Here is a 114,127-nt window from a genome sequence, read left to right on the forward strand (position 1 = left end):
GAGGTTTTTTGAAACGAAGAAGAGGCGCGCGGGTCAGAGACCCCAAAGGGCTTTCGCGCCCATCCAAAGGCCCATGCCCAGCATCATCACGTTCTCGGTGAGCGAGACGAAGCCCAGCGGCACGTTGGACGACCCGCCCACGCACGCGCATTTGAGTTCGCGTTTCTCGACATAGACCGCCTTGATGACCGAGACCGCGCCGATGGCACCGATGAAGATGGCGACGGGGGCGGAGATGAATGTAAGCGCGCCCGCGACCATCAGGATGCCCGCCAGCGCCTCGCCGAACGGGTAGAGATAGCCGTAGCGCACCCAGCGTTTGGCGAGCAGGTCGTAGTTCAGGAACATGGTCGAGAAGCTTTCCACGTCCTGCAATTTCTGCACGGCGAGGAAGCACATCGAAATCGCGATGAACCATTCGAAGGCGCGCAGGGTGAGGATCGTCTCGAACGTGAACCAGCTCAGGCCCAGCGCCATGAGCGCGGCGACCGAGAAAATCGCGATCACGGGCTGATAGCTGGTCTCGTCCTCGTCCTTCACGGGTTTGTCGAAATACTCGCGAAGCTCGTCGTAGCCGCCGATCCGCTCGCCCCCGATCCAGGTCTGCGGCGTGGTTTCGACACCGTGCTTCTCCATGAAAGCGTCGGTTTCTTCGCGGGTTTCAAGATAGTGGTCTTCGACCTCGTAGCCTTCGCGCTCCAGCAGGTCCTTAGATTTCAGGCCGAAGGGGCAGGTATGCTCCGGCATGACCATGCGATAGAGCGTGGCGGTTCTGGTCTTGGTGTCTTTGGGCATCGCGCCCTCCTTTCCGGCTTACCCGGCGCAGGCGAACCAGCCGCGGTAGCCGGCGTTCAGCCCTGCGTCGAGTGTCAGTTTCACCGTGGCTTCGGTCAGATCCTCGTCCGCGCGTGCCGGGGTGTCGCCGCCCGGCGCGGTAAGCGCGACGGTCGCGCCTTCGGTCGTGAACCTGCCATCGCCGTCTTCGCGCAGAACGACGAGGTCGTCGCTGATCTTCATGAGAGCCACGCGCCCGTCTTCGCCTTGGCCCAGGGCGAGCGCGGGCGCACTGTCGGTGGTGAACGCGAAGGAACAATCGGCGCCACCGGGCAGGCCCGCCGCAAGGTCGGCTTCGGTCAGCGGCTGCGCGTCCAGCGTGCGGATCATCGGCGAGGCGAGCGCGTCGGACAGCGATACGACGTCGGCTTCGGGCGCGCTTTCCGCGCCGGTCGTGTCACCATTGGCCGAAATATCGTCGATCAGATAGCGCATCTCGGCAATCTCCTTGTTCTGGGCGTAGGAGATGTCATCCGCCAGCGACTGCACTCGTGGGTCCGAGAAATTCGCGCGGTTCGAGGTCATGATCGCGATGGAATGGTGCGGGATCATGGCGCGCATGTAGGATAGATCGCCCACGGTGACCTGACTGCGCACGAGAAACAGCATGAGCGCGAAGACCACCACGGACCCCGCGAAAATCGCGGCGTTCGCGACCTTGCTTGGGTACATGCCCAACATGAACGCGAGCATGACGATGGCCATCGTGGCCCCCATCAGCACCGCCATGTAGGTGCGGGTTTCCGAGAAGAAAACGTGGCCGATCAGGTAGGTGTTCAGGTACATCAACCCGAACATCACCACCGTCGATGTCGCGATCATCGCGAAAAATCGCCAGTATGACATTGGTTTACCCCCTTTCCGACAGCCCGCGTCACCGGGGCCGTTTCAGGGGTTCAACGTCCTTCCAGCGCTGGAAGGTTCCGACCGGGCCTCAGCCCTTGGCGCGCACGTTTTGCAGCAGCGGCATGAGGTTCGACATATCGGGGCCGTGGGTCATGCCGGTGACCGCCTTGCGCAGCGGCATGAACAGGCCCTTGCCTTTGCGCCCGGTCGCCTCTTTCACCGCGTCGGTCCACGTCTTCCACGTCGTATCGTCGTAGGGCGGCGCGGGGAGGAGCGGCATGGCGGTCGCGATCATCTCACGGTCCTCGTCGTCGATCAGCGGCTCGGCCCCGTCGCGGCAGAGGGTCCACCAACCTTCGAGATCTTTCAGCGTCGTGATGTTCTCACGCGCCACCTCCCAGAACCGGGGGGCGAGGTCGTCGGGCACGCCGAGGGCGCGGATGTCTTCCGCCACCACATCGAACGGTTTGGCGGCGTTGATATGCGCGGTGAGCGGCATCAGGTCACGCTCGTCGAACTTGGTGGGCGCCGCGCCGAAGCTCGACAGGTCGAAGCCCTCGACCACCTCGTCGATGCTCGACCGCAATTCGACGGGCTGCGACGAGCCGAGACGCGCCATGAGCGAGATCAGCGCCATCGGCTCGACCCCGGCGGCGCGCAGATCGCGCAGGGACAGGGTCCCCAAGCGTTTCGACAGCGCCTCGCCCTGCGGGCCGGTCAGGAGCGAATGGTGGGCGAAGGAAGGGACGTTACCGCCCAGCGCCTGAATGATCTGGATCTGCGTCGCGGTGTTGGTCACGTGGTCCGAACCGCGCACGACATGGGTGATGCCGAAGTCGATGTCGTCGCAGACGCTTGCCATCGTGTAAAGAAACTGACCGTCCGCCCGGATCAGCACCGGGTCGGACACCGACGCCGCGTCGATCGAGATGTCGCCAAGGATCCCGTCGGTCCATTCGATCCGCTCGTGATCCAGCTTGAAGCGCCACACGCCATCGCCACGCTCGGCTCGCAGGGCGGCTTTCTCGTCGTCCGACAGCGCCAGCGCGGAACGGTCGTAGACCGGGGGCTTGCCCATGTTCAGCTGTTTCTTGCGCTTGAGGTCCAGTTCCGTCGGCGTCTCGAACGCCTCGTAGAAGCGGCCCTTTTCGCGCAACTCGTCAGCGGCGGAATTGTAGCGGTCGAGGCGGTCCGACTGACGCTCCACCCGGTCCCATGTCAGACCCAGCCATTCCAGATCCTCCATGATCGCATCCGCGTATTCCTGCTTGGACCGCTCAGGGTCGGTGTCGTCGAGCCGCAGGATGAACGTGCCGCCGGCCTTGCGCGCGATCAGGTAGTTGAACAGCGCGGTGCGAAGGTTTCCAACGTGGATATAGCCCGTGGGAGAGGGCGCGAAACGGGTCGTGGTCATGGGTGTCTCCTTGGCCCTGCCCTTTTTCACAAGCGGCGGGGTTTGTCCATGCACTCGCGCTGGACGCGGGCGGCGCCCTGCCCCATGTAGGTGCCATGACGGACGGATTGCCCCCCACGCTGGAAGAGATCGAAACCATCGCCCACGACACGGTCGAGGCGTTGCCGGAAGCGTTTCGCGGCCCTGCGCGCACCGTTGCGATCCGGGTCGAGGATTTTCCTTCGGACGACATGCTCGCCTCGCTCGACATCGACAGCCCGTTCGAGTTGACCGGGCTTTACGAAGGCATTCCGCTGACCGAGAAATCGGTCTTCGATCAGCCCGGCGGGCCGGATGTGATCTGGTTGTTCCGCCGCCCCATTCTGGATGAATGGGCGGACCGGGGCGATGTGGAGATCGGGGCGCTGGTGGCGCATGTCATGGTGCATGAGCTGGCGCATCATTTCGGATGGTCGGACGACGACATCGCCTCAATCGACCGCTGGTGGGAATGATCAGCTCGGCTCGACCGGGTATTTCTTCGCCAGATCGTCCAACCCGGTTCGGATGATCTCACGCAGCACACCTTCGTCCACATCGGCCAGTTTGTTCAGGTATAGGCAGGATTTGCCCAGCTTGTGCTTGCCGAGACGGTCGAGCAGAGCGCCGTAATCCTGATACCCCGGCATGATGTAGAGGACGAGGTTCGCCTTGCGCGGGCTGAAGCCGGTGGCGCACATATCGCCTTCGCGCCCGCTGTCGTATTTGTAGTGATACGATCCGTAACCGACGATGGATGGCCCCCACATCCGGGGCTCCCACCCCGTCACGTCGCGGAAGATGGTGTCGAGGACCAAGGCGTCTTCGCGCCTGCGCTGCGGTTCGGCTTGATAGAGGAAATCCATCACCGCTTCGGACGTCGGCTTCGTCTTGTTCTCGGTCATCGTCCCCTCACTTTGCCGTGAACGCCCGCGGATCGCGCGTTATCCTCCCATGGGTCACCCGACCCTCGTCTGACGGGAGACGACTATGCTACGAAAATCAACCCCCGCGCTGACACGGCGCGGGATGCTGCTGGGCGCGGCGGGCCTGTCGCTCGCTTCCGGAACGGCACTGGCGAAGGCCGATCTGATGATGCCGGGCATGACCGGCTTCAAGCGGTTCAAGATCGGCAATTTCGATGTCGTGACCCTGATGGCCGGGCACGAAAAGAACGATGCACCGCACGACACCTTCGGGCGCAATATCTCGGACGAGGCCTTCGCCGCCGCCTCGGATGCCGCGCGGATTCCGGCACACTGGGCGCAGACGTTCTTTACCCCGACGCTGGTGAACACGGGCGAGGCGCTGGTGCTGTTCGACACGGGGCCGAAACCTGCGGGCACCGTCCGCGCATTGGAGACGGCGGGATATTTCGTCGAGGATATCGACGTCGTCGTTCTGACCCACATGCATATCGACCATATCGGCGGGTTGCATGGCCCGAATTCGGTGACCTTCCCGAACGCGCGCTATGTCTGCGGGAGCATGGAGTTCGATGCCTGGGACGATACCGGGTCCGACGTGTTCGACCGCACGATCCTGCCCCTGAAGCCCGAGATCGAATTCGTCGCCGAGGGCGATACGGTCGTGCCCGGCATCACCGCGATCGAAGCATTCGGACACACCCTCGGCCACATGATGTTCATGGTCGAGAGCACGGGCGAGCACCTTTTGCTCGCCGCCGACTTCGCGTGCCACCATGTCTGGTCGCTGGCCTACCCGGACTGGGAGATGAGGTTGGACGAGGACAAGGAACAGGCGGCCAAGACCCGCAAGGCGGTGCTGGAAATGTTGGCATCGGACAAGATACCGTTCATCGGGTATCACATGCCCTGGCCTTCGGTCGGCTATGTCGACCGCCTCAAGGACGGCCGCTTCCACTACGTTCCCGAAAGCTATCAGCTTCTCGGGTGACGGTCAGGCGCGGTGGGCGCCGTCGGCCAGACCTTTGACGAAGTCGAGCACTTCGGCCACGGGCTTGCCCTTCCCGATCAGGTCCACGATCGCCGAGCCGACGACCGAGCCATCCGCCACCTTGGCGATGGCTTCCGAGCGTTCCGGCGTCTTGATCCCGAAGCCCACGATGATCGGCAGATCGGTCTGCGCCTTGATGCGCGCGACCTCTGGCCCGACGTCCGCCGCCTCGGCTTCGGCCGACCCGGTGATCCCGGTGATCGACACGTAGTAGACGAAACCCGAGGTGTTGGTCAGCACCTTGGGCAGGCGCTTGTCGTCGGTCGTAGGCGTGGCGAGGCGGATGAAGTTCAGCCCGGCCTTCTGCGCCGGAATGCAAAGCTCGTCATCCTCTTCCGGCGGCAGGTCCACGACGATCAGCCCGTCGACCCCGGCGGCCTTGGCGTCGTCCAGAAACCGTGCGACGCCGCGATTGTAGATCGGGTTGTAATACCCCATCAGCACGATGGGCGTGGTGTCGTCTCCCTTGCGGAACTCGGCGGCCATGTCGAGCGTCTTTTGCAGCGTCATCCCGCCTTCGAGCGCGCGCTGACCGGCAAGCTGGATCGTCGGACCATCGGCCATCGGGTCGGTGAACGGCACGCCCAGCTCGATGATGTCAACGCCCGCGTCCGGCAAGCCCTTCATCACCTCCATCGACGTCGCCGCGTCCGGGTCGCCCGCCATGAGGTAGGCGACGAAGGCTTTCTTGCCCTCGGCGCGAAGTGCGGCGAATTTGTCGTCGATGCGAGTCATGGTCGGTCCCTTTTTCCGTCCCGCCGTGATTGCTGCAACGGCGGCGGAAAATCAACCTCAACCGCGCCCGATATAGGGCATCTTGGTCGCCATGATGGTCATGAATTGCACGTTCGCCTCACCCGGAAGCGTAGCCATGTTCATCACGGCATCCGCGACAAGACCCACGTCCATCGACGGCGGCGGCGCTTCGTCTGCCGCTTTCGCCTTTTCGATGATCCCATCGAGCAACTCGGTCCGGGCGTTCCCGATGTCGATCTGCCCGCAGGCGATATCGAAAGCCCGCCCGTCGAGGCTGATGGTCTTGGTCAGCCCCGTGATCGCGTGCTTGGTCGTCGTGTAGGTGGCAGAGCCTTCGCGCGGGCTGTGGGCCGAGATCGACCCGTTGTTGATGATCCGCCCGCCTTGCGGCGACTGGCGGCGCATCTGCCCGAACGCCGCGCGCGCGCAATAGAACATCCCGTCGAGGTTCACAGACCGCGCCCGATGCCAATCGTCGAGCGAGATTTCGTCGATGGGGGCGGCAGGCGTGAAGATGCCCGCGTTGTTGAACAGCACGTCGAGACGCCCCGCTTTGTCGGCGAATTGCGCGAACGCCGTTACGACCGCCGCCGCGTCGCCCACGTCACCGGGGAGGACCACGGCATTCTCATGCCCCGCCGCGATCTCTTCGAGCTTGTCGGCCCGCCGCGCCATCAGCCCGACGGTCCAGCCCGCGCCCAGAAACCGCTCGGCACAGGCGCGCCCGATGCCGCCCGAGGCGCCCGTAATCAGAATGCTACCCATCGCTCTCAGCCTCCAATGTCAGCCGCGCCACGGGCTCCGGCAGGTCCGCGATGCCCAGCGCCTCGACCGGACGCGCCAGCGCATAGCGGTTGCACCAAAAGAGCCGCTCCTCCGCCCGCGTGATCGCCACATAGGCAAGGCGTTTCCACAACGGAATCCCCGCTTCGGTCCGCCCCATATAGGCCGCCGCCGACAGGTCCGGCCCGAACACCTGCACGTCGCGCCATTGCGAGCCTTGCGCCTTGTGGATCGTCACCGCCGCCCCGTGCAGGAACGCCGCCCCCATGCTGGCCGCGTAGGGTATGAACGGTTCCTCTTCTTCGAGCTGCTCGATTTTCACGATGGAGGCGACCGAGATATTCGGGTCTTCCGCCCCCACCACATGCACGCGGCTGAACCCCGGTTTCTTTCCCTCGCCCCGGAATACCACCTGAGCGCCTTTGATAAGCCCGCGTGCTTCGAGGTCGATGCGTTTCTTGCGGTGCTTCAGCGGCAGTTCGATCCCATCGCAGATCAGCGGCTCGCCGGGCATCAGCCGATCCCCCGGCGCACCGTGGGCGGCGCGGAAGGCATGGATCAGCCGGATGCGCGTCTTGTTGCGCCACACCAGCACCGGCGAACGCGCCATCATGTCGGCGTCCACGCGCGGCGCAATGATGACGCGCTCGTCCCTTTGGGCCGCGTCCTGCACCAACCGCTCGAACTGGTTGAAATCGACCTCCGGATCGCCCAGCGCATGGGCCAGATCGAGGATCGGGTTGTCCCCGTCCTGCCGGTGCACACGGCTAAGCGCCATGACGGCGGGCTTGGGCATCCGGTCGAACACCATCTCGCCCGACTGACCGACGGGGGCCAACTGTGCGGGATCACCGAACAGAACCAGCGTCGGGAAAATCTCTTTCAGATCCTCGAACTGCTTTTCGTCCAGCATCGAGGATTCGTCGATGAACCCGATGTCCAGCGGGTCTTCGCGCCGTTTCCACCCGGTGATGAAATCCGACCCGCGCAGCCCCGCCGCCGCCAGCGCGCCGGGGATGGATTTCTGGGTCTGGTAGAACGCAAACGCCCGGTCGAGTGCGGCATCCGTCAGCCCCTCGATCTCGGGCCGCTCGGCCTGCCCCGCCAGCCACTCCGCGATGCGTTCGTATTCGGGATCGTAAACCGGGGTGTAGAGGATGCGGTGAATCGTCGTCGCGGGCACGCCCCGGCGGCGCAAAACGCTCGCCGCCTTGTTGGTGGGCGCGAGGATCGCGAGCGTCCGCTTGTCCTTACGCTTGCGCCCTTCCCAGTCGCCCGAAACGACCTCGACCCCGGCCTCCTCCAGTGCCTCGTAAAGCTGGGCGAGCAACAGCGTCTTGCCCGATCCCGCCTTGCCGATCACCGCCATGACGCGGGATTTCCCCTCGGACAGCGGCGTCAGGTGCCCCTCATCGATATCGACGCCCGCAGACCGCAGAAGCTCTGCGACACGGTCGTGAGCTTCGGCCTGATCGTCGGACAGTTGGAGCGCGGGAAGAGCCATGCGCCGACCCTATCCCGCGTGTCCCCCCGGCGCCAGCCGGTTCAGACCGCCTGCGCGAGCGCGGGTGTCGTGCCGCCGAGCGACAGGGCATAGCGCAACCAGCCGACCGAAGTGGCGCGGTCCACCCCGACCCGGGCGAGGGTCGGTGCGAATGCGGTTTCGTCCATCGACCAAAGCCCCACACCGATGGCGTCGCGCCCTTCGCCGGAGCGTCCCAGAACCTCGGGCACGAGACCCATCAGGCGGTAAATCCGTTCCATCCGGGTGTCGAAGACACCTACGTAATGCTGAAGGTTCAGATGCGACATCAGCTCACCCGCGCCCAATGCCAAAGCGGGCGCGGCACGCCTGTCGGCATCGGGCGACAGGCAGAACCGCGTGCACTCCCAGATGAAAGGCGAGGTGATCGGGTGACCATCGTTCAGATGCGAGAAATGCTCGTTCACCATCGTCCGCCCCGTGGTGGGCAGGAAGCGCATCGACCCGCCGTGCAACCCGTCCGGCCGTTCCCAGATCACATATAGCGGGTTCAGTGCGTCGTATTGATCCCGCTCCTCGCCCGCCGCATCGACCGCGACCTCCCACCCGAGGCGTCGCGCGAATTGTTCGGCGCGGTCGGTGAACATCGACTGCGCGAGGCGCGGAAAGCGATGAAGGTCGGCGGCGTAAAGGTAGCGCAGCATCTGAAATCTCCCGAATGTCCGTCTCTGCTGCGGTCCAATCTGGTCAAGTTCGGTAAACGACCTCTCACCCAAGCGTGCGCCGGTGGTTGCCGATCCGTTACCCCAGCGCGCGCCGCTTCCCTTTCGGGCGTCGTTGCCTCACTCTGCGCCCAGCTCAGGAAAGGAACCGTCATGCCCTATCACGTCCCCTCGTCGCTCACCCTCGCGCAGGCCGATGCCATCGCGGACGGCGCCTTCGCCTATGCCGCGCAAAACGCGCTGGCCCCTCTGGCGCTCGTCGTCTTCGATGCCGGCGGAAACGTCGTGCTGTCCAAACGGCAGGACGGGGCTGGTGGCACGCGCCTCGCCGTGGCGCACGCCAAGGGCGCGGGCGCAGCGGGGATGGGCGTGCCTTCCGCCGACCTCTTCGCGATGTTCAAGGACAATCCGGGCTTCGCCGCCGCGATCTCGGTCGCCGCCAAGGGTGATTTCGCCGCACAACCCGGCGGGGCGCTCATCGTCCAGGGCGACAGGGTCGTCGGCGCGGTCGGCATTTCGGGCGACACGGGCGACAAGGACAACGCCGCCGCCATCGCAGGCATCGAAGCCGCCGGGCTCACCGCCGCCAAGTCCTGACCTCTTCTCTGTTTCGGAAATACTTCGGGAGGTCCGGAGGGCTGGCCCTCCGGACGCGCCACCGGCGCGTCACCACCGCGACGTCCTGGCGTCAGCCGGGGCGGCGCAAACGCTGCGCGGGCACCAGCCCGCACAATGTGCGAACTCAGACGATGATGATGCCGGTCGACAAAGCGCGTGCGACCGCGTGGGTCGTGTTGAGCGCGCCGAGTTTGTGGCGTGCGCTTTCGATGTAGACCCGGAGCGTGTGCTCAGAAATGCCCAGTTCCGCCGCGGCCTGCGCCCGGGACAATCCGCGCGCCAGACAGCGGATCGCGGCCAGTTCGCGGGGGCTGAGACTGGGCGAGGCGATCCCTTCCGCGCCTTCGAATTCCAGCGCGCGCCGGTTGAACTCATGCGCCAGCACGATCAGGTCGCGCCCGTTGATGTCGATGAACGCGGCCCAGTCGTCATCCTCGGCCTGATGGTTGAGCGTGAACAGCGCGAACTGCCCCTGCGGGCCGTGAAGCGGAATGGAATAGCCCTGATTGCCAAGCCCGTGTTTCAGCGCATCATCCAGCATCGCGCGCGCGGCCTTGGTCGTCCAGTCGAGGTCTTTCCAGTTGGCCGGGGTGAACCGCTGGAAACATCCGAAGATCACCGGGTCCATGCGCAGATAGTCCATCTCGAGATAGCGATCGACCCAGACCGACGAATACGTCCCGGCCCCGAACCGTTCGCCGTCCGAGTTCACCCAGTGATAGACGCAGTGAAGAACGCCGTAGATGTCGCAGACCTGTTCGGTCGCGGCTTGGAACGCCTCAAGCGAGTCGGCGTCCTTCAAAAAGGAAAGTAACGCTTCCAGTCTGGCCTTCATGCTCCCCCACAGCCGCTGCTGCATCGGCCCGCGCGAGGGAGTTCAGTTCGGCCAATACGATCAGGCTCGCATCGTCCAGCGCCTCGGCCGAGGCACCCATCCCCTTTGCATCGGCGAACGCTTTCAGGTCCGCCAATACATCAATGAGCCATTCGTGTTGCATGTAAAGGCTCCCGTTTGAGTTGAGTGCCATTCAACCTTAAAATGATGAACATTCCATTGAAATTCGCGTCTTTACCCTCCCCATTTCCGGCGAGGGACGGCCAAGTAAGTCATTGAAAATGGGTCGTTGATATATCTTTGGGTGACTGATTCGGCAGGTCGGGGCGTTCCGCCCATTGTCCGGCAGCCGGGGTCCGGCAGGCCGTCGGACCGCCGTTTCGCGCCACGGCGCATGAAAAAGCGCGCGACCCGGGGGCCGCGCGCGGAGTTTGCCATTGGGCAGGGATTATTTCGCGTCGAGCACGTCTTCGAGCGTGCGCAGGCCGGTCTTGGGCGACTGCACCAGAACCGCCATGTTGCCCGGCTTGTGCTCGTTGCGGCGCATCTTCATGTGGGCCGCCGGGATCTCGTCCCACGGAAAGACCTCGGACATGCAGGGGTCGATCCGACGCTCGACCATGAGCGCGTTGGCCGCGGCCGCCTGTTTGAGGTGGGCGAAGTGCGAGCCCTGGATGCGCTTCTGATGCATCCAGACATAGCGCGCGTCCATGGTCAGGTTGTAGCCGGTGGTGCCGGCGCAGATCACGACCATGCCGCCCTTCTTCACGACGAAGGTCGAGACCGGGAACGTGGCTTCGCCGGGGTGTTCGAACACCATGTCGACGTTCACACCCTTGCCAGTGATGTCCCAGATCGCCTTGCCGAACTTACGCACCTCACCGAACCATTCCTTGTATTCCGGCGTGTTCACCGTGGGAAGCTGGCCCCAGCAGTTGAAGTCCTTGCGGTTGATGACGCCCTTGGCGCCCAGACCCATGACGAAGTCGCGCTTGTCCTCTTCCGAGATGACGCCGATCGCATTGGCGCCCGCGGTGTTGATAAGCTGGATCGCGAACGACCCCAGACCGCCCGAGGCGCCCCAGACCAGCACGTTCTGGCCTGGCTTCAGTTCATGCGGGTGGTGGCCGAAGAGCATCCGGTAGGCGGTGGCGAGCGTCAGCGTGTAGCAGGCGCTTTCCTCCCACGTCAGGTGCTTGGGGCGCGGCATGAGCTGCTGGGCCTGCACGTTGGTGAACTGCGCGAAGGAGCCGTCCGGGGTCTCATAGCCCCAGATCCGCTGGCTGTCCGAGAACATCGGGTCGCCGCCGTTGCATTCCTCGTCGTCGCCGTCGTCCTGGTTGCAGTGGATCACGACCTCGTCGCCCACCTTCCAGCGCGTGACCTTGTCGCCCACCGCCCAGACGATCCCGGAGGCGTCGGAGCCCGCGATGTGGAAGTCCGCGCCATGCACATCGAAGGGCGAGATCGGCACGCCGAGACCGGCCCAGACGCCGTTGTAGTTCACGCCTGCGGCCATGACGAGGACGAGAACCTCGTGACTGTCCAGAACCGGGGTATCCACCACTTCGACCTGAAACGACTTGTCGGGCTCGCCGTGACGCTCGCGACGGATCGCCCAAGCGTACATTTTCTTGGGCACGTAGCCCATCGGCGGGATTTCCCCGATTTCGTAGAGGTCTTTTTCCGGCGCTTCATAAGCGGCGATGGCCGGGGCGTCGTCGAGTGCCATGGGGGCCTCCTTGCTCAAACAACAGATTGCCGCGACGCAGAATCGCGGTTGCTGATGCAGCATTACGGGCGGATAGGTAACAATGCAACCCTACTTAAGCACATTTTGTAATTTTATGTCGCGTCGAATTCGTCCGTCTGCGCAAGGCCGGGGCTGAGATGCGCGATGGAATGCGCGTAGTATTCGACGACGGCCCGCTCGTCCGGGTTGACCGTCAGCCTTCCGCCCTCTTCGACCAGCACCCGGCGGACCAGCAGCAATTCGACCCCCTGCTCCACCGGGTCGATGTCGAGCGCGCGGGGCATGTGGATCTGCGCCCCGCGTTCCCGCATGTCGCGCACCATGCGGTTGAACCGTTCCGCCACCTCGGCGCGGGTCAGCCCATCTTCCTGCGTAAAGACCGCCGCAACGACCGGGACCGGCAGCACCGGCACCACTGCACGGATGCGCGCCATGATCCGCCGCGCAAGCTGCATCGTCGTGCGCTCGCCCAGCATCGGGTGGTCGTGCAGGAATTCCGACAGCGACAGCGGCTCGCCCACACTGACGCTTGCGTAACCGAACCGGCGGAACCGGCCTGTGAAGCGCAGGAACAGGTGGGCGACCACGTGGCGGACAACGTCGAAGGCGCGCAGACGGAACTTGCGCACCCCGGTCTGCCCGGCGGCGAGCAGCACCCGATCCTCCATCACCCGGTCATAGTTGATCGCAACGGGGACGAAGACGACATCCCGGCTTTGCCCCGGCTCGAACCCTTCGAGGATGTAGGAGATCAAGCCAAGCTTCGGCTCCCCCACGGCGCCGGTCAGGCTCAGGCCGCCCTCGGGAAACATGCCCTGCGTCGTGCCGCTTTCCGTCGACATGCGGATATATTGGGCGAGCACCTTGCGATACAGCGCGTTGCGGCTTTTGCGCCGGATGAAATACGCCCCCATCGCCCGGATCAGCGGCCCCAGCGGCCAGACCCGCGCCCATTCCCCGACGGCATAGGACAGGTGACTGCGTTTGCCGGCCAGCCACGTGACGAGCACGTAATCCATGTTCGAGCGATGGTTCATCACGAAGACCGCCGTGGCATCCTGCGGGATGCTTTCGATCACCTCGGCGTCCAGCTGGTCGATCCGCACCCGGTAGAAAGCGCGCGAAATGAACCGAGACAGGCGGATCGCGAAGCCGAAATACAGGAAAGCCGAGAACCGCGGCACGATCTCGCGCGCATAACGGCGGGCGAGTTCGAAACCGACCTGCTCCGGCACGCCTTCGTCGCGGGCGTGCTGCTGGATCGCCTTGGACACTTCGGGGTCGTAGATCAGCCGCTGGATCATGTCGTAGCGTCGCGCGATCTTGAACGGTTCGATGGGCCGCGTGAGCCGCTGGTTCAGCCGTGCGACCGCGCGTTCCATCCGGCGACGAAAGAACCAGCGCACCGACGGAAACAGGAAATGGGACGCAAACGTCACGGCCGCGAAGGCGAGAATGAGGATCAGGGCCCAGAGGGGCAGTTCCACCGTGCGGTTCATGTTTCCGTTGTGCCGTCAGGACCGGCCCGGAACAACCAAAATCGCGCCATGCGGTGAGTGGGCCATCATCCAACCCCCTCCTTTAGGGGGTGACGCAAAGTCAAATCAGGGCTTATCCTGAGTTAGTCGGGACACACACATGGAAGGGGGCCATATCCATGAACGCGATCAGAACCATTCTCAAGGGCGCCGTCGCCGCCGCGACCGTCGCCGCCGCAACCCTGCCGGCGGCCGCGCTGGACCGCCGCGTGACCATCGTCAACAACACCGGCTACACGATGGTGCGCTTCTACGCGTCGCACCGCGATGCCCGGAGCTGGGAAGAAAACATCTTTGGCGGCAAGGTGCTGTATTCCGGCTACAACGTCGTCATCAACATCGACGACGGCTCGGGCTACTGCATCTTCGACTTCAAGGCGGTGTTCGACGACGGTGACGAGGTCGAGAGCTTCGGCAACAACGTCTGCGAGTTGTCGACCTTCACGTTCAACCCGTAAGGCCGCTGCAGACCGCGCACGAATGTGACCCGAAAATCGGGGCTTGCGAAATATTGTTGCTTAGCGATATTTGCTGCACTGCAACATGAAGGACGAGTCACCGATGCCGACCGATATGCCGACCCGCGACCGTATGTCTTCGAAGTCCGATCGCCAGATGGATCGCCCGTGGCTGTTCCGGACCTATGCAGGGCATTCGACCGCCAAGGCCTCCAACGCGCTTTATCGTTCCAACCTGTCGCGCGGGCAGACCGGGCTTTCGGTGGCTTTCGACCTTCCGACCCAGACCGGATACGACAGCGACCATGTGCTTGCCAAAGGCGAGGTCGGCAAAGTGGGCGTCCCGGTCGCGCATCTCGGCGACATGCGGATGCTGTTCGAGGATATTCCCCTCGAACAGATGAATACCTCGATGACGATCAATGCGACGGCACCTTGGCTGCTCGCCCTTTATATTGCCGTCGCCGAAGAACAAGGCGCGGATATATCCAAATTGCAGGGCACGGTTCAGAACGACATCATCAAGGAATACCTGTCGCGCGGCACGTATGTCTGCCCGCCGAAACCGTCCTTGCGGATGATTACCGATGTCGCCGCTTATACGCGCGAGCATCTGCCGAAATGGAATCCGATGAACGTGTGTTCCTATCATTTGCAGGAAGCGGGCGCGACACCGGAAGAAGAACTTGCCTTCGCGCTGGCCACCGCCATCGCGGTGCTCGACGACCTCAAGACCAAGGTGCCGGCCGAAGCGTTTCCGGCCATGGTCGGCCGCATCTCGTTCTTCGTGAACGCCGGGATCCGCTTCGTCACCGAAATGTGCAAGATGCGTGCATTCGTTGAACTTTGGGACGAAATCACCCGCGACCGCTACGGCGTCGAAGACCCCAAATTCCGCAGGTTCCGCTATGGGGTTCAGGTGAATTCCCTCGGCCTGACCGAGCAGCAGCCCGAGAATAACGTCTATCGTATTCTCATCGAAATGCTCGCCGTCACACTGTCGAAAAACGCCCGCGCCCGCGCCGTGCAATTGCCCGCGTGGAACGAGGCGCTTGGTCTGCCGCGCCCGTGGGATCAGCAATGGTCGCTGCGTATGCAACAGATCATGGCGTATGAGACCGACCTTCTTGAATATGACGACCTGTTCGATAATAATCCGGCGGTCGAGAAGAAGGTGGCCGCGCTGAAAGAAGGCGCGCGCGCTGAATTGGCCCAGATCGACGGTATGGGTGGCGCCGTCAAAGCGATCGAATATATGAAATCGCGTCTGGTTGAATCCAATGCCGAGCGTATTTCCAAAATCGAAGGCGGCGACACGACCGTGGTCGGCGTGAATAAATGGACCGAGGCCGCACCGTCGCCCCTGACCTCCGGCCCCGAAGCGATCATGGTCGCGGACCCCGAGGCCGAGGCCGACCAGATCGCGCGCCTGCAAGATTGGCGCAGGGCCCGCGACGAGGCCGCCGTGAACGCCGCGCTCGAGGACCTGCGCAAGGCCGCGCGTTCGGGTGAGAATATCATGGAAGCCTCGATCGCTGCGGCAAAGGCGGGCGCCACGACCGGCGAATGGGGCGACGCGGTGCGCGCCGAATTCGGTCAGTATCGCGGGCCGACGGGCGTGTCGAAAAACCCGTCCAACCGCACCGAAGGGCTCGACGATATTCGCGAACAGGTCGCTGCCGTTTCGGCGGCTCTGGGAGAGAAAATGAAATTCCTCGTCGGCAAACCCGGTCTCGACGGGCATTCCAACGGGGCCGAGCAGATCGCGGCGCGGGCGCGTGATTGCGGCATGGATATTACCTATGACGGCATTCGACTCACGCCCGAGGAAATCGTGGCCTCGGCCCTGGAATCGGGTGCCCATGTCGTCGGTTTGTCCATTCTTTCGGGTTCTCACGTCCCTTTGATCGAAGATTTGATGACTCGGATGCGAGAGGCCGGGCTGGGCCATATCCCCGTCATCGCGGGGGGTATTATCCCCGAGGCCGATGCCGAGCGTCTGAAGGCGATGGGGGTCGCAAAAGTCTATACACCAAAGGATTTCGAGCTGAATGTCATCATGTCAGACATCGTCACGCTCGTCGATCCGCGCTCGAAGGCAGCCGAGTAACGCCACACGATTGACAAAATGGTTAATAGCGCCAACCGCTTAGTCGCGGTGCCGGTGCGGGCTTGGCTATTGTCGGCACACCTATTCTTCCGTATTGGTATTCTCGCCGTAATTTGTAGCTTGGTAATAGTCTCCAAGACCCACTCAAAGGACCACTCACATGAAATTCAATCTCAAGGGCATGTCCCGCAAGGAACTCGAGAAACTGAAGGCCGACGTCGAAAAGGCGTTGGAAAAAGTCGGAGACGAAGAAAAACGCGCGGCCCTTCAGGCTGCCGAGAAAGCCGCGAAATCCTTTGGGTACTCGCTGGACGAATTGTCCGATGTGAAGCCGGTCAAACGTGCGCCCAAGGCCGCGAAATCGTCGGACGGTCGCGCCAAGGTCGCACCGAAATACCGCAACCCGGACGACGCGAACATGACATGGACCGGCCGTGGCCGGAAACCCAAGTGGGTCGAGGCGCATCTGGAGAAGGGCGGAACGCTCGAACAGATCGCGATCTGACACCCCGAACTAGCGTGACCGAAAACCGAAAGCGCGGCGCCGCCATGGTGCCGCGTTCCTCTTTTTTCCGGTTCGGGCCGGTCGCGGGTTTCCATCCCGACGCAGGCCGATATGATCCCGCCGACACCTGACGGGAGAACGCCATGAAAACGCGCAAACTGGGGCAGAACGGCCCCGACGTATCCGCCATCGCATTGGGCTGCATGAGTTTTGCGGGCTTTTACGGCGAAACGGACCGGGACGAGGCGTTCGCCACACTCGACGCCGCGCGCGACGCCGGGATCACGTTTCTCGACACCTCCGACATGTATGGCAAGGGCCTGTCCGAAACCCTGATCGGCGAATGGCAGAAGGACCGTGGACACCGGTTCCAGATCGCGACGAAGGGCGGCATCGTGATCGGGGCGCCGCGCGGCACAGCCGACAATTCGCGCGAATACCTGCGCGAACATCTGGAAGGCTCGCTCGAACGGCTCGGGGTCGACAGCGTCGAACTCTACTACGTCCATCGCCGCGAATTTCCCCGCCCGATCGAAGAGGTGACCGAAACACTCGAAAGCTTCCGGCAGGAGGGTCTGATCGGCGCGTTCGGCTATTCCGAGATTTCGCCGGCCGCCCTGCGCCGCGCATCCAGCGTGGCCCCGGTGGGTGCGGTCCAGAACGAGTACTCCTTGTGGACCCGACAGCCGGACCTCGGCCTCATTCAGGCCTGCAAGGACCTGGGAACGACCTTCGTGCCGTTCTCGCCGCTCGGACGCGGTATTTTCGGCGACAGCGACCTCGACCCGGCGCGTTTCCGCGACATCGACTTTCGCAAGAGCAACCCGCGGTTCATGGAGCCCAACTTCAGCGCCAACATGGAGCATGTCCGCGCTCTGCGCGCCTTTGCCCATGACCGTGGCTGGACGACCGCCGCGGTCGCAATCGCGTGGACGCTTCAGCAGGGCGATCACCTCGTGCCCATCCCCGGCACGCGCAATGCCGCGCACCTCATGGAATGGGCGGATGCCGACGAGATCATCTTTACCGAGTCCGACCGCGCGGCGCTGGACCAGATCATGCCGGTCGGCTGGGCCCATGGCGACCGCTACTCCGACGCGCAGATCGTCGGGATCGAACGCTACTGCTGATCCGGCCTATTTGCCCCTGAGGATCGAAGCCGGATCTTCCGAAGCGGCACGGATCGCGGGGACATAGGCCCCGATCAGGCCGATGCCGAGGCCGATGGCGACGGCACGTATCAGGAGCGTGCCGTCGATCACCGGTTCGACGAATCCTTCGACCTGCGGCGACCAGGCCACGATCCAGGCGACGGCGATCCCGACCAATATGCCCAGCGCGGACCCGGCGATGGTCAGCCACGCCCCTTCGAGCATCAGCAGACGGACGATCCGTCCGCGCGGCCATCCGACAGCCCCGAGGATGGCGATTTCGCCGCGCCGTTCGTTCACCGCCATCGCCATCGTGTTCAGAACCGCGAGCGCGGCGGAAGCCACGGCCACGGTCGACACGACCCAGGCGAGGATGGTCGCGATCCGCAGGTTGGAATATTCCTGAACCAGCGTTTCGGTCGGATCGACGGACAGGTCGGGAAAGCGTTCGGAGAGCCGCGCGATGGCCGCGTCCCGCTCGACCGGCGACAGGTCGTCGGACAATTGCACGACGATCGAGGTCGCCTGCCCGTCGCGGTAGGTCTGCGCCTGCATGTCCTCGATCAGGGTCAGCGCCCCGTTCATCGCCATCACGCCTTCCGACGTGTATAGCCCGGTGACCACGAAATCCGTCGCGAACACCTCGACCAGATCGCCGACCCCGACATCCAGCCGTTCCGCCAGCCGGGTGCCGAGCGTGATGCCGCCTGCGACCGTTTCGGTCCGGTCTTCGGGAAGGGGGAAGCGGCCCTCGACGATCTCCATCGCGCGCATGCCGAAGGCGTCGGCGGGCCAGCCGATGATGAAGCTCGTCGTGTTTTCGCCCACGGTGGTCATCCGCCCGAGTTCCGGGGCCGCCGCCGCCACGCCTTCGACCTGCGCGACCTCGTCCACGAGACCCACGGGCACGACCGAGGACAGCACGTCCGCCGCGCCCGCTTCGGTCAGCACCACGTCGGTGCCGCGCGACGAGAAGCTTTCGACCAGCGTGCCCTCGATGCCCTTCACCAGCCCCAGAAGCGCCACATAGGCCGCGATGGCCAGAACGACGCCCAGAAGCGTCAGGCCGGTCCGCCACGGGCGGTGGGTGAGGTTCAGCGCGGCAATCCCGGTGAGTGTCATTGACCCCCCTCCAGCTTGCCGTCCACGATCTGCACGGCGCGGGTGCATTGCGCGGCCACGCCCATGTCGTGCGTCACGATCACGACGGTGGTGCCGGAGGCATTCAATGCTTTGAGCAGCTCCACCACGTTGGCCGAATTCGCCACGTCCAATTCGCCGGTCGGTTCGTCCGCAAGCAGCACCTCGGGCGCGTTCGCGAGCGCGCGGGCGATGGCCACGCGCTGACGCTCGCCCCCGGAGAGGCCCGCGGGATGCCGGTCGGCGTGGGCGGCAAGCCCGACACGCTCCAGCGCCGCCCGCGCCCGTTCGGCGCGTTCACGTGCCGAGGCGACGACACCGATCATGGGGGTTTCGACGTTCTGCGTGGCCGTCAGGGTGGGCAAGAGCCAGTCGTCCTGAAACACCAGCCCGATCTTTTCGGCCCTGAGCCGCGCCCAATCGGCCCGGCTACGCGGCGTCACGCCCAGACAGGTCACGGTGCCCGCGTCCAAGCCGATGAGACCCGCCATGGCATAAAGCGCCGTCGATTTGCCCGACCCCGACGGCCCTGTGATCGCCAGCATCTCGCCCCGCGCGACATCGAGCGACAGGTCATCGAGCGCGGGATGCTCCATCGCCGGATAGGACTTGAGCAGTCCGCGCGCCGAAATCGCAGCCTCGGTCACGATCCGGTTCGCTCGAGCCAGTTGATGAGGCCGGGGATGTCGCCCGAGATCAGGATGGGCTGAAAATCGCGCTGCTGCTGCTTTGTGATGAGCAGACCTTCGAGCGCGACGTTCACGACCTTGAAGCTGGTCCCGTCGCGTCTGAGGTAAAACTCGACCATCAGCCTGCGCCCACCTTCGTGCACTTCCGTTCCCACCAGCGTGAGGTTCCCGTTCTCACGCACGCCCAGAACTCTGAGACCGCCCTCACCCGCCGACTGGAATTCCTTGTAAAAGCGTCCGGCGACACTGGCATGGTAGGCGGTCACATAGGCCTGCGTCGCTTTCGGGCGATAGGCTTCGGGCAAAGCGGCGAAGGCCATCGCGTTGATGTCGAAATAGCGACCGAGGATCAGGGCCGTCTGCGAAACGCTGGTCTCGGCGGCATCCGAGATCTTGCCGCTCAACCGTTGCACGAAAAGGGACGCATCCGCGAACGCCGGGGCGACGCCCGCCATCCAGACCCAGAGCATTGTGACGACGATCCTGAACATTCGACCTTCCTATCCGTTTCCTCACCCTAGGCAACCTGACAGGTCAGGTTAAGCCCGCGCGACAACATGGACCACATCGCCGTGGTCCGGTTTGACACGGGTCAAGGAATTGAAACCTAATGCGGTCAATGTGCGCAGGGGTGGGAGGACCATGTCGATGCGCCGCAGAAGTGGCCCAAGGAGCCGGTAATGGAAGACAGCCCTCTCAAGGGGATGATGGACCCCGAAACGATCGCCGTGTTCGGGGCTTCGGACAGTTCGACGAGCGTGGGCGCGCAGGTGTTCTCGAACCTCGTGACGGACGGGTTCGGCGGAACGATCTATCCGATCAATCCCAAGCACAAGAAGGTCGGCGGGCTGACCTGCTATCCCTCGGCCACCGCCGTCGGGCGCGAGATCGACCTTGCCGTGATCGCCACGCCCGCCCGCACCGTGCCGGGGATCATCCGCGATTGCGGCGAGGCAGGTATCAGGAACGCCATCGTCCTGTCGGCGGGCTTCGGCGAAGGCGGCAACAAGGGCGCGAATTTCGAGGCCGATCTGAAAGCCGCCGCCAAGCGGGCCGGCATACGGTTCATGGGGCCGAATTGCGTGGGCCTCGTTCGACCGTGGAACAAGATGAACGCCACCTTTCTGCGCGCGGGCACCCCGCGTGGGCGGCTCGCGCTGATTTCGCAGTCCGGCGCGCTGTGTTCCGCTATCTCCGACTGGGCCGGACCGCATCACCTCGGCTTTTCTGCTCTGGTGTCGCTGGGCAATTCCATCGACATCGACTTCGGCGATATGCTGCAATATCTGGCCTCGGACCATCACACGGATGCCATCCTGCTTTACGTCGAGGGCGTGCGCCATGCCCCCGGCTTCATCTCGGCCCTGCGCTACGCGGCCCGGCTGAAGCCCGTGATCGTGTTGAAGTCCGGGCGACACTCGTCATCGTCGGAGGCCGCGCATACCCACACCGGGGCGCTGATCGGGTCGGACGCCGTATTCGACGCGGTGCTGGAACGCGCGGGCGCGGTGCGCGCCATGACCTTCGGTCAGCTTTTCGCAGCGGCGGAAATCCTGTCGTCCAGCAAGAAAGCGACCGGCAACAAGCTGTCGATCATCACCAACGGCGGCGGCGCGGGCGTGCTGGCCGCAGACCGTGCGGCGGACCTGAACCTCGTGCTGCCGGAACTCGACCCCAAAACGAAGGCGTCACTGGAAAAACTGCTTCCGAAATACTGGAGCCACGCGAACCCGGTGGACATCCTCGGCGATGCGGGCGCGCATGAATACGGCGCGGCGGTCAAGGCGGTCTATGACGATCCCAACACGGACGGGCTGCTCATCATGCTGACCCCGCAGGCCATGACCGATGCGACCGCCGCCGCGCAAGCGGTGGTCGATGCACTGCCGAAACGGCGCAAGAAACCGGTTCTGGCCTGCTGGATGGGCGAGGCGAGCGTCGGCGAAGGGCGCAAGCTTCTGTCCGAGAACGGGGTGGCCGATTTCATCTCGCCCGAACGCGCGGTCGAGGCATTTTCCTACCTTGCCAAGCACCACCGCAACCGGCAGTTGGCCCTTCAGACCCTTGGACCGCTTTCGCCCTCGACCGCGCCCGATCTGGAAGGCGCGCGGCTCATCATCGCGAACGCGCTGTCGGAAGATCGCGAGATGCTGTCGGACCTTGAAAGCAAGGCGCTGCTCAAGGCGTTCCGCATCCCGATCAACCTGACGGTGGAGGCCGAGACGGCCGCCGAAGCCCTTGTCGCCGCCTCATCCGTTGGCTTTCCCGTGGCGATGAAGATCTCGTCGCCCGACATCACGCACAAATCCGATGTCGGCGGCGTGCGGACCGGGATCGGGGACGCCGCCGAGGTCAAACGCGTGTTTCGCGACATACAGGAACGGGTGAAACGGGAGCGTCCCAACGCGCGCATCCGGGGCATCACGGTCGAGGCCATGTCCGACATCGAAGCGCCGCGCGAACTGGTGATCGGTGTCAGCCGCGACCCGGTGTTCGGCCCCACGATCCTGTTCGGTGCCGGTGGCACGGCGGTCGAGGTGATGAAGGACAGCGCCGTCGCCCTGCCCCCGCTGAACGCCGTGCTTGCCGAACGACTGATCGCGCGCACCCGGATTTCGCGGCTTTTGGAGGCCTACCGCGACAAGCCCGCCGCCGACCACGACGCCGTCGTTTTCGTGCTGCGCCGGATTTCGATGATGGTCAGCGAATTGCCCGAGATCGTGGAACTGGACATCAACCCGCTGATCGCCGGGGCGAACGGCGTGCTGGCGGTGGACGCCCGCATCCGGGTGGCGCGACCGCCTGCGCGCGATGGTCATTACGATCACATGGCGATCCATCCCTATCCACGGCACCTCATCACGCAGGAACATCTGTCGGACGGGACGCCACTGGTCATCCGTCCGATCCGGCCCGAGGATGCCGAGAGCGAGCAGGCATTCGTCAAGAACCTGTCGGACGAGGCGCGGATGTTCCGGTTCATGGGCATCCTGAACGAGCTGTCGCCGGAGATGCTCGTCCAGTTCACACAGATCGACTACCGCCGCGAAATGGCGCTGGTCGCCATGGCCGAGATCGACGGGAAAGAGGAACAGTGCGGCGTGGCGCGTTATGTCATCAATCCCGATGGCCGCAGCGCCGAATTCGCCGTCGTCGTCGGCGATCAGGTGCGCCATCAGGGGATCGCGACGCGGCTCATGAAGGGTCTGTTCAACGCGGCGCGCGACCACGACCTGACGACGATCGAAGGCACGGTGCTGAAAAACAACGCGCCGATGCTGAAACTGATGAGCGAATTGGGGTTCACCACGCGGATGGACCCGGACGATGCCGAACTGGTGATCGTGGAACGCACGCTTTGACGCGACGAAAGACCACCGCTCGGGTTGGGGCCCCGCGCGGTAGGATGGACATGGGGACAGGCCGGGAGGGGACATGCTGGCTTTCATTTCGCACCACGAGTGCTACGACCACGACGCGGGGCCGATGCACCCCGAACAGCCGCTCAGGCTGGAGGCGATCAACAACCAGCTCATATCGTCGGGCCTCGACTATGTGCTTCGCCACTACGATGCGCCGCTCGTCACACGTGAGCAGCTCTTGCGGGTGCACGACGCCGATTACATCGAGCGGGTCTATGCCATTGCGCCCGGTCAGGGGATGCAGTCGATCGAGGTCGATGGCGACACGGTGATGTCCTCCGGCACGCTTCGCGCCGCCGAACGGGCGGCGGGCGCGGGTGTCATGGCCGTGGACCTCGTCATGGCGAACGAGGCGAACCCGGCCTTCTGCGCCGTGCGTCCACCGGGGCACCATGCCGAACGGAGAACGGCGATGGGGTTCTGCCTGTTCAACAACATCGCCGTCGCCGCCGCCCACGCGCTGGACGCGCACGGGCTGGAACGTGTGGCCATCGTCGATTTCGACGTCCATCACGGCAACGGGACCGAGGACATCTTCCGATCCGAGCCGCGCGTGCTGTTCTGTTCGTCCTTCCAGCACCCGTTCTATCCCTTCACGGGGCACGAGAAGGAGACCGACAACCTTGTCGACATTCCCCTGTCGGCTGGGGCCGGGTCGAAGGAATTTCGCGCCGGGGTCGAAGACCACTGGCTGCCGCACCTCGAGGCTTTCGAGCCGCAGATGCTGTTCATCTCGGCCGGGTTCGACGCCCATGTGGCCGACGATATGTCGTCGCTGCAATTGACCGACGACGACTATGAATGGGTGACGAAGGCGCTGGTGGGCGTGGCCACGCGCCACTGCAAGGGCCGGATCGTTTCGATGCTGGAGGGCGGCTACGAGCCGGGGGTTCTGGCCCGGTCGGTGGTGCGGCATCTGAACGTGCTTCTGGGCTGACGATGGATTTCGCCTGCTGACGCAGTCGACCCGCTGGGGGTGGCCGGCCAGGTCATTTGCCTGCAAACATGACCACCCAGACCCCCTGCGAGGTATTTTCGGACCAGAGAAGAGGGGCGCGGCGCGCTCAGACGAAGCCACGCTCGCGGATGAGGCCGGTGAGTTCGGCGAGGCTTTCGTCTTCGGTCTTGCCCGACGTGTCGAGCTGGGCGAGCGCCTTGTCGTAAAGCGCCTCACGCGAGGTGAGGATGGATTTGAGTTGATCCATCGCCTCGGGATTTCCGGCCATGGGGCGCTCGTCGCCCTGTTCGCGCACACGTGCCATATGTTCGGCGGGGGTCGCCTTGACCCAGATCGTGTGGAAGTGGTTGAGGAGGCGATTGTAGGTTTCCGGCTCGGCCACGATCCCGCCCGCGACCGCGAGGATCATCGTGTCGTGGGTCGCGATCACGCGGCTCAGGGCCTGTGCTTCGAGCCGCCGGTAGCCTTCCTGCCCGTAGAACGCCATGACCTCGTCCACCGGCATGCCCGCCTGTTCCTCGATCTCGCGGTTGAGTTCGACGAAGGGGATGCCCAGCTTCATGCCCGCCCGGCGCCCGAGCGTCGACTTGCCCGCGCCGCGCAGGCCGACGAGGCAGACGCGGTTGGCGCGCCGTTGCGCCGTCGGTTCGGGCGACAGGGTGGCGAGCACCGCCTCCTGCACCTGCGCCGTTGCGCTGCGATAGAGGTCGGCGATCCTGAGCGCGTCGGAGGTCCAGGGATCGTCTTCGCCCACCAGCCACTCGATCTTGTGGTCGAGCGCATGGGCCACCTTCTGAAGCAGCCCGATCGAGATGTTGCCTTCGCCCGCCTCGAGCTGGGCGAGGTAGCGCGGTGATACGCCGGACTTTTCCGACAGCACGCGGCGCGGAATGCCCTTGCGGTCACGCGCGGCGCGCACCCGTTCGCCCACGCGCGCGATCAGGTCATCGACGACCCGGTCGGTCTCGGACTGTTCGGCGCGGGCTTCGCCGCGGAAGTTGGTGATCTCGGCCATGCCGCCTCATGTTCAATAGTGCATAAATCCTAGGCGCAGCCGGCCCCGGCTTCAAAGGGATTCGCAGGGATCTGGGGATATAGTGCACAAATGTTTCAGTTTCGCACAAGCGGCGCGAGCACCGATCTGACCCGTTCAGGCGGGGGTTGCTTGGAAAACGTGCTGGCCTTCACGAAAACCTCGGTGAAGCTGCCTTCGAAACAAAGCGTGCCATCCTGCCGACCGATGACCTTGAAGGTGATCGAGGTTTCGCCCATCCGGCTGGGGAAGACTTCGCATTTCAGGATGTGACGGGGCGTGACCGGGGCGCGGAAGTCGAGGCTCATCGACACGAAGGGCATGCCCATGTCGTGATCCAGTTCCTGAATGAACCAGCCGCCGCCGATCTTGTGGTGCAGAAACGCGTTGATCGCATCGAGACAGAAATTCGGGATGCGGCCCGTGTAGACGATCTTCGCCGGATCGCAGTCGGCCCAGCTGACCAGAATGTCGTGGATGAACGGTTCTGCCATGCCCCTGCCCCCTCATGCAATCGGGGGCACGCGGCCCCCGATCCGTTGTGTCTTCGATGCGGACGGACCTCAATAGGTCTCGACGTGATAGCGCCCGTCTTCGCGCATCTTGTCGCGGATCGGCTTCCACTCCAGCCCCTCGCCGCGGGCGATGTCGGCCAGCGCCTCTTCGACCCCGTGCTCCATCTCTTTCTTGCCGCAGATGTAGAAATAGGCGTTGTCGGATTTGAGCAGCTTGGCCACCGCCTCTTTCTCTTCGCGCAGCTTGTCCTGCACGTAATGCTTGGGTTCGTTGTCCAGACGCGAGAAGGCGAAGACCTTGCGCAGGAAGCTTTCGGGCACCTTCTTGAGCGGGCCGAAATAAGGCAGTTCGCCGGGTTTGCGCGCGCCGAACACCAGCGTCATCTTCTCGGTCGCCGTCGGCATTTCGCGCTGGCGGCGCATGGTGAAGCCTCGGAACGGGGCGGACCCGGTGCCGGTGCAGATCATCAGGAGTTCGGCATTCGGATCGGACGGCAGGAGGAAGGTCGAGCCGAACGGGCCGGTGACGCGCACCTTGTCGCCCTTTTTCAGATCGCAGACGTAGTTGGAGCAGATGCCCTGTTCTTCCCGCTTCACGGTGAGCGACAGGTTGTTGTAGCCCGGACGCTCGCCGTCGCGAGGACTCGACACCGAGTAGAGGCGGGGCAGGTGCGGTTTGCCGTCGGCGGTTTCGCCCGGCGGGATGATCCCGATGGACTGACCTTCGAGCACCGGCATGGGCTGGCCCGCGAAGTCGAGGATGATGTGGCGCACGTCGGCGTCGCTGTCCTCGGCGGTCAGGCGGTAGTTGCCCTGAACCGTCGCTTCGATCGGCTTGCCGAGGTTGTAGAGGTTCACGGTCGCCTTGGACGCGGATTTGGGCGCCACCGATTTGCCGCCCGCACCGGAATGCGCCTCGGCCAGAAGCGCGGCCATTTCTTCGTCCAGCGCCTCCATCGACCCGTCGCCTTCGGCGGAGGGTTCGACATCGCCTTGTTCGGGCAGTTCGGTCCACTCGAACTGTTCGTCCAGCGAATAGGGTTCGTTCACCACGCGCCATTCGTCGATGGAGCCGGTGGGGCAGACCGGGATGCAATCCATGCAGAAGTTGCACTTCTCGGCGTCCACCACGACGTTGTCGTCGTTATGCGTGATCGCCTCGATCGGGCAGGTCATTTCGCAGGTGTAACACCGGATGCAGATTTCCGGGTCGATCAGGTGCTGCTTGAGCGGTTTGTTCATGGCGTGTCGCTCCGGAATGGCTGGGTGGTCGGGCGCGGGCCCGCTTCACTGGCGTTTCGGTCTTGTTTACGGGGTCCGCGCTCTGGCGGCCAGTTTCACTTGTCCTTCAGGACAAGATCGGGGACCAGCATCGCCTCGATCAATTCGTGGCACAGGCCCTTGCAGTCGGCGCATCCGACGCAGCCCTGTTTCAGGCCGGAGACCTGAACGGCGAGATCGCGGGTGCGCGGCGCGTGTGCGGTGCGGCGGTCGACTTGCATGGTGTCCTCCCTCGAAGATGTGGCGGGGGGCCGTGGCCCCCCGGCCCTGTGGCTTACGCCATGTGCAGCTTGACGTATTCGAAGTCGCCCGGCTTGTTGTCGATGCCGACCTTCGGCGGGGCGATCCAACCGGCGAACTTGCCCGGCTCGGTGACGGGGACCATGAGCGACTGGATGAAGTCGCCGTCCGCGTGGGTCGGAAGCCAGTCGTTCACCTTGGCGTCGTATTCGGCGCCGGTCAGCAGGGTGCCTTCCGGGTCGAACAGGTGCGACGAGAACACGCCGATCTTGCGGTTGAAGCTTTCATGCGGAAGCTTCAGCTCGAACTGGACACCGGCCTTTTCGATGATCTTGTTCCAGCGGCCAACGCCACCGGCGGCATCGCGGGTGTAGTCGTCGCGCAGGCGCATGTTGATCGCGGTCAGCGCCGGAACCTCTTTCTGAACGACTTTGCCATCCTCGAAGTCCCACACCATGTAGGTGTCGTTCTTGAGCATGTGATCGTCGTCGATCCGATGCTCCTGATACCGGCCCTTGATGCCCGCGTTGAACGCGTTGGCGGCGTTGGTCGACACCTCTTGCCCGAACAGGTCGAGCGACAGGGTGTAGTGCAGGTTCAGCTTCTTCTGGATCGTCGGCAGGTCGATGACGCCCAGGCTGCGGATCTTGTCGATGTCATAGGGGTCTTCGATGCCGTTCTCGCGCATCACCTGACAGGTGCGTTCGATGGTGCGTCCGACGCCGGTCTCGCCCACGAACATGTGGTGCGCTTCTTCGGTCAGCATGAAGCGGCAGGTGCGGCTGAGCGGGTCGAAGCCGGACTGAGCCAGCGATTCAAGCTGCATCTTGCCGTCACGGTCGGTGAAGTAGGTGAACATGAAGAACGACAGCCAATCCGGCGTCTCTTCGTTGAAGGCCCCCAGCATCCGCGGGGCTTCCTCCGAACCCGAGGACCGCACAAGCAGATCGTCGGCCTCTTCCCGGCCGTCCTTGCCGAAGTATTTCTGAAGCAGGTAGACCATCGCCCAGAGGTGACGCCCCTCTTCCACGTTCACCTGGAACAGGTTGCGCATGTCGTAAAGCGACGGGGCGGTGAGGCCGAGGAACCGCTGCTGCTCGACCGAGCCCGGCTCGGTGTCGCCCTGAATGACGATGAGGCGCTTCATCAGGTTGCGGTATTCGCCCGGCACTTCCTGCCAAGCCGGCTGGCCGTAGTGTTCGCCACAGGGGATCTTGCGGTCTTCGACCTGCGGGGCCAGCAGAACGCCCCAGCGGTATTCCGGCATCTTGACGTAGTCGAACTTGGCCCAGCCTTTCGGGTCCACGGACACGGCGGTGCGCAGATAGACCATCGACTTCTGGAATTTCTCGGGGATGAGGTCGTTCCACCAGTTGATGTAGCCGGGGTGCCATTTCTCAAGTGCCTTCAGAACCTTGCGGTCCGAGGACAGCCCGACGTTGTTGGGAATCTGCGTATCGTAGCTGACGTTGATAAGGTCGACCATCTGTCTCTCCCTATGGGTTTTGGGCGGGCACGATAGCCCGCCCTGCAAGTTTGGTTAGACGCGTTCCATATTGTATTCGCCGCGCACGCCGGTGCCGTAACGCTGCAACGCGCCATCGGCCCCCACCGCGTTCGGGCGGTTGAAAATCCAGTTCTGCCAGGCGGTCAGGCGACCGAAGATCCGGGTTTCCATCGTTTCAGGTCCGGCGAAGCGCAGGTTGGCCTCCATGCCGGTCATCGCGTCCGGGCTGAACGAGGCGCGCTCTTCCATGAAGATGCGAATTTCGTCGTCCCAGTCGATGTCGTCGAGGATCATGGTGACGAGGCCCAGGTCGTCGGCCTCTTCGGCTTCCAGAGCCTCACCGATCTTGGCCTTCGCGGCGTCCACGCTGTCCGGCTCGCCGTAAAAGCGGGTTTCCAGACGGGTCAGGTCGTTGCCCATCGGGTAACGGCCGAAGTTGGAGTCCGACAGGGTGATCGTGGCGATCGGGCGGTTGTCGCCCTCGAACTCGTCTTCCATCATGTAGGAACGGTCGACGGCGAACAGGATTTCGGCCAGCACACCCGCGTAGCAGGAGCCATGCTCGACCAGAGCGGTCAGCGAGCGCGAGGTCACGTCGATCCGCTTGAGCACACGCTTCCAGAACATCAGGATTTCGTTGGCGAGCCAGTTGTCGTCATTGGCCAGAAGCAGGTCTTCGTGCGCCTTCACCTGCTCCGGGTCGCCCTGCGTGCGGAACACCCACAGGCCAAGCTCCATCTCGTTCAGCCGCAGATGCATGATCGCGTCGTCCAGCTCGCGGGCGAGCTTGAGCATGTAGCCCTGGTCGCCAGCGGCCACCACGTCGTCGATGGAAGCGGGCGCGTCCGCGTCGGGGCCCGAAATGGTGATGGTCGCCTTGCGCCCGTCACGGTCGATCTCGACCTCGACGAGGTCGTAGTGCACGCCCTTGTCGTCGATGGTGCGATTGAGCGGGCCGAGTGCGATGCCCTTGTCCGCGACCGGCTTGGTCGAGGCGGCGGCGAATTCACGGGCGCGTTCGTCAACAGTCTCGTCGAACTTGGAGTTCGGAACGACCTCGTCCACCAGACGCCAGTCTTTCGCGCGCTTGCCCTTCACGCCCTCTTCGATCGAGCAGAAGATGTCGGCGCGGTCACGGCGCACCTTGCGCTTGTCGGTGACGCGGGTAAGGCCACCCGTGCCCGGCAGAACGGCCAGAAGCGGAACTTCGGGAAGCGCGACCGACGAGGTCGAGTCGTCCGTCAGCATGATGTAGTTGCAGGCGAGCGCCAGTTCGTAGCCGCCCCCGGCGCAAGCGCCCTTGACCGCCGCGATCCATTTCTGACCCGAGTCCGCCTCGGCGGCCTCGAAGGTGTTGCGCGTTTCGTTGGTGAACTTACAGAAGTTGACCTTGTGGCTGTGGGCGGCACCGCCAAGCATCCGGATGTTCGCGCCGGCGCAGAACACCTTGTCCTTGGCCGACTTCATCACGACGGTTTTCACCTCGGGGTGCTCGAAGCGCATACGCTGAACCACGTCCGACAGTTCGATATCGACGCCGAGGTCGTAGGAGTTCAGCTTGAGCTGATAGCCGTCGAAGAGGCCCGCGTTTTCGTCGACGTCCATGTAAACGGTCGCGACGGGGCCGTCGTATTCCACCTTCCAGTGGCGGTACTTTGACGGGTCGGTTTGGAAGTCGATCACCTTGCTCATTGGCCCGGTCTCCTTGTTCGCGTTGGTAGCAATATAGTGCGTGGCTGAGATCAAGTCTACACCATGATGCACTATAGTGCTTAACTTTCTTTCATTTAATTTCAGTTATTTACAACACAGTGCATCAGCTTCATGCCGTATTTTGCACTATATTGCATCATTACTCAGGCGCGATTCGAGCGCCTTTGCCTCGCCGCGCGCCCAATCGACTCGCGCCCCCTGCCCGGCTCGGGCGAGGTGGTCACGGGCGATGGTCAGGATACGGGCCGCGGCGCGGGGCTGACCCATCACGCGCTTCAGGTTCCCGTTGGCAAGCTGGATCGCGGCCTGCAACAGCGCCTTGTGCTCCGAGTTCGGCGCGGCCACCATCCAGACCGGCTCCCACGCCTCATGCGCTTCCCAGAAGTAGCCCGCGCGGTACTGCGCGAGCCCTTCGTCCCATCCGGGCGCGATGGAGCCTTCCGGCGGGCGGGCGTTCTGCCCCGGTATATGGGGCGCGGGCGTCATACGCCCTCGGGCTCCGCCGCTTCCATGGTGTCGAGGTGCTCGCAGAACTCCACGATGGCCGCCAGCGTGTCTTCCGGTTTCTCGAGGTGCGGCGCGTGTTTGGCACCTTCGATGATCGCCACGTCCGCGGGCGAATAGGTCCGCGTTTCGATCTCTTCGATCTGGGCGAGCGTGCCGTACTGGTCGTCGCGCCCCTGAATGGCGAGACAGGGAATGCGCCAGTAGTCGATGACCTCGGCCACGTTCCAGTCCTTGAAACCGGGGGCGAGCCAGCTGTCGTTCCAGCCCCGGAACGTGTTGTCCGGGTCGCGGTGATAGCGGGCCATCTTTTCCTTCAGCCCGCCCGCTTCATAGGCCTCGCCCGCCTTGGCGATCTCGGCCAGCCCCATCTCTTCGGTGAAGAAATGCGGTGCGATCAGGATCAGGCCGCGCACGCGCACGTCCGACACCCGGCCCGCATATTCGGCCGCGATGGTCGCGCCGTCGGAATGACCCAAAAGCACGTAGCCTTGCGCCCCGATGGCGTCGAGCACGTCCGGTAGCACATCCACCGCTTCCCGCGTCATGTAGTCCAGCGGGCGCGGCAGATCGGCAAGATCCGACTGGCCGTAGCCCGCGCGCGAAAACACGAAGACCGGGTGCCCGGTCGCCTGCGCGATGTTCGCGGGCACGTCGCGCCACAGCGCGGTGCATCCCAGCCCCTCGTGCAGCATCACGATCACGGGCTTGTCGCCCGGTTGCGGGCCATGGCAGGCATATTCCAGCCGCTTGCCGCCCGCGTTCAGAAATCCGCTGTCGACCCAATCAATCATCAGTGCGCATCCCTCAGCTTGAAACGCTGGATCTTGCCGGTCGCGGTCTTGGGCAGTTCATCGACCACCTCGATCCAGCGCGGGTATTTCCACATTCCGATCTTCTCTTTCACGAAGTCCTTGATCGCCTCCGGCGTCGGTGCCTCGACGCCCTCTTTGAGGACGATGTAGGCCGCTGGCTTCACGAGGTCTTTCTCGTCCTCCCGCGCCACGACGGCTGCTTCGAGGACGCAGGGATGGTCGATCAGCGCCTGTTCCACCTCGAAGGGCGAGACCCAGATGCCGGAAACCTTGAACATGTCATCGGTGCGCCCGCAGTAGACGAAGCGCCCCTCGGGCGTGCGTTCGTACTTGTCGCCCGTCCGGGTCCAATGGCCTTGGAACGTGTCCATCGACTTGAAGCGGCGGTTCCAGTATCCCTCGGCGCTGGACGGGCCGCGCACAAGCAGCTCGCCCACGTCGCCTTCGGCCACGTCCTCGTCATGCTCATCGACCAGCCGGACCTCGTATCCCGGCACGGCCTTGCCCGACGTGCCATAGACGATGTCGCCGGGGCGGTTGGACAGGAAGATGTGGAGCATTTCGGTCGAGCCGACACCATCCACGATCTCGGCCTTCCAAAGCCGCTGCCAACGCTCGCCGATCTCGCGCGGCAGCGCCTCGCCCGCCGAGGTGCAGATGCGCACCGAGTGGACCGGATCGGTTCCCGCCTTTTCCTGCGCCGCGACCATCGCCGCATAAAGCGTGGGGACCGCGCAGAACACGGTCGGCTTTTCGTCGGCCAGCAGCGCAGACACCCCATCCGGCGTGGGCCGGCCGCCCATCAGCACCGTCGTCGCCCCGACGGACATGGGGAAGGACATGGCGTTGCCCAGGCCATAGGCGAAGAACATCTTCGCGACCGAAAACACCGTGTCGTCCTCGCGGATGCCCAGCACCTGCGCACCGAAGGTGTCGCAGGTCGCCTTGAGCGAGCCGTGAACGTGGCGCACCCCCTTGGGCGTGCCCGTCGACCCGGAGGAATAGAGCCAGAAGGCCAGTTCGTCCGCCGACGCCTCGCAGGTTTCCTCGATCTCGGCCCCGGCCACGAAATCCGTGTAGCTTTCCGTGCCTTCGGGCGCGTCGCCGATTACGACGACGGTGCGCAGGTAGCGGTTTCCGTCCACCGCCGGCTTCACCGTCTCCCAAAGTTGCTCGGACACCACGAGGATCGAGGCGCGGCTGTCGTTCAGGATCGCTTCGTAAACGCTCGCGGACAGCAGGGTGTTCAGCGGAACCGGGATCGCCCCCGCCTTGAGCGAGCCCCAGAAGACGACCGGAAATTCGATCTGGTCACGCACGATCATCGCGACGCGTTCCTCGCGGCGCACCCCATGTTTGTGAAGCGCACCGGCCCAGCGCCCGGCCTGTTCGTGCAGGTCGCCATAGGTCAGCGTGCGGTGCTCGCCGTCCGCCTCGCGAAACGCGGGTTTGTCCGCGCGGCCTTCTTCAATGTGCCGGTCCACGAAATAGACCGCGGCATTCTCGTTCGTCATGTGATCCTCCCAGTCAGGCGCCTCCCGCGCCCGGAACGGTTATTTCCCTGTGAATTCAATGGCGCCTTCGGGGAGCAGGTAGAGCACGTAGGCATCCCCACCCGTCACCGTCGGGTGATGATCGGACCCCGGCGGATAGACATACCAACCGGGTTCGAAATCATCGAACTTCGGCGCCCCTTCAAGCGGCATGACCGCCCCGATTTCGCCCGTGGTGTGGACATGATGCGGGCCTTTGACGTCCTTCATGCGCACCACGTCGACCGAAAAGCTGCCGGCGGCCCCGCCGGGCTTGATCGGTCGCCCGAACTTGATCCCGCCCGCCTCGCGCTGGACAAGCCAGCCCTCAGCCTCGCCTTGCGCACAAAGCTCGCCCAAGCGTTTGAATTCAGAGCTGTCTTTCGGATACTCGCGGTTCAGAAACGCGGCCATGTCGTCGTCGAGCGGCACACCTTCGAGCCGCGCCGCGATGCCACCGATCAGCATGGAAAACTCTTCTGCGGACATCGATTCCTCCTGTCGCTGCGCCGTGAGTCGTTTGTGCAGTATTTTGCACAATTGCCCGCGCGGTTCAACAGGTTTGGCGACGAGGTGCACTTTACTGCATAGCGCAGGGCACGAAGGTCTGGGCCGCAGGCTGCGTCAGGCCGCCGTCATTTCCGCAAGGTCGGCTTCGGTCCGGGCCGACTGCCGCGCGACGAGTGCCGCAACGCGGCGGATGCGCTCCGGGTCCGGGTGATGATCGGCCTTGGCCGCCATCTGCGCCCAGAGCGCCAGTTCCAGAACGCGCGCGGTCAGGCGGATGAACGGCGTCGCGATCTGACCCGGATCGACGCCGGTTTCCAGATGCGCGCGCGCCGCTTCCCATGCCGCCACGGCCCGGTCGAGCGCGGGGCCGCCGTCGATGCCTTTCAGGTAGTCCACGAAGGCGTTCATCGCCGCGCCGTTCTCAAGCCGCAGGAGGCGCGCGGCGACGCCCATCGCGTGAATGCCCGAGGCGCCCTCGTAGATCGCGGCGATGCGCAGGTCGCGGTAGGTCTGTTCGATGCGGTATTCCTGAAGATAACCGTAGCCGCCCAGCACCTGCATCCCCGTCTCGGCAGCGCGCAACCCCTGCTCGGACGCATACCACTTGATGACATGGGTCAGAAGTTCGAGGAGCCACGGGTTGTCGCCCGATTCCAGCGTCACCAACGCCAGATGCGTCATCGCGCGCGCGCCCATCGCGATCGCGTCGATCTCGTCCAGCATCCGGCGCACGTCACCATGCTTGTCGATGGTCACGGGACCATCCGGCCCCCGGCCCTGCACGCGCTCGGCGGCATAGCTCGACGCGATGTCATAGGCGCGGGCGGAATGCGCCACGCCCTGCAAGGCCACGTCCACGCGCGCGTGGTTCATGATCTCGAACATCGCGCGAAGCCCCTGCCCTACGGCCCCGATGAGTTCCGCCTCGGCCCCGTCGAAGGCAAGCTGACAGGTGGGTTGCAGGTGCAGACCCATCTTTTCCTCGATCCGGGTGACGTTGACCGCATTGCGGCTGCCGTCGGCGCGGTCCGACAGGCAGGCGAACAGCGACAGGCCCTTCACCCCGCTGTCCATCTCGCCGGTGCGGGCGAGGACCATGTGCAGCACGCCCTTGGACATGTCCTGATCGCCACCCGAGATGAAAATCTTCTCGCCGGTGATCCGCCAGACATCGCCATCCTGCACCGCGCGGGTGCGGATGCGGCCAAGGTCCGACCCCGCGCCGGGTTCGGTCAGGGCCATCGTGCCGAGATAATCGCCGGAAGCGAGTAGCGGCAGGTACTTGGCCTTCTGCGCGTCGGTGCCGAAATTCTGGAAGACCCGGTTGTGGCCCACAGCCAGCGAGACGAGCATCTGGAACGCGTGGTTCGCGCCCATGAGGATCTCGTGGATCACGCCGCCGGTCACGCCGTCGACCCCCATGCCGCCATAATCCTCGGGCAACATGAGACCGGGCCAGCCGCCCTCGACATACTGCGTGAACATCGCCTTCACCGCATCCGGCAGAACAACCCGGCCATCGACCAGCTTCGCCCCGATCCTGTCCCCGATCTCATCCGTCGGTGCGATCACCTCTTCCGCGAAAGAGGCGAAGTGCTGCGCGATCTCGCGCGACATTTCGGGGTCGTAGTCCGCGACCCGGTCGGCCCCGACCACGTGGTTCAGGATGAAGAAAATGTCGTCGAGCGGGGCGGCGAAGGGTTTCATGGCAAACCTCAGATGGTGATCGTCGCAGGGTCGGCGTCGTCGTAGAGCCGTTTGAGAAGCGCGTCCCGGCGGTCCAGAACCTTGCGGTAGTTTAGGTTGCCCTTGGCGGTCATCTCGCCCTCGCCCATGTTGGGCGGCTCTTCCAGAACGATAGCGCGACCCACGCGTGAGGATGAACCGGACACTTCGCCCGCACGCACCGCCAAACGGCGGCGAATGTCCGATTGCAGCGCCGCGTTGATGAGCGCGCCGTTGTCGGAATCGAACGAATAACCTTCCTTTTCCAGCTCGGCGACGTTCGGAAAGATCATGATTCCGATCTCGTTCTTATCCGCGCCCGTGATGACGATGTCCTGCGCGAGCGGCCCGATACAGGCGAGCATGTCGAGCCGAAGCTGGCCCGCGCGCACCCATGTGCCGGTGAGAAGCTTGAAGTCCTCGGATATGCGCCCGTCGAATTGCAGGCCCAGATCGTAGTTGTCGGGGTTCACGAATTTCATCGCGTCGCCGGTGAGGAAAAAGCCCTCGTCGTCGAACGCCTCGGCGGTCTTTTCCGGGTTGTCGAGATAGCCGGTGAAGATCGACGGGCCTTTCACCCGAACCTCGCAGCGCATGTCGTCGTCGGGGATCAGCTTGACCTCAACCCCCGGCAGCGGCACGCCGACGATGCCGGACCTGTCGGTCGGTTCGTGTTGCAGGAGCGCGGCGGGCGCGGTTTCGGTCAGACCCCAGGACGAGTTCATCAGAGGCAGGTCACCGCGCACCTCATGCGCCGCGTCCTCGATCCCCTTCCAGACGTCCTGCGGCAGCGAGGCCCCGGCATAGAAGATCATGTCGAGTTCGGCGAAGTAGCTTTGCTTGAGCGCCTCGTCGGTCTTCATCGCCTTGACCAACCCCGCGAAGCCCACGGGCACGTTGAAGCTGATCGTGGGCGAGACGAGTTTCAGGTTCTCGACGGTGCGCGAGATCAATGCCGGCGTCGGCTTGCCGTCGTCGACATAAAGCGTGCCGCCGTTGGCGAGGATCATGTTGAAGTTGTGCGAGCCGCCGAAGACGTGGTTCCACGGCAGCCAATCCACGAGCACCGGAGGCCGGGTGGCGAGGAACGGCAGCGCGGCGGCGAGTTGCGCCTGATTGGTGGTCATCATCCGGTTGGTCGTCGGCACACCCTTGGGGGCCGAGGTGGAGCCGGAGGTGAGGAGGATCTTGCCCACCGTATCCGGGCCGGTCGCGGCGAAGGCGGCATCCACATCGACGCCCGCGGCGCCTTTGACGAGGACCGCGAAGGGCGTGACCTTGGCGTTCTGGCCGGGGTTCGAAGCGACCACTTCGATGTCGTCGAAGATGTCGAGCGCCAGCGCCTCGCCATACTGGTCGGCGTCCACCGTATAGGCCATGCGCGGCTTGGTCATTTCGACGGCGTGGCGCAGACGACCGTGGGCGCCGTGGATCAGCGCGTATTGTTCGGCCACCGGCACGATCGGCACGCCGACATACTGCCCGGCAAGCGCGAGCAGGCCGTGGTCGACGCCGTTGCCGGAGATCACGATCACCGGCGTGTCCGCGTTCATCCCGCGCGCAAGCAGGCTGGCGGCGATGCCACGAACCTGTTCCAGCGCCTCGGCATAGCTCACCTCACGCCAGCCCGCGCCATAGCGTTCGGCAAGGAAGGTGCGGTCGGGCGCGGCGCCGGCCCAGTGGTGGAGCCAGTCGCCGGTGCGGTCCACGACGGGGCCGAGCGGGTCGGCGGCGCGGTAGATCATCGTGCCATCGGGGCGTGTTTCGACGGTTGTGGAATGCGGTTTGTACTTAGACATGGGTCAGCTCCTCCCTGTCCCGGTGGCTTCGATCTTGGCCAGCGCGCCGAGCAGATGCGCGCGGTCGTCGCCGGTCAGTCCGGCATAAAGACTGGTTTCGTGGGCATGGACCGCCTCGGTCGCCTGTGCGAGCAGCCGGGCCCCCGCCGTCGTCAGGCGCAGCGCATAGGTGCGGCGGTCGGACGGCACGCGTTCGCGCGAGATCAGACCGCGCCGGGTGAGTTCGTCTGTCACGGCGACGAGGTTCGGGCGCTCGACCGATAGGGCGGCGGCGAGTTGCGCCTGACTGAGGCCCGGATTGTCCCCGATGACGACCAGCGCGGAAAACGTGATCATCCGCAGACCCAACGGGTCGAGCGTTGCGCCAAGGTCGGCGTGGATCACGTTCCACGCGCGGCGCAGGTTGAAGCCAAGGAACGGGCGCAGGGCCGCATCCGTCACCTTCTTGGCCGTGTCGGTTTCCTCCCCTCCCGACATGGCGCTACCTGAAACTCGGGTCGCGTTTCTGAAGGAAGGCCTGCAACCCCTCGATCGCATGTGGGCTGGTCTGGGTCAGGGCCGCGCAGAGGCTTTCGGTGAAGAGACCGTCGGCTTTGGACATATCCTCGATCCGCGACAGCGCCTGAATCATCACGTAGTTCGACAGGGGCGCATTGTCGGCGATGTTGCGGGCGAGCTTCTGGGCGAGTTCCAGCGCCTCGCCCTCGCCGACCGCGTAGTGGGTGAGGCCAAGCGACAGCCCCTCTTCCGCGCCGTACTTGCGGCCCGTCAGCATCATCTCGATCATCCGGTCGGCCCCGAGGATGCGCCCCACGCGCACGCTCGCCCCGCCGCCGACGAAGATGCCCCGCCGTCCCTCGGGAAGCTGGAAGATCGTGGAAGGCTCGGCGATACGCACATGGGTAGAGGTGGCAAGCTCCAGTCCGCCGCCGATCACCGCGCCGAACATGGCGGAAATCACCGGCAGCCCGCCATACTGGATCTTGTCCATGATCGCGTGCCAGCCGCGCGAGTGGCGCATCGTGCCCTCGGCGTCACGCTGTTCGTGCTCGGCAAGGTCGAGACCCGAGCAGAAGTGCCCCTCGGTGCCGGTCAGAACCACCGCCTTCACCCCGGCGGGCGGGTTGGAAAAGAACGCGTCGAGCGCGTTCAGAAGCTGGTCGGACATGGCGTTGCGCTTGCCGGCCCGGTTCATGGTGAGCGTGGCGATGCCGTCGTCGGACACATCCACCAGAAGAATGTCGTCAGCCATGAATACCTCCCTGGTATAATCGTTATGACTTGTATCTATCTTCGCGAGACGGCGCAATGTGCTTGCGCCGTCCGTTTTCGGTTCAGGTGATCAGGAACAGGGTGATCGCCGGAAAGGCGACCAGCAGGGCCACGCGGATCAGATCCGACGTGATGAAGAACATCACGGCCTTGTAGGTCTCGACGATCGGGGTCTGCTTGTCCATCGCGTTGATGATGAACAGGATCATACCCACCGGCGGGGTGATGAGACCGGTTTCCACGACGATCAGGACGAGGATGCCGAACCAGATCGCGGTGTATTCCATGCCCAGCGCATTGGCGCGCATTTCGGTCAGGCGGACGCCCAATTCACCCGAAAGCTGTCGTGGCACTTCCTGCCCCGCCGCCATCAGCGCGTTGATCTGGTCCATCACATCCTGCGCCACCCCCTGCGCCGCCCCGGACGCGATCGCGTCACGGATCATGTCATGCTGCATCGACACGAAGTCGACCATGCCGAAATCCAGCACCGAGATGATCGGGTAGAAGATCGGAATGGTAAGCAGGATCATGGACAGCGAGTCCATGAGACAGCCCAGAAGCAGGTAGAAGACGAGGATGATCAAGAGCACCGTGTACGGCGAATAGCCCTGTTCGGCGACCCAGCTCGCCGCCGTCTGCGGCACCTGGCTCACGGCGAGGAAGCCGTTGTAGAAGGCCGCGCCGAGCACGATGAAGAAGATCATCGCGGTCGAGCGTGCGGTCGCCGTGAACGAACCGAGCAGCGATTTCCACGTCAAGCCGCCGTTGAAGAGCGCGATGATCCCGGTGCCGAGCGCACCGACCGCCGCGCCTTCGGTGGGCGTGAACAGCCCGCCGTAGATGCCGCCGACCACGAGGCCGAAGACCAGCAGGACCGGCCAGACGTTGAACACGGCCCGAAACCGCTCGGCCATCGGAACCGGCGGACGGGTGCCCGCCGATTTCGGGAACAGGCGGACATAGATCGAGATGACGATGATATAGCCGATCGCCGCGAGGATGCCGGGCACGATGGCGGCGGCAAAGAGCTTGGCGATGTTCTGTTCCGCGAGGATGGCATAGATCACCAGCACCACCGACGGCGGGATCAGGATACCGAGCGTGCCGCCCGCCGCCAGCGTGGCCGTCGAGAATCCGCCGGAATAGCCGTAGCGGCGCAGTTCAGGCAGGGCGACGCGCCCCATCGTGGCAGCGGTCGCAAGCGACGAGCCACAGATCGCGCCGAACCCCGCACAGGCTCCGATGGCGGCCATGGCGACACCGCCGCGCCGGTGACCAAGCCAGCTTTCCGCCGCCTTGAACAGCGATTGGCTCATCCCGCCAAGGGTCGCGAAGTGACCCATCAGCAGGAACATCGGCACGATGGACAGCGAGTAGGACGAAAACGTCGTGTAGGTCTCGGTCTTCAGGCGGGCGAGCGCGATGTGCCAGCCGTCGTTGATGATCCCCAGCCCCACGAACCCCGCGAGGAACATGGCAAGCCCGATGGGCACGCGCAGGAAGATAAGCAGGAGGAGCGCCGGGAAGGACCAGAGCCCGATCTCGATATTGGTCATATTTCGCCCCCCTCGACGGCGATTGTCTTGCCCGTCACGGCCTCGGTCACGCGCACGAAGGCGTGCCAGACACCGACGACCGCGCCGACGATGGCCGCGACCATGGAGACGGCATAGCCCCACCAGACGGGAAATTGCAGGAGCAGCGTAGTCTGCCCCGAATTGAGTTTGCTCATCATGCCGCCCCAAAGCTGGGTCGCGATGATGATGAGAACGACGGCGAAGACGACGTCGATCACCGCCAGAAGCCAGCGATGCGAGGCTTCGCCCAGCGTATTGGTGAAGATGTCGACGGTCGCATGTGCGCCGGTCATGTGCGCGTAGGGCAGAAAGGCGAAGATGCAGAAGGCCATTCCGGCCTCGACGATCTCATAGTCGCCGGTCACGGCCCCAAGGCCGGTTTCGCGGCCGAGGATCGAAACGACGACGAGAATGACGAGAATGCTCAGGACAGCGCCGCCCGCGATCGCAAGTGCTTTCGACAGGCCGAGGAAAAAGCGGTTCATGGGATCCCCTGTTTCAGGTCCGGGTCAGACGAAAACGCGCGGCAGGTCGCCCCGCCGCGCGCATGATGGCTTATTTCGCGCCGTAGGTGTCGATGTTGGCCATGTCGGCGCCGCACTGCTCCATGAGCATCTTGGCTTCGTCGATCAGGGCCTGACCGTTTTCCATACCCGCGATCCATTCGTCGTAGATCGGGTTCACGATCTCATCCCAGGCTTTCGCATCTTCTTCCGAAACGGTGATGATGTTGTTGCCCAGGTCGACGGCGACCTGACGGGCCGGTCCATCGGCGTCGGCTTGGGTGCCACCGGCGAAGACCGAGAAGGCGAGGCCGGAGTTGGCGTCGATCACAGCCTTGTTCTCGTCCGACAGACCTTCGTAGACGCCCTTGTTCATGGCGAGAACGAAGGTGAGGTTGTAAAGCGCCGGACCTTCGAATTCGGTGTGGTTGGTCACCAGTTCCGGCACCTTGAGCGCGTAGGTCACTTCCCACGGGATCGTGGTTCCGTCGATCACGCCTTTGGACAGGGCTTCGGAGACGGCCGGAACGGGCATCCCGATCGGCTCGGCGCCGACGCGCGTCAGCAGGTCGTTCACAAGGCGCGAACCGCCCCGGATTTTCATGCCTTCGAGGTCGGAGGGCACTTCGACCGGCTCGTTGGTGTGGAACATGCCGGGGCCGTGGACCCAGGTGCCGACGATGTGCAGATCCTTGAACTCGCCGTCCTTCATGTGCGTGTCGAACATTTTCGAGTAGGCACAGGACGCTTCACGGGCATCCGACACCATGAAGGGCAGTTCGAAGACTTCGGTGGTCGGATAGCGGCCGGGGGTGTAACCCACGACGGTCCAGACGACGTCGGCTATGCCGTCGATGGCCTGATCCATCAGTTCCGGCGGGGTGCCGCCCAGCGCCATGGAGGCATAACGCTCGACCTTGATGCGGCCTTCCGAATCCTTCTCGACATTGTCGGCCCAGACATCCAGCACGTCCTTCGGGACGTTGGCTTGCGCGGGCAGGAACTGGTGCAGCTTGAGCGTGACTTCCTGGGCGAACGCACCCCCGGTGGACAGGGCCGTCAGTGCGGCACCGGCGGCGAGCGACGTAAGCAGTTTGCGAGTGGTCATTGATTCTCCTCCCTTGACCGGATGTGGCATTATAATGCCACTATCGCGTGTTGAATGCCATATATTGCCACAGATTTCCACCTGAATCTCGTTCAGGGCTTGTGAAAAAAGGAGCAGGCTTTGGCGTTCAGTTAAAAGGTTATAACTTATAACGATTTGCAGCAATACCTATTTCGGACCGATCCGAGGGCATTCATTGCATTTGCAGCGATAGGGGCATTTTTGTCGGGGGGGTTCAACCACTTTCTCCGACTCACCGGTTGGTGAATCAACGCGCGGCATTCGCCCGGCCCCTGTCGCCGGATCGGCAACAATGCATGGTCCGGCCCGCAATTGGCATGGCAAAACGCCGCGAAACCCTTATCATACAAGCGTTTCGTTGACTTTTTGCCCGTTTGTGGGACAGTCCCGCGCGGGGGCGCAGATGCAAGGGGTGCAGCTGCCATGTTCGATCCTAACCCGGTCTCGCACCGGGCAGCCCTCGTCCACGTCCGCGTGACCCGTCGCCGCTCGGCTCGTCTGCCCTGTAACGGCATGGCGACCACGAGAAAGGTCTGATCGGATGCAGGCGGACATCATTCGACCGGATGAGCTCGATGCCGATATGGTCGCCGTCTGGCGAGGCTTTCAGGCCGCGGACCGGGATCTGCAAAGCCCGTTCTTCACGCCGGATTTCTGCCGGATCGTCGGCACTGTGCGCCCCAAGGACACGCGCGTCGCGGTGCTACACGATCAGGGTGCGATTCAGGGCTTCTTCGCCTTCCACAAACAGCGTTTCGGGCGGCTCGCGCCGCTGGCGGGCCAGATCTCGGATTATCATGGGGTCGTCGCAGCGCCCGGAACGCGCCCGGACATGGGCATGGTCCTGAAGGCGGCGGGGGCCAAGGCCTATGACTTCAACCACGCGCCTCGCTCGCAAAGCGCCTTCGCGGACCATGCCTTCCGCGAAACGACATCGCCCTATATCGACCTGTCAGGGGGCTTCGATGCTTGGGCCGACGCGCGCAGATCGAACAATCGGTCGTTCCGCGACCTCGGACGGCGCAGCCGCAAGCTGGAACGCGATCATGGCGCGATCACCTTTGTCGCCAACGACAGGTCCGACCTGGCATGGCAGAGCTTCCTCGACTGGAAGCGCGCGTCGCTCGCCGCGATGGGCGTCAAATTCATCCTCGGCGCGGGATGGGCGAGCGACGTGGCCGAGGCGATCCGGGCCACCGACACGCCGGAATTCGCGGGTCAGACATCGGCGCTTTATGCGGGCGAGACCTGTGTCGCGGTGCATTTCGGGATGCGCAGCGCGCATACGCTGCACTGGTGGTTCCCGTCCTATGACGAGGAATACCGCAAAACCTCGCCCGGATTGATCCTGATCCTCGAAACGCTCAAGCAGATGGAAGCCGAAGGGCGGCGGGAACTGGATTTCGGTCGCGGCGACCAGCGATACAAGACCGATTTCATGACACACGAACGGGCGCTGGTCGAGGGGTCGATGGAGCGACCCGTCAGCCTGATCGGCGCGCCACGACGCCTGCGAAAGCAGCTTCAGGTCATGGCGGACCGCCTGCCCTCGCCCAAGGTGCCGGAGTTCACGCGGCGTGCGGGTGACCGGATACTTGCGGCGGGGCGGATCTTCTAGCGGCCGGACCGGGGCGCGTCGCGCGACGACCGCACGCAAGCCTATGCAATCGCATCGAAACGCGGCCATATTCCTGCCAGCATTGGTTTCTAATTAGAGACTGGGCAGAAACGAAGACCGCGAAATGAGTGCATTGAAACTCTGCGTGATCCTGAAAGCAGGCGTAGCCGGACCGGGCGAACGCCGGTTTCTGCGTGCCGTGGGCGAGGATGCGCGGTTCGATCTGGCCGTGGTCACCGCCTGCCCTGCCCCCGAACCCGGCCTTCCCACGATCTGGCGCGGTTGGATCGCTGCCGAGACGCGGCTGTTCCCTGCGCCCGACGACCTGCCGCCGGACGTGCCGCCGCTTCGCGATTTCGCGCCCGACCTTGCCGAGGGCTGCGATGTCATCGTCGATTTCTCGATGTCGCGGGCGGCGGAAAACTGCGCCCCGGTCGCACGGTTCGGGCTGTGGCGGCTGTCGACCTATGACGAGGCGAGCGGCCTGACGGAGGCGCGCCTGCGCAGCCCGGTGACCGAGGTCGCGCTGACCTGCCGGACGGAGGAGGGCGAGGCGACGATCGCGACCGCCCGCTTCGACACCAAGTTCATGGCCTCGCGCAATGCGGCCTTCGCCCGCGAAAAATCCGTGCTGCTTCTGCTGCGGGAATTGGTGCGGCTGACGCGGGACGGCGCATTGCCGGCGCCGGTTCCGGCCCCGGCCACCCTGCCCGCGCCGCGCGGTGTGGACCTTGCAGACTACGCCTGCGCCTTGACGTGGGAGCTTGCCATGCGCGTGTTGCGCCGGATCGAAGCCAAACGCGGCAAGCGCCCCGGCATGTTCTTTCTGCGCCTGTCGCACGGGCCGCTGGCGGGGATCGATCCGACCTCGGGCGTGGATCTGATGCCGCCGGGGAACACCTATTGGGCCGACCCGTTCCTGTTGGAACACGATGGCGTCACCTATCTCTTCTACGAAGATTTCGACTACGCCACCCACCACGGGCACCTGTCGGTCGGGCGGCTCGACGGGATGCGGATGGACCCCATCGGTCCGGTCATGCAGATGCCGCATCACCTGTCGTTTCCCTACGTCTTTCGCTGGAACGGCGCGGTCTGGATGATCCCGGAAACGCATCAGGCGAAGCGGATCGAACTATGGCGGGCGACCGACTTTCCGCTGGGGTGGGAGCGTGCGGCGGTCGGTTTCGAGGGTGTCGAGGCGTCGGACACCGTCGTATTCGAGCACGCTGGCCAATGGTGGCTGGCCACGAACATCGCCAACGACAGTTTCGGCGATTTCGGAAGCGAACTGCACCTGTTCACCATCGACGATCCGATGATGACGAACCCGCAGCCCCATCCGCTGAATCCGGTGGTGCTCGACGCGACGACCGCACGCAACGGGGGGCGTATCTTCGCCGAGAACGGGCGGCTTTATCGTGCCAGTCAGGACAACTCCAACGGCGTTTACGGCTATGGGCTGAACCTGATGGAGATCACCGAACTGTCGATGACAGGCTATTCTGAGCGTCGGGTGCGCCATATCACGCCCGATGCCATGCCGGGGATCATGGGTATGCATCACATGGATGCTGGCGGGGGCTATACGGTAATGGACCTGCGCCGTTCGTTCACCGGGCAACACACCTCAGGGCGTGGGAAGGACCAGCACGCGACGGCGCAGGAAGATGGCCATGAGGATGAGCCAGGCGACCGAGATCTTTACCAGCGTCAGGCCCAGTCCAACTTCTGACCCGACCGAGCCCCACAGGCTGCTCGACCAATGCACCGCGACATAGGTGAGCGCCGCGAGCGCCGCCCCCGGCAGGAACGTCATCACCATGTCGCGCAGCGGAATTTCCAGCGCCTTCGCGGTGGCCGCGAGCGATGCCGCGCCGACCACGACGCTGGCCGCGAGATGGCAGTAGGCCGCAGCTTCCGGCCCGAAACGCCCGAACGCCAGAAGGGCCACGATCAGCGTGACGGCCCCCGCGCTGCGGATCTTGAGCTGTCGGCCCGCGTTTCCGGTGGTCAGCATCGTCGGCTCGAGCAGGTTGGCGAAAAACTCGATCGATTTCGAAACCGCGAGGATCGAGACGATGGAGGCCGCGGGCAGCCACGTGTCATCGAGGATCGTCACCACCAAAAGCGGGGCCAACAACGCGACGGCCATCGACATCGGCCACATGAGCGCGGCGGCGAGCGACATATTCTCGATCCAGGCGCGGCGCAGCGCCGGAATGCCCGCACCTTCTTTCTCGATCCTGGTGAACTTGGACCACGACAGCAGGCCAAGGGGCTGCATGACGAGGTCGGCGGCGGTCATCGCGATGCGAGCCCCGCCCCGGTACGCCCCGACAACGGCGGGCGATGCCAGCGCGCCGAGGATCAGGTCGGCCCCGTAATTCGACAGAAGCGCGACGCTGGTGGTCCCCCAGAGCGGCCCGGCCGTCTCGCGCGAGGCCCTGAGCGCGTCGAGGCGGAATTCGAACCGGGGAAGCCTGCGCACGAGCAGGCCGGTCTGCAAAAGACCGAACGCAACGGCAACCACGCGCGAGGTGACGAGCGCGAAGACACCCCACCCCATCGACAACAGAACGATCACGGTGAGCAGCGCGAAGCTTTCGTAGATCAGGACATACAGGCTTGCGGCCCGGACACGCGCGGCGCGCACCAACTGCGCCTCCCACCACGCCGCAGGGACGTTGACGAAGGGCAAGGGGGCGAGCGTCAGGATCACCCGGCCCTCGGTCGTGGCGAGCCCGCCCATCGTCAGACCGATCCCGGTGATGACGATGGAGCCCAGCGCGCCGACGCCCAGCATGGCCCAGAAGAGGGTGTGGCGGTCGCTCTCGATATTCTGCGAGCGCAGGAGGGCCTGATAGAACCCGGTGAAAACGAAGGTGGTCGCGATGACCGTCAGCGCCCAACCGAAGGCGTAGGTGCCGAACCCGTCGAGGTCGATGAACTTCGACGCGATAGCGACGGTCGCAAAAGCAATGGCCTGCCCGATGACGCGCGACGCGACGCCGACGACATAGGGGGCCGCGAGGCGCTTCAGCATCGCCGGACCCCGCGCCGTCCGCCCGAAGCCTTGGGCCGACTATGCCGAGGCGTTTCAGGCACCATCAACCTTGACCGCGTCCACCGGCATCCCGTTTTCACGCAGGACGCTGGCGATGCCGCGCCGGAAATTGGCCTCGTCGAACTGTTGGGCATGGGCGGCGAGCGCATGAGGGTCGAGGTCTTCGAGACCCTCCCGCTCGAACGCCTCGACGGCAGCGATCAGACCGTCCACCTCGGGGTCGGCGTAGAGCAGCCCGGTCTGGCGGTCGACGACCGTGTCCAGCGCGCCGCCGCGCCCATAGGCGATCACCGGGCGGCCAGAAGCCATCGCCTCGACCGGGACCAGACCGAAGTCCTCTTCGCCCGGAAAGACCAGCGCCTTGCAGGCCGCGAGATAGGCTTTCATCTTGGGAAACGGCAATTTGCCTAGGAACCGGATATTCTCGTTCGCGTTGCGCGACAGGGCCTTGGCGGTCTTGTCCGGCCCGCCGATGATGAACAAGGGCTTGTTCAGCTTGTTGAACGCCTCGATCGCCACATCGGGCCGCTTGTAGGACGCCAGTTCGCCCAGCCACAGGTAAAAGCCGCCGCGATCCTTTGCCTCGACCGGATCGAAGTCTTCGACCGCGACGGGCGGATGCACCACGCGGGCGTCGCGCCGCCAGTATTTGTTGATCCGCGCCTCGACATGGGTGGAGTTCGCGACGAAGCAATCCACGCGCGCGGCACTGGTCACATCCCATTGGCGCAGGTTGTGGATCAGGCGCGGCATCACCGCCCGCTTCACCGCCCCCGCGTCGCGGCGATAGACGTGATACTGATCCCACAGATAGCGCATGGGCGAGTGCGTATAGCACAGGTGCAGCGCATCGGACGCCGGGATCACACCCTTGGCCGGGCCGCTTTCGCTGGACAGCACGAGGTCATAGTCCGTCAGGTCCAGTTCCTCGAGCGCGCGGGGCATGAGCGGCAGGTAGTTCTGGTAAAGCCGGGTCGCGAAGGGTTTGCGGCCCACCGAAGTCAGGTGGACCGTCTTGGAATTGATAAGGTCCGAGACCTTGGACGGGTCATAGGCGTGGGTGAAAATGTCGGCCTGCGGGAACATGCGCAGAAGCGACTCCAGCACCTTCTCGCCGCCGCGCATTCCGACCAGCCAGTAATGAATTATGGCGACGCGGGGTTCGTCGCCGGACAGGCCCAGACGGCGAACCCAGGGCTGGGTGGTCTTGCGTGTCGGATGGCCGGGGGTGGTGCGGTCAAGAATATGCTGCATACCCGTCTCCGTAAATTTTCTCGGCCGCCTTCGGGTCGACCTGATTCAAAACGATCCCTGCCGGGGTCAGACCGACCTCGGCCAATGCGTCGATGCCTTCGCGAACGGCCGCGCGTTTGGTTTCGTCCCACCGCACGACATAAAGAATACTGTCGGCCACCGTGTTGAAGACCAGCCCGTCGGCCACGTTCAAAAGCGGCGGGGTGTCGATGATGACCACGTCGAACACGCGCTTCAACTCTTTCATCAGCGGGCGCAGCCAGTCTTCGGACAGATCGTCGGCGGCTTCGGGGCACGGGGTCACTGCGGCAAGGAAATGAATGCCGGTTTCTTCGTCCAGATGAATGGTTTCGGGCAGGTCGGCGGTTTCGAGGATGAAGTCCGCGAAATCGTAATCGACCTGCCAGCCGAAGGTTTCGGCCAGACGCGAGCGGCGCAGATCGCCGTCGACGACGATGACGGATTTACCGGCGAGCGCCGCCATCTGGGCCAGCGCCATAGCGGTCGTCGATTTCCCCTCGCCGGGTTGCGAGGAGGTGACGGACACCACCCGCGCGACGTCGCGGTCACGCATGTTCATCAGGGTGCGCAACTGGCGCACCTTTTCCCCGAAGAGCGTGTTGGAATTGATCCTTAGCCCCCGGATCACGTCCCGCGTGCCGTCTTGCGCCTGAAGCGGCAGGCTGGCGAGGACCGAGAGGCCGGTCTCGGCCTCGACTTCGCGCCGGGTGCGGAAGGTGGAGCGGGTCATTTCCAGAAACAGCGCGGCGACCAGCCCGGCGGTCAGGCCGAGGACCAGCCCGAAGGCCGCCATCAGCTTCGGCCGGGGCGCGGACGGCACGGCGGGGAAGGTCGCGCGTTCGATCACGCGGGCTTCGGGCCGTTGCAGGTTTTCCTGACCGGATGCGGCACCGAGCCGTGCCAGAAGCGCCTCGTAATTCTCGCGCGCGGCGGCGGCTTCGCGTTCCAGCTGGGTGCGCCCGATCGAATTGGCGGACATGCCCGCAAGACGATCTTCGAGCTGCTGGATACCGTCGGCGAGGGATTGTTCGCGCAGGCGGGCCACCTCGACCTCGTTCCGGCGCAACTCGATGATGCGCTCGGCCTCGGTCTGCATTTCGGCTTCGACGCCCGCGATCTCGTTCGCGATGCGCACCCGCTGCGGATGGTCGGGGCCGAACGAGGCGCCCCATTGCGCGTCCTGCCGTTCAAGGGCCAGCTTGTCCTGATTGAGCCGTTCCAGCAGGGGCGAGGTCACGGCTTTCGCCAGCGCGTCGAGCCCCTGATTTTCCAGAAGGTTCCTGAGCTGTTCATACTGCGCTTCGGCGGTCACGCGCTCTGAACGGGCGACGACCAGTTGGCTCGACAGGTTGCCAAGCTGCTGGGTCGAGGTCTCATAGGTGCCGCCTTCGCGGGTCAGCGCATCCGAGCGGTATTCGGCCAGCGCGGCCTCGGCGGCTTCGACGGTGGCCCGCGCTTCGTTCACCTGTTCCTGAATCCATGCAGTCGCCTGCACGGCGCTGTCTCGGCGGTTTTCAAGCTGAAGCGCGATATAGGTGTCGGCGATGCCGTTGGCGATCTGTTGCGCGATGCCGGGTTCGGCGGCGCTGAACTGGATTTCGAACACGTAGCTTTCGGATTCGCGCGACACGTTCAGATCCTGCCGGATCGCCCATGTCAGGTCGGCAAGGCGCGATGCCTCGTCACGATCCCCGCGCACCTCGCCCCAGTAGAGCGTTTCAAGCCGTTCGATCCCGACCTCGAGGATCAGGCGTTCGATCAGGATGTTCGATGTCATGACCGACACTTCGGACTGGATCACCGGGTCGGACAGGCTGAGGTTCGACACCACCTCGTCCGACGACATGATCCGCACTTCGCGCGCGTCCAGCATGACCTTGGAATAGGCGGTGTAGGTCGACGGGATGAACTGCGTGACGACGAAAAGGAGCAGCGCGCAGCCGACGGCAAGACCGCCAATCAGCGGACCACGCGAAAAGATCGCGCGCAGCAGGCCACGGACATCGACACGGTCGATATCCTCGGACCGCTCGGAACTACGCCCGGAGCGGACGGCCTGCATGTCGAACGTGGTCACGCTTCACTCTCCTCGACCCCATAATTCGAAGACCATTCTGTCGGTTTTTGGGCGATGACGTGGTGTGCACCGGCTTTTCGCGCGGCATCCACAGCCGACCCGCAGGATCGACCGGCAACGACGGGGCATGACCCGACGCTCCGCGAACGGTGGCGAGTTTGCAATTGAACAGACAATGGACCCTACGCAACAAGGCCCCCCCCAGTCCTCGCGAATATAGTTTACGCGCGGTTTCGTTTCCACCGAATTGCGTCAAAAATTCGGTATTTCACCAGCATGTTCACCGGATCCTGCCACATTTAGCGATGTCGGGGCGGACAATGGAGTCAATTCTTTGGGATTGATTGAGAATCGAAATCAAAGACTTAGCACCCACTCACGTGGTCGTGGCGCCTGCCGGGCGTGATTCTAGGGCCAGTGCGCGGGACAATCCGGCGATGAGACCGGCGAGCGCGAAGAAGAACACGCCGAAGTCCGGGGTCGGGTGGGTCAGAAGCGCGGCGCAGAGCATGGCGAGGCATCCGGCCTTGAGCGACCTGACCACGACCGCCCGCGGATCCCAGCCGGGGCGCGATGGGGCCATGCCAAGGCTTGCGAGGAATGCAAGGAAGAAGAACGTGCCGATCACGCCGACGCTGGCGAGGCAGGCAATCAGCCAGTTCGACGCACGCACAGCGCCCACGCCCGCGCCAAGGCCGTAGGTGTCGTAGAAATTCTGCATCGCCTGCGTGTTCCAACTCATCCGTTCCACGCCGCTGTCGCTGTCCATCTTGTTGAACAGCGCCCGGTCGAGGAAATCGGTGACGGGCTGGACGAGTTCGTAGCTGGCGGCGATGGCGATGACGAGCACCCAGCCCATGATGAGCCCGCCGAAGACCAGCACGATGGAGCGGCGCGAGGCTTCGGCGCGCAGGTTCCTGAGGATCAGGTAAAGCCCGAAGGTGACGAGGAACACGACGAGGGCCAGATAGGCGGCGGACGATGTCGAGCGGATGACCGAGATCGTCGCGAGTGCGAGCATCCATCGGCTGAGGCGCGAGCCCGGCGCGAGCAACCAGTATTGCAGCCAGAAGCCGAAGAGGCCGAGCGAGAAATACCCGAAGGTCGAGGCTTCGGGAAACCCGCCGATCATGCGCTTCATCCCCGCCATCGTGTCGGTGATATGCATGGAGTAATTGGCCGAGCGCAGCCACTCCATCAACGCGGTCAGTCCGAATTTCGCGGTCGCGACGTCGAGCCAGCCGAGCGTGAAATTCACGGTGGTCGCAACGGCGAGCGCGGTCAGGACCGGGCGCACCTCGGACTGGCGGCGAAAGGCGGTCGCAAGGGCGGCGAAGGTGAAGAAGTCGAGGACGAGCCGGAAAAGCTGGGTGATGTTCCCGGTCGAAAAGCCCAGCGGATAGCGGGCGATGCGCCCCTCGCCCTCTTGGCGCGCGATGCCGAACACCTCGGTCTGGCCCGCGAACAGGACCGGATAGAAGATGGCCGAGATGCCCGCGACGACGATGGCGCAGGCAAGCCAGAACCCCGGTCCGAACGGGCGGAACGTGCCAAGCAGGCTCGACATCATCCCGCGGGTCAGGAGCACCATGCAGAAAAGCGTCACCGCGCCGAGGTCGAGCACGCCAATGGTGGCGCCGCCCAGCGCGGGCAGGTTGAACGCCGCCGCCGCGCCGAAGGGGGCCAAGACCATGAACGCCCATAGCCCGCGCTGCATTCCGAGGCCCACGAGCGCCACGATGGCGAAGACGGCGATCAAGGTGGAGGGGACGAATTGCAAGGGCGGGCGGGTCCGTTTCTGTCTGCTGTCTTCCTGCACGAAACGGCCCGTTCTGTGAAGGGCGCTTGCCGGGGCATGTCGGCGTGGGGCAGGCTCTTGGTATGAAGTTGGTCTTCCCCGTTCTGGCTGCCGCGCTGACCGCCCTGCCCCTCTGGGCGCAGGAAAACGTCGGGCCGCGACTGGGGGCGGCGTCGAGTTTCGGGCAGACCTGGGACCGGCGAATGCTGGACGCCGCCGACAGGTTCGGCATCCACGATCTGCGTGACGAGCTTTACTGGAAAGACATCGAAACGGGCGGTCAGATCGCCTACCCCACGATCCGCCACAGCTATCCGGCCCTGCTCGCGGCGCGCGGGATGACGATGACGGTCATCATGAACAACGGGCATCCCGCATTTCAGGGCGGCGTCACGCCCTACACCCCCGAGGGGGTCGAGGCCTTTGCCCGGTTCTCGGCCCGGATGCCGCAGGATTTCCCCGCCATCACCTCGGTCGAGGTGGGCAACGAAATGAATAGCGACACCTTTACCTCCGGCCCGATGCGTGCGGCGGATCTCGCGGGCCGGGCCGCGATCTATGCGACGCTGATCGAGGAGACCTACAAGGCGGTGAAGGCGGCCGATCCGCAGGTTCGGGTGCTGGGCGGGGCGGCGCATTCGATCCCGATTGCGTGGTTTCGGGCGCTGTCGGACGCGGGCGCTGCGGAGTGGATGGATGCGGTGGTGATCCACCCCTACACCACGCCGCCTGAGCAATTGCCGCGCCAGATCGCGCTCTTGCGGCAGCTTCCGGGGTTCGGCGCCTTGCCCATCGAGGCGACCGAATTCGGCGACCCCATCGGGGCGACGGCGGCGGCGACGCTGGTGAAATACTATTGCGCGATGGCCGTGTCCGGCGTGACCCGTGCGGTCTGGTATCCGCTCAACACCCGTGGCGACGGGTTGGAACCTTTGGTCGGCACCGATTATTCACTGACCGACGTGGGCGCGGCATTCACGATATTGCAGGCACGGGCCGAGGGCGTTCCGGTGCGCGACGTTTCACCTGACCCGTTCACCTATGCCTGCGCCTTCGGGTCGGACCTGATCGTGATCTGGGGGGCGCCGCGTGACATCGAGGTGGACGCGGAGCTGACCCTGCTCGGCCCCGACGGGCGCGAAACGGATCGGCGGACCCTGTCGCGGGACGTGCCGCTGATCGTGTCAGGCGACGGGGTCGCGGTCAGTCCGGGGGGGAACCTGCGCCTTGGGCCGCAGACCGTCATCGCAGACAGCTATGACCAGTTCGACCACGATGGCGCGGGCGACGGGTTCCGGCCCTTCGTGCGCTTCAAGGACGGCGACGCGCCATTTGCCTTCCGCCCCGGACAAGAGACGGGCGGCGTGCCTTGGGTGCCGTATCTGGCCAGCGCGCGTGACGGTGGCATCCGGATGAATGCCGAGTTCATCGTGCCGACCGTCGCGGGGGCCGTGGGGCACAGGTATGTGGCCGAGGCGGACGGGGCCGTGGTTCTGGACATCTCGTTGGCACCAGACGCGACGAGCGACGGGGTCGTTCTCTCGGTCCTCGTGAACGACGCCGAGCTTGCACGGCAGGTGGTCACGGGCGGGATCGACACCCAGATCGGACCTTTCGACATGGCGACCGGAGATGAGTTGGAGATCCTCGTCGCGTCCGGCGCGTCGGATGCGGGCGATGCGGCGTCCTACCGCTTCACGCTCTCTCGCGCACCCTGAACCGCTCGGCACCTTGCAGAGCTTCAAGCGTGGCGCGCATTCCTTCGCGCGTGTCTTCGATGGCGCATCGGTGGGTGTCGGGGTCGATCCCCTGTTCCAGCGCCGTCTGAACCAGCGCGGCGACCTCTTCCGGCGGCGTCTTTGTGCGCCCGACGAAAAAGCGGTCCAGCCCGACCGACGAAAAGAAACTCTGCACCTTGCGATCCCACCCCATGCCGACCACGGGCCGCGTGTAGGCATATCCCAATATGCAGGCATGCAACCTGTGCGAGATGACCGCACGGCATGGCGCGACCGTGGCCACCAGTTCTTCCGGGTTTCTGGGAACCGGCGCACATTCGATTCGGCCGTCCGCGATGGCCTGTCGGATCAGCGGCCGCTCACACAGCTCGCCCAACGCAAGAGCGTCTTCCTCGGCCCCGTTACAGAACAGCCGCACGGGCCCGACCTGACCGACGAGTTCCAGCGCCAGAGCTTCGAACCAGCCCAGACCGCCGCGCCCCGCGACACCGCTGTCGGCGTGGTAGGTCAGAAGCACGGGCGATGTCACGCCAAGCGCGATCCGGTCGACCGCGGCGACAGGTCCGAACGCCTCGAAGGCCAGCAGACCGGGGTCGCGGGTGAGGATGGCCTTCGGCTCGAAAATCCCCGACTGATCCTCCCACGCCTTGAGCGAGTCTTCGTCGCGCATCCCGATGGACCGCAGGTCGGCCTCGGCCAGCCTGCGAAACAGCACCCTGCCCCTGCGCGACCAGTTGCGCGACACCCCGGTTCCGTGGATCGCCACAGGAAGGCCCTCGTCCCGCAGAAGTTCGGCGACGCGCCCGATCTTCGTCGGGAAGTTCAGGTCCGCGTCCGAGAACAGTTGCCCGCCGCCGATGATGGCAAGATCGGCACCGGAAATCGCTTCGCGCCAGCGCGGTTCGATCCGGTCGAGCATAGCGTTGAGGCGGCGATAGACGATCTGTCGGCGGAAGGTCTTGGAGAACAGGCGGAGTATTTTCAGAAGCGTCGCCCGGTTGCGCACGGTCACGGCGCCGAACCTGTCGCGGCCCGAAATGTCGACCGGCACGACGGCGGCATCCGGCACCAGCTCGCCCAGGGCGTGAACCATGCAGGCGCCGATCAACCCATCCCCGAGATTGGGAGAATAGTGCAGGTTGAACACCAGAATTCTCACGACCGACACGCTCGCAAACGATTGACTCCGAACAATTGCCACAAAGTGGCATTACCCGACATATGCGTTTAAGCAGCGAGAGCGCCGAAAAACAGGCGGATACAGGAAAATTTCTAGGCCGATATTGGAAACATGAGCCGTCGAAGAATCGTCATCATAAATGACATGAGCCTTGCACGCGGCGGGGCCACGGCGCTCGCCATGATGGCCGCCGAAGATTTCGTCGCGCGTGGGCATGAGGTGATCTGGCTGTGCGGCGACGACGGCGATAGCCCCGAGCTTGCGGCCCTCGGGGTCGAGGTCGTGGCGGTCGGCGGCAAGACGTTGCTGGAACTTCCGGGGCGCACCGCGCTGACCTCGGGCCTGATGAACACCAGGGCGCGCGACGTCGTGGCCCGCTTCATCACCGAACGCGACACGCCCGAGACGGTCTATCACACGCACAGTTGGGCGCAGATCTTCTCGCCCGAGGTTTTCGCGGCGCTGAAGCCCGTGTCGCAGCGCACCCTGATCCATGCCCACGATATGTTCGTGGCCTGCCCCAACGGGGTCTACATGGATTACCAGAAGGGTCAGGTCTGCACCCGCGTGCCCCTGTCGCTCGACTGTATCTCGACCCATTGTGACAAGCGCAGCTATCCGCAGAAGGTCTGGCGTGTGCTGCGGCAGAAGAACCTGCGCCGCCATCTGGGCGACGGGTCCGACTGGGGCGGGATATTGGTTCTGCACCCCGAAATGACCTCGCGCCTGACACGCGCCGGATACCGTGCGGATGCGATCCATGTCGTGCGCAATCCGGTCGTGCCCTACGCGAAAGAGCGTATCCGGGCCGAAGAGAACCGGAAGCTCGTCTATGTCGGGCGGCTTGAACCGGACAAGGGCACCGGCGTTCTGGCCGAGGCCGCGCGGCGCACGGGCGTGCCGACAACGCTGGTGGGCGACGGGCCGATGCGGGCCGGGCTGGAGGCCGATGCGTCCGGCAACCCCACGATCACAGGGTGGATCGAGCGCTCACAGGTGGGCGGTTACGTGGGCGACGCGCGCGCGCTGGTGATGCCCTCGCTTCATCCCGAACCCTTCGCGCTCGTCATCGCCGAGGCGGTGGAAAGCGGCCTGCCTGTGCTGGTGGCCGACACCGCACTCATGTCGAAAGAGGTCGAGCAGAACGGGCTTGGCCTGTCGTTCTCGCCCACCGATCCGGCCAGCATCGACGCGGCCCTGACCCGGTTCATGTCCCTGCCCGACGATCAGGTGCGGGCGATGAGTGAAAAGGGGTATTCCGGCGACGTGCGTCTTGGCCTCAGCCGGTCCGAATGGATCGACGCGCAGGAAGCCGAGTATGACCGGGTGCTGGCGGGCGTCAGGGCTTCAGCCGCGTGATCCGGTCGGGCGAATCCTTGCCCCGGATCACATCGCCGATCGCCACGAGGTTCCCCTTCAGCCGCCCGCGATAGTCCGCCCATGCAGGCGGGCGCAGCGAATGCATCAGGTTCGACAGGATGTTCCGGCTCATCATCTCATAGGCGTGGAAGCGGCTCATCGTTCCCTTGCGGCGCAGGTAGAACGGGTTCGCGATCTGGGAATAGCCTAAATAGATGCCCGGCGTGCGCCCGGTCTTGGTGCCGAGATGCACGCCGCGCATATGCCCGGCCTTCACCACGTCGCCATGTGCGGCAAGGCGGCGTGAGAAGTCGACGTCCTCGAGCCAACTGTAAAGCGGCAACGCCTCGTCGAATAGCATCGCCTCGTCCAGCGCGACGCTCGCGCGTAGCGCCATGTTGCAGCCGTAGCCCGCGTATTTCGGCGAAAGCGTCTCGGTTTTCTCCGCCTGCGCGTGTTCGGCCAGAAGCCGGGCGCCTTCGCGGTGGTCGTAGCCCGGCCCCCGGATGCCATCGGCCAGAACCGTTCCCGTGGCGATGACCACGTTCGGGTTCTCGCGAAAGACCGTCAGCGTGTTGGCGACGTAGTCCGGCTCCATCAGAAAGTCGTCGTCGAGGAGGAGGAGCACATCCTCGCGCCCCAGAATACGCATCATCCGGTTGCGTTGCAGGGTGGCGCCCTTCGGGCCGGTGATGACCTCGACCGGAAACGGCAGCTTCGGGATGTCGAGATCGCCAAGGTCGTCGGGCCCGGCGACGCTCAGGATCAGAAGGTCCGGCAGCCGCGACTGTCGCGCGATGGCGCGCACCGTGTCGGGCAGGATCGTCGGGCGGCCCGTGGTGGGGATGCCGATGACCACGCGGGTCGGTTGCGGTGCCCGAACGGCATCCGCCCCTCCGTCGGTCGGAAGGGCGGTCTGCGCAGGGTTCTGCAATTCGCTCATGGAATGCAACATCGAATGGTTCCGGTCAGGCGCGCGATCAGCAGGCCCCACGCTGGGCAAGGACCACGCCCACGGTCTTGAATACGATGCGGATGTCGTCGAGGAAAGTGGCGTTGCGCACGTAGTCGACGTCAAGCCCGACACGGTAGTCGTAGCTGGTGTCCGAGCGTCCGCCGACCTGCCACGCGCCGGTGATCCCCGGCTTGACCGCGCAGTAATCGGCGAAGTGCATCCCGTATTTCTCGGCTTCGCTCCAGGTGATCGGGCGCGGACCGACGATGGACATGTCGCCCTTGAGCACGTTCCAGAACTGCGGCAGCTCGTCGAGGCTGGTGCGGCGCAGGATGTTGCCGATGGCATGAACCCGCGGGTCACGTTCCAGCTTGCGATCCGCTTCCCACTCGGCCCGCGCGATCGGGTCGATGGCGAGCATCCATTCCAGCTGGCGGTCCCCGTCGGTCTTCATCGTGCGGAACTTGTGACAGGCGAATTCCTCGCCGTTCGCGCCCACGCGTTTGTGCGAAAAGAAGATCGGCCCCCGTTCGCGCAAGCGCAAGGCCAGCGCGACGATACCAAACACCGGTGCAAGCAGCACCAGAGCGATCCCTGCGAACAGGATATCGAAGCCCCTTTTCAGAATACGATTGGCCCGATTGGTCGTGGCCGGCAGCGTCTCCCGCATCGTTTTCGGCAGAGCGACCGAAAACTGCGGCTCAAAATCAAATGCCATCTTCACCCCGAAGTCACGCTCGGTCGAAACCGACGTCCCTGGCACCCCCGCCCAGATATTGCCACATATCCGCCCCAATTCGACCGGCCAAGAGAGAAACAATCTGTTCTGGTATGCTTAATAGGTGAGTATAAAAGTCTCACTTGGTGGCTGTCTCTGCAACAGATCTCAGGTCACAGGCCGGAGATCGAGCGCCTTCGACAGCGAATATAATGATTTACTTTCAATGCTTTACGGCATGAGTGACGGGCAACTCGGCATCATTCAAGCTGCGCCTCGGCATGACCCGAGGGGGACATGGTGGATAACCTTACCTTACGTCGGGTCGCCCCGAACGGGCGGAATGGAGGCCGGAATGAGGCGGAAATCGGCTCACGACGTCGCGTAAACCTGCCCTGTTCCGGCAATTAAGGCAGGTCTGACACATACGTTTGGACAGTCATTCGGCGTCCGAATGCGGGCGAAGTCGGACGGAAACGGGTCGGGTGATTCTATGGGGCGGCAGGAGTCGGAGAAGGATGTCGCGGGACCACGCGGGACACGACGCGACGCGCGCGCCGTGACTATCGCTTGATGCGGGTGATCGTGCCGGTGTTCGGATTGTAGCCGCGCGCGGCAAGGACGAAGGCGACCGACGCGCAGCCGATGACGACGGCGGCGGACACCTCGTTGAACTGACCGTAGGCGGCGAAGCGGATCAGCTCGACCGCATGGGTGAAGGGATTGAACAGGGCGAGCCAATACAAAAGGTCGGCCCCGGATTCGCGCAGCTTCCAGAGCGGATAGAGCGCGGAGGACATGAAGAACATCGGGAAGATCACGAAATTCATCATGCCCGCGAAATTCTCGATCTGCCGCGTGTAGACGGTGATGAGAAGCCCGATTGAGCCCAACATGATCCCCGCCGCGAAGATCGCCGGAAGGATGAAGATCATGCCCGGCAGGGTCATGTAATAGCCAAACAGCGCCGCAAGCCCGAGAAACACGTAAATCTGGAGCGTGGCGAGGAAGGTCGCGCCGAGGATCTTGGCGAACAGCAGGAAATGCCGGGGCAACGGGGCCACCAGCATGACCCGCATGACCCCTGCCTCACGGTCGTAGACCAGAGACAGGGCCGATTGCATGCATTGGAACAGAACGATGATGCCCGCGAGGCCCGGCAGGATGTATTCCTGATACGGCGTATAGGTCACATAGGGCTCGATGATCGAAATCCCGAGCAGGTTTTGCAGGCCCGAAGCGAAGATGAACAACCAGAGCGACGGCCTGACGATGGCCGACAGCAACCGCTCGCGCTGCCTGAAGAACTTCAGGACTTCGCGTTCGGTGACGGCATAAATGCCCAGCAGGTAATTCGGTCGAAGGGGCTGGTGGGTGTCAGTCACAGGCAAACTCACCTTCATCGAAACCAAGCGCGTCAAGCGAATTGGTCTGGTGCTCGAACCCTTCCAGCGGGGCGACCCCGATGATGGCGTTCTGCGTGGACAGCAGGACCGGCATCCGCAACTGGCCGTTCCACGACCGGAAACTCATCTGCGCGCCTTTCGATCCGTCGAGCCGCAGCTTGTCGGACCGGAGAAGCTGGTTCACGTCCTCCAGCCCGTCGCCACGCGCCTTGGCGAAGGCCGTGAGGACCGCCCGCGTCGCGATCCAGGCGGACCAGTCCTGCCAGCCCATGCGACGGCCATCCTCGGACATGGATTCGAACCGGGAGTTAACCTGCGGCGCGCCGTACCTCTCGAACGCCCAATGCCATTCCAGCGCGACAAGGCCGGTGGCGCCGATCACGGGACGCGGCAGAGCGGTCTGATACGGCACGTATCGGGCGAACTCGCCGATCTCGTCGGCGATGAACACGGCGTCATAGTCGCGCGTGCCCCCGGTGATGAGCGCGATATTGTTCTGCTCGCGCATTTCGGGGTTGGTCGAAAGGTCGAATTCGCGGTCGTCGACCACGCGCAGCCGGAACCGTTCGGCGGCGGCGATGAAGGCATCCGCGCGGGCGGTATCGCGTTCGGTCTTGCCACGCAGGACAAGGAACGAACTCCACTTGCGGGCGACGGCATGTTGGACGAGCGCGTCCGAGATCATGCGGTCGCTGGCGGCGGCGTGAAGCAGATTGGCGTGACACTTGCGCCGCAACCAGTCGTCCGGCGCGGTGGTGTTGAGGATCGTGACCGGCGTGTCCGCCAGCGCGGCTGCGAGGGCGTCGACCTCGGCGGCGGGCAGATCGACGACAAGATGCGTGACCCCCTCGTCCACCATCGCGCGCGCCGCCTCCTGAAGCTCGCCGTCGCCAACGGCGGCTTCCGACAGGACCGGCGTGAACCCACGGGCGTCGGTCAGCATCTCCATGTCAGAAATCGCCATCCGAACCGCGGCGCTCACATCGCCCAAGGGCCGCAGTTCTATGCGGGCATAAGCGAAATCCTCGTCGTATCGCGGATCGTTTTCAAGACGGAGCAGGCCGATCCGAAGATCGGCCGCCCCTGCTGTTTGGGCAAGGCACAGTGCCAAGAGTGCGACGATGACCCGTTTCAATCGTCAATCACCACGGTGTGCGGGACACGGCCCACGGGGATCGACCGGATGGGGCGATAGCTTTCCATGTCGACCAGCGTGATGTCGTCGGACAGGCCGTTGGCGACCACCGCCGTCTGTTCGTCCCGCGTGAGTGCGACCGACCAAGCGCGACGCCCCACGAGCACGTAAGACAGCAGCTCCTTCGACACCGCGTCGATGATCGCGATGTGGTTGGCGCGGCCAAGGCTGATGAGGCCGATCTTGCCATCCTGCGTCAGCGCCATGCCCACGGGCGTCACGTCCTCGGGCCGGAAGCCCGGCGGCAGAAACTCCAGCACCTCTTTGATCTCTTCGGTGGTGCGGTCGATGATGTAGATCTCGCTCGACAATTCAGCGGACACCCACAACTCGTCCGTATCCGGCGTTACGACGAAACGGCGCGGGCGGGTGCCGACGACGATGTTGTTGGTGACGACCCCGTTTTCCTTGTCGACGACGTGGATCATGTCGGCCACTTCCGACGTGACATAGACCGTTTCGCCATCGGGCGAGACGATCACGCCTTCGGGCTCGGCCCCGGTGGGAACGTCATGCACGGTGATGCGCGCCTCGAGGTCGATGATCTCGAGCATCGAGTCCTCTTCGTTCGAGACATAGATCTGCGTCTCGTCCGGCGAAAAGGCGAACACTTCGGGGCTTGGCCCGGTGGGGATACCATCGACGACTTCCAGCGTCTCGACGTCGATCACGTCGATGATGTCGTCATCGCCGCAAGCCACATACAAAAGCGTGCGGTCGGCGTTGAACTTCATGTCGCGCGGGCGGCGCGAGGTCTCGATCTTCTTGATAAGGTTGAACTCAGGGTCAAAGACATAGATGTCGTGACTCTTTTCGTTACTGACGAAGATGCGCCCGGTTTCAAACGCGGACGCGATCGTCGGGACGAGTGCGATTGCGAGGGCGAGGAAGACTGATCGCATCAGCGCACCACGAAGGTGCCGGCGAGACCGCGGTTCTCATACCCTTCGATCCAGAAATCGAAATCGCCGGGGCGGATCGGAACGAACCAGATGTCGATGGTGCCTTCGTCGTCGAATTCGACCGAGTGCAGGCCAAGCGGCTTGACTTCGAGGTCTTCGATCACGACCTGGCTGACCCAGGAATTGCGAAACAGGTCCGGCGCGACGATCTGGAATTCCTCGCCGCCGTCATGGACGATGCGCCAGCGGTAATACTTGCCGGTTTCCAGTTCGAATTGATTGACCGAAAGCGTCAGTTCCGCGCTGTCGATCTCCATATCCGGCAGGCGCTCGGGCTGGCTTGCGAGGTTGCCTTCGGCCAAAAGCGGCGTTGCAGACATGAAAAGAGCGGCGAATGCCGCACCGACCCGACCCAATTTCATTTTTGATTCCTCCCGTTTTTGTCAACTATTTCCACCCACGATGCATTAAGTTGGCATAGGTTATCAAAATAGTGTGGATTGGATTTACCAAACAATTCAGATGCTAGGCTGATCGTGACCTTGCCACAAGAATGGGAGGAGAAGCAGGGATGAAAAGACGGAATCTGTTTGGCGCACTGGGTGGCGCCCTTCTGGGGGCGACCCTGTTCGCGGGTTCGGCGACGGCATTCCAACCGCCCACGAAGGAGCTTGAACAGGTCCATGTCGGCGTCCTGCTCAATGGCACTGCCAGCTGGGAAATGCAGGTCATCAAGGATATGGGGCTGGACGAAGAGAACGGCTTCGAACTGGTGCTCAAGGACGTGTCGGGCAAGCAGGCGAGCCATGTGGCCCTGATGTCCGGCGATGTCGATATCGTGCTGTCGGATTTCGTCTGGGTCGCGTCGCTGCGCGCTTCGGGCGAGAAATTCACGGCCGTGCCGCATTCCTACGCGGTCGGCGGGCTGATGGTGTCGCCCGACGGCCCGATCGCATCCATCACCGATCTGCCCGGCAAGACCATCGGGATCGCGGGCGGCCCGGTCGACAAAAGCTGGGTCATCCTTCAGGCCTATTACATGGCCGAAACCGGCGAGACACTGGCCGACAAGGTGACGGCTCGCTTCGGCGCCCCGCCCCTTATCAACGAATTGCTGACCGAGGGGCAGATCGACGCCTCGCTCAACTTCTGGCACTTCAACGCACGGGCGAAAGCCGGCGGTGCCGAAGAGCTGATTTCGGTCGATACCATGATGACCGAAATGGGGATCGAGAACCGTCCGCCGCTGCTGGCTTGGGTGTTCAGGGACGAGACCGCCGCCAAGAAGCGCCGCGCGATCAAAGCGTTCCTCGACGCCTCATTCGCCGCCAAGGCGATCCTGCTGGAAGATGACGAAGTCTGGGAAGGTCTGCGCGAAAAAATGCGCGCCACGGATGACGACGCGTTGTTCACGGCGCTGCGCGACGACTACCGCGCCGGCATCCTGCGCAGCTACGACGACGAAACCATTGCGGCTGCGGCCGCGTCCTTCGCCATCATGGCCGAGCACGGAGGCCCCGACCTTGTCGGCGAAAGCACGGAGATGGACCCGGGCACGTTCTGGTCCGGCTATAGCCACTAGGACAACAGGCGGACATGGCTGAGGCCGGGCGCAAGCCCAGATCGACACGTCGGTGGGCGGAATGGGCATCGTTGCCCCTCCTCCTCCTGCTTTGGCAAGTGGCGGCGATGCTCGTCGCCCACCGGCTGTTCCCGACCCCCGTGGTCGTTTTTGGCGAGCTCTACGATCTGGCCGCGCACGGGTCGCTGATCGCGGATGTCACCAAGACGCTCGGGCGCGCCGTTCTTGCGTTCTTCGCGGCGATGACGATGGGGGTCGTGATCGGCGGTGCGCTGGGTCGGTTCGCATGGGCCGACGGATTGTTCGGCAACTGGATCCTGATCGGGCTGAACATCCCCGCCATCGTCGTGGCGATCACCTGTTACATCTGGCTCGGACTGACCGAGTTCGCCCTGATCCTCGCCGTGGTCATCAACAAGACGCCCCTGGTGGCGGTGAACATGCGCGAAGGCGTGCGCGCGCTGGATCACGGGCTGGCCGAACTGGCCAAGGTCTACAGGGTCGGGTTCTGGCGCCGGGTGAACAAGTTCATCATCCCGCAACTCATGCCCTACGTGCTGACCGCCGCGCGCACGGGGCTTTCGCTGATCTGGAAAATCGTGCTCGTCTTCGAGGTGCTGGGAAGCGATGGGGGCGTCGGGTTCCGCATCGGCATCTTCTTTCAACACTTCGACATGAAAGGCATACTGGCCTACACGCTCGCCTTCATGGCGGTGGTGATCTTGATTGAATATGGCGTCATGCGCCCGTTGGAACACAGGGTACTCGGATGGCGTCCGGCGCGGAACTGAAAGCGGATATCGCGGAAAAAAGCTTCGGGCAGAACACGCTGTTCGAGGGGCTTCGCATCGAGGTGCCGGCAGGACAGGTTGTGGCGCTGATCGGCCCGTCCGGGGTCGGCAAATCCACCGTGCTCAGGATGATCGCGGGCATCGACACGGCGTATGAGGGGCGCATTCTGGTGGACGGGGTCGCGCCATCCGCCGCCGAGGTGCCGGGCTTCGTCTTTCAGGACCCGCGCCTTCTGCCTTGGGAAACGGCGTTGGGGAACCTGCTGGCGGTGAAACCAGACCTGCCCCCCGACGAGGGCCGCAAGCTGCTTGCCGCCGTGGGGCTGGAGGCGGCGGCCGATCTGCGCCCGGCGGAACTGTCCGGCGGGATGCAGCGCCGCGTGGCCCTTGCACGAGCCTTGGCCGTATCCTCGCGGCTCTTGCTGCTGGACGAGCCTTTCGTCTCGATCGACCGGAAGCTGGCGATGGAGCTTTGGGCCCTGCTCGCCGGTGTCGTGGACCGCTTCGGGCCGACTGTCATTTTGGTGACCCACGATCCCTATGACGCCGCGGCCCTTGCGGATCGCGTGATTACCCTTCGCGGGCGACCGGCGAAACTGGTCGATGACACGATGCTGGACGTGCCGCGCGCGGACCGTCAGGATGACCTCGTCGCCAAGATCGCGCGCGAGCTGGATGCAGGGATGCGGGCATGACCACGACGGAACCAATCCTCACCCTGCGCGACGTATCGAAATCCTATGGCAGGATCGACGCGTTGCAGGACGTGACTTTCGACATCCGGCCCGGCGAATTCGTCGGGCTGCTCGGCCCGAACGGCGCCGGGAAATCGACCATGTTCCAGATCATTTCGGGCCTGTTCGCGCCGGACGCGGGCACGGTCACGGTTTTCGGCAAAAGTCATGCCGAAGGCTCGGCTGCCATCCTCAGCCAGCTTGGCGTGGTGTTTCAGGCGCGCTCCGTCGATCTGGACATGACGATCAAAGAAAACCTCGCCTTTCACGGTCGCCTGTTCGGATTGTCCGGTCGGCGGCTGAAGGCGTGTATCGGCGAACAGGTCGAACGGTTCGGACTGTCCGACCTTCAGGCGCGCAAAGTCCGGCAATTGTCCGGCGGCCAGCAGCGCAAGGTCGAGATTGCGCGCGCCCTTTTGAATGGCCCCCGGCTGCTTGTCATGGATGAACCGACCGCCGGGCTCGATGCGCCCTCGCGCCGCGCGCTGGTGCAGGACATGCGCGACATCGCGACCGAGGCCGGCGTCGCGATCCTGTGGGCCACGCACCTCGTCGACGAAATCGAAGGGGCAGATCGCGTGATCGTCCTGAACGCCGGACGGATCGTGGCAGACAGCACGCCCGACGGGCTGCGGGAGACGACGAATACGCCGGACCTGACGGATGCCTACGCCGTTCTGACCGGGCCGCAAAAGGCCAGCACATGAGCCGGGGGCAAGGCACATGGTCCGCGCATCCGACCGTGGGCGCGCAGGTTTTCAATCGCGGGCATCGCAAAACCCAATGCGCTTGCCCCGTAACATGAGACGATCGGACTAGGAGGCATTATGCGGCTGTGGAACGTTCTGTTGTCTTGCTGCCTTGTCGTGGCGGCGGGCCTTGGCCTTCTCGTTCTGTCGGGAAGCGCGAAGCGCATCGCCGCGCCACCGCTGGAGGCGCATCTCGTGTTGCAGGAGTTTCCGATCCCCGAGGGCTTCGGGATCGAACCGGCCCGCGTGGCGGGTTACATGGCCGACAAGCTGGTTAGGCGCATGGACGGCGACATCGCCATGCGGATGACACTCGATCAGGAGTCCATGAAGAAGGTCAAGGAAATCGTCCTGCCGCGCCTGATGAACGTCGTCGTCGTGCAGGAGATGATGCGCGACAACCCCGAGTTGTCCGCCATCCTCGAACTCGGTGCGTTCCGGGGCACGGTGACCGGTCAGGTTTCGACGACCGAGGCGGCGCGGGACGTGGCGCTGACGGTGCCCGGTGCCCTTCTGGCCGAGGTCGACGGTGAAAAGGTCGCGATCACGACCACATCGACCGGACTGACCGCGCTCGTTCTGGGCGATATGGAGCCAGGGCAAGTGCATCAGGTGAAGGTCTGGTTCGGCGAAGCGGGCATGACCAGCGATCTCGAACGCACCATCCGCATCGGGTCGGATGCAAGCACACGGGGACGGGTGCTCATATGGGGTCGCGACGGCTGGTTCGGCGCAGATGTCGAGGCGCTGCGCTGGTCCCGCTGGCTGATCGGCGCGTTGCTGGGCGGAACCCTTCTGTTCGGGCTCGCCAGTCTGGTCCTCCCGTTGCTCACCGCCCGGCAAGATCGGTCGCGCCGCAGCGGCGTGAACGCGACCGCCCGCTAGGTCATCGCGGCCAAGGCTGCCCCGCCGCGTCGCGGGGGCTTGCCGGCGCTATTGCGGCTTGGCCGGGGTCACGGGTGCGGCCTCGGTGTCGAAGGTCAGCATCGACGGATCGAAGTTCGAAATCCGCTCCCCTGCCGTCGTGGCACCGCCCGGACGGGTCTCGCTGATCTCGGCCTCGATCTCTTCGGCCAGAGCTTCGGAGGTCGTCTCGGGCAGAACCTCGTTCGCGTCGATCGTGCCCTGCATCTCTTCGCCCTCGGCAATCCGGCCCATCGCCTCGTTCACCTTGGTGACGAGGTCGTCGGAATAGGGAAGCTGGTAGGCGCGCGGCGGGCCGACCGGGAAATTGTCGGAATCCAGCGCTTGAAGCCAGAGGTAGACGTGACCGTCTTCGCCCTGCAACGCGTTGGGTTCGATCATCTGCGCCCAGAGCATCCGGAAACTGCCCGGAAGGTTGCCGTCCGAGGGAAGCCCCCGCAATTCACCCACGCCCCAGAAGGTCAGTGGGATCGTCGCCACGGTCGCGACCGTCGCCATGACCTTCAGGACCAGATGGATGTTCGTGAGCAGCACGAGATAGGCGAGCAGCGACACCACCAGCGCATAGGAGGCGGTCAGGCCCAGAATGACGTAGGTCATGTTCATTGCCCTGTCTCCGAACCGGGGATGAACTGTCCGGTGCCCGCGTCGATCGCCCCCGGCCTGCGCCCGCCCGTCGCGGCGCCGCCCTTGGCACCCGCACCGCGCGTCAACTCGACAAGGCTCTTGGGCACGTTGTTCACGTTCACCACTTCTTCGCCCTTCAAGGTAAAGCGCACGGCGGTCTGTTCGTTCCCCGTGCCGGTCAAGTTGAGCGTCTGATAGAAGATGACCTTGACCGTGGGGTTCAGCTTTTCGACCTTCACCGAGACCGGAAGCGGCGCCGTGCCGTTGGCGATGTAGTGGACGATGTTCACGACATACTCGCCATCCTCAAGGCCGCGAAAGCTGATGATCTCCTGGTTGAGCGGGTTGGTCACTTCCTTGTCGTTGAACAGCACCACGTCCTTGAACATGCCCCGGTCGTCCCGGTCGAGGTGCATGAGCCCCGCCTCGCGCTGGGTGTACCAGACGATATTCCCGGCCGGGTCCATGACGTAGGTGTCCACGTCGTCGGGGTTGTTGTCGGGCCAGGAGACCGTGATGAGCATTTCGGCCTTGGGGTCCACCTTGCCCTCATCCGCCGGCTTGTTGATCATCGCGAAACTGATGAAGAACATGAAGGTGATGGCCTTCAGGGAATTGAAAAGCAGGGCCGAGAAGATCTCGAACTCCGGTTCCTGTTCCTCTTCAAACAGCATCGCCGTTTTCGCGCTCCCTGTGAGCCAGCAATGGCAGGAGTGAGACCTCGGTGAACGAGACGGCGGTCTGGCTGATGTCGGTCACCAGCGCATCGGCGATGTTGTATTCGAGACGCAGAAGGATGCCGCCGATCAGCCCTGCGATCGTCGTCAGAAGCGAGACGGCCATACCGGCGATCATCTTCTGAAGCGCGCCGCGCAGCGTATCGACATCGAAGTTCGACAGGTCGCCCATCGAATTCAGCATCATCACGAAGCCGACCATCGTGCCCAGCATCCCGAGCTTGTAGAGAAGGTCCGCGCCATAGGTGCCGATCTTGGTGCGGCGTCTGAACGCCGCGCCAAGGCTCATCATCAACAGATGCGCGTTCCCCTCGATCTCGCCGGGGTTCTCGCGCGAGCGGATCAGGTCGCGCACGAAACTGTCCACCAGCCCGTTTCCAAGGGGCAGCGAGGGCATCTGGCCCGTCGCATCCAACTGCGCCTTGATGGCAAGGGCCCGTCGGTATTCCCGGCCAAGCTCCACGAGAATCCACAGGCAGTGGAACGTGAAGCCCACATAAAGCACCGCAATCAGCACGGTGATCCGGGATTCGTCGGCGCTGAAAAGGTAGGTCAGCAGCCCGTATTCGTATGAGACGACGGCCCCGAGGGTAATGAGGGCCATCAAGAGGACCCATTTCAAAACGGCGTCGAAGGCCCCGTCGCGGCCCGGCGCAGCAATCACATCGGCGAGTTGTGCCATCTTCCCTCCTACCTCAAACCACCGGGCGTCTCACGGCGGCGAAAGAGCCAAGGCTCTTCGAATTCCACGCCGACCTGCCACAACCCCACGCCCGCGGTGATCGCATCGACCATGTCCACCACATACTCGTCAGATTGTTCTTCGAAGGCGAGCGCAAAGCCCGCCTTCACCATTTCCGCGTTCAGGTCGTCGCCGCCGCTGGTGCAGACGCCGAACTGGCGGCCCAGACGGTCGGGTTCGCCCCGGTAGGTGCAGGAGACTTCGCCGCGTCCGGCCAGAAGTTGCAGATGCCGCTTGGCGGCGTCATGGCAGCCCCAGACCGTGCCGTTGATATAGCATCGCTGCGGACGTTCGGGCGCATCGACGCCCCACAGGATCACCCGTTGCTGGCCGAATTTCAGCACGTCCGCGTCGATCACTTCGGGTATGCCGCTGATGCCCGTGTCCGTCGACTGGGCCTGCGCGGGGTGGATCATGGCAGCCCCGGCGACAAGGAAAATAGAAACGGCCAATGCCCGGTATTTGAAAAACCGTGCGGCTTGGCCTGTATCAGAAGGCATGGATATGACCTTTCGAAAACAAGTGAGACCGGGAATGCGCTTCGCCCTCGTGACAATTCTTGCCATGGCCGCCGGACCGGCCGCCGCAGATCAGGTGGCCGATCTGATTGCCGGAACGATCAAGGAATGTCGCGGCTGCGACCTTCGCGAAGCGAATTTCAAGAAAGCCGACCTGACGGGGGTCGATCTGACGGGCGCGGACCTGACTGACGCGACCTTTCACCGGGCGACCCTGCGCGGCGCGATTCTGGAGGACGTCACGGCCGTCGGCACCAACTTCAACGTCGCCGATCTGACGCAGGCGCAATTGGGCGGCGGCGATTTTTCCCGCGCGTTCTTCTATGCCGCGCAACTGTCCGGTGCGGACCTGACCGACGCGAACCTGACCGAGGCGCGGATGCAGACCGCGCGGCTGACCTCCGCGAAGCTGCCGGGTGCGATGCTGGACCGTGCGCTCTTGATGGATGCGGTCGCCAACAATGCCGATTTCAGCGGAGCGACGATGAACCGGACCAACCTGAGCGGCGCGCATATGGCCCGTGGCCTGTTCGACGGGGCCACGATCAGCTTTTCCGGCTTCGTGAAGGTCAAGGCGGGGCGCGCCAGCTTCGCCGATGCGACGATCGCGCATACCGACTTCTACGGCGCCGACCTGCGCCGGGCCAGCGTCACCGGCGCCAAATTGACGGGCAACCGCTTTACCACGGCGGCGGCCAGCGGCGTCGATTTCGACCAGGCCACCATGAACGGAAACTTCATGGTGAATGGCCAACAGCAGGACTGAGTTCATCGCGACGCTCCGGATTCGTACGGAGCCTTGACCTCTTCATACCGGGTCTGGCTTTCGAAATAGCCGGTGTTGACCTCCCGCGTCTCGGGGTTCAGCCCTTCCTGACCCTTTTTGCGTAGCAACGTCGCCTCGAGCTCGACAAGGGTGTCGCCCTCGGGGGATTCGCCCGTGCAGAGCTCATGGATGAATTGCTTGCCGACGGGTTGCTCGCCGTCCTTCATGTCGAGATCCCTGCACGTCAGCGACCAGTCGCTGAAACGGGCCTTGAAATTGCGGATCAAGGTGACGGCGTTGCGCCGGTCGTAGTCGCTGACACGGTTGTCCGTGAAGATGCGCCTGCCCTGCACGATGCCCTCGGGATCGACGAGCACCGACACGATCACCGGATGGGCGAAGACCGAAGTGCCACCGTGGAGAAATTTGAACTCGGAATTCAGCGCCAGAGCGATGTAATCCTGTTCGTCGTCATAGGTGAAACTGACTTCGCGGAGCCCGGACTCTTCGGGATTGCAGTCCATGAAGTCGTCAAACGACTTCAACGGCCGCCCCGGCGGTCCGCCGTTCGTGCCACAGGCGATCTCGGCGACCTGATTGTCCGGTGCCAGTGAAATGGGTTCGCCGAGTTCGACATCCCATATCGAGAACTCGGGTTCGACCTGAACCTGCGCCACGGACATCTGGGCCGAAAGTCCAAGGCAAAGAAGGGCGATCAGGGACGTGCTTTTCATGTCCGCGCTACCTCAGGCTGTTGCAGGCCGCGGCGGCCGGATTCTCGAAAAACGCGGTGCATTCCTCGAACGTCGGCTTGCCCAGCCCGATCACTTCGGATTGCAGGTAGGCCACGACATTCTGGATATCGTCGTCGCCGAACGTCTTGCCCCGCTTGGGTTTGTCGTCCGCGTCGAAGTCGTCGAGAGACATGCCGTAGCAGCCGTCCCCGTCATAGGCCTGTCGGCTGTGGTAGGGCATCGGCGTGCCCGGAAGCCCGCATCGGATGACCTCGGCCAGACCCTCGGCATCGAGGGCGGTTTCGCGAAGGTTGGAGCCGGGTGGTGCGCGAAGGTGAACACCGGACCTGCCGTCCGCCGCCCACCCGTGGCACCTCATGCAATCCCCCACCGAACGGAACACCGTCTTACCACGTGCCGGATCGCCCACCGGATCCGCGGCCTGCGCCACGGTCGTCACGGGCATGGCCAGCATGAAAGGCAAGAGCATGGCGGCCGCGGCGCGGGTGACGTGCATTTCGGCTCCTGTAAGTTCGGGGAAAGCGTTTAGACGAAAATGCCGGGCAGCCGAAGCTGCCCGGCACGGAGGACCTCAGGATCAGTTGACCGCGAAGACCCAGAGCATGTTGGACTGCTGCATGCTTTCCAGCTCTTCATGCCCGTTGGCGTTGCCGCCCACCGGGCCGCCGAGAATGGCAACATACTGCTTGCCATCGACCGCGTAGGTCATCGGCGGTGCGCGGAACGAGGTGCCGACGTTGACCGACCAGAGCGGCTCCAGCGTCGTCGCATCGTAGGCGCCCATGGTGCCGTCGAGCGAGCCCGAGTAGACCACTTCAGGCGTGACCAGCACACCGCTGTGGTTCGGGTAGGGCATGTTCTGCTTGGCAACCTGCTCGCTGGTCGTCACGTCCATCGCCGTGATCGAACCGGTCTGCTCGCTGCTGCCGGCATAAGTCCCGCCGAGGAAGATGACACCCGGCATGACGTCTTCTGCCGCCATTTCCTGCGTCGCGATCTCCGAGCAGCCTTCCTGACCTGCACCATAGGCGATGCCGGTTTCGGGGTTGTAGGCCGTCGGGTAGTAGTTCACGCCACCGGTGATGTGCGGGCAGTGGTCGATCGGATCGCTGCCACGGCTGATGACGCCGGCGGCATAGGTCTGAAGCGACTTCGAGGGGTCGTACTCAACCGGCATGCCGGTCTTGGGGTCGATCCCTTCGGTCCAGTTCAGTTCGGTCACATACTGAGCCGACTGAATGTAGGCACCGCTGTTCCGGTCGAGCGTATAGAAGATGCCGTTCCGGCCGAAGTGCGACAGGACCTTGCGCTCTTCCCCATCGACGGTGACGTCCATCAGCAGCTGAATGCCGACTTCGTCATAGTCCATGTAGTCGCCCGGCGTGTACTGGAAGTGCCACTTCAGCTCGCCGGTATCCGCGTCGAGCGCGATGGTCGAGTTCGAGTAGAGGTTGTCGCCCGGACGGAATTCGGGGTCGAACATCGGCACAGGGTTGCCCGTGCCCCAGTAGGTCGTGTTGGTTTCAGGGTCATAGGAACCCGTCACCCAAAGCGCCGCCCCGCCGGTTTTCCAGCAATCGGGGTTTCCGCTTTCCTCGCAGAGCCACGTCTCGGAACCCGGCTGACCTGGCTCCGGCACCGTGAAGAAGCGCCAGACTTCTTCGCCGGTCGCGGCGTCGAGTGCGGCAAGCCAACCACGGGTGGCCCAGTCACCGTAGGACTGACCGACAAGAATCTTGTCGCCCACGGCCAGCGGCGCGCTGGTGAAGCCTTCGCCCGGCTCGGTGGCGGCCTGAACGTCCCATGCGACCTCACCGGTCTCGTTGTTACAGGCCACGACACGGCCATCGTTCAGCGCCGTGATGACGTTGTCGCCGTGCAGCGCGAGGCCGCGGTTGGCGAGAAGCACGCCCGCGGTCGGGTCTTTTTCGATGCCGGTGTCGCAGACCCAGAGAATCTGGCCCTTCGTTCCCGACGTCACGTCGATCTTGTAGGGCGAACCCCACGGATCGGAGACGTACATGAAGCCGTTGTCGACCAGCGGCGTCGCTTCCATGTAGCCCGCGCCGAAGCCCGACGGCTCGAGCCCGCCGATCGGAACGGCGAAAGCCAGACTCAGGTCGGCGGCATTGCTGGCGTTGATCTCGTTCAGCGGGGAAAAGCGGTTGGAATCATAGGTCCGGTGGACCATGAGCCAGTTGGCGGCTTCTTCCTCCGACCCGGCGGCCACCAGCCGTTCCGGCGTCACCTGCGCAAAACCTGCGCCTGCAAGGCTGACAGCGGTGAGCGCCGTCAACGTAGCCAATCTAGATCTCGTTGTCATATTTGTCCTCCCTTACAGGGTTGAATCCCTAGGTATGCCCATGCTGTCACTTTCAGGTGATGAGTTTTTCAATATGGGACATTGCTTTTTGCATAAGCTACTGGCGCAACGGCGCAAACTGACGAGGCAGATGCATAAAAATGCACCACGGGGATTGTCTGGCGCTTCAGGAATTCGGCCATCTGTCCCCACGAAAACCCGGCCATGTGCAGGTGCATGACGTGCAAAAAAAATGCCCGGGCCGAACCCGGGCATTACGCTTTTCTCACATCGACCCGTGCGCCTTGACCGGCACGGGGTCGAAGAGGTTCAGATGCCTGTCGGCCCTAGGCCTTCGGCTGGCGCACGAACAGGCCGCGGATAAGACCGAGCACGACCAGAACCCCGCCGGCGGCCAGTGCGTAGTAGTAGCCGTCCTTCAGGTAGCCGGTCATCTTGACTTTGTTGCCCGTCATGGCGTGGCGGATCGTGGATTCGCCGATGAAGTTGCTGTCAGCCATGCCCGCGCGCCAATCGCCGATCACATAGGCAAGGACGACGGCGACCACATAGGACAGACCGACGAGCAGGATCAGAAGCGTCGCGAGCGGAAGCTTGAAGCGTCCCAGCGAAAGGCGGCGCTTGATGAAGAGGCTTGCGGCAAGTGCCAGCAGGCACACCGTGAAGTAGGCCCACATGAACGGCACGAAGATGCCCGGCATCGCCCAGAGGTCGGGGTTGGCGTTGGCGCGGACCTGACCGATCACCTCGATGCCCCACGGACGCATCAGCATGTGGTCGTCGCCCGGAAGAACCGCGATGCTGGCCCCCCACCACGGGGTGTACCACGAGTAAACCATGAAAGCGGCCCCTGCGATGAGCAGAACCCGGAATATCCACACTCCAGCGCCCGATTGCGCAGTCCCCTGCATAGTTGTGTCTGCCATTTTTCCTCCCTTGCGGTCGCGCCGTTCCGTCCCGGCCTTCCGTTCCATTTTAGCCAATGATTACAAGCGTTTATACGTCACTGAGCATAGTATCAGCGTGATTTTTACCAAGTCAAGACTAGGGCGGCATCGCGGGGGATGCCAGTCGGGGCGTGCAGAATCCGATGGCGCGGCTCACGGCTGTCGGTGCGATGCCGCGACCAATTCTTCGCGCTGAAATGGGGATGCGCTGGAAAGAGGGGAAATCTGGTTAACTTGCGGCAAAACCTCAAGTTTTTCGCTGTTCTGACCGTCAGACCGATTAGATTTGGCGCGGGTTCGCGCGGCTTGCCCGACCTCGCTGATCGGCGGCGCCGGGGGGATATAGCGTATGCCAATCCAATGAATTGGGTATTAATATGTGCCGCTGTGCGGATGCCGAATACACCCGGTGGGAGCCGCGAATACACAAGCCTCTCCACCCGTCGGCGGTTTCCCGGTCTGGGCTCGCCCCGGTCAGCGACGGTTATTCGGCAGCGGTTCTGAAATGCGGCAATGTCCGCATTTCCTGTTCCAGAAGCTCGTCGGAATACTCGGTCTTGACCCATTCGCTCAACCGGCGCTGGAACTCGGCGAAGGGGCGCAGGGTCAGCAGATGCCGTGGCATCACGAGCACCGCGTCGCGGACGTGCTCGCCCAGATCGTAGAACTTGATCCGCTGCCGGACCGAAACCGGAAGGTTGGGCAGCAGAGACAGGGGGGCGTGACAGGTGGCGAGGCCCGCCGCCACGATGTCCACCGCGCCCTGGTGCGTCGTGCACGAAAAATACGGGACCGCCCTGCGCATACAGGTTCTGTACCAATGCTCGCTACGGGCTTTCCAAGGCACAGCGGTGCCGACATCGACGTAGTTTCGAAGCGGACCGAGTTCATCCTCGTTCGACGAATCTCCACTCAGAGTCCGCGCGAGCTCGTCATCGTCCACCCCGGCGGGCACGACCAGCACGATCTTGTCGCGAAACAGGTGAACCAGATGCATCGACATCTTGTATTCGCCGACGCTCGCCTCGCTCACGATGGCGCAGTTCAGTTTGTGGGTCGCGATCATCTCGACCAGTTCGGCGGAGCCGAGCGCCCAGACGAAATCCACCCGCGAGAAATCGGTGATTTCCCGCGACAGGGTCGCCGCCTTTTCCATGAACCGCCCTCTGAGCGACGGCGTTGTTCCGAAACGCAATTCCAGACCGCTTTTACCTGTGCGGGACTGGTGATCGACGGTCGCCTGATCCAGCGTTCCCAGGATGCTTTGCGCGACCTTGAACCAGTGTTCGCCCGCCTGGGTAAGCTGGCCGTCGTGCCCGCGCTGGCGATAGATCAACTGCGCGCCAAGAAGCTCCTCGAACTTGGCAAGTTGCTGCGAAATCGTCGGCTGCGACAAACCAAGCGACCGTTTGGCTTTGCTGATAGAGCCGCTCACCACGATCGCGTGCAGGATTTCAAGTTGGCGCAGGGTGATGTCCACGTCGGTCCTCGTTAGGCAGGAGCAATTCGGCGTATTGATTTTTGCAATAGTTAACAGGGAGTTTGGTGCGTCTGAAATGTTTTTTTCGTGATCGGCCACCAGATCGTCGGCCGCTACGTACACGCTACACCCCCATTTCGCATACAAAAGATGAGAAATGGGACCAATGCAATCCCTTGTCGTCCGGCAATTGCGGTAAATCTTCGGTGGGCGTCGATGCATGGGCAAGGAGCAATGCGGCGACTCCCCTGTTGTGGAGCGCTTGAAATGAACAACGCCGCTTCCCGTGTGACCGGAAAAGCGGCGTTGCGATACGAAAACCCGAAGCGACGGGCTTTTCGGTCTTAAGCGAACATGGTCAGTATCTTCGCACTTTTTAACGGTCTACCAAAGCGTCAGTTGCGAAGGTCCAATCCGAACCCTTCGGCGGCGCCGAGGTTTTCCATCGATTGTTGGGTGAAGCTCAGATCGCTCACATCGGCGAAGTCGATCACCGCGACACCTTCGAAGTCCGGCTTGGCGTAGATGAAGTTCAGGGTTTTCTCCAACTCGGCCGGTGCCATGCAGCCATTGATGCACCAGCGCGACGCGTTCAGTTCGGCGGTTTGTTCAAGGCTCTCACGGGTCAGGTCCGGGCGCGCTTCGGCGGCGATGTCGATCCAGCGTTCCGGGTCGGCCTGCATGTCGCGCGAAACCTCGATGAGGGCGTCGGTGAACCGCTGGATCGCGTCGCGTTTCTCTTCAAGCGTGCTTTCCAGCCCGGCCACGAACTTCGTCAGCGCCGGCGAGCGGCGCGAGAACTCGTCGGGCGGGACGATGATGTGGATGCTGTCGACCTCGCCCACGGATGAGTAGGTTCCGAACGACACCGTCGTCGCATCGACCTTCCCGGCGGCGAGCGCCTGAATTCGCACGTCCGGCGCACCGATCGCGACGTATTCGATGTTGTCGGGCGACACGCCGTATTCCGTCAGAACCGCCTGACCGAGCGCGTGGTCGAGACTGCCGAAATCCGCGATGGCGAAACTGCGCCCTTCAAGGTCTTCGACCGTCGCCAATTCGGTCAGCCCGGCGATCAGGAAGGACGTGCCAATGGAGCTTGCGACCACGCCGCGCACCTTGACGTCGTTGTCGGCCCTGAGACGCAGGGCCGTTTCCAGCGAAATGTCGGCAAGGTCCACGGACCCGGAATAAAGCGCGGCGGCGGCCTGTGGCGTGCCGTCGAGTTTGACATAGGTGACATCCACCCCGTGCCGTTCGAAATAGCCGAGGTCGTCAGCCAGACTGAAGATCGAAGCCGTGGTCGGGTTGAAATTCGCATCCACGACACCGAGCGCGACACTGAGTTCGAGCATGTCGTCCTGCGCAAGCGCGGGGATCGAGAGGGCCGCGAGGGCGGCGAGGGAAAGCGCGGGAAGTCTTAGGTCTGCAATACGTGTCATGTTAGTCCTCGTGTTGTCGGCCAAGCGGCCTGTCGTTTTTTCGGCCCGGCGGGATCAGGCCGCCGGGCGAAAGATCGGGATCGGGGCGAAGTCGTCGTTCAGGATCGTGGATGCCCCGTCATGGCCCATCCATCCGCTGATGAGCGTGGAGTAGATGCGGCGGAAATCCGTCGTGTATTTCAGGTTCCCGTCGTCGAGGTCACTCAGGCTCGGCACGCCGCCATAGTGGCCGCCCGCGATGGGATTGCCGATCATGAAGGCCGGGCCTGCGGTGCCGTGATCGGTGCCGAGACTGGTGTTTTCCGGGACACGCCGCCCGAATTCGCTGAACGCCATCAGCACGATGTCGTCGCCGCGGCCCAGCCGCTCCATGTCCTGCATGAAGGCGGCGATGTGATCCGAGGAGTAAGACCAAAGCCGCGCGTGCGGGTCTTTCTGGTAGACATGCGTGTCGAAGGCGTTGTTGCGGTAAGGCACGTAATAGACGCGCGTCGGGAAATCGGCGGCGATAAGGGCCGCGACCTTTTCCAGCCCCCACGGGGCGAGGCCGTAATCGACGGGGGTGGAATAGGAACTCCACGCATCGCGCACGAGCTGTTCCGAGGTGGAGGCGCTTGCCGCGATCTCCTTGAGGAAATCGAGCGCACCGTTGTCGTTCCCGTTTCCCCTGCGGTCCACGGCGGCCATGACGTCGGCCTCAGCCTCGAACATCTGGCGGGTGAACTTGTTCGGGTCGTCGAAAACCAGCGGCACATGATGTTCCGCGTTCACGGCAAGCGACTGGTGGTCGTCGACATTGATGAGGAAATTCGGGTTGTGGCCCAGCGGGTCGATGGCGTCGGCCATGCGCCCGAGCCAGCCATGCGCCTCGCCGCTGTTCGGGGCGCCGGTTTGCCAATAGGCCATCGAGGAAAAATGCGAGAACGAGGGCTGGTCATAGCCCACGCCATGCACGATCCCCATCTTGCCGTCCTTATAGAGCCTCTCGAACCCGGTCATCGTCTTTTGAAAGCCGAAGTGGTCGTCGATCTCGATCAGGTTCTTCTGACGAATGCCAAGGTTCGGACGCGCGTTGTAATACGCGTCGTCGGCATAGGGGATCACGGTGTTCAGCCCATCGTTCCCGCCGGAGAGTTCGACGATCACGAGGATGCGGTCGGTGCTGTCGGCATCGGCCACCTTGGACCACACCGGCGAGGTCGAGATGCCCCCTGCCCCTTCGAGCACGAGGCTGTCGTAGCCGGACGCCTTCAGCCGGTCCTTGTCGGCGCGGGTCAGTTTCGTCTGTTTCGCCATATAGGCCTCCCTTCGGGTGCGTCAGGCCAGTTGGTATTGCGGGGCGCTCATGATGCCATGAGCGGCAAGGCGGAGCGGATATTCGAGATAGCTGTCCGCCTCGGCGAGCGTTTCGGTTCCCAGTTCCTCGTTAAGAAGCTCGACGATCGCGGCGCGGGCCGGATCGTCCAGCGGCACGCGCAGGAAACGGTCGGACAACGCATCGACCGCGTCGGACGTGGTCTTGGCGTCGGCGTCGCGCACCATCTCGGACAGGCTGAACTGGGCCGGGGACCGGGGGATCGGCTTGACCCGCCGCATCGCCTGCTGCCAGCCCTGAAGGCTCGCGTAACGGGTGTTGAACGCTTCCTGAATGCCCTGGGCCATGCTGTCCGAGGCCCCCTCTTCCAGCGTGGCCGCCGTGATCTCCATGCCCGCGTTGATGTTGTTGTTCACCCGCCGCACTTCGCCGCCCGGGTTCAGGTTCGGGTCGACGAAATTTATCATGTCGGGGAACAGCACCGATTGCGCGAAGTTGCCTCGCTCGAACAGAAGCCCCGGCGTGATCCATGCGCGCCCCTCGCCCCAGCCGGCCACGGTCGGCGGATAGAGCAGGATCTGACCCAGCGTCTTGCCGACCGTGTAGGGGTCGGGCACGCCGGGCAGCGCGTCGAGGCCCAGTTTGCGATAGGTCGAGATAAGCAGTTCGGTGGGCGACTTGATATGGTTCGCGACCGAGGCCGGACTGTAGAAATCCTGCGACAGGAACAGGGTGCGCAGGAACGGTTTCAACGCGTAATCATGCTTGCGCAGAAGCGCGCCAAGGTCCGCCGCCATCGCGGGCGAAAGATCGTCGCGCACGAAGAACCTGTAAATCTTGCTCGCGATGTAAAGCGCGGTCTGGTCCTGATCCAGAATGATCCTGAGAATGTCGTCGCCGTCGAAATTGCCGGTCTGGCCCAGAAAACGCTTTTCGCCGTCGTCGTGCTTGTCCGGGTCGATCACGAACGTCAGGTCGTCGTTGCCCCAGCCGGTGAATGCGCGGGCGGCCTCACGAATGTCGGCCTCGGTGTAGTTGCCCACACCCATCGTGAACAGCTCCATCACCTCGCGCCCGAAATTCTCGTTGGGCGCACCTTTCACGTTGTGCGAGGCGTCGAGGAACACGAGCATCGCCGGGTCTTTAGACACGGCGGTAAGAAGGTCGCTGAAATTGCCGAGACTGCCGTTTCGCAGGGTGTCGAGTTGCAGTTGGATCTTGCGGTAATCGCGCAGCTTTTCCTCGCTCGTGGCGAAGTGGCCGTGCCAGAAGAGCGTCATCTTTTCCTGAAGCGGATGCGGGCTGCGCACCATCCGGTCCAACCACCAGAAGCCCAGGCGCCGAGTCTCAAGCACGGTCGCGCGCAGCCAGTAGAAGAACCGGTCGGTCACCGGCTGAAGCGGTCGCGCGCCGGAAGGTTTGACGCGAACCCCCATCGCCTCGCCGGTGCGTTCGGCCAGTTCGGTGGCCGCCGGGCGGCTGGGCGGAAAATCCTTCAGCGTCGCGTCCCAGACCCCAGAGTGCTCGAACGGCGGGAGGGACGAGGTATCGCCGCCTGCGAGCATGAAATCGACAGCAGCTTCGGGGGTCATGGCCGCCAGATGCGCGATCTCGTCCGGCGTGCCGCCAAACCCGGCACGTTCCAGTAGGTGTCCGGCGAATTCACGGGTCCAGACGTCGCCATTGATCGGATCGAGCGATCCGGAAGCGAGCGTTGCCATTGTTTTCCTCCCACCGCCAACGGAATCGGCGGTGCTGTCAGCTAAACGCGTCAGGCGCCTTTCAGCACCCTATAAAAACGATTTGGTTTTCCTATATGCCTTTGGTCGTACCCGGATCGAAGGCATAGGCGAGCTCCTCGAGCTCCGCCCCGTCACGCGACATGGCGTGAATCCGGTTCCAAAGATCGGCCCGAAGCGCCGCGAAACGCGGGTCCGCCCGCGGATCGGTTTCCCAGCGCGGCTCGGGCAAGTCGACCGTCAGCGTCGTTTCGATCGCCCCCGGTCGCGGTCTGAGCAGGACGATCCGTTGTGACAGAAAGATCGCTTCGTCGATGTCATGGGTGACAAAGACGATCGCGGTGCCGCGCCGCGCCCAGAGTTTCAAAAGCTCGGCGCGCAGCGTCTCGCGCGTCATGGCGTCGAGGGCCGCGAAGGGTTCGTCCATCAAGAGCACGTCGGGCTCGACGGCAAGCGCGCGGGCCAGACCGACCCGTTGCTGCATCCCGCCGGACAGTTCGTGCGGAAAAGCCTCGGCGAAGTCACGCAGACCCACGGCACCGAGAAGCCCCAACGAACGCTCGCGCCGCGCCGTGCGGGACAGGCCCCGTAGCGCCAGAACGAACTCGATATTGCCAAGCACGCTGCGCCACGGCAGCAGGCGCGCGGACTGGAACACCATGGCAAGATCGGAATTCGGCGTCGGCGCCTCCCCCCGCACCAGAACCGTGCCGGTATCGGGCTGGAGCAAGCCGTTCATCAGCCGAAGCAGCGTGGTCTTGCCGCAACCCGAGGGTCCGACGAGGCTTACGAATTCCCTCGGCGCGATGTCGAGGGTTATGTCCTCGAGCGCGACGACCCTGCCGTCCTTGAACCATTTGCCGACATTGCGGAGCGAGATGAGCGGTGCGGTCATGGTCAGTGGTCTTCGGACATCGAAACCCGCCAGCGCCCCAGCCGGCGTTCGGCGTATCGCAGCGACGCGGTGATCGCGGTGCCGAGCGCCATGAGCACGAAGACCACCGCGAAATACTTGTCCATCTGGAACCGGTTCCCGGCGGCTACCAGCAGCCCGCCCAGACCGGACTGCGCCATGGTCAGTTCGGCGATGACCGTGCCGACGGTCGAGATCGCGGCCCCGATGCGAAGCCCGCTCAGGATTGAGGGCAAGGCATCCGGCACCATCACCTGCCAGAACAGCGACCACCGCCCCGCACCGAAGGATTGCGCCATCTCGGTCAGATCCCGGTTCGCCGACGCGATTCCCGCCGCCGTGTTGATGAGGATCGGAAACAGCGCGGCATTCCAGACGACGACGATCTTGGCCTCGGTGTACAGGCCGAACCAGACGATGATGAGCGGGATGAAGGCCGCCCCGGGTGTCGAGTTCATCGCGTTCACGAACGGGTCGAACACGCGCCCTGCGAACGGCAGGCCGCCAAGGAAAATCCCGATCCCGATCCCCGTGACCGCCGCAAGCAAATAGCCCAGCACGAGCACCGTCAGAGATTGCCCGAGCGCGCGCGGGATCGTCCCGTCGAGGGTCATGCCGACGCCTTCGCGCACCACGTCCACGGGACTTGGCATCACCAGCTTGCCCGCGACCGCGTTCAGCACTTCCATCGACACGAGAAGGAGCAGCGTAATCCCGATCCAGGACGACCACAGGAGAACGCGCTTGCGGGTGCGGGCCTTCGCCGCGCGTGCCGTACTGTCGTGAATGGGACGGGCCGTTTCGGTATTCGAGTCGCTCAAATCGACCATCCTCGCGTGGCACATTTCCCAAGCCGGTTCAGGGTTCTGTTCGGCTTGGCATGTGGGCGGGAATGTTTCGCATCTGCGAGTCAAAGTCCAGTTCGACGCGTTCGGCGGGGCTTCGACCGCACGGCGGAGGGCTTTGATCGGATGGAGGTTGTGGTTTTCACGGGGCCGACGGCGAGGTGGGTGTGAGGCGAGTATTTGAGCGGTTTTAGGGCAGGTGTGACCAGCGCACCCGAGAACGTAGTGCACCGGCAAACAATGCGACGCGCGAGAGGGACAGGGTCGGCGCGAAGAACCCGTACTCCAGATTGCCTCCCGACATGCTCGCGCGCCAAGCCACGTTTTCAGCCTAGGTCCACGTGGGAAGCCCCCGCCCCCTCGCTCGTCGCTCACCGGATGCCCGGCACCAACGCGCCGTTCGCCCAAGGCGGCAAGGTTTTTCCGAGCGCGGACAGAAACGCCTTGTAACCCTTATGTTCCCTTGGCTATACGCGTCGGCGGAGACGTGGCCGAGTGGTCGAAGGCGCTCCCCTGCTAAGGGAGTAGGCGGGAAACCGTCTCGAGGGTTCGAATCCCTTCGTCTCCGCCACCTTTCATCGCTAACTTCCAGCCCTAATGCACTGTTTTTGAAGTGAAAATAGGCAACTTCCCTGTCTCAGCTTAGTCGCCCCAGCCGATTTTGCTATACAAATCGCTATACGTTTTGCTCTACATTGCGCGCGCGAAGGTGAGGTAACAATGGCGATCAAAACCCGTGGAAAGAAGCTCTCCCTCTACAGAAGGGTTCCAAAAAGGTATGAATCGGTCGAGCCGCGCAAGTTCATCTGGCTGTCTTTGCACACAGACAGCATGTCACAGGCCGAGGCGAAAGCAGGTCCGGCTTGGGAGCAGTTGGTGGCCGGGTGGGAGGCGAAGCTGGCCGGTGACACATCCGACGCAGAACAGCGTTTTGAGGCGGCTCGTGAACTCGCGGAGGCGCGCGGCTTCCGCTATATGCGCGTGGAAAAGGTCGCCCAACTGCCCATGGACGAGCTACTAGATCGGATCGAGGCGGTCCCGGTCAAAAAAGGCAAGCCAGACCTAATAGAGGCGGCCGCGCTTCTCGGTGGCGCGAAGGAATCCGAGATCACTGTCACACGCGCCCTGAAGCTCTACTGGAATCTGGCGCGAGAGAAGACCCTCGGCAAGAGCGCTGACCAGGTTCGCAAGTGGGAGAACCCTCGGAAGAAGGCCATCAAGACGTTTATCACTGTCGTGGGCGATAAGCCCATATCCGAGATCACAGGCGATGACATGCTCGATTTTCGCGCCTGGTGGCTGGACAGGATCGAGAACGAGGGTCTGTCCCCCGGCAGCGCCAACAAGGACCTCATTCATCTCGGAGAGGTTCTGAAAACCGTGAACAAGATGAAGCGCTTGAACCTGGTTCTCCCCCTGTCCGATCTCAGCTTCAAAGAAGGCGAAGCCGTCCCGCGGCCGCCATTTTCGGACGCCTGGATCAGAGACAAGATCATGGAGCCCGGCGCCTTGGACGGGTTGAACGAGGACGCACGTTTCATTCTGCTGGCAATGATCAACACCGGCGCTCGACCGAGCGAGCTGGCAGCTCTATCAGCCCCTCAGATATGCCTTGACGGCGACGTGCCGCACATTTCCATCGAGCCAGTGGTGCGCCAGCTCAAGAGTGCCAACGCGCGGCGCGTGATCCCGCTGTGCGGCATAAGCCTGACGGCCATGCGCGCCCGTCCGGAGGGCTTCCCGCGCTATTGGGACAGCTCTGCCAGTCTTTCAGCCACCGTGAACAAATTCCTTCGGGCAAATGGTCTCATGGAGACACCGAAACACTCGTTATATGGGCTGAGACACAGTTTCGAAGACCGAATGCTCGCCGCCGGCGTCGATGAGCGAATTCGACGCGACCTGATGGGCCATGCGCTCGATCGCGAGCGCTACGGCAAAGGCGCAAGCTTGACACACTTGCATTCGATCATTCAGCCGACGGCCTTGTAATCTCGGGCTGCGATCTGGGCGCGCCGGAAGACATCTTCCTGGTCTTTCAACGCAATGATCTCGCGCTCGATCCTTTGAAAGATCGGCACGTAGGCGCGGTCGTGCGTGACCAACACAGCCACCTTGGCATAGGCAGCTTTTAGCCTGTCGAGATCGGTGTTCATACTAAGGCTATAGCGATCGCGATGACGCATTCGCTTGAAGTGGGTAAATAATCCCGAGTGTCGCTTTTGCGCAACACCCCTAATCAGCCGCCTCGCGAAAACCCGAAGCCAAATTCGTCAGTAACGGTCGAAACTCATCGCAAACAATCGACGGCGTCGTCGGTCGGCCCGAAATAATCGATGCAGTCCCGCATGTCCTCTATGGCAGAAAGTGCATCGTCGCGCTGCTGCGTGACGAAAAGGAGATCCGACCGCGCGTTTGAGAGGGCGCCTCGCGCATCATCTAGGTCATCCACTGTCGATCGGAAAGCATCCCGCATCTCCTGACTGTCCTCGAGCAGATCATTGTAGTCGTCCACCAGCGCGTTGAAGCGCGACTGAAGCCCATCGTATTCGTCCGCGCACTCGGTCAGGTTCGATTTGCAGGTGAACCCTTCGTAGTTGCATTGGTAGCTGCTGAAACAGGCGGCATCCTGGCTCACGCACTTGCCCTGGCTCGAACACACAGTATCGCCGTAACCCAAGCACGCGGCGCGATCACCGTATGAGCAGGAGAAGGTCTGCTGCGCGTGGGCGTGGCCGGGGGCTATGGAGAGGGCGAGTGCCATCAGCAGGTGCTTCATGTGGGCAGGTCCAGCTTCGGCAGCGCGCTTACGATCTTCATCGTCTCCAGGCTCACCGTGATGACGCGCTGGAACAGCTCGAATGGGTAAGCGCGGTTGTTCATGGTCTCGTTGGCTTCGTTGACGACGCCGTCGGCCTCGCGAAGAGAAGGACGGCAGCTTGAGCCCCGAATTGTGTGAACCCAAAAAACGGAAATTCGCAGGGGTCAAGACAGTTATCCTGCATTTCCGCAACTAACGTTTAAACTCAGACCAATTACCTTTTTGAAAAGTATTACGCGCCCCGTAGGGCGCGTAAAAATGTGGTGCTACTTCGAGCTTGTTAACGGCTCGACCGCGAATTCTGAACATCCTAATGATAACGTCCTGTCGCACTAATTCAAGTTGATTTCTGAAAGGAGAGCGGGAAGTCTCTATCGGACTGGAGGAAGGGTATTTCGTATGCGCCTCGGCTTGGATATTGGCACGAATTCGATTGGATGGTGGCTATATGCGACCGCAGGGACAGGAGCTTCTGCGCGTATCGTCGCGGTGATCGATGGGGGCGTGCGCATTTTCGCGGATGGCCGAGACCCAAAGTCGAAGGCATCGTTAGCAGTGGACAGACGAGTGGCACGCGCAATGCGGCGGCGGCGTGATCGTTATCTTCGGCGCCGAACTACGCTTATGAAGGTGCTCGTTGATGCCGGACTGATGCCCAGCGATCCGGCAGCTGCAAAGGCGCTGGAAACGCTTGACCCCTATGAGCTTCGCGCGACCGGTCTCGACGTAATGCTCCCACTCACGCATCTCGGCCGAGCTGTGTTTCATTTGAACCAACGCCGGGGCTTCAAGTCGAACCGCAAAACGGATCGCGGTGACAATGAGAGTGGTAAAATCAAGGATGCGACCAAGCGACTGACCTGGGCGATGCAGGAGGCGGGCGCGAGGACTTATGGTGAGTTCCTTCATATGCGTCGCGCGCGCGCATCTGATCCGCGTCAAGTTCCGTCCGTGCGCACACGCCTTTCTGTAGCCAGTCGAGGTGGGCCCGACTCGAAAGAGGAAGCCGGCTACGACTTCTACCCCGAGCGCGCGCACCTTGAGGATGAATTCCACGCGCTCTGGTCCGCGCAGGCCGCGTTTCACCCCGATCTCACGTGCGAACTCCGCGACGTGGTGTTCGAGAAGATTTTCTACCAGCGACCTCTGAAAGAACCAAAGGTCGGCCTGTGCCTATTCACCGCAGAAGAGCGCTTGCCGAAAGCGCATCCATTGACAGGCCGACGTGTGCTCTATGAGACGGTTAACCAACTTCGTGTCACGGCGGACGGTCGCACCACCCGACCGCTGACGCTCGAAGAGCGCGACATGATCGTTTATGCGCTCGACAACAAAAAACCTGTGAAGAGCTTGTCGTCTATGCACCTCAAGCTCGTGGCGTTGGGTAAGTTGGTCAAACTCAAGGACGGGGAGAGGTTCACGCTGGAAAGCGGTGTGCGCGACGCGATCGCCTGTGATCCGATCCGCGCGACGATGGGGCACCCGGACGGGTTCGGACCGGCGTGGTCCAGGCTGGACTGGCAGGCGCAGTGGGCGCTCATCGAAAAACTGCGCCAAGTGCAGTCGGATGATGACTTCGCATCTTTAGTCGCTTGGCTGGGTGCGACACACAACCTCTCCGAAGACCACGCGAAACGCGTCGCCAACCTCCATTTGCCCGAAGGGTATGGGCGATTGGGCCTCACCGCGACCGAGGCGATCCTGTGCAACCTGAAGGCGGAGGTTTGCACGTATTCGCAGGCGGTTGAGCGATGGGGTAAACACCACTCAAACCAGCGCACGGGCGAATGTCTGGAGGCGTTGCCGTATTACGGTGAAGTGCTGGACCGCCACGTCATTCCGGGCACTTACAACGAGGACGACGATGACGTCACGCGCTACGGGCGCATCACTAATCCGACGGTTCACATCGGCCTGAACCAGCTTCGTCGCCTTGTTAACAGGATCATTGCGACTTATGGCAAACCCGACCAGATCGTCGTCGAGCTTGCGCGCGAGTTGAAGCAATCCGAAGCCCAGAAATCCGAAGCCTTGAAAAAGATCCGCGATACGACGGCCGACGCCATTCGGCGGGGTCGGCAACTCGAAGAGATCGGGCAGAAAAACACCGGCGCAAACCGCCTGCTTCTTCGACTTTGGGAGGATCTCGGCCCGGCCGTCGGTCCGCGGTGCTGTCCTTACACCGGCAAGCCGATCAGTGTGACGATGCTCTTTGACGGCGCCTGCGACGTCGATCACATCCTGCCGTATTCCCGCACGCTCGACGACAGTTTCGCCAATCGCACGATCTGTCTGCGGGAAGCCAACCGGCAGAAGGGCGACCGGACGCCGTGGGAGGCATGGGGCGGCAGCGACCAATGGGACGCCATCGAGGCCAACCTCAAGGACCTGCCCGAGAACAAACGAAAGCGGTTCGCGCCCGATGCGATGGAGCGGTTCGAGGGTGAGAGGGACTTCCTTGACCGGGCCCTGGTCGATACGCAGTATCTCGCGCGCATTTCGCGCGCATATCTCGATACGCTCTTCACCGAAGGCGGGCACGTTTGGGTCGTGCCGGGTCGCATGACGGAAATGCTGCGGCGACATTGGGGCCTGAACGCGCTTCTGTCCGACAAGGACCGTGGCGCTGGTAAGGTCAAGAACCGGACGGACCACCGCCACCATGCGATCGACGCGGCCGTCATTGCCGCCACCGACCACAGCTTGGTCAACCGGATCAGCAAAGCGGCCGGGCAGGGCGAGAGCGCAGGCCAGTCAGCAGAATTGATTGCGCGTGACACGCCGGAACCGTGGGAGGGGTTCAGGAATGACATTTCAGCGCAGATCGCGCGCATTGTCGTTAGTCACCGCGCAGATCACGGCCGGATCGATGTCGAGGGCCGCAAACACGGGAAAGACAGCACCGCGGGGCGGCTTCATAACGACACGGCCTACGGGATCGTGGATGACCATACGGTGGTGAGCCGAACGCCCCTTTTGTCTCTGAAGCCCGGCGACATCGAGGTTACAACAAAGGGAAAAAACATCCGCGACACGCAGCTGCAAAAGGCGCTGTCCGTCGCAACAACAGGGAAAGATGGCAAAGGCTTTGAGGAGGCACTTCGCAATTTCGCAGAGAAGGAAGGCCCTTATCAGGGCATTCGCCGTGTTCGTCTCATAGAGACACTTCAAAGCTCGGCGCGTGTCGAAGTCGGCTCTGATGAGGACGGTCAACCGTTGAAAGCTTATAAAGGCGACAGCAACCACTGCTACGACCTTTGGAAGTTACCTGATGGCAAAGTCGTGCCGCATGTCGTCTCGACCTACGAAGCGCACGCTGGAACGGACAAGCGCCCGCATCCGGCGGCGAAGCGCATTCTGAGAGTTTTCAAGAAAGACATGGTCGCAATCGAGCAGGACGATCAAACTGCTATTTTTTATGTTCAGAAGCTCGACCGCGCCAACGGGTTGTTCTTGGCCCCTCATTTAGAAGCCAATGCGGACGCTCGGCATCGCAACCCGAATGACGCTTTCAAGTTCCTGCAAATGGGCGCAGGGTCGGTTGTCAGAAACAAGTTGCGCCGCGTTTATGTCGATGAAATTGGACGCATCAAGGACCCCGGCCCGCCGAAACACTGATCGGAGTCGTGCGAATCGGTAAATTCTGCCACGCTTCCAACAATTTGGAGCGAGAATTTGGACCGTATCATTGATATCGCCACGGACGGGCGTCACCTGTCCCGTGTCCGTGGTTTTCTTCTGGTTGAGCAAGATGGTGCCGAAGTCGGGCGCGTTCCGCTGGACGAAATAGCCGCCATCCTGCTCCATGCACATGGCATCACGCTGTCGGGGTCTCTTCTGGCAGAACTCGGGGATCGAGGCTGCCCAGTCGTCGTCTGCGGCGCCAATCATGCGCCGCGGTCCGTCCTGCTTCCGCTTGAGGGTCACCATGCACAGGGCGGACGTATGCGCGCGCAGTTCCAGTCCAAGGCGCCCCTTTCGAAACAGGCATGGAAGCGGATCGTGACCTCGAAGATTGCGATGCAAGCCGCCGTGCTCGACGCCTTTGGCCACCCCGCAGCGCCACTTGGGATGATGATCCGTTCAGTCGTCAGTGGCGACGCCGGAAATGTCGAAGCCCAAGCCGCTCGCTATTACTGGCCCGTCCTAATGGGGAGCGATTTCCGTCGTGACCGGAATGCCCCGGACATGAACGCCCTCCTGAACTACGGCTACACGGTGCTGCGCGCGACTGCGTCACGTGCAGTCGTCGCTGCGGGCCTTCATCCCTCGATCGGTCTCCACCATTCAAATCGCTCAAATGCTTTCGCACTTTCTGATGACCTTATGGAGCCGTTTCGACCGCTTGTTGATGCGGCTGTCTGGGGGCTTGTGAAACGCAATGGCGATCATGTCGATACCGTGGCGAAGCAGACATTGGCGCGGATTATTGCGTTCGATCTTCCCTTGGGGGAGGGGCAGACGCCTGTATCTGTGGCATTGTCAAAACTCGCCACGTCTCTTGGCCAGAGTTTTGAAGCGGGCAAGCTGTCTTTGTTGTTACCCGCGCCGCCGGATGCGCTCACTTTAAGGAGCGCGGGATTGTGACCGAAACACAAACTCATTTATCGGGGTATAGGATCATGTGGATACTGGTAATGTTTGATCTCCCCACGGACACAAAACCGCAGCGAAAAGCAGCAACGGGGTTCCGAAATTTTCTCTTGGACTAGGGGTTCGAGCGAAGCCAGTTCTCTGTCTACGCGCGGTTCGTAAATGGGAAGGAAGCGTTCCAGACACGCGTCAGTCGTATAGCAAGAAACTTACCCGATAATGGCGATGTCCAAATCCTGAATTTCACGGACCGCCAGTATCGTGACATAGTTCACTTTTCGGATCAGGGTCGAAGACGTGCCCGCAAAAATCCTGAGCAGTTGGTGTTGTTTTGACCGAAGGGTAAGGAAAATGTATCTTAGCACCCTCCCAAAACCCTGCGATTACAGGATCTTGAGAGGGTATCAAGCGTAGCAGTTCAGAATTCGAGGTCCAGCCGCAACAACTTGCTACGCCCATGGATCAGGAGGGGCAGCGTAGCAGTTCAGAATTCGAGGTCCAGCCGCAACTGACCTTCGCCACACATTCGCGTCGTGGTAGCGTAGCAGTTCAGAATTCGAGGTCCAGCCGCAACCGCCGGGTCAAACGATTGACATTGACGGCAGCGTAGCAGTTCAGAATTCGAGGTCCAGCCGCAACCACACCAGAGAAGGAGACGAGCGATGGGTGAGCGTAGCAGTTCAGAATTCGAGGTCCAGCCGCAACTGGTGAGGCGAGCCAGCCCCACGAATAAAAAGCGTAGCAGTTCAGAATTCGAGGTCCAGCCGCAACAGTTGCTGCCGCACCTCGTCCTGAGTTGCGAGCGTAGCAGTTCAGAATTCGAGGTCCAGCCGCAACCGGCCAGTTGATAGGGATAGCCAGTTCAACAGCGTAGCAGTTCAGAATTCGAGGTCCAGCCGCAACCCACAGCAGGAGTGAGAGACATGTTAGCAGAGCGTAGCAGTTCAGAATTCGAGGTCCAGCCGCAACACCAGAGAACACCTGACACGATGCCCAAGAGCGTAGCAGTTCAGAATTCGAGGTCCAGCCGCAACCCAGAAAGGCGGTTATGTGCGCGGGTCTGAGCGTAGCAGTTCAGAATTCGAGGTTGTAACCTGCCACAGTTCCCCAACGACCCCTCGCTATAAAGAAGACATGCAGCACACGCTGCGCGATATCAGCGAGGAAGAACATGACCACGAAACCGCACGAGCACACCCAACTTGCAAAATTTGTCGAGCGCCGGGTTCTCGAACTGAAATCCAAGAAGACGCAGGCCGACATCGCGGCACAGGCTGGATACGTGAACCAGAACATGATCACGATGATCAAGCAGGGCCGCTCAAAGGTCGCACTTGATCGCATCCCGGCGCTCGCTGGGGCTCTCGAATGCGATGCGGCCTACCTCATGCGTCTCGCGCTCGAACAGGCGATCGGCGGCACGGCGGCGGCCACGCTCATCGAGGTGTTCGGCGACCCCGTGACGGCGAACGAACAGGCGTGGTTGCGTGAAATCCGTGCCGCCTCTGGACATACAGACCCGAGGCTCACCGCGCGCTCACAGGCGAGCATCCGCACTATCTTCGGGAAGTGACATCATGGAAAAGCGTGAAAATGAGGACCTGACACCGAACGAGCGCGATTGGCTTCGTTTCTTGCGCGACATATCGAACGGTCGGGATGTCGCCATCACTTTGCGCAGGGTGCAGGTGCTCAGGCGGGTGTGCGAGAGAAAGCGGGCATAGATGCCGTTAACCGGGTAAGCGGGCTAGGATGGATCGCGGGGCTTATTAGGTTCCACATATGAGTGCGACTTGGCCCCGCCGCGCGCCTACCGTGACGAGGCTGCCACTTCTACACTGAAAGCCCGGCGTCCTTTCGGCGGACGCGGCCGCCGTCCGAAATCCGACTTGCCTTAACCTAGCCGCGCCACGATGCCCGCCAACTCCGACTGCTTGGAAATCCCGAGCTTGTCGTAGACAGTCTTTAGCGTCGAGCGGGCTGTGTTTTCGGAAACGCCAATGAGCTCTCCGCTTTCGCGTGCCGACCGCCCCGAGGCCATAGTGGCCGCTAGCCGCGCTTCAGCTGGTGTCAGGCCAAGGACTTGAAGCAATGCTGCGGCCTCAGGTGAAGATCCTGTTGACGGGTCCGAAAACAAGATCAGAACAGCGGGTTCGCCGGCCAGCACGCTGGAAACGGGAAGAGCTCGGGCTAGGATCGGAAGCGCACCTTCGGGGCGTTCGATGGCGATCGGTTCCGACACGAGGCGGTGGCTCGTTTCCAAGGCCGAAACGGCGCCGTCAAGCGCCTGTTGGTCACGTCGGCGCCAGACCAACAGCTTGCCACCGATCTTCGCAGAGGTAAGTATCCTTTGCGCTTCGGGCGTCAAGAACAGCGTGCGACCGTGGTGGTTCACCAAGGCGGCGGGATGCCCTATCCTAGAAAGAAGATCCATCAAGCCTACCTGGTGGGCGCGGGCCGAGTAATCCGCCGTCTCCCCCGCGAAATAGCGGCTAGGTGCGGAAAAGGTCATTGGCATTTGTTCAATCAACATCGCCCAGACGACTTCGCTTGGTTGTAGGGATTTCATGAGTGCTGACGCGGCGTTTCCGATTGAGAATTCGCGGACGGTGGAAGGCACGAAACGGCCCGTAAACGCGATTGAGAAAATGTTCAGTCCGTTGTTCTCTGCTTCGCCAATATAATAGTGAATGCCGGATTGCGGGGGCAATATCTCTGCGTAATGCGGTTCAAGGACAATCGAAGCTTCCAGCCCGGTTTGGGTGTCAAGGGTCGCTCGAACGAAGGCCCCGTCAGGCACCACATCAGTGGTGCCCCGTCGAGCGCGTCGATTGTAGTCTTTGAAGATGATCCTTTGACCTGGGCCGCCAAGGACATGTTCTGAAAAGAACACCGTCGGCGACCCGTCGGGCGATTGCGGCCCTTTGACCGAAATGCCAAAAAAAGTGCCGCGAAGGGGCGCAAGTCCCCATCCCTCGGGAGCCACATACATTCCGACAACCCCGCTGAAATCATCCAGCGGTTCCAGCGCTTCTGGCAAAGCCGCGCGCGTCGCTTCAGGTTCGAATCGAACGCCGAGATAGAAAAATCGCTCTGTTTTGACCATATAGGGTGGGGCCGGCGTATCGCCGTCGTCTGTGTTCGGCTTTCCCAGAAAAGTGGACGCGATCAAGTTGCTTGTTGATGTCTTTCCATCCGTGCTCATGGCCTCATCCCAACCTCGCCACGATGCCCGCGAGCTCAGTCTGCTTCGAGATCCCGAGCTTGTCGTAAACGACCTTCAGAGTGGAGCGCGCTGTGTTGTTTGTGACCCCGAGGTAGTCGGCGCAGTCCCCTACGGATCGCCCCGCACCGATCCCCGCGGCCAGGCGAGCCTCGGCGGGGGTGAGGCCCAACACCTGCAAGACCTTGTCGGCTTCTTCGGACACGCGTGCATCGGGTTCCGTGAAGAGGACGAGGAAAGCGGGTTCACCTGCCATCGCCCTGGACACTGGCAATGCACGGGCGACAATGGGCACCGTCGAATCCGGGCGCACGAGGGCTACAATGTCCGAGACGAGCGATCCGGCCTGCCCTGCCCGAACAATCTCGGCATCAAGGTGCCGCTGATCCTCTTTGCGCCAGGTGATGAGCCGACCACCAACCTGCGGCATGGCCAGCATCGATCTTGCCCTTTCATTGAGAAACAAGAGCCGGCCGTCCCGCGAAACTAAGGCTGCTGCCAGCCCGATACGGCTAATGATGTCCATCAGGCCAAGTTGATGGGCCTCGGTGTCCGGTGCGCCGGCGGTCGGGTCGAACGGGTGTGGCTCACTGATAGCGAGTGGTCCACTGGGGCCGTAGTTCACGAAGGGGAAGCCGGTGGGCTTCAGCATTTTCAACATGTCCGACGCAGCCGGAAGCACCTCGTAGTCGATGAGCTCGGCGGGTGCGAACCGCCCGGTATAGGTGACGTAGAAGTGGGCGAGGCCGCCCTCGGGAGCGTCCGAAATATAGTGATGGATGCCGGAGACGGGATCGGGGAAGTCCTCGGTTGTCCGTCTCATGGTCAATCGCACTTCCGGTTCGTCGCGACCGGCCTCTCCATACCAAGTGAGGCCTTCGTTCCACTGGTTGCAGTATCCGATCTGCATGCGCCTGTTGTAGTGGCGCCTGAACAAGCGGGCGGGCTGCCCGGAGTAGTAGTTGAACGCCCGGAAGAGCCTAGGTGTCCCGTCCGCAGAGGCCGCGTTCTTGACGTCGAGCGCGATGTAGACCAGCGAATAGGGTTCTAGCCCCCAACCCCCGGTTGACGTCGTCATCCCGATGAAGCCTGTGTTCTCGTCCGAGATCTCAAGTTCCTCAGGCACCGCCGCCCTGACCGCATCGCGCTCGAACTCTGCGCGGATGAACAGAAAGTCCCGGACGTTGATCTGATATGGCGGCGGAGGATCATCGCCGAACGACTTGATACCATGGATGGCATGGATCGGGTTCACACCCTGCGTGACGTCGCTGTCCATGTTTCTTGCCCCCTGAACAGATCATGACGGTCGACTGATACGGCGCGGATCTTCGAAGGAAGCCGCTGTCACCGATACACAGCACGGGGCGGCACCATAGGGAAGGAACCGGCCCGGTTGTCGAGATCATGTCACGCCGTCGTGGGCGTTCAGCGCGCGGCGGGGTGGTTGACCCTCATTATCCCTGAAAATGGACTATCTGGTCCAGAACTTTCGAAAAGCTCCGCATAGGCTCGACCAAAGAGCCGGCGCGGCCACGCTGAATGGACCGGAAAAGGGCCGGCCCTGAAAATGACTTTCGACGGAAAAACCTGCCTCGGCACCCCCCAAACGTGGGGTGTGGGACTCGAGTCGTTCTGGAAACCTGAAGTCACAGCCTGAGACGGAACAGACCTCCAGGCACCTCAACGCAGAACCGAAACCTGCCCCAGACCTCGAAAGGACAAGACCATGATCCGCATTGCCACCCTCACCGCCGCCCTCGTCGTCGCCACTGCCGCCACCGCGGAAGATCGCGCCACCGCCCCTTACCCGTCGCCCTCGACCGAGGTGATGCAGGGCACGGTTCCTTACGCCCCGCTGACGGCCAAACAACTCGCCGAGAAGAAGCGCCTTCACCTGCTCGCGCAGGCCGGAACCACCATCCCGAGCGGCTTCTACCTGCCCGTCCCAACGGCGGCTCAGCCCATGCACATCCCCAGCGGCGGCTACCTGCCCATCCCGGTTCCGACCGGAACGCACAAAAAACGTGGCATGAGCTCCTGAGACCTCACTGTATCGGGCCGGCGCTGATCCGTCTCTCACGATGTAATGCCCACCGGCGCCCACCCAGACCGCCCCGCAGACCGGGGCGGTCATGCATTTTGCCTGTTGTTGGTCGGACGACGGTCACCCACTCCGTTGCCAGACACAGGGCGCTCAACCCGACCGGCATCGTTCCCCTCGGACCGGACCACCTGCTGGGCTGGGGGCGTCGATGGCCAATCGGGTTCAGGAGCCTGGCGCGCGTGGGGCGCGCCAGTCCCGCCAGACGCTTATTACTCGGACGGCGAAGGCCCCCACGACGCCGGCCGCAGCCGTCCAGCCGTCAGCTAGGCCGAGCGCACCGCCAGCCACCACGATCGCCGCGCCGACCATGGCGGCGAGCGCATAGACTTCTTCGCGCAAGACACGCGGGATCTCGGCGACAAACAGGTCTCGCACCGCACCACCGCCGACAGCCGTGAGAACACCGAGCAGGATGGCCGGCAATGGGTCGAGACCGAACACGAGCGATTTATGGCAACCGCTGACCGCGAAGACTCCGAGTCCGAGCGCATCCAGCACCATCACGGGCTTGTTCAGTCGATCCAGCAGGCGGTGCCCGAAGAACACGCAGACTCCTGCTGCAAGGGAGGTGAGAAGGTAGCGCGGATCCTCCAACGCTGTAGGGGGCGTCGCGCCAAGAAGCATATCCCTGATCATGCCTCCTGCGAGACCGGCTGCGACAGAGAGAACCGCGATTCCGAATATGTCGAGGCCACGGCGGACCGCCACAAGCGCGCCACTGATGCCAAATACAAAAGTGCCGAGTAGATCGAGCCAGAATGCAAGGGGTAGTGATTCCATGTGGATACCGTGGCTACATGCCCAATGCGCATCTCGTGGGCCGCTGATGGCGAATGGCGAGTGAGGGTGAAATTCCGAAAGGCCCTGACGTCCGTAGCAGACAACGGGACATACCCCAAGCTACACGTCGGTCGCGTGAACATCGACCTCCACGGACACGGTGGCGGTAATTCCGTCACCTACGAAAAGGGTCGCGGCTCCACCGGAGCGGAGGGCGGAATCCTTGCCGACTTCGACGGTGAACACGGCTGGTTCTGGCGCAACCGCGACAGCGTGCCGGTCACGGTGACCGTGCTGGTCAAAGGCGAGTGTGCCGAGTTCAAGGACGCAAGCTAGAGGAGACGGGCTGCCGTTCGTCGACATTGCGGCGGACGGCGGCGACCACCTCATATTTGTGACCAAGACCGGCAACCAGCATTTCGATTGTGCCCCGTTTCGGTCGGGCCAGGAATGGCTGGGTCAATCCGCCGCGCCGGATCCCTTTCTTTCTGGAGAGGAAGTTCGCTGCGGACAGCCTCGTGCGCGACATAGCAGACGAGCTCCTCAAGTTGGAAGATCTTCTCGAATGCCACCTCAAGCGTATTCTGCCGCCATCCGGGCCACCGTCCCATACATTGAAAAGGCCAAAGATTCTCGGGTGCGGACCGACTTCGCGCCAGCCCCCCCGGCGCGATGCTGCGTCAGAGACGCTCTGCGCGCGCCCTGGGCGCGCCATCATAGGCCCGGAGTCCTTTGGCGCCTGCAATGGCCCTGGTGCGCCTGGCGGGCAGCGCAGCGCCTCTGACAGCACACACCTAATTGTCCGTGAAACTGGCCATCCGGATCTGGTGGCCCGGTTTAAGCGCTAGTGCATGTCCGGCTGGTTGGACCCCGATCGAGTGAACGGCCCTCGGCGTGGGTTCATCGCTTTCCACTAAAACCGGACTAGTCCATGAGGCACGGAGATGAGCTAGGTCGAAGTCCTATAAATTTTTGATACGCGCGAGGGGGATCGTTTCCGGCGCCGACGTCAAAGGCGGCACCGAACCTCCCATCCACCCGACGCCGTAGCAACCGGCTGTAATGGTTTCATCCCCGCGTCAGGAATGACGATCAAAGATGCGCGGGTCGTTGAGGCGACTAGGCTCGAAAAGGCGGGAATGGGCTGGTCTCGGTCGCGCCGATCAGCTCGTCGACGAGCTTGTGGATCAGCGTGGTGCGCAGGACAGTGTGATCGGGGTCGCCCCAAAAGTTCCGGGTTTCGTCGGGGTCTGTGACCCGTTCGTATAGCTCTCCCCAATCCTCGCCCTCGTAGACCGTCATCCGATGATCGGGGGTTAGAAGAGTGCGCGAGTTCGCCGGCCGGTCGGTGAAGTAAGGCTTGGGATAGGCGTTGTCCTCAAACTCCATGAGAAGTTCTTCGCGTCTCTCACCGCTCCAGAGGCTACGACCCTGAATGCCATGGTAAGGCGCAACGCCAGCACGTTCGAGGAGCGCCGGTGCGATATCGATGGAGGAGGCGAGCCGGTCGTCCGTAGTGCCCCCGTCGCGTTCCGGGTCTCGCCAGATGAAGGGCACCCGGTAGGTCGAATTATGGATGTAGGGACCCTTCAGCAGCATCGAGAACGTGCCGAGGAAGTCGCCATGATCCGCGTTGAACACGACAACCGTATTGTCCCACTGGCCATTCGCTTTCAGTCGGTCGATCAGTTTGCCAACCTGATCATCGATCAGGGCAATCATCCCGGCAGTTAGGGCCATCGCTTCCTTCAGGTGCCGTTCGGTCGCCATGAAGTTTTCCTGCCCGGCCGTGAACTGGCTCCCATCGACAAACTTCTCGCGCAGCGCTTTTAGGACCGGGTTTGGGGTCTCATGTGCTTCGAATGGCAGTTCAACCTCGAAATCGTCAGGGTCATACATATCCCAATAGCGACCCGGCGGATTGAATGGGTGGTGAGGGTCCGGAAAGCTGACGAGCGCGAAGAAAGGCGTGCTGGCGTCCTGGGCATCCAGAAACTCGCACCCTCGCATCCCGATGTAGCTCGAGGGGTAGAGTTCCACCGGCAGTGGCGTGCGGTAGGCCTGGGGGCAGGAATAATTGTGCGGCAACTGGTTTTCGCGGTCGCGTAGCGCCTGCCAGTCGTCCGGGCGGCTGGTCTTAAGCCATTGCAGATAGTGACCGTTCGGGCGGTCGCCGTGGTCGGACGTGAAGTCGACGTGATCGAAGCCGTAATAAGGGCGCGGCACCACGATCTCGTCCGCCGTCAGGTTCTCGGGCGATTCCACGTCATAGCGGTTCGCATCCTTCACCGCCTCGGAAATCGGCCCGGTCACGGGCTGCGACCCCTTCTTCTGCGGATGGCCCGTCATGCGTTGAAGGTGGCTCTTGCCGATCAGTGCCGTGGCATAGCCGGAGGCCCGAAGCGCCTCGACGAAGGTGCTTTGCGAATAGGGCAGGCTCAATCCATTGTGGCGCAGGCCATGAACCGACGGATAGCGCCCGGTCAGGATCGAGGCGCGGTTCGGCTGACACACGGGGGTCGCCACGTTGAAGTCGGTGAACCGGGTGCCCTGCGCGGCGAGCGCGTCGATGTTCGGGGTCTTTACGACAGGGTGCCCGGCGACGCCCAGCCAGTCCGCGCGCATCTGATCGACCATGATGACAAGGATGTTCGGGCGGTCGGTCATGCGGTCTGTTCCTTTTGCGCGCGAAGGTAATGCTGCCCCACGATCCCCAGCGCCCCGGCAAAGGCCACCAGATGCACGGCAGGCAGCGGCGCGATCAGCAGAAGCGCAAGCCCCACCCGCAGAAGCACTTCGACCGGGTGCAGGCGGTGGCGGTCGAACCGGCTCATCGCGCTGGCGAACAGGTAGATCATGGCGAGCGTGCGAAAGATCGCGGACAGGAACCCGATCATCGAGAAGGCCGCGCCATCGTCGAACGCCTCCGGCACGATCATCATGTCGGGGTTCAGCGCGAACATGAACGGCACCGCGAAGATGACGATCCCGATGCGCACGGCGGCGATCCCCGTGCCGATCGGTTTCGCACCCGCGATCGCCGCGGCGGCAAAGGCCGCGACAGCGACGGGGGGCGTGATCGCTGACGCCACGCCGAAGTAGAACACGAACATATGCGACGTCATCAGCGACAGGCCGAGCGAATTGAGCGCCGGACCCAGGATGATGATGACCGTAAGATAGGCGGGCAAGGTAGGCATACCCATCCCAAGCAGGAGCGAGACGACAGCAGTGATGACGAGCGTGAGCAAAAGCGCCACCTCGGCATAGTCCGAGATCGACCGGCCAAGGCGCGACGGCAGGTCGGTCGCGTCCATGACCCCGACGATGATCCCCACGACGCCGACGACCATCAGGAGCCTTCCGAAGGTCTTGCCGCCGTCCGCGATGGCGGTCAGCAGGATGATCGGCGCGCGGCGCACCACGGGGCTGAAGGCGGACAGCGCCAGCACCACGATAATGGCGGTCAGGGCCGACCCGGCCGGCGAAGCGCCCGCAATCAGCCGCCAGATGATGACGGCGAGCGGTAGGAACACAAGTAGCAGGACATTGATGTAATCCTGCGTCGTCACGGGGTCGAGCTCGTCGCTGCCCTGCGCCGACATGTCGAGCCTGCGGCTTTCGAACCTGACGGTCGCGAACAGGGACAGGTAATAGGCCAGCGCCGGGACCAGCGCGGCGGTCATGATGTTGAGATAGGGCGTGCCGGTCAGGTCGGCCATGACCAGCGCGGCGGCCCCCATGATCGGCGGCATGATCTGCCCTCCGGTCGATGCAGTCGCCTCGACACCTCCCGCGAAGTCGGCCCGAAAGCCGCGCTTCTTGATCATCGGAATGGTCACGACCCCGGTGCCCACCACGTTCGACACCGCCGAGCCGCTGACAGACCCGAACAAGCCCGACGCCAGCACGGCGGCATGGGCCGGGCCCCCGCGCGCGTTGCGCATCAGGTAGAACGAGATCTTGATGAGCGAATCCGCCGCTCCGGTGGCAGACAGAAGCGCCCCGAAGATGATGAACGGCAGCACGTTGTTGAGAAGGATCGAAAGCTTCGAACCAAGGACCGCATCCGCCGTGTTGAACCACAGGTTCTCGGCCGCCGAAGTATAGCCGAGCGCGAGGGCGTGGAAGATGCCGGGCAGGTAGCTCGAAGCGAAGTAATAGGCGAGCGCGACCGCTCCGCACAGCGCAAGCGCCGCCCCGAACACGCGCCAGCACAGGTAAAGGATGGCAAGGCAACCGATCACCGCCGTATGCGCGTCGGACACGCCAAGCCCAAAGGTCTCGGTCCCGATGACGAGGTATTGCAAGACGGCATATCCAAGCGCGGCGAAGGCGATCCAGTCCCCGATGGCAAGGCCGCGATGCTGCACGCGCCCGATGTCCTCTTCCGAGCGGCCAAGCGTCAGCACAACGATCAGCGCGGCGAGCAGGAACATGATCGCGTTGTATTTCTCGGTCGGGCTGGCCGGGCCGATCCCGAACATATCTGGGATGTATTCCCCGCGCCACGCCGCCAGCCCGATGGTCGCGAACGGGATGGCGGGCAGGACAGAGATAAGCCCGGTCAGACCCATCAGGAGGCCCGCGATCATGGCTGCCCGCGCGCGTCCGTGTTCGAGGTTGCGCAGAGACTGCATCAGGAACAGAGCCGCGGCCACCAGCCCCATAGACAGGATCGGCACGACACGGATGCCGAAATCGCCTACCCGCAGGATCGGATATTCATAGGCCCTGAGATCCATTTCAGGGTCGAAAGGCGGGGCGAAGTGGAAGCCGACTAGCGCATCGACGGTCAGAAGCGCGAGCGCGGCGAGGCCGAACCAGAGCGCGGTGCGCCGTTCGTCCGACGCGACCTTCCACACGAACCCGGCGGTCGCGATCAGGGCGAGCAGCCGCAGCCAGGTGATCCCCTCAGGTGCCCATCCGACGGGAAGGGCCGCGTAGCGATAGAGGTTGAACTTCAGTGAAATGATCGTCTCGGCGACCAGACAGAGGATCGCGAAGGCGGCCCAGGCAAAGGCCGTCGCGGCCCGTTTGTCGTCCAAAAGGAACGGGGTCAGGGGTTTGACTGGCGCAGACGCCATGGCATCACCTTGTGCTGAGAGGCAGGGGGCTGGACCCCGAGGGGTCCAGCCTGGTCGGCGGCGGGCGGCGGTTACTTCACCGCATCCGGGATCGTCACGCCGACTTCTTCGTAATACCGCATCGCGCCCGGATGCAGCTTGGCGGACATGCCGGTGAAAGCGTTCTCAATGCTAACCGGCGCCAGCACGCGAATGTCACCCTTGGCCTTGTCCAGATTCTCCCAGAACGCCTTGGTCAACGCATAGGCGTCGTCGTCGGACATATCTTTGTGCACCGTCGTCTGCATGAAATTCTCGGCACCCTGCACCTCGCCTTCGTTGACGACGTTGGAATAGGTGCCCGCCGGGATGACTCCCACGGTGTTTGAACCGCCCGCCGAGAACTTGGCCCAGACGTCAGTGTCTAGTGCGCTATCGGGCAGATCGATCAAGCGGATCTCGCCAAGCTGCTCGATGGCGGCGTTGCCCACGGCCGAGGGAAACATGAAGGCTTCGAACTGGTTGTCCTGAAACGCCTGAATGGCGGCGCCCCAGCCAAGGCGGACGACTTCGAAGTCCTGACCGCCGACGAGGCCGGAGGACGCGCCGATGATCGACTGCGCCTGCGCGTTCGCGGCCCCGGCGGGCGGACCAGTGAACACACGGCGCCCCGCGAAATCGTCGAAGGTTTCGATGCTGCTGGTCGCGCGGACGATGGCGTGGAAGATGCCGTTAGTGAAGCCGTAAAGCGCCCGGACGTTCTCGGACGCGGCCATCGCTTCTTCGGCATTGTTTTTAAACGGGCCGGCTCCGCGCGTCATCGCGTTGTAGGCGGTCGGCGGGCAGACGGCCACGTCGACCTTGCCGGTGGCGACGTTCATACAGGCCTTGGTCAGCGTCTGGCCCGAGTTGATCTGCATGTCGATGTCGCTGTAGTTCGCGATCACCTGCGTCGACAGGTTCGTCATCCCGGTCGGATTGCCGGTTTCGGCGGTGAAGGTCTGGGCATGGGCCGTGGCCGTGAACCCGGCGGCCAGAATGGTCGCAGTAATGAGATGTTTCATGGTGTCCTCCCTGTTGCGACCAAAATGCAGATCAAAATACGAATGAAAAATGCTATTTTATCGTTCTTGCATTACTTTTTTGATATGCTGGAAGTGGCACGGCATCCCGGATCATCTCGATCAGGCGGCTTGCAGCGGCGTTCATCTGGCGATCCGGTAGGACGGTAAGGCCCACCGGGCCGAGCGTGTCGAACCTCAGCCCTTCGAGCGTCACGAACTCGCCACCCGAAAGCTCGCGCTGCACGACACCCTGCGGGATGAGCCACACGTAATCGGTTGCACGAAGGAAATCGCGGGCGAAGTCCGCCGAGTCGGTTTCGATCAGGTCCGGAATGTCGCTGATGCCGTTGGCCAGCAGGATGCGGTCGACCTCGTGCCTGGGGATGGTGCCTTGCAGGTTTAGCATGATACCGAACCCGAGCAGGCTGCGGAAATCGCCGATGGGCTTTCGGCGCAGCGGATGATCCTTGCGCACGACGCATAGGATTGGTTCGGAATAGAGATGCTCGAAGGATAGTCCGCGCATCGCTTCGCCATGGGCCATTCGCCCTACGACGAAATCGATCGCCCCCGCGCGCAGTTTGTCCATCAGTTCAAGATTGGTGCCGCGCAGGACCGTCAGCGTCGTGTTCGGCACCTCGGCTTTGAACCGGGCCACCACTTGCGGGAAATACTGCGCCTCGTATGTCGGAAGCACGCCACAGGCAACGCTGTCGCCCCGTGGCCGCTCGCCCGACGCCGTTTCTACCGCCTCTTCGATCCGGAGCAGACCGCTTGAGATTAGCCGGTTGAAATCGCGCCCTTCTGGGGTCAGTTCGAACGCCTTGCGTCGCCGGTCCAGCAACTTGACGCCCAGAACTGCTTCGAGGTCCGAAATCGTGCGCGAAACGGCAGGCTGGCTCGTGCTCAACGCCTCGGCCGCGCGCACGATGCCGCGCTGGCGCACGACTTCCTGAAAGCAGCGCAGGTGACGCATCTTCAATCGTTTGTCGATCATGGTGGACCGACTGTATCCGCCACGTCCCGATCACGGAAGATGCCCGTCGGGGACCAGCTAACCTGCATTAAGTCGATTCTGAAACACATATTGAGAAGTCGCTTTTCAGACGCGAGTCGACGACCGGGGCAAGTAAACGCTCAGCGAAAAAGGCGCTTCCTTAACCTGCTTGTCCTCATCAGTGTGATGTCGGATTTCGGGCGGGGAATGGCTGGATCGACACGCCGCGCCGGATCCCTCCAATTCTGAAAAGTAGGTTCGCGGCGGACAGCCTCGTGCGCAACATGGCAGACGCGCTTCTCGAAAATCACCCCAGACACATTGTGGACGCGTTGAACCAGAAAGGCCTGCACAACTGGCTCAACGATGAGTGAACCCAAGAGCGGGCATGGACTTTCGAAAAAAGGCGCGGAAACTTCTTGAAAAAGAATACTTCCGGCGCGCCTGATACTGACATTGGCTATTCTGATTAGCCCCGGCTTGTTCTCTTCTGAGCGCGGTCACACGACTTGTTTCTCGTTTTTGATGCACAGGGCTAAGCGAAGGCGAAGTCCTAGAAATGCACGATAAGTGCAAGTAGGATCGGTTCTGGTGCCGGCAGCACGCTCGGCACCAAACCTCCCATTCATCAAACGATGTCGCACGCGGTTGTATTAGTTTTTTTTTGAGCGTCAGATATGAACCACAAGGAGGTGCAAGTGGTGGACGCGGCTAGGCAGCAGTGTTCACTTCCCCAAACCAATGTTGTGCATACTCTTTGAGCTCGTTCAGTCGGTAGACTTCGGGCGCACGGGTTGCTGGGGCTGGAATGGCACCACAATCGGCTAGGAGTGAAGCCCCGATACTCGTGCCTGTGGCAGAATGCGACAACTGAACCGGACGGTCAGTGGCAGCTTCGAGCATTGCAATGAAATCAATGTTGCGCGCGAAGGGGCCCTCGACGATGCTCGGCCCGCGCGCTCCTATCATGGCCAAGCATTCGGCTGTCATAAGGGCGAGATACCACGAGAGTGCGACGTTTTTTTCGCCGGGCGTCATGCTGGCGTTACTCCAACCGCCCGGCCGGTTCGGGAATGGGCCGGATCCAGTTTGGACGGCTGGGAGCAGAAAGTGGCGTTCGTTTAAGACGCGTTCGACATCCTCGGCGGTCGGTGCTGCGATTTCGCGCTTCATCTGTTCGAATTCGCGACCACCCATGAAGCGGGCGCTTGGGGTTGGATTGCCTAAGCCGTTGACGTTGATCAATGCATCGCGGAAGGGGTCGAGCACGACCGGCGCGCCACCGACCGCCATGGAAACCACCCACGTTCCGGTCGAAACGACCGAGAAAGGACCATCCATCTGACGCAGATGTGGAAGCAGGGAGGCGTTCGAGTCGTGGATGCCGGACATGACCGGCGTCTCCTCGGCCAATCCTGTGATTTCGGCGATCTCGGGCAGTATTGCGCCCGCGATATCTCCGGCCAACGCCAGGGGAGCCATTTTGTCCTCAATGCCGAGCGCGGCGACCAATGTGGAGAATCCGGCGGTATGTGGATTCCACAGGTCTGTATGACACCCGAGCGAAGTGAGTTCGTTGGTGAAGTGCCCCGTAAGGCGACCCGACCAGTATTGCGGATAGCTCACGACCTGTCTGACGCGGCCACGTAGCCCCACTTGCGTTTTGAGCAGCCAATGCAGCTGGGCCCCCGCGTTGAGCCCTACCGGCAGGCGTGGGGACCCCGTCTCAGAAAAATTCGGCCGGAGCGCATCGTAAGCATGTGCGAGTTCCTCCGGCCCGGTGAACTCGTAATCCATCACCGGCGTGGCCAGCTTACCGACTCCATCCAGGAGCACGAAAGTCGCGCCATGGGTCGTGACACTGATCCGGTCGATGCCGTGTTTGGCCTCGAAGATCGACAGGCTCTCAAGCAGGAATTCCCAGATCCCCTCCACGTCGAAATGCGGATAGGGCGGCCCGGGGCGCACCGTGTTGGGCCGCGTCACCACGTCCAGCTCGCTCATGGTGTCTGTGTCGACCAGCGCCACCTTTGCGTTGGTCTTGCCTATGTCGAGAACGGCGACATGCATCAGGGCATATGGAACATCGGGACGAGGTCTTTTGCCACCGGTTCGTTGTCCGGGTGCGTCTCCATCACGTCCGCCATGTGCGCCCACCAACGCTGCATGATCTCGGTCCCGGGCAGGTCGGCCATCCCGTGGTCATCCCTGCGCCAGAGCACGCCGAAGAGGATGTTCGTCTCCTCGTCGAGGTGGATCGAATAATCCGACACGCCAGCATCGTGTAGCAGGTCCACGAGCTCGGGCCAGATCTCGTCATGCCTTCGTTTGTATTCGGCGGCCATCCCGGGGTGGAGTTTCATCTTGAAGGCGTGCTTGTGCATCACGCCCTCCACTTGGCCCAGAGGCGCGGCAACGCGATGACCCCGATCAGCATCAGGCCGATGAAAATCGACATGACGATGCCCGGCACGTTCAGAAGCCCAAGCCCGAAAGTCACTAGCCCCATCACGAAGGCCGCGATGACGACGCCCGGAATGGATCCGGACCCGCCGAGGATCGAAACGCCGCCAAGCACCACCATCGTCACCACCTCGAGCTCCCAACCGAAGGCGATGGAGGGGCGCGTGGATCCCAGCCGCGAGGTCAGGCAGATCGCCGCGACGCCGGCCATGAGACCGGTGAGCAGGAACAGGATGAACTTCACCCGCGCGACCCGGATACCTGAGAAGGACGCGGCGGTGGCGTTGTTGCCGATGGTATAGACTGTGCGCCCGAAATTCGTCCGGTGCAGCACGACGTAGTAGATCACCGCGAGCACTGCGAAGAGCACGAATTCGAATGAGAGCACCCACCAGACGTAGCCCTGCCCGAAGAAGGCGAAGTCTGCCGGATAGCCCCGGTAGGCGCCATCGCCGAGGATGATGTAACTGATCCCACGAAACAGGCTCATAGTGCCGATGGTCACCACAATGGACGGCAGGCCCATCAGGGTCACAAGCACGCCGTTGAACGCCCCAGCAGTCAGCCCCGTAACCAGACCGATCAGGACGAGCTCGAAGGTCCCGGCCCCGACCTGCGCCGCCGCTCCCATTGCCGTGGAAGCGAGCGCGATGATCGCGGCAACCGACAAGTCAATCTCGCCCGAGATGATCAGGAGGGCCATCGCGAAGGCGATCATCGCCTTCTCGGTAAAGTTGAACGTGGCGTCCGACAGGTTCCAGGCGTTCAGGAAGTAGGGCGAGGCGAAACTGTTAGCAACGAAGATCAGGATCGCGACACCGAGAAGCAGGACTTCCCAGCTCTTCAGGATCCGCGCCGCGTTTGACTGCAGGCGGTCTGGGATGTGGCGGGTGTTGGATGCGTCCGTCATGCCTGTGCTCCCTGTGCCTGCGCGCGGCGCAGGATGATACGGCCCTTGGCCTTGGCGCTACGGGCGTTGAACGCCACGGCGGTGATGATCGCGGCGCCGGAGATGGCCATCTGCCAGAAGGGTGAGATATCGACGACCGGCAGCGCATTCTTCACGATCCCGAGGAAGAGCGCGCCCAGGATCGTCCCCAGGATCGTCCCCGCGCCCCCGGCGATCGAAATGCCTCCGATGACGCAGGCCGCGACGACCTCGAGCTCGAACCCGCCGGCGATGTCCACGTAGGCCACCGCGTAGCGCGCCACCCAGAGATACCCAGTCAAGCCCGCGAGCGCGCCGGAGATGACAAAGGCCCAGAATTGCGTCTTGCCCACGTCGACGCCGGTATAGACGGCTGCGTGTGGATTACCGCCTACGGCATAGAAGGAGCGGCCCAACGGCGTGCGTGCGATCATCAGAATGAAGATGCCCGCCATCACCATCGCGAACCATGCGAGAACCGGCAGCCCCAGCACAGAGGCACGCGGGAAGCCCGTGAAAGCCGCGCTCATTTCATGCGCGTTGACCCATTCGCCGTTGGAAATGAGGAAGATGATACCGCGATAGATCGTCATCGTGCCGAGCGTCACGACGATGGGCGGGATCGCGAGCTTCCACACCAGTATGCCATTGAATGCGCCCATGATCGCACCAAGCCCAATGGCGACGGCGAGGATCACGAACACTGGCACGCCCGGCATCGCCGCGTTCAGCATCGCGCAGACCATACCGGTCAAAGCCAAGTTGGCCGCTACCGACAGGTCGATACATCGCGTGAGGATCACCACGGTTTGGCCTAGGGCGAGCAGCAGCAGCGGCGAGGTGTCTGTGAAGACGCGGACGAGGTTGGCGGGTGCGATGAAGCCGGGAAACCGGCTTGCGATCAGGGCCAGGAGCACAATGATCGCGCCCGCGAGGATCGCCTCGCGTGATTTCAAGAACGTCATCATTGGTCGCCCTCGCCGATGCCTGCCGCGTGGCGGACGAGCGTTTCCGGGGTCAGGTTGTCGCCCTCCAGCTCGGCCGCAATCAGCCCTTCGCGCATTACGATCACGCGGTCGGACATGCCCATCACCTCCGGGATTTCTGAGCTGACCATGATGACCGCCAAACCTTGCGCGGCCAGTTCGGCCATGAACGCGTGCACGGCCGCCTTCGAACCGATGTCGATGCCCTTGGTAGGCTCGTCGAGGATGATGACCTTGGGCTTGGTGGCCAGCCACTTGGCGATCACCACCTTCTGCTGGTTGCCGCCGGACAGGTTGCCCACGTCCTGATCGAGCGAGGCGGCGCGCAGGTCGAGCCGCTCGGTGTATTCCCGCGCGAGCGCGAATTCTTCTGACATCCGCAGAAACCCCGCGCGCGAGGTCTGGCTGAGTGACGGCAGTGTGATGTTTTGAAAGATCGGTAACCCGATCACCGCACCTTGCTTGCCGCGATCCTCGGGAACATAAACGATTCCGTTGTCGACTGCGTCGGCCGGCGATCGGATGACTTTGATATCGCCGTCGATCTTGACCACACCCTTTGAGGGCTTCGTGATCCCGAAGAGCGATTGCATCACCTCGGACCGACCTGCCCCGACTAGGCCGTAGAAGCCGAGGATCTCGCCCTTGCGCAAGGTGAAACCAATGCTGTCGAACTCGGTCGGGTGGGAATAGCCCACGACTTGCAACACCTCATCGCTCGGTGTGTGTTCTCGATCGGGAAAGATCTGGTCCACGTCGCGGCCGACCATGAGGCGCACGAGATCGGCCTCGCTAATCTCGGAAATCAAGCCGGCGCCCACGTGCTTGCCATCACGGAACACGGTGAACCGGTCGGCGATGCGGAAGATCTCGTCGAACTTGTGGCTGATGAAGAGGATCGCGCGCCCCTCGGCTTTTAGCCGTTCGACCAGTTCGTAGAGCTCTTCGATCTCCTTATGGCTGAGCGCGGCAGTCGGTTCGTCCATGATGACGACGCGCGCGTCGACCGACAGCGCGCGTGCGATGGCGACAAGGTGCTTGGAGGCAATCCCCAGATCACGCAGCGGCATGTCAGGGTCGAGATCGGCGTCGATGCGGTCGAGGATCTCGCGCGCCCGGCGGCGCATCTCGGCCCAGTCGATCATGCCGAAGCGGCCCTTCGGCGCATGACCGATGAAGATGTTCTCGGCGACGGTGAGCTCGTCGAAGAGCACCGTTTCCTGGTGAATGGCGGTGATCCCGGCGGCGGAGGCATCCTGCGCAGTTGTGAACTGCACGTCCTCGCCCGCGACGCGGATCGTGCCCTCGTCGGGCTGATAGATACCGGTGAGCGTCTTGACGATGGTCGACTTGCCCGCCCCGTTCTCGCCCACCAGAGCGGTCACCTGACCCGGGTAGAGTTCGAGCGACACCTGGTCGAGCGCCTTGACCCCCGGAAAGGTCTTGGTGATCCCGTCGAGCGTCAGCACGGGGTCGGTCGACACCGGCGACGCTTCGCGTGTTTGGGTCTCGATGCTCATCTGCATCGCGGCCTCCGATCAGTTTGATAAAGTGCCCCGGCACACGGGCAGTCCCGCGCGCCGGGGCGAGAGGAGATCAGAAGATGTCCTTGAAGTCGTCGATGTTCGTCTCGTCGTAGACGAACGGATCAGCCATCGCGCCCTCGTTGTTGTCATCGAGGGTGAGTGTGCCCATGCGGCCCATCGGGATTTCAGCGCCCGGCTCGGCAGTGGCCTGCTCGGTGGCGAGCTGATAAGCGAGCATGGTCGCAGAGTAGCCCAGGTCGATCGGGTTCCAGATCGCAAACGACTTGGAAGCGCCCGACTCGATGGCGCCCGCCATCTCCGAGGGCAGGCCCAGGCCGGTGACGTTCACTTCGCCCACCTTGCCGGCATCTTCGACGGCGCGCGCGGCGGCCACGATGCCAACGGAGGTCGGCGCGATGATCGCGTCGAGGTCCGGATAAGTCTGCATCAGGCCGGTCGCCTCGCGGTAGGACTTGTCGGCCAGGTCGTCGCCGTAGACGGTGCCCACTACCTCGATGCCGGGGTAGTTGCCCATCACCTTGTTCATCTCTTCGATCCAGATGTTCTGGTTCGTCGAAGTCGTCGTGGCCGACAGCACCGCGACCTCGCCGCCGTCCGGCAGCTCATCGGCAGCAAGCTTGATGATCATATTGCCGATCAGCGAATTGGAGGACGGGTTGAGGTGCAGCATCCGGCCTTCAGGCGCGACGCCGGAGTCCCAGGAGATCACCTTGATGCCCCGCTGCATCGCCTTCTTGAGCGCCGGAACCAGCGCGTCGGTGTCGTTCGCCGACACGGCGATGGCGTCAACCTGCTGGGCGATAAGCGAGTTGATCACCTCGATCTGCCCCTCGGCCGTGGTGTCGGTCGGCCCGGTATAGATGACCTCGACGTTGCCGAGCTCTTCCGCGGCCTCTTCGGCACCTTCAGCTGCAGCTTCGAAGAACCCTATGCCGAGTGCTTTAACCACCAGGGCGATGCGGACGTTGTCGTCCTGCGCCTGGGCCACACCACCCGCCAACATGAGCGCCGCAGCCGCTGCGCCACCGAACATTCTCCTCGTCATACTCATGATAAAACCTCCCTGGCTGAGTATCCGTTTGAACGCGAAGTCTTTCAGCTTGCGTCCGTTTTCCGCGCGGCCCCCGTTTGGGCCACGATCACCCGGACCTCAGCCGCTTCGAGCATCGAAGCGACCCGATCCGAAATGCCTTCGTCGGTAATGACGACGTCGATCCGCTCGAGACCGCAGAGCACGAGGCTGGAGCGGTTCTCGAATTTGGAGCTGTCGACAAGCACGACGAGCTCGTCTGCCTGCCCGATCAGCTTTTCCTCGGCCTGAATGAGCAGAGGATCGTTCTCCATCAGCCCCATCGGGCCCACCCCGTAGGCGCCCATGAACATGCGCTTGGCATAGTAGTGGCGCGTCATGTCGTTCTCGAACGGGCTCAGGATGATGTTCTGTTCGCGGTAGAGCGCGCCTCCGGGCACCATGACGGTGTTCTTGGTGTGCTTGAGCAGGTGCTCGGCGATTGGAAAGCTGTTGGTCATCACCTGCACCCGCCGATTGGCGAGGTGGTGAACCATCTGGAACGTCGTGGTGCCACCGTTGATGATGATCGGGTCGCCGTCGTCGCATAGGGCGACCGCTTCGCGCGCGATCACCTGCTTCTCTTCGGCATTGATCGTCTGGTTCACCACAAACGGTCGGCCGGCCAGTCCCGGCAGGGGCGGCGGCGTGAGGGCCTCGGCTCCGCCACGCACCCGGCGCAGGCGCTTCTGCTTATCGAGGGTCGAGATGTCACGCCGGATCGTCGCCTCGGAGGTTTCCGTCAATGCGACGAGCTCGCCCACCGTGACGATGGGGCGCTCCTGAACCGCAGACAGGATAAGCCGGTGGCGTTCCGTTTCGTGCATTGAAGTCCTCCCGTTCCCAACAGCATGCCTGATTCTGATCATGGGTCAATCAAAAGTTTTCATAAACGATCATGTTGCGCCGCAGCATGATCGTTTATGATCGGTTTTGGTTGACTTGGGCTTAGCTTTCTCGCAGGGTTTGGCCAATGGCTCAGGCTGCCTATCGCGGCTTTCACGGGAGGAACATCATGCTGACGCGCGCCGAAAACCGGCTGGAAAACCTTTGGGACGACGCAAAATCCGAAGCGATGAGCGAGTCCGAGAAACTGCTCTACCGCTCGAACCTCCTGGGCTCTGACAAGCGAATCACGAACTACGGCGGCGGCAACACGTCGGCCAAAGTGATGGAAACCGATCCGCTCACCGGGGATCAGGTTGAGGTGCTCTGGGTGAAGGGCTCCGGCGGCGATGTCGGGTCGATCAAGATGGACGGCTTCGCGACGCTTTACATGGACAAGCTCAACGCGCTGAAGGGCCTGTATCGCGGCGTTGAGTATGAAGACGAGATGGTCGGCTACCTTCCACATTGCACCTTCAACCTGAACCCACGAGCTGCCTCCATCGACACGCCGCTGCACGCCTACGTGCCCAGAAAACACGTTGATCACATGCACCCGGATGCGATCATCGCGATTGCTGCTTCGAAAAACTCCAAAGAGCTGACACAGGAAGTGTTCGGCGCCGAGATCGGCTGGCTACCGTGGAAGAAGCCGGGCTACGAGCTGGGCCTCTGGCTCGAGGATTTCTGCAAGAAGAACCCCGAAGCGAAAGGCGTCGTTCTGGAAAGCCACGGGCTCTTCACCTGGGCGGACGATGCCAAGGAATGCTACGAGCTGACCATCGCGATCATCCAGAAAGCGATGGACTGGTTCGCGGACAAGACCGCTGGTCAGGACGCTTTTGGCGGGGCGGTCCATGAAAGCCTCGCACCCGAGGCACGCCGCGCCGTTGCCGCGCGCCTGATGCCTGCGATCCGCGGCTTCGTGTCCGGCAACCAGCACATGGTCGGCCACTTCGAGGACAGCGAAACGGTGCTGGAATTCGTCAATGCGCGCGACATGGAGCCGTTGGCCGCGCTCGGCACTTCTTGCCCCGACCATTTCCTGCGGACGAAGATCCGCCCCCTTGTGGTGAATTTCGACCCCGCGAAGAACAACCTCGACGAGGTGCTCGAGGGGCTGCCCGACCAGATCGCCGCCTACCGCGAGGATTACGCGGCCTACTACGAGCGCTGCAAACGCGACGACAGCCCGGCGATCCGCGACCCGAACGCGGTGGTCTACCTCATCCCGGGTGTCGGCATGATCACCTTCGCCAAGGACAAGGCCACGGCCCGGATCTCGGGCGAGTTCTACGTCAACGCCATCAACGTGATGCGCGGCGCCTCAGCCGTGTCCGAATACGTGGGTCTTCCCGAGCAGGAAGCCTTCGACATCGAATATTGGCTCCTCGAAGAGGCGAAGTTGCAGCGCATGCCCAAGCCCAAGTCGCTGGCCGGGCGCGTCGCATTGGTCACCGGCGGCGCAGGCGGGATCGGCGCGGCCACTGCCGAGCGGTATCTGTCCGAAGGTGCCTGCGTGATGCTTGCGGACATCAACGGGGACAATCTGGAGGCCGCCAAGGCAAATCTCGTCCAGCGCTACGGGCGCGACGTGGTGCGCACCGTCAAGATGAACGTGACGGACGAGGCCGAGGTCGCGTCCGCTTACGCTGACATCTCGGTCGAGTTCGGCGGCATCGATATTCTGGTGTCCAACGCCGGGATCGCCTCGTCCGCCTCGGTCGAAGAGACCACGCTCGAGCTTTGGCAAAAGAACATGGACATCCTGTCCACTGGCTATTTCCTTGTCTCGCGCGAGGCCTTCAAGGTCATGCGCGTGCAGGGGATCGGCGGATCGGTGGTGTTCGTGGCGTCGAAAAACGGCCTCGCCGCCAGCCCGAACGCGTCGGCCTACTGCACGGCAAAAGCTTCCGAGATTCACCTCGCCCGCTGTCTCGCCCTTGAGGGGGCTGATGTCGGCATCCGTGTGAATGTGGTGAACCCGGACGCGGTGCTGCGCGGTTCGAAGATCTGGGAGGGCGAATGGCTCGATCAACGTGCCTCGACCTATGGCACCGACAAGGAGGGGCTGGAAGAGATGTATCGCAACCGCTCTCTGCTCAAGCGCTCGGTCTTGCCTGAGGACATCGCGGAAGCGGCCTACTTCTTCGCCGCCGATACGTCGGCAAAGTCCACGGGGAACATCGTGAACGTTGATGCGGGCAACAAGGAAGCCTTCACGCGCTGACAGATCGGGGCGGCGTTCCGCCCCATTTGCGGAGCGGAGGACACATGCGACTGTCACACTGCCATAATTTCCACGACTTCAGGCGGCTCGCCAAGCGCCGCCTGCCATCGCCAATTTTCAACTACATCGACGGCGGCGCCGACGATGAGGTGACGATGCGGCGCAACTCGGCGGCGTTCGACGCGGTGGACCTGGTGCCGCATGTGCTGCGGGGCACCAAGGACGTTGAGCTTTCGGTCGAGGTCATGGGGCAGAAACTCGCCCTGCCGTTCTACCTGTCGCCCACCGCGCTCCAGCGCCTTTTTCACCACGACGGGGAACGCGCGGTCGCGGCGGCCGCGGCGAAATACGGCACGATGTTCGGCGTCTCGTCCCTGGGCACGACCAGCCTCGAGGAGCTGCGGCGCACACACGACACGCCGCAGGTCTACCAGTTCTACTTCCACAAGGACCGTGGCCTGAACCGCGCGATGATGCAGCGCGCGAAGGAGGCGGGCGTCGACGTGATGATGCTGACTGTCGATAGCATGACCGGCGGCAACCGCGAGCGCGACAAGCGCACCGGCTTCTCGATCCCCTTCAAGCTGACGCTCGCCGGCATGGCGCAATTCGCGATGAAGCCGGCCTGGGGTATCAACTACGTCACGCACGAGAAATTTTCCCTTCCCCAGCTCGACGACCACGTCGACATGGGCGGCGGCGCCATGTCCATCGGGCGCTACTTCACCGAGATGCTGGACCCCACGATGAACTGGGAAGATCTCGCCGAGATGATCGAGCTCTGGGACGGCAAGTTTTGCCTCAAAGGCGTCATTCATCCCGACGACGCGGCCCGCGCGGCCGATCTGGGCTGTGACGCGGTTGTCCTGTCGAACCACGCCGGGCGGCAGCTCGACGGATCGCTCGCCCCGTTCGATGCACTGGGCGGGATCGTCGACCAGGTGGGAGACAAGCTCGACGTGATGATGGACAGCGGCATCCAGCGCGGCACCCACATCATCAAGGCGCTCGCGATGGGCGCGAAGGCGGTGGGCATCGGGCGCGGCTACCTGTTCCCGCTCGCCGCCGCCGGGCAGGCCGGGGTCGAACGGATGGTTGGTCTACTCAAGGACGAAGTCGAACGCGACATGCGCCTCATGGGCGCGGCGAAGATCTCGGATCTGACCCGCGACATGCTGCGACCAAGATAAACGCCGGATCGCCGGCAGGGAGGAAAAATGAGCTATCAATCCGCCAAGGACGCGTTCGCCGAATGGGGCGTCGACACCGAAGCCGCGATGGAGGCGCTGGCCCGAATCCCGATCTCGGTGCATTGCTGGCAGGGCGATGATGTGGTGGGGTTCGAGGGCCAGAGCGGCGCGTCCGGCGGCGGGATCCAGGCCACCGGCAACCACCCCGGCCGCGCGCGCACCCCGGACGAATTGCGTGCCGATCTAGAGTTCGCCTATTCGATGATCCCCGGCAAGCATCGCCTGAACCTCCATGCATTCTACATGGACACGGAGGAGACGCCGGACCGCGATGAGATCGAATACCGACATTTCGCGCCCTGGGTCGACTGGGCCCGCGAACAGGGCATCGGGCTCGACTTCAACCCGACGTTCTTCGCTCATACCAAAGCCGACGACAACTTGACGCTGTCCCATCCCGACAAGGGCATCCGCGACTTTTGGATCGAACATGGCAAACGTTCGCGCGAGATCGCCGCGAAGATGGGAAAGGAACTCGGCACGGCGGCCGTGAACAACATCTGGGTGCCGGACGGGTCGAAGGATATCCCGGTCGATCGCATGGCCGCGCGGCAGCGGCTCGAAGCCTCACTCGACCAGATGTTGGCGCCCGCCCATGACGCGGCGCATCTGCGCGACGCGGTGGAGAGCAAGCTCTTCGGGATCGGGGTCGAGGCGATGACCGTGGGCAGCCACGAATTCTACCTGGGCTACGCGATCCGCAAGGGGACGCTTCTTTGCCTCGACATGGGGCATTTCCACCCGACCGAGAACATCGCCGACAAGTTGTCCTCCGTTGCGCTGTCGGTGGACGAACTGCTCTTGCACGTGAGCCGGCCGATGCGCTGGGATTCCGACCACGTGATCCTCTTGGACGACGCGATCCGGGGCATGGCGCAGGAGCTGGTCTTCGCCGACCTGCTGGGGCGCACGCACATCGGGCTCGACTTCTTCGACGCCACGATCAGCCGCACCGCGGCCTGGGTCATCGGCGTGCGCAACATGCAGAAGGCCTTGCTAGAGGCGCTCCTCATGCCACAGGCGCGGTTGAAAGAAGCCGAGGCGGCGCTGGACTTCACCACGCGCTTCATGCTGACCGAAGAACTGAAGGACATGCCCTTCAGCACGGTCTGGGCCGAGTTCTGCGCGCGTAACGAGCGGCCTTGTGGCAAGCGACTGATTGACGAATTGGCGGGATATCAGACGCGAGTTGCTGACCGGGGCAGGTAGAAAATCCGGCAGAAAGGGCGCTT

General features: G+C 63.1%; 101 protein-coding genes, 1 tRNA gene, 1 pseudogene and 1 CRISPR repeat array. Of the genes and pseudogenes, 30 read left to right on the forward strand and 73 right to left on the reverse strand.

The genetic code is table 11. The features are described 5' to 3' along the window. Positions 1 to 33: 33 nt before the first annotated feature. The 3 genes from RB2654_RS09125 to gltX all read right to left on the reverse strand — a co-directional run bounded on the left by RB2654_RS09125 (position 34) and on the right by gltX (position 3,094). Entirely contained in the window at positions 34 to 795 is a 762-nt protein-coding gene (locus RB2654_RS09125) for a glutaredoxin family protein (RefSeq protein WP_008330690.1), read from the reverse strand. 18 nt (positions 796 to 813) lie between these two features. Beyond that, complete coding sequence (locus RB2654_RS09130; protein ID WP_050771946.1) at positions 814 to 1,680, reverse strand: DUF305 domain-containing protein; 867 nt, start codon at positions 1,678 to 1,680, stop codon at positions 814 to 816. 88 nt (positions 1,681 to 1,768) lie between these two features. Further along, entirely contained in the window at positions 1,769 to 3,094 is a 1,326-nt protein-coding gene (gene gltX / locus RB2654_RS09135; RefSeq protein ID WP_008330692.1) for a glutamate--tRNA ligase, read from the reverse strand. Positions 3,095 to 3,189: 95 nt separating this feature from the next. Here gltX and RB2654_RS09140 point away from each other — a divergent pair, with 95 nt between their 5' ends. Continuing rightward, a complete protein-coding gene (locus RB2654_RS09140; protein ID WP_008330693.1) occupies positions 3,190 to 3,588 on the forward strand; it encodes a metallopeptidase family protein in 399 nt (132 codons plus the stop codon). On the opposite strand, the gene RB2654_RS09145 is transcribed toward RB2654_RS09140, so the two are convergent. Continuing rightward, positions 3,589 to 4,017 carry a DUF1801 domain-containing protein gene (locus tag RB2654_RS09145; RefSeq protein ID WP_008330694.1) on the reverse strand — a complete coding sequence of 143 codons (429 nt, stop codon included), beginning with the start codon at positions 4,015 to 4,017 and terminating at the stop codon, positions 3,589 to 3,591. It lies immediately after the preceding gene. Positions 4,018 to 4,102: 85 nt separating this feature from the next. On the opposite strand from RB2654_RS09145, the gene RB2654_RS09150 reads away from it, so the two are divergent. After that, positions 4,103 to 5,029: an MBL fold metallo-hydrolase gene (locus RB2654_RS09150; protein WP_040884639.1), complete on the forward strand. Its 927-nt coding sequence runs from the start codon at positions 4,103 to 4,105 to the stop codon at positions 5,027 to 5,029. Positions 5,030 to 5,032: 3 nt separating this feature from the next. On the opposite strand, the gene trpA is transcribed toward RB2654_RS09150, so the two are convergent. The 4 genes from trpA to RB2654_RS09170 are packed head-to-tail and all read right to left on the reverse strand — an operon-like array spanning position 5,033 to position 8,815. Beyond that, positions 5,033 to 5,824 carry a tryptophan synthase subunit alpha gene (gene trpA, locus RB2654_RS09155; RefSeq protein ID WP_008330697.1) on the reverse strand — a complete coding sequence of 264 codons (792 nt, stop codon included), beginning with the start codon at positions 5,822 to 5,824 and terminating at the stop codon, positions 5,033 to 5,035. A 57-nt stretch (positions 5,825 to 5,881) separates the two neighbouring features. Further along, positions 5,882 to 6,610, reverse strand: coding sequence for an SDR family oxidoreductase (locus tag RB2654_RS09160; protein WP_008330698.1), 729 nt, complete (start codon positions 6,608 to 6,610; stop codon positions 5,882 to 5,884). Beyond that, a complete protein-coding gene (locus RB2654_RS09165) occupies positions 6,603 to 8,132 on the reverse strand; it encodes an ATP-dependent DNA helicase (protein WP_008330700.1) in 1,530 nt (509 codons plus the stop codon). The genes RB2654_RS09160 and RB2654_RS09165 overlap by 8 nt, the downstream gene beginning before the upstream one ends. Before the next feature lie 41 nt (positions 8,133 to 8,173). Beyond that, positions 8,174 to 8,815 (reverse strand): acyl-homoserine-lactone synthase, encoded by a 642-nt coding sequence (locus RB2654_RS09170; protein ID WP_008330702.1) that lies wholly within the window; start codon positions 8,813 to 8,815, stop codon positions 8,174 to 8,176. Positions 8,816 to 8,986: 171 nt separating this feature from the next. On the opposite strand from RB2654_RS09170, the gene RB2654_RS09175 reads away from it, so the two are divergent. After that, entirely contained in the window at positions 8,987 to 9,430 is a 444-nt protein-coding gene (locus RB2654_RS09175; protein ID WP_008330705.1) for a GlcG/HbpS family heme-binding protein, read from the forward strand. A gap of 145 nt (positions 9,431 to 9,575) precedes the next feature. Here the strand turns inward: RB2654_RS09175 and RB2654_RS09180 are convergent, their stop codons facing one another. The 4 genes from RB2654_RS09180 to RB2654_RS09195 all read right to left on the reverse strand — a co-directional run bounded on the left by RB2654_RS09180 (position 9,576) and on the right by RB2654_RS09195 (position 13,538). Then, a complete protein-coding gene (locus RB2654_RS09180; RefSeq protein ID WP_040884642.1) occupies positions 9,576 to 10,286 on the reverse strand; it encodes a helix-turn-helix transcriptional regulator in 711 nt (236 codons plus the stop codon). Beyond that, positions 10,231 to 10,449, reverse strand: a complete 219-nt coding sequence (locus RB2654_RS23370) for a hypothetical protein (RefSeq protein WP_148912466.1) — start codon at positions 10,447 to 10,449, stop codon at positions 10,231 to 10,233. Before RB2654_RS23370 ends, RB2654_RS09180 begins: the two co-directional genes overlap by 56 nt. A gap of 285 nt (positions 10,450 to 10,734) precedes the next feature. Beyond that, the gene (ccrA, locus tag RB2654_RS09190; RefSeq protein ID WP_008330711.1) at positions 10,735 to 12,018 is read right to left on the reverse strand and encodes a crotonyl-CoA carboxylase/reductase; all 1,284 of its coding nucleotides are present in this window, start codon (positions 12,016 to 12,018) and stop codon (positions 10,735 to 10,737) included. A 113-nt stretch (positions 12,019 to 12,131) separates the two neighbouring features. Further along, positions 12,132 to 13,538, reverse strand: coding sequence for a 1-acyl-sn-glycerol-3-phosphate acyltransferase (locus RB2654_RS09195; RefSeq protein ID WP_008330713.1), 1,407 nt, complete (start codon positions 13,536 to 13,538; stop codon positions 12,132 to 12,134). A 158-nt stretch (positions 13,539 to 13,696) separates the two neighbouring features. Here RB2654_RS09195 and RB2654_RS09200 point away from each other — a divergent pair, with 158 nt between their 5' ends. From RB2654_RS09200 to RB2654_RS09215, 4 genes are all read left to right on the forward strand, one after another. After that, complete coding sequence (locus RB2654_RS09200; protein ID WP_008330716.1) at positions 13,697 to 14,035, forward strand: hypothetical protein; 339 nt, start codon at positions 13,697 to 13,699, stop codon at positions 14,033 to 14,035. 133 nt (positions 14,036 to 14,168) lie between these two features. Continuing rightward, the gene (locus RB2654_RS09205) at positions 14,169 to 16,145 is read left to right on the forward strand and encodes a protein meaA (RefSeq protein WP_040885586.1); all 1,977 of its coding nucleotides are present in this window, start codon (positions 14,169 to 14,171) and stop codon (positions 16,143 to 16,145) included. Positions 16,146 to 16,305: 160 nt separating this feature from the next. Then, positions 16,306 to 16,650 carry an H-NS histone family protein gene (locus RB2654_RS09210; protein WP_008330732.1) on the forward strand — a complete coding sequence of 115 codons (345 nt, stop codon included), beginning with the start codon at positions 16,306 to 16,308 and terminating at the stop codon, positions 16,648 to 16,650. A gap of 143 nt (positions 16,651 to 16,793) precedes the next feature. After that, the gene (locus tag RB2654_RS09215) at positions 16,794 to 17,780 is read left to right on the forward strand and encodes an aldo/keto reductase (protein WP_008330734.1); all 987 of its coding nucleotides are present in this window, start codon (positions 16,794 to 16,796) and stop codon (positions 17,778 to 17,780) included. Between the two features lie 6 nt (positions 17,781 to 17,786). Here the strand turns inward: RB2654_RS09215 and RB2654_RS09220 are convergent, their stop codons facing one another. Genes RB2654_RS09220 through RB2654_RS09230 form a run of 3 tightly spaced genes read right to left on the reverse strand, consistent with a single transcriptional unit; the run spans position 17,787 to position 20,121 of the window. Then, on the reverse strand, positions 17,787 to 18,923 hold the full coding sequence (locus RB2654_RS09220) for an ABC transporter permease (protein WP_008330736.1): 1,137 nt from the start codon (positions 18,921 to 18,923) through the stop codon (positions 17,787 to 17,789). After that, positions 18,920 to 19,588, reverse strand: coding sequence for an ABC transporter ATP-binding protein (locus RB2654_RS09225; protein WP_008330738.1), 669 nt, complete (start codon positions 19,586 to 19,588; stop codon positions 18,920 to 18,922). The genes RB2654_RS09220 and RB2654_RS09225 overlap by 4 nt, the downstream gene beginning before the upstream one ends. Further along, positions 19,585 to 20,121 (reverse strand): ABC transporter substrate-binding protein, encoded by a 537-nt coding sequence (locus RB2654_RS09230; protein ID WP_008330740.1) that lies wholly within the window; start codon positions 20,119 to 20,121, stop codon positions 19,585 to 19,587. Before RB2654_RS09230 ends, RB2654_RS09225 begins: the two co-directional genes overlap by 4 nt. A gap of 189 nt (positions 20,122 to 20,310) precedes the next feature. Between RB2654_RS09230 and RB2654_RS09235 the strand changes: the two genes are divergently transcribed. Beyond that, positions 20,311 to 22,992, forward strand: coding sequence for a bifunctional acetate--CoA ligase family protein/GNAT family N-acetyltransferase (locus tag RB2654_RS09235; protein ID WP_008330742.1), 2,682 nt, complete (start codon positions 20,311 to 20,313; stop codon positions 22,990 to 22,992). 73 nt (positions 22,993 to 23,065) lie between these two features. After that, positions 23,066 to 23,989, forward strand: a complete 924-nt coding sequence (locus RB2654_RS09240) for a histone deacetylase family protein (RefSeq protein ID WP_008330744.1) — start codon at positions 23,066 to 23,068, stop codon at positions 23,987 to 23,989. 127 nt (positions 23,990 to 24,116) lie between these two features. On the opposite strand, the gene RB2654_RS09245 is transcribed toward RB2654_RS09240, so the two are convergent. The 17 genes from RB2654_RS09245 to RB2654_RS09320 form a co-directional block, all read right to left on the reverse strand. After that, complete coding sequence (locus tag RB2654_RS09245; RefSeq protein ID WP_008330746.1) at positions 24,117 to 25,025, reverse strand: helix-turn-helix transcriptional regulator; 909 nt, start codon at positions 25,023 to 25,025, stop codon at positions 24,117 to 24,119. A 95-nt stretch (positions 25,026 to 25,120) separates the two neighbouring features. Further along, positions 25,121 to 25,537, reverse strand: a complete 417-nt coding sequence (locus RB2654_RS09250) for an acyl-CoA thioesterase (RefSeq protein ID WP_008330747.1) — start codon at positions 25,535 to 25,537, stop codon at positions 25,121 to 25,123. Between the two features lie 69 nt (positions 25,538 to 25,606). Further along, complete coding sequence (gene boxA, locus RB2654_RS09255) at positions 25,607 to 26,800, reverse strand: benzoyl-CoA 2,3-epoxidase subunit BoxA (protein ID WP_008330748.1); 1,194 nt, start codon at positions 26,798 to 26,800, stop codon at positions 25,607 to 25,609. Between the two features lie 95 nt (positions 26,801 to 26,895). After that, entirely contained in the window at positions 26,896 to 27,060 is a 165-nt protein-coding gene (locus tag RB2654_RS23685; protein ID WP_008330749.1) for a hypothetical protein, read from the reverse strand. Positions 27,061 to 27,113: 53 nt separating this feature from the next. After that, positions 27,114 to 28,565: a benzoyl-CoA 2,3-epoxidase subunit BoxB gene (boxB, locus tag RB2654_RS09260; protein WP_008330750.1), complete on the reverse strand. Its 1,452-nt coding sequence runs from the start codon at positions 28,563 to 28,565 to the stop codon at positions 27,114 to 27,116. A gap of 54 nt (positions 28,566 to 28,619) precedes the next feature. Beyond that, positions 28,620 to 30,278 (reverse strand): 2,3-epoxybenzoyl-CoA dihydrolase, encoded by a 1,659-nt coding sequence (gene boxC / locus RB2654_RS09265; RefSeq protein ID WP_008330751.1) that lies wholly within the window; start codon positions 30,276 to 30,278, stop codon positions 28,620 to 28,622. Between the two features lie 147 nt (positions 30,279 to 30,425). Beyond that, positions 30,426 to 30,785 (reverse strand): DUF309 domain-containing protein, encoded by a 360-nt coding sequence (locus tag RB2654_RS09270; RefSeq protein WP_008330752.1) that lies wholly within the window; start codon positions 30,783 to 30,785, stop codon positions 30,426 to 30,428. Continuing rightward, the gene (locus RB2654_RS09275) at positions 30,782 to 31,597 is read right to left on the reverse strand and encodes an alpha/beta fold hydrolase (RefSeq protein ID WP_008330753.1); all 816 of its coding nucleotides are present in this window, start codon (positions 31,595 to 31,597) and stop codon (positions 30,782 to 30,784) included. The genes RB2654_RS09270 and RB2654_RS09275 overlap by 4 nt, the downstream gene beginning before the upstream one ends. Beyond that, on the reverse strand, positions 31,597 to 33,132 hold the full coding sequence (locus RB2654_RS09280) for a benzoate-CoA ligase family protein (protein WP_008330754.1): 1,536 nt from the start codon (positions 33,130 to 33,132) through the stop codon (positions 31,597 to 31,599). The genes RB2654_RS09275 and RB2654_RS09280 overlap by 1 nt, the downstream gene beginning before the upstream one ends. A 39-nt stretch (positions 33,133 to 33,171) precedes the next feature. Beyond that, positions 33,172 to 33,639 carry a 4-hydroxylaminobenzoate lyase gene (locus RB2654_RS09285; protein WP_008330756.1) on the reverse strand — a complete coding sequence of 156 codons (468 nt, stop codon included), beginning with the start codon at positions 33,637 to 33,639 and terminating at the stop codon, positions 33,172 to 33,174. A 135-nt stretch (positions 33,640 to 33,774) separates the two neighbouring features. Next, positions 33,775 to 35,367 (reverse strand): acyl-CoA dehydrogenase family protein, encoded by a 1,593-nt coding sequence (locus tag RB2654_RS09290; protein WP_008330758.1) that lies wholly within the window; start codon positions 35,365 to 35,367, stop codon positions 33,775 to 33,777. Positions 35,368 to 35,375: 8 nt separating this feature from the next. After that, positions 35,376 to 37,184, reverse strand: coding sequence for a feruloyl-CoA synthase (locus RB2654_RS09295; protein WP_040884645.1), 1,809 nt, complete (start codon positions 37,182 to 37,184; stop codon positions 35,376 to 35,378). Positions 37,185 to 37,187: 3 nt separating this feature from the next. Next, on the reverse strand, positions 37,188 to 37,661 hold the full coding sequence (locus tag RB2654_RS09300; RefSeq protein WP_008330761.1) for a MarR family winged helix-turn-helix transcriptional regulator: 474 nt from the start codon (positions 37,659 to 37,661) through the stop codon (positions 37,188 to 37,190). 4 nt (positions 37,662 to 37,665) lie between these two features. Next, positions 37,666 to 38,436 (reverse strand): crotonase/enoyl-CoA hydratase family protein, encoded by a 771-nt coding sequence (locus RB2654_RS09305; protein WP_008330763.1) that lies wholly within the window; start codon positions 38,434 to 38,436, stop codon positions 37,666 to 37,668. Between the two features lie 82 nt (positions 38,437 to 38,518). Beyond that, positions 38,519 to 40,015, reverse strand: a complete 1,497-nt coding sequence (locus RB2654_RS09310; protein ID WP_008330764.1) for a TRAP transporter large permease — start codon at positions 40,013 to 40,015, stop codon at positions 38,519 to 38,521. Further along, on the reverse strand, positions 40,012 to 40,521 hold the full coding sequence (locus RB2654_RS09315) for a TRAP transporter small permease (protein WP_008330765.1): 510 nt from the start codon (positions 40,519 to 40,521) through the stop codon (positions 40,012 to 40,014). The genes RB2654_RS09310 and RB2654_RS09315 overlap by 4 nt, the downstream gene beginning before the upstream one ends. Before the next feature lie 70 nt (positions 40,522 to 40,591). After that, a complete protein-coding gene (locus RB2654_RS09320) occupies positions 40,592 to 41,647 on the reverse strand; it encodes a TRAP transporter substrate-binding protein (protein WP_008330766.1) in 1,056 nt (351 codons plus the stop codon). A 562-nt stretch (positions 41,648 to 42,209) separates the two neighbouring features. Here RB2654_RS09320 and RB2654_RS09325 point away from each other — a divergent pair. Then, on the forward strand, positions 42,210 to 43,286 hold the full coding sequence (locus RB2654_RS09325; protein ID WP_008330767.1) for a GNAT family N-acetyltransferase: 1,077 nt from the start codon (positions 42,210 to 42,212) through the stop codon (positions 43,284 to 43,286). 124 nt (positions 43,287 to 43,410) lie between these two features. After that, positions 43,411 to 45,021 carry a glucosamine inositolphosphorylceramide transferase family protein gene (locus RB2654_RS09330; protein WP_008330768.1) on the forward strand — a complete coding sequence of 537 codons (1,611 nt, stop codon included), beginning with the start codon at positions 43,411 to 43,413 and terminating at the stop codon, positions 45,019 to 45,021. Here the strand turns inward: RB2654_RS09330 and RB2654_RS09335 are convergent. The 4 genes from RB2654_RS09335 to RB2654_RS09350 all read right to left on the reverse strand — a co-directional run bounded on the left by RB2654_RS09335 (position 44,917) and on the right by RB2654_RS09350 (position 51,464). Beyond that, a complete protein-coding gene (locus RB2654_RS09335; RefSeq protein WP_008330769.1) occupies positions 44,917 to 46,332 on the reverse strand; it encodes an oligosaccharide flippase family protein in 1,416 nt (471 codons plus the stop codon). The two genes, RB2654_RS09330 and RB2654_RS09335, sit on opposite strands and share 105 nt — an antisense overlap. A gap of 54 nt (positions 46,333 to 46,386) precedes the next feature. After that, positions 46,387 to 47,607 (reverse strand): glycosyltransferase, encoded by a 1,221-nt coding sequence (locus tag RB2654_RS09340; protein ID WP_008330770.1) that lies wholly within the window; start codon positions 47,605 to 47,607, stop codon positions 46,387 to 46,389. Then, a complete protein-coding gene (locus RB2654_RS09345; protein WP_008330771.1) occupies positions 47,591 to 49,705 on the reverse strand; it encodes a GumC family protein in 2,115 nt (704 codons plus the stop codon). Before RB2654_RS09345 ends, RB2654_RS09340 begins: the two co-directional genes overlap by 17 nt. Before the next feature lie 376 nt (positions 49,706 to 50,081). Then, positions 50,082 to 51,464 carry a hypothetical protein gene (locus RB2654_RS09350; protein ID WP_148912465.1) on the reverse strand — a complete coding sequence of 461 codons (1,383 nt, stop codon included), beginning with the start codon at positions 51,462 to 51,464 and terminating at the stop codon, positions 50,082 to 50,084. Positions 51,465 to 51,586: 122 nt separating this feature from the next. On the opposite strand from RB2654_RS09350, the gene RB2654_RS09355 reads away from it, so the two are divergent. Next, positions 51,587 to 53,221 (forward strand): hypothetical protein, encoded by a 1,635-nt coding sequence (locus RB2654_RS09355; RefSeq protein ID WP_008330773.1) that lies wholly within the window; start codon positions 51,587 to 51,589, stop codon positions 53,219 to 53,221. Here the strand turns inward: RB2654_RS09355 and RB2654_RS09360 are convergent. Next, positions 53,199 to 54,410: a polysaccharide pyruvyl transferase family protein gene (locus tag RB2654_RS09360; protein WP_008330774.1), complete on the reverse strand. Its 1,212-nt coding sequence runs from the start codon at positions 54,408 to 54,410 to the stop codon at positions 53,199 to 53,201. The genes RB2654_RS09355 and RB2654_RS09360 overlap by 23 nt on opposite strands. Before the next feature lie 123 nt (positions 54,411 to 54,533). Between RB2654_RS09360 and RB2654_RS09365 the strand changes: the two genes are divergently transcribed. Continuing rightward, a complete protein-coding gene (locus RB2654_RS09365; protein WP_083783366.1) occupies positions 54,534 to 55,781 on the forward strand; it encodes a glycosyltransferase family 4 protein in 1,248 nt (415 codons plus the stop codon). On the opposite strand, the gene RB2654_RS09370 is transcribed toward RB2654_RS09365, so the two are convergent. The 6 genes from RB2654_RS09370 to RB2654_RS09395 all read right to left on the reverse strand — a co-directional run bounded on the left by RB2654_RS09370 (position 55,762) and on the right by RB2654_RS09395 (position 61,337). After that, positions 55,762 to 56,724 carry a glycosyltransferase family 2 protein gene (locus RB2654_RS09370; protein ID WP_161600686.1) on the reverse strand — a complete coding sequence of 321 codons (963 nt, stop codon included), beginning with the start codon at positions 56,722 to 56,724 and terminating at the stop codon, positions 55,762 to 55,764. The genes RB2654_RS09365 and RB2654_RS09370 overlap by 20 nt on opposite strands. A gap of 37 nt (positions 56,725 to 56,761) precedes the next feature. Next, a complete protein-coding gene (locus RB2654_RS09375) occupies positions 56,762 to 57,454 on the reverse strand; it encodes a sugar transferase (protein WP_008330777.1) in 693 nt (230 codons plus the stop codon). 563 nt (positions 57,455 to 58,017) lie between these two features. After that, positions 58,018 to 58,839 (reverse strand): ABC transporter permease, encoded by an 822-nt coding sequence (locus tag RB2654_RS09380; protein ID WP_008330778.1) that lies wholly within the window; start codon positions 58,837 to 58,839, stop codon positions 58,018 to 58,020. Next, positions 58,832 to 59,995: a type 1 periplasmic-binding domain-containing protein gene (locus RB2654_RS09385; RefSeq protein ID WP_008330779.1), complete on the reverse strand. Its 1,164-nt coding sequence runs from the start codon at positions 59,993 to 59,995 to the stop codon at positions 58,832 to 58,834. Before RB2654_RS09385 ends, RB2654_RS09380 begins: the two co-directional genes overlap by 8 nt. Next, positions 59,992 to 60,957, reverse strand: a complete 966-nt coding sequence (locus RB2654_RS09390) for a PQQ-dependent catabolism-associated beta-propeller protein (protein WP_008330785.1) — start codon at positions 60,955 to 60,957, stop codon at positions 59,992 to 59,994. The genes RB2654_RS09385 and RB2654_RS09390 overlap by 4 nt, the downstream gene beginning before the upstream one ends. After that, positions 60,957 to 61,337, reverse strand: a complete 381-nt coding sequence (locus tag RB2654_RS09395) for a cupredoxin domain-containing protein (protein ID WP_148912464.1) — start codon at positions 61,335 to 61,337, stop codon at positions 60,957 to 60,959. Before RB2654_RS09395 ends, RB2654_RS09390 begins: the two co-directional genes overlap by 1 nt. A 191-nt stretch (positions 61,338 to 61,528) precedes the next feature. Here RB2654_RS09395 and RB2654_RS09400 point away from each other — a divergent pair, with 191 nt between their 5' ends. The 5 genes from RB2654_RS09400 (at position 61,529) to RB2654_RS09420 (ending at position 65,698) form a co-directional block, all read left to right on the forward strand. Continuing rightward, positions 61,529 to 62,539, forward strand: a complete 1,011-nt coding sequence (locus RB2654_RS09400; RefSeq protein ID WP_008330787.1) for an ABC transporter substrate-binding protein — start codon at positions 61,529 to 61,531, stop codon at positions 62,537 to 62,539. A 107-nt stretch (positions 62,540 to 62,646) separates the two neighbouring features. Then, positions 62,647 to 63,330: an ABC transporter permease gene (locus RB2654_RS09405; RefSeq protein ID WP_008330788.1), complete on the forward strand. Its 684-nt coding sequence runs from the start codon at positions 62,647 to 62,649 to the stop codon at positions 63,328 to 63,330. Next, positions 63,309 to 64,025 carry an ABC transporter ATP-binding protein gene (locus RB2654_RS09410; RefSeq protein ID WP_008330789.1) on the forward strand — a complete coding sequence of 239 codons (717 nt, stop codon included), beginning with the start codon at positions 63,309 to 63,311 and terminating at the stop codon, positions 64,023 to 64,025. The genes RB2654_RS09405 and RB2654_RS09410 overlap by 22 nt, the downstream gene beginning before the upstream one ends. Continuing rightward, positions 64,022 to 64,771: an ATP-binding cassette domain-containing protein gene (locus RB2654_RS09415; RefSeq protein ID WP_008330790.1), complete on the forward strand. Its 750-nt coding sequence runs from the start codon at positions 64,022 to 64,024 to the stop codon at positions 64,769 to 64,771. The genes RB2654_RS09410 and RB2654_RS09415 overlap by 4 nt, the downstream gene beginning before the upstream one ends. A 120-nt stretch (positions 64,772 to 64,891) precedes the next feature. Next, positions 64,892 to 65,698: a hypothetical protein gene (locus RB2654_RS09420; protein WP_008330791.1), complete on the forward strand. Its 807-nt coding sequence runs from the start codon at positions 64,892 to 64,894 to the stop codon at positions 65,696 to 65,698. 48 nt (positions 65,699 to 65,746) lie between these two features. Here the strand turns inward: RB2654_RS09420 and RB2654_RS09425 are convergent, their stop codons facing one another. Genes RB2654_RS09425 through RB2654_RS09440 form a run of 4 tightly spaced genes read right to left on the reverse strand, consistent with a single transcriptional unit; the run spans position 65,747 to position 68,343 of the window. Beyond that, positions 65,747 to 66,343: a hypothetical protein gene (locus RB2654_RS09425; RefSeq protein WP_008330792.1), complete on the reverse strand. Its 597-nt coding sequence runs from the start codon at positions 66,341 to 66,343 to the stop codon at positions 65,747 to 65,749. After that, positions 66,340 to 67,038 carry a hypothetical protein gene (locus RB2654_RS09430; RefSeq protein ID WP_008330793.1) on the reverse strand — a complete coding sequence of 233 codons (699 nt, stop codon included), beginning with the start codon at positions 67,036 to 67,038 and terminating at the stop codon, positions 66,340 to 66,342. Before RB2654_RS09430 ends, RB2654_RS09425 begins: the two co-directional genes overlap by 4 nt. Continuing rightward, complete coding sequence (locus RB2654_RS22375) at positions 67,028 to 67,783, reverse strand: MotA/TolQ/ExbB proton channel family protein (protein ID WP_008330794.1); 756 nt, start codon at positions 67,781 to 67,783, stop codon at positions 67,028 to 67,030. The genes RB2654_RS09430 and RB2654_RS22375 overlap by 11 nt, the downstream gene beginning before the upstream one ends. A gap of 8 nt (positions 67,784 to 67,791) precedes the next feature. Continuing rightward, positions 67,792 to 68,343, reverse strand: coding sequence for a thermonuclease family protein (locus RB2654_RS09440; RefSeq protein ID WP_161600687.1), 552 nt, complete (start codon positions 68,341 to 68,343; stop codon positions 67,792 to 67,794). Positions 68,344 to 68,377: 34 nt separating this feature from the next. Between RB2654_RS09440 and RB2654_RS09445 the strand changes: the two genes are divergently transcribed. Then, entirely contained in the window at positions 68,378 to 69,127 is a 750-nt protein-coding gene (locus RB2654_RS09445) for a pentapeptide repeat-containing protein (RefSeq protein ID WP_008330796.1), read from the forward strand. Between the two features lie 2 nt (positions 69,128 to 69,129). On the opposite strand, the gene RB2654_RS09450 is transcribed toward RB2654_RS09445, so the two are convergent. From RB2654_RS09450 to RB2654_RS09495, 10 genes are all read right to left on the reverse strand, one after another. Then, positions 69,130 to 69,861 carry a hypothetical protein gene (locus RB2654_RS09450; protein ID WP_008330797.1) on the reverse strand — a complete coding sequence of 244 codons (732 nt, stop codon included), beginning with the start codon at positions 69,859 to 69,861 and terminating at the stop codon, positions 69,130 to 69,132. A gap of 7 nt (positions 69,862 to 69,868) precedes the next feature. Further along, a complete protein-coding gene (locus RB2654_RS09455) occupies positions 69,869 to 70,378 on the reverse strand; it encodes a c-type cytochrome (protein WP_008330798.1) in 510 nt (169 codons plus the stop codon). An 81-nt stretch (positions 70,379 to 70,459) separates the two neighbouring features. Then, positions 70,460 to 72,187 carry a pyrroloquinoline quinone-dependent dehydrogenase gene (locus RB2654_RS09460; RefSeq protein ID WP_040884653.1) on the reverse strand — a complete coding sequence of 576 codons (1,728 nt, stop codon included), beginning with the start codon at positions 72,185 to 72,187 and terminating at the stop codon, positions 70,460 to 70,462. Positions 72,188 to 72,531: 344 nt separating this feature from the next. Beyond that, positions 72,532 to 73,131, reverse strand: a complete 600-nt coding sequence (locus RB2654_RS09465; protein WP_138423681.1) for a hypothetical protein — start codon at positions 73,129 to 73,131, stop codon at positions 72,532 to 72,534. Between the two features lie 505 nt (positions 73,132 to 73,636). Next, positions 73,637 to 74,632: a LysR family transcriptional regulator gene (locus RB2654_RS09470; RefSeq protein ID WP_008330801.1), complete on the reverse strand. Its 996-nt coding sequence runs from the start codon at positions 74,630 to 74,632 to the stop codon at positions 73,637 to 73,639. Between the two features lie 395 nt (positions 74,633 to 75,027). After that, positions 75,028 to 76,074 carry an ABC transporter substrate-binding protein gene (locus RB2654_RS09475; protein ID WP_008330802.1) on the reverse strand — a complete coding sequence of 349 codons (1,047 nt, stop codon included), beginning with the start codon at positions 76,072 to 76,074 and terminating at the stop codon, positions 75,028 to 75,030. Positions 76,075 to 76,128: 54 nt separating this feature from the next. Continuing rightward, positions 76,129 to 77,370, reverse strand: a complete 1,242-nt coding sequence (locus RB2654_RS09480) for a DUF1501 domain-containing protein (protein WP_008330803.1) — start codon at positions 77,368 to 77,370, stop codon at positions 76,129 to 76,131. Positions 77,371 to 77,391: 21 nt separating this feature from the next. Next, positions 77,392 to 79,110, reverse strand: coding sequence for a DUF1800 domain-containing protein (locus tag RB2654_RS09485; RefSeq protein ID WP_008330804.1), 1,719 nt, complete (start codon positions 79,108 to 79,110; stop codon positions 77,392 to 77,394). A gap of 91 nt (positions 79,111 to 79,201) precedes the next feature. After that, a complete protein-coding gene (locus RB2654_RS09490; protein ID WP_008330809.1) occupies positions 79,202 to 80,023 on the reverse strand; it encodes an ABC transporter ATP-binding protein in 822 nt (273 codons plus the stop codon). 2 nt (positions 80,024 to 80,025) lie between these two features. Continuing rightward, the gene (locus RB2654_RS09495) at positions 80,026 to 80,871 is read right to left on the reverse strand and encodes an ABC transporter permease (protein ID WP_008330811.1); all 846 of its coding nucleotides are present in this window, start codon (positions 80,869 to 80,871) and stop codon (positions 80,026 to 80,028) included. A gap of 496 nt (positions 80,872 to 81,367) precedes the next feature. Here RB2654_RS09495 and RB2654_RS09500 point away from each other — a divergent pair. Together RB2654_RS09500 and RB2654_RS09505 are read left to right on the forward strand one after the other, a co-directional pair. Continuing rightward, positions 81,368 to 81,457, forward strand: a tRNA-Ser gene (locus RB2654_RS09500). A gap of 149 nt (positions 81,458 to 81,606) precedes the next feature. Beyond that, positions 81,607 to 82,878, forward strand: a complete 1,272-nt coding sequence (locus tag RB2654_RS09505; protein ID WP_008330812.1) for a site-specific integrase — start codon at positions 81,607 to 81,609, stop codon at positions 82,876 to 82,878. Here the strand turns inward: RB2654_RS09505 and RB2654_RS09510 are convergent. Together RB2654_RS09510 and RB2654_RS22380 are read right to left on the reverse strand one after the other, a co-directional pair. Continuing rightward, complete coding sequence (locus RB2654_RS09510) at positions 82,860 to 83,042, reverse strand: hypothetical protein (RefSeq protein ID WP_008330815.1); 183 nt, start codon at positions 83,040 to 83,042, stop codon at positions 82,860 to 82,862. The two genes, RB2654_RS09505 and RB2654_RS09510, sit on opposite strands and share 19 nt — an antisense overlap. Positions 83,043 to 83,176: 134 nt before the next feature. After that, complete coding sequence (locus RB2654_RS22380) at positions 83,177 to 83,665, reverse strand: hypothetical protein (RefSeq protein WP_008330816.1); 489 nt, start codon at positions 83,663 to 83,665, stop codon at positions 83,177 to 83,179. A 441-nt stretch (positions 83,666 to 84,106) separates the two neighbouring features. On the opposite strand from RB2654_RS22380, the gene cas9 reads away from it, so the two are divergent. From cas9 to RB2654_RS09530, 4 genes and pseudogenes are all read left to right on the forward strand, one after another. Further along, complete coding sequence (gene cas9, locus RB2654_RS09520; protein WP_040884657.1) at positions 84,107 to 87,325, forward strand: type II CRISPR RNA-guided endonuclease Cas9; 3,219 nt, start codon at positions 84,107 to 84,109, stop codon at positions 87,323 to 87,325. Positions 87,326 to 87,382: 57 nt separating this feature from the next. After that, on the forward strand, positions 87,383 to 88,294 hold the full coding sequence (gene cas1 / locus RB2654_RS09525; RefSeq protein ID WP_008330827.1) for a type II CRISPR-associated endonuclease Cas1: 912 nt from the start codon (positions 87,383 to 87,385) through the stop codon (positions 88,292 to 88,294). A gap of 137 nt (positions 88,295 to 88,431) precedes the next feature. Next, a pseudogene (gene cas2 / locus RB2654_RS24060) lies at positions 88,432 to 88,635 on the forward strand (CRISPR-associated endonuclease Cas2); the annotation flags it as partial. 72 nt (positions 88,636 to 88,707) lie between these two features. Next, a CRISPR array of direct repeats spans positions 88,708 to 89,334; the repeat unit is 36 nt; unit sequence AGCGTAGCAGTTCAGAATTCGAGGTCCAGCCGCAAC. A gap of 137 nt (positions 89,335 to 89,471) precedes the next feature. After that, entirely contained in the window at positions 89,472 to 89,873 is a 402-nt protein-coding gene (locus RB2654_RS09530; RefSeq protein WP_008330831.1) for a helix-turn-helix domain-containing protein, read from the forward strand. A 321-nt stretch (positions 89,874 to 90,194) separates the two neighbouring features. Here the strand turns inward: RB2654_RS09530 and RB2654_RS09535 are convergent, their stop codons facing one another. Together RB2654_RS09535 and RB2654_RS09540 are read right to left on the reverse strand one after the other, a co-directional pair. Further along, positions 90,195 to 91,505: a helix-turn-helix transcriptional regulator gene (locus tag RB2654_RS09535; RefSeq protein WP_148912463.1), complete on the reverse strand. Its 1,311-nt coding sequence runs from the start codon at positions 91,503 to 91,505 to the stop codon at positions 90,195 to 90,197. Between the two features lie 4 nt (positions 91,506 to 91,509). After that, positions 91,510 to 92,802 carry a helix-turn-helix transcriptional regulator gene (locus RB2654_RS09540; RefSeq protein ID WP_008330835.1) on the reverse strand — a complete coding sequence of 431 codons (1,293 nt, stop codon included), beginning with the start codon at positions 92,800 to 92,802 and terminating at the stop codon, positions 91,510 to 91,512. Positions 92,803 to 93,252: 450 nt separating this feature from the next. Here RB2654_RS09540 and RB2654_RS09545 point away from each other — a divergent pair, with 450 nt between their 5' ends. Then, positions 93,253 to 93,567 carry a hypothetical protein gene (locus RB2654_RS09545; protein WP_008330837.1) on the forward strand — a complete coding sequence of 105 codons (315 nt, stop codon included), beginning with the start codon at positions 93,253 to 93,255 and terminating at the stop codon, positions 93,565 to 93,567. Between the two features lie 225 nt (positions 93,568 to 93,792). On the opposite strand, the gene RB2654_RS09550 is transcribed toward RB2654_RS09545, so the two are convergent. Continuing rightward, complete coding sequence (locus RB2654_RS09550) at positions 93,793 to 94,410, reverse strand: trimeric intracellular cation channel family protein (RefSeq protein ID WP_008330843.1); 618 nt, start codon at positions 94,408 to 94,410, stop codon at positions 93,793 to 93,795. A 135-nt stretch (positions 94,411 to 94,545) separates the two neighbouring features. On the opposite strand from RB2654_RS09550, the gene RB2654_RS09555 reads away from it, so the two are divergent. Beyond that, a complete protein-coding gene (locus RB2654_RS09555; RefSeq protein WP_040884660.1) occupies positions 94,546 to 94,746 on the forward strand; it encodes a hypothetical protein in 201 nt (66 codons plus the stop codon). A gap of 783 nt (positions 94,747 to 95,529) precedes the next feature. On the opposite strand, the gene RB2654_RS09560 is transcribed toward RB2654_RS09555, so the two are convergent. From RB2654_RS09560 to RB2654_RS09610, 11 genes are all read right to left on the reverse strand, one after another. Then, complete coding sequence (locus tag RB2654_RS09560) at positions 95,530 to 97,077, reverse strand: sulfatase family protein (protein ID WP_008330845.1); 1,548 nt, start codon at positions 97,075 to 97,077, stop codon at positions 95,530 to 95,532. Continuing rightward, complete coding sequence (locus RB2654_RS22385; protein ID WP_008330846.1) at positions 97,074 to 99,497, reverse strand: TRAP transporter permease; 2,424 nt, start codon at positions 99,495 to 99,497, stop codon at positions 97,074 to 97,076. The genes RB2654_RS09560 and RB2654_RS22385 overlap by 4 nt, the downstream gene beginning before the upstream one ends. A gap of 71 nt (positions 99,498 to 99,568) precedes the next feature. Beyond that, the gene (locus tag RB2654_RS09570; RefSeq protein WP_008330847.1) at positions 99,569 to 100,540 is read right to left on the reverse strand and encodes a TAXI family TRAP transporter solute-binding subunit; all 972 of its coding nucleotides are present in this window, start codon (positions 100,538 to 100,540) and stop codon (positions 99,569 to 99,571) included. Positions 100,541 to 100,592: 52 nt separating this feature from the next. Then, the gene (locus tag RB2654_RS09575) at positions 100,593 to 101,537 is read right to left on the reverse strand and encodes a LysR substrate-binding domain-containing protein (protein ID WP_008330849.1); all 945 of its coding nucleotides are present in this window, start codon (positions 101,535 to 101,537) and stop codon (positions 100,593 to 100,595) included. Between the two features lie 711 nt (positions 101,538 to 102,248). Beyond that, the gene (locus tag RB2654_RS09580; protein WP_008330850.1) at positions 102,249 to 103,607 is read right to left on the reverse strand and encodes an FGGY-family carbohydrate kinase; all 1,359 of its coding nucleotides are present in this window, start codon (positions 103,605 to 103,607) and stop codon (positions 102,249 to 102,251) included. After that, entirely contained in the window at positions 103,607 to 103,921 is a 315-nt protein-coding gene (gene rhaM, locus RB2654_RS09585; protein ID WP_040884662.1) for an L-rhamnose mutarotase, read from the reverse strand. The genes RB2654_RS09580 and rhaM overlap by 1 nt, the downstream gene beginning before the upstream one ends. Next, entirely contained in the window at positions 103,921 to 104,910 is a 990-nt protein-coding gene (locus RB2654_RS09590) for an ABC transporter permease (RefSeq protein ID WP_008330856.1), read from the reverse strand. The genes rhaM and RB2654_RS09590 overlap by 1 nt, the downstream gene beginning before the upstream one ends. After that, positions 104,907 to 105,893: an ABC transporter permease gene (locus RB2654_RS09595; RefSeq protein ID WP_148912462.1), complete on the reverse strand. Its 987-nt coding sequence runs from the start codon at positions 105,891 to 105,893 to the stop codon at positions 104,907 to 104,909. Before RB2654_RS09595 ends, RB2654_RS09590 begins: the two co-directional genes overlap by 4 nt. Then, positions 105,893 to 107,440: a sugar ABC transporter ATP-binding protein gene (locus RB2654_RS09600; protein ID WP_008330859.1), complete on the reverse strand. Its 1,548-nt coding sequence runs from the start codon at positions 107,438 to 107,440 to the stop codon at positions 105,893 to 105,895. The genes RB2654_RS09595 and RB2654_RS09600 overlap by 1 nt, the downstream gene beginning before the upstream one ends. A gap of 70 nt (positions 107,441 to 107,510) precedes the next feature. Beyond that, positions 107,511 to 108,512: a rhamnose ABC transporter substrate-binding protein gene (gene rhaS / locus RB2654_RS09605; protein ID WP_040884664.1), complete on the reverse strand. Its 1,002-nt coding sequence runs from the start codon at positions 108,510 to 108,512 to the stop codon at positions 107,511 to 107,513. A gap of 44 nt (positions 108,513 to 108,556) precedes the next feature. Continuing rightward, complete coding sequence (locus RB2654_RS09610) at positions 108,557 to 109,357, reverse strand: DeoR/GlpR family DNA-binding transcription regulator (RefSeq protein WP_008330861.1); 801 nt, start codon at positions 109,355 to 109,357, stop codon at positions 108,557 to 108,559. A gap of 188 nt (positions 109,358 to 109,545) precedes the next feature. Here RB2654_RS09610 and RB2654_RS09615 point away from each other — a divergent pair, with 188 nt between their 5' ends. From RB2654_RS09615 to RB2654_RS09625, 3 genes are read left to right on the forward strand one after another with little or no spacing between them, the layout of a single operon-like run. Further along, on the forward strand, positions 109,546 to 111,645 hold the full coding sequence (locus tag RB2654_RS09615; protein ID WP_040885602.1) for a bifunctional rhamnulose-1-phosphate aldolase/short-chain dehydrogenase: 2,100 nt from the start codon (positions 109,546 to 109,548) through the stop codon (positions 111,643 to 111,645). A 44-nt stretch (positions 111,646 to 111,689) separates the two neighbouring features. Further along, positions 111,690 to 112,835: an alpha-hydroxy acid oxidase gene (locus tag RB2654_RS09620; RefSeq protein ID WP_008330869.1), complete on the forward strand. Its 1,146-nt coding sequence runs from the start codon at positions 111,690 to 111,692 to the stop codon at positions 112,833 to 112,835. A gap of 27 nt (positions 112,836 to 112,862) precedes the next feature. Next, on the forward strand, positions 112,863 to 114,104 hold the full coding sequence (locus RB2654_RS09625; protein WP_008330871.1) for an L-rhamnose isomerase: 1,242 nt from the start codon (positions 112,863 to 112,865) through the stop codon (positions 114,102 to 114,104). The last annotated feature ends 23 nt before the right edge of the window (positions 114,105 to 114,127 follow it).

This window comes from Maritimibacter alkaliphilus HTCC2654 (assembly GCF_000152805.1).
In the GTDB taxonomy this organism is placed as follows: Bacteria; Pseudomonadota; Alphaproteobacteria; order Rhodobacterales; family Rhodobacteraceae; genus Maritimibacter; species Maritimibacter alkaliphilus.

Excerpts from the sequence above, each read along its gene's own strand:
- RB2654_RS09400 (WP_008330787.1), top strand. The coding sequence starts at position 61,529 with ATGAAAAGACGGAATCTGTTTGGCGCACTGGGTGGCGCCCTTCTGGGG.
- boxB (WP_008330750.1), bottom strand. The coding sequence starts at position 28,565 with ATGGTCGACCTTATCAACGTCAGCTACGATACGCAGATTCCCAACAAC.
- RB2654_RS09320 (WP_008330766.1), bottom strand. The coding sequence starts at position 41,647 with ATGACCACTCGCAAACTGCTTACGTCGCTCGCCGCCGGTGCCGCACTG.
- RB2654_RS09615 (WP_040885602.1), top strand. The coding sequence starts at position 109,546 with ATGCTGACGCGCGCCGAAAACCGGCTGGAAAACCTTTGGGACGACGCA.
- RB2654_RS22385 (WP_008330846.1), bottom strand. The coding sequence starts at position 99,497 with ATGGCGTCTGCGCCAGTCAAACCCCTGACCCCGTTCCTTTTGGACGAC.
- ccrA (WP_008330711.1), bottom strand. The coding sequence starts at position 12,018 with ATGGCACTCGACGACGCCCCGGCCATCGCCGCTTATGAAGCGCCGGAA.
- RB2654_RS09280 (WP_008330754.1), bottom strand. The coding sequence starts at position 33,132 with ATGACGAACGAGAATGCCGCGGTCTATTTCGTGGACCGGCACATTGAA.
- rhaM (WP_040884662.1), bottom strand. The coding sequence starts at position 103,921 with ATGCACAAGCACGCCTTCAAGATGAAACTCCACCCCGGGATGGCCGCC.
- RB2654_RS09270 (WP_008330752.1), bottom strand. The coding sequence starts at position 30,785 with ATGACGCCCGCGCCCCATATACCGGGGCAGAACGCCCGCCCGCCGGAA.
- RB2654_RS09570 (WP_008330847.1), bottom strand. The coding sequence starts at position 100,540 with ATGAAACATCTCATTACTGCGACCATTCTGGCCGCCGGGTTCACGGCC.
- RB2654_RS09465 (WP_138423681.1), bottom strand. The coding sequence starts at position 73,131 with ATGGCAGACACAACTATGCAGGGGACTGCGCAATCGGGCGCTGGAGTG.
- RB2654_RS09220 (WP_008330736.1), bottom strand. The coding sequence starts at position 18,923 with ATGACACTCACCGGGATTGCCGCGCTGAACCTCACCCACCGCCCGTGG.
- RB2654_RS09375 (WP_008330777.1), bottom strand. The coding sequence starts at position 57,454 with ATGGCATTTGATTTTGAGCCGCAGTTTTCGGTCGCTCTGCCGAAAACG.
- RB2654_RS09230 (WP_008330740.1), bottom strand. The coding sequence starts at position 20,121 with ATGTTCAGGATCGTCGTCACAATGCTCTGGGTCTGGATGGCGGGCGTC.
- RB2654_RS09390 (WP_008330785.1), bottom strand. The coding sequence starts at position 60,957 with ATGCGATCAGTCTTCCTCGCCCTCGCAATCGCACTCGTCCCGACGATC.
- RB2654_RS09595 (WP_148912462.1), bottom strand. The coding sequence starts at position 105,893 with ATGACGTTCTTGAAATCACGCGAGGCGATCCTCGCGGGCGCGATCATT.
- RB2654_RS09545 (WP_008330837.1), top strand. The coding sequence starts at position 93,253 with ATGATCCGCATTGCCACCCTCACCGCCGCCCTCGTCGTCGCCACTGCC.
- RB2654_RS09335 (WP_008330769.1), bottom strand. The coding sequence starts at position 46,332 with ATGCTGAAGCGCCTCGCGGCCCCCTATGTCGTCGGCGTCGCGTCGCGC.
- RB2654_RS09210 (WP_008330732.1), top strand. The coding sequence starts at position 16,306 with ATGAAATTCAATCTCAAGGGCATGTCCCGCAAGGAACTCGAGAAACTG.
- RB2654_RS22375 (WP_008330794.1), bottom strand. The coding sequence starts at position 67,783 with ATGGCACAACTCGCCGATGTGATTGCTGCGCCGGGCCGCGACGGGGCC.
- RB2654_RS09440 (WP_161600687.1), bottom strand. The coding sequence starts at position 68,343 with ATGCCTTCTGATACAGGCCAAGCCGCACGGTTTTTCAAATACCGGGCA.
- boxC (WP_008330751.1), bottom strand. The coding sequence starts at position 30,278 with ATGAGCAAGGTGATCGACTTCCAAACCGACCCGTCAAAGTACCGCCAC.
- RB2654_RS09590 (WP_008330856.1), bottom strand. The coding sequence starts at position 104,910 with ATGACGGACGCATCCAACACCCGCCACATCCCAGACCGCCTGCAGTCA.
- RB2654_RS09150 (WP_040884639.1), top strand. The coding sequence starts at position 4,103 with ATGCTACGAAAATCAACCCCCGCGCTGACACGGCGCGGGATGCTGCTG.
- RB2654_RS09530 (WP_008330831.1), top strand. The coding sequence starts at position 89,472 with ATGACCACGAAACCGCACGAGCACACCCAACTTGCAAAATTTGTCGAG.
- RB2654_RS09510 (WP_008330815.1), bottom strand. The coding sequence starts at position 83,042 with ATGAACACCGATCTCGACAGGCTAAAAGCTGCCTATGCCAAGGTGGCT.
- RB2654_RS09600 (WP_008330859.1), bottom strand. The coding sequence starts at position 107,440 with ATGCAGATGAGCATCGAGACCCAAACACGCGAAGCGTCGCCGGTGTCG.
- RB2654_RS09145 (WP_008330694.1), bottom strand. The coding sequence starts at position 4,017 with ATGACCGAGAACAAGACGAAGCCGACGTCCGAAGCGGTGATGGATTTC.
- RB2654_RS09245 (WP_008330746.1), bottom strand. The coding sequence starts at position 25,025 with ATGGCCGAGATCACCAACTTCCGCGGCGAAGCCCGCGCCGAACAGTCC.
- RB2654_RS09355 (WP_008330773.1), top strand. The coding sequence starts at position 51,587 with ATGAAGTTGGTCTTCCCCGTTCTGGCTGCCGCGCTGACCGCCCTGCCC.
- RB2654_RS09165 (WP_008330700.1), bottom strand. The coding sequence starts at position 8,132 with ATGGCTCTTCCCGCGCTCCAACTGTCCGACGATCAGGCCGAAGCTCAC.
- RB2654_RS09580 (WP_008330850.1), bottom strand. The coding sequence starts at position 103,607 with ATGCATGTCGCCGTTCTCGACATAGGCAAGACCAACGCAAAGGTGGCG.
- RB2654_RS09365 (WP_083783366.1), top strand. The coding sequence starts at position 54,534 with ATGAGCCGTCGAAGAATCGTCATCATAAATGACATGAGCCTTGCACGC.
- RB2654_RS09450 (WP_008330797.1), bottom strand. The coding sequence starts at position 69,861 with ATGAAAAGCACGTCCCTGATCGCCCTTCTTTGCCTTGGACTTTCGGCC.
- RB2654_RS09195 (WP_008330713.1), bottom strand. The coding sequence starts at position 13,538 with ATGAACCGCACGGTGGAACTGCCCCTCTGGGCCCTGATCCTCATTCTC.
- RB2654_RS09170 (WP_008330702.1), bottom strand. The coding sequence starts at position 8,815 with ATGCTGCGCTACCTTTACGCCGCCGACCTTCATCGCTTTCCGCGCCTC.
- RB2654_RS09160 (WP_008330698.1), bottom strand. The coding sequence starts at position 6,610 with ATGGGTAGCATTCTGATTACGGGCGCCTCGGGCGGCATCGGGCGCGCC.
- RB2654_RS09300 (WP_008330761.1), bottom strand. The coding sequence starts at position 37,661 with ATGTCGGGAGGGGAGGAAACCGACACGGCCAAGAAGGTGACGGATGCG.
- RB2654_RS09550 (WP_008330843.1), bottom strand. The coding sequence starts at position 94,410 with ATGGAATCACTACCCCTTGCATTCTGGCTCGATCTACTCGGCACTTTT.
- rhaS (WP_040884664.1), bottom strand. The coding sequence starts at position 108,512 with ATGAGTATGACGAGGAGAATGTTCGGTGGCGCAGCGGCTGCGGCGCTC.
- boxA (WP_008330748.1), bottom strand. The coding sequence starts at position 26,800 with ATGAACAAACCGCTCAAGCAGCACCTGATCGACCCGGAAATCTGCATC.
- RB2654_RS09275 (WP_008330753.1), bottom strand. The coding sequence starts at position 31,597 with ATGATTGATTGGGTCGACAGCGGATTTCTGAACGCGGGCGGCAAGCGG.
- RB2654_RS09235 (WP_008330742.1), top strand. The coding sequence starts at position 20,311 with ATGGAAGACAGCCCTCTCAAGGGGATGATGGACCCCGAAACGATCGCC.
- RB2654_RS09200 (WP_008330716.1), top strand. The coding sequence starts at position 13,697 with ATGAACGCGATCAGAACCATTCTCAAGGGCGCCGTCGCCGCCGCGACC.
- RB2654_RS09330 (WP_008330768.1), top strand. The coding sequence starts at position 43,411 with ATGAGTGCATTGAAACTCTGCGTGATCCTGAAAGCAGGCGTAGCCGGA.
- RB2654_RS09395 (WP_148912464.1), bottom strand. The coding sequence starts at position 61,337 with ATGTCTGCAACGCCGCTTTTGGCCGAAGGCAACCTCGCAAGCCAGCCC.
- RB2654_RS09425 (WP_008330792.1), bottom strand. The coding sequence starts at position 66,343 with ATGAACATGACCTACGTCATTCTGGGCCTGACCGCCTCCTATGCGCTG.
- RB2654_RS09310 (WP_008330764.1), bottom strand. The coding sequence starts at position 40,015 with ATGACCAATATCGAGATCGGGCTCTGGTCCTTCCCGGCGCTCCTCCTG.
- trpA (WP_008330697.1), bottom strand. The coding sequence starts at position 5,824 with ATGACTCGCATCGACGACAAATTCGCCGCACTTCGCGCCGAGGGCAAG.
- RB2654_RS09295 (WP_040884645.1), bottom strand. The coding sequence starts at position 37,184 with ATGTCTAAGTACAAACCGCATTCCACAACCGTCGAAACACGCCCCGAT.
- RB2654_RS09480 (WP_008330803.1), bottom strand. The coding sequence starts at position 77,370 with ATGGCGAAACAGACGAAACTGACCCGCGCCGACAAGGACCGGCTGAAG.
- RB2654_RS23370 (WP_148912466.1), bottom strand. The coding sequence starts at position 10,449 with ATGCAACACGAATGGCTCATTGATGTATTGGCGGACCTGAAAGCGTTC.
- RB2654_RS09415 (WP_008330790.1), top strand. The coding sequence starts at position 64,022 with ATGACCACGACGGAACCAATCCTCACCCTGCGCGACGTATCGAAATCC.
- RB2654_RS09305 (WP_008330763.1), bottom strand. The coding sequence starts at position 38,436 with ATGGCTGACGACATTCTTCTGGTGGATGTGTCCGACGACGGCATCGCC.
- cas9 (WP_040884657.1), top strand. The coding sequence starts at position 84,107 with ATGCGCCTCGGCTTGGATATTGGCACGAATTCGATTGGATGGTGGCTA.
- RB2654_RS09420 (WP_008330791.1), top strand. The coding sequence starts at position 64,892 with ATGCGGCTGTGGAACGTTCTGTTGTCTTGCTGCCTTGTCGTGGCGGCG.
- gltX (WP_008330692.1), bottom strand. The coding sequence starts at position 3,094 with ATGACCACGACCCGTTTCGCGCCCTCTCCCACGGGCTATATCCACGTT.
- RB2654_RS09175 (WP_008330705.1), top strand. The coding sequence starts at position 8,987 with ATGCCCTATCACGTCCCCTCGTCGCTCACCCTCGCGCAGGCCGATGCC.
- RB2654_RS09410 (WP_008330789.1), top strand. The coding sequence starts at position 63,309 with ATGGCGTCCGGCGCGGAACTGAAAGCGGATATCGCGGAAAAAAGCTTC.
- RB2654_RS09575 (WP_008330849.1), bottom strand. The coding sequence starts at position 101,537 with ATGATCGACAAACGATTGAAGATGCGTCACCTGCGCTGCTTTCAGGAA.
- RB2654_RS09215 (WP_008330734.1), top strand. The coding sequence starts at position 16,794 with ATGAAAACGCGCAAACTGGGGCAGAACGGCCCCGACGTATCCGCCATC.
- RB2654_RS22380 (WP_008330816.1), bottom strand. The coding sequence starts at position 83,665 with ATGAAGCACCTGCTGATGGCACTCGCCCTCTCCATAGCCCCCGGCCAC.
- RB2654_RS09125 (WP_008330690.1), bottom strand. The coding sequence starts at position 795 with ATGCCCAAAGACACCAAGACCAGAACCGCCACGCTCTATCGCATGGTC.
- RB2654_RS09610 (WP_008330861.1), bottom strand. The coding sequence starts at position 109,357 with ATGCACGAAACGGAACGCCACCGGCTTATCCTGTCTGCGGTTCAGGAG.
- RB2654_RS09240 (WP_008330744.1), top strand. The coding sequence starts at position 23,066 with ATGCTGGCTTTCATTTCGCACCACGAGTGCTACGACCACGACGCGGGG.
- RB2654_RS09490 (WP_008330809.1), bottom strand. The coding sequence starts at position 80,023 with ATGACCGCACCGCTCATCTCGCTCCGCAATGTCGGCAAATGGTTCAAG.
- RB2654_RS09140 (WP_008330693.1), top strand. The coding sequence starts at position 3,190 with ATGACGGACGGATTGCCCCCCACGCTGGAAGAGATCGAAACCATCGCC.
- RB2654_RS09475 (WP_008330802.1), bottom strand. The coding sequence starts at position 76,074 with ATGACACGTATTGCAGACCTAAGACTTCCCGCGCTTTCCCTCGCCGCC.
- RB2654_RS09535 (WP_148912463.1), bottom strand. The coding sequence starts at position 91,505 with ATGAGCACGGATGGAAAGACATCAACAAGCAACTTGATCGCGTCCACT.
- RB2654_RS09620 (WP_008330869.1), top strand. The coding sequence starts at position 111,690 with ATGCGACTGTCACACTGCCATAATTTCCACGACTTCAGGCGGCTCGCC.
- RB2654_RS09290 (WP_008330758.1), bottom strand. The coding sequence starts at position 35,367 with ATGAAACCCTTCGCCGCCCCGCTCGACGACATTTTCTTCATCCTGAAC.
- RB2654_RS09325 (WP_008330767.1), top strand. The coding sequence starts at position 42,210 with ATGCAGGCGGACATCATTCGACCGGATGAGCTCGATGCCGATATGGTC.
- RB2654_RS09370 (WP_161600686.1), bottom strand. The coding sequence starts at position 56,724 with ATGAGCGAATTGCAGAACCCTGCGCAGACCGCCCTTCCGACCGACGGA.
- RB2654_RS09445 (WP_008330796.1), top strand. The coding sequence starts at position 68,378 with ATGCGCTTCGCCCTCGTGACAATTCTTGCCATGGCCGCCGGACCGGCC.
- RB2654_RS09540 (WP_008330835.1), bottom strand. The coding sequence starts at position 92,802 with ATGGACAGCGACGTCACGCAGGGTGTGAACCCGATCCATGCCATCCAT.
- RB2654_RS09505 (WP_008330812.1), top strand. The coding sequence starts at position 81,607 with ATGGCGATCAAAACCCGTGGAAAGAAGCTCTCCCTCTACAGAAGGGTT.
- RB2654_RS09625 (WP_008330871.1), top strand. The coding sequence starts at position 112,863 with ATGAGCTATCAATCCGCCAAGGACGCGTTCGCCGAATGGGGCGTCGAC.
- RB2654_RS09315 (WP_008330765.1), bottom strand. The coding sequence starts at position 40,521 with ATGAACCGCTTTTTCCTCGGCCTGTCGAAAGCACTTGCGATCGCGGGC.
- RB2654_RS09485 (WP_008330804.1), bottom strand. The coding sequence starts at position 79,110 with ATGGCAACGCTCGCTTCCGGATCGCTCGATCCGATCAATGGCGACGTC.
- RB2654_RS09560 (WP_008330845.1), bottom strand. The coding sequence starts at position 97,077 with ATGACCGACCGCCCGAACATCCTTGTCATCATGGTCGATCAGATGCGC.
- RB2654_RS23685 (WP_008330749.1), bottom strand. The coding sequence starts at position 27,060 with ATGCAAGTCGACCGCCGCACCGCACACGCGCCGCGCACCCGCGATCTC.
- RB2654_RS09285 (WP_008330756.1), bottom strand. The coding sequence starts at position 33,639 with ATGTCCGCAGAAGAGTTTTCCATGCTGATCGGTGGCATCGCGGCGCGG.
- RB2654_RS09250 (WP_008330747.1), bottom strand. The coding sequence starts at position 25,537 with ATGGCAGAACCGTTCATCCACGACATTCTGGTCAGCTGGGCCGACTGC.
- RB2654_RS09430 (WP_008330793.1), bottom strand. The coding sequence starts at position 67,038 with ATGCTGTTTGAAGAGGAACAGGAACCGGAGTTCGAGATCTTCTCGGCC.
- RB2654_RS09495 (WP_008330811.1), bottom strand. The coding sequence starts at position 80,871 with ATGGTCGATTTGAGCGACTCGAATACCGAAACGGCCCGTCCCATTCAC.
- RB2654_RS09130 (WP_050771946.1), bottom strand. The coding sequence starts at position 1,680 with ATGTCATACTGGCGATTTTTCGCGATGATCGCGACATCGACGGTGGTG.
- RB2654_RS09405 (WP_008330788.1), top strand. The coding sequence starts at position 62,647 with ATGCTCGTCGCCCACCGGCTGTTCCCGACCCCCGTGGTCGTTTTTGGC.
- RB2654_RS09180 (WP_040884642.1), bottom strand. The coding sequence starts at position 10,286 with ATGAAGGCCAGACTGGAAGCGTTACTTTCCTTTTTGAAGGACGCCGAC.
- RB2654_RS09205 (WP_040885586.1), top strand. The coding sequence starts at position 14,169 with ATGTCTTCGAAGTCCGATCGCCAGATGGATCGCCCGTGGCTGTTCCGG.
- RB2654_RS09340 (WP_008330770.1), bottom strand. The coding sequence starts at position 47,607 with ATGCAGCATATTCTTGACCGCACCACCCCCGGCCATCCGACACGCAAG.
- RB2654_RS09455 (WP_008330798.1), bottom strand. The coding sequence starts at position 70,378 with ATGCACGTCACCCGCGCCGCGGCCGCCATGCTCTTGCCTTTCATGCTG.